General features: G+C 69.3%; 88 protein-coding genes and 22 pseudogenes (1 of these 110 only partly in view). 63 read left to right on the top strand and 47 right to left on the bottom strand.

Annotated elements, in window-relative coordinates:
• From ACQUSR_RS00550 to ACQUSR_RS00540, 3 genes and pseudogenes are all read right to left on the bottom strand, one after another.
• Nucleotides 1–172 carry the 5' portion of an SDR family oxidoreductase gene (locus tag ACQUSR_RS00550; protein WP_431040522.1) on the bottom strand. 662 nt of this gene lie to the left of the window's left edge, so the window shows 172 of its 834 coding nt (coding positions 1–172); its start codon is at nt 170–172; its stop codon lies off the left edge, out of view.
• Nucleotides 173–287: 115 nt separating this feature from the next.
• Nucleotides 288–857 (bottom strand): CGNR zinc finger domain-containing protein, encoded by a 570-nt coding sequence (locus tag ACQUSR_RS00545; protein WP_431040521.1) that lies wholly within the window; start codon nt 855–857, stop codon nt 288–290.
• A 122-nt stretch (nt 858–979) separates the two neighbouring features.
• Nucleotides 980–1,624, bottom strand: a pseudogene (locus ACQUSR_RS00540) (AfsR/SARP family transcriptional regulator); the annotation flags it as partial.
• 104 nt (nt 1,625–1,728) lie between these two features.
• On the opposite strand from ACQUSR_RS00540, the gene ACQUSR_RS00535 reads away from it, so the two are divergent.
• Complete coding sequence (locus tag ACQUSR_RS00535) at nt 1,729–2,244, top strand: hypothetical protein (protein ID WP_431040520.1); 516 nt, start codon at nt 1,729–1,731, stop codon at nt 2,242–2,244.
• 201 nt (nt 2,245–2,445) lie between these two features.
• The gene (locus ACQUSR_RS00530; protein WP_431040519.1) at nt 2,446–3,534 is read left to right on the top strand and encodes an amidohydrolase family protein; all 1,089 of its coding nucleotides are present in this window, start codon (nt 2,446–2,448) and stop codon (nt 3,532–3,534) included.
• A gap of 8 nt (nt 3,535–3,542) precedes the next feature.
• On the opposite strand, the gene ACQUSR_RS00525 is transcribed toward ACQUSR_RS00530, so the two are convergent.
• Complete coding sequence (locus tag ACQUSR_RS00525) at nt 3,543–4,550, bottom strand: helix-turn-helix domain-containing protein (RefSeq protein ID WP_431040518.1); 1,008 nt, start codon at nt 4,548–4,550, stop codon at nt 3,543–3,545.
• Nucleotides 4,551–4,704: 154 nt separating this feature from the next.
• Here ACQUSR_RS00525 and ACQUSR_RS00520 point away from each other — a divergent pair, with 154 nt between their 5' ends.
• From ACQUSR_RS00520 to ACQUSR_RS00510, 3 genes and pseudogenes are all read left to right on the top strand, one after another.
• Nucleotides 4,705–5,253, top strand: coding sequence for a hypothetical protein (locus tag ACQUSR_RS00520; protein ID WP_431040517.1), 549 nt, complete (start codon nt 4,705–4,707; stop codon nt 5,251–5,253).
• A gap of 240 nt (nt 5,254–5,493) precedes the next feature.
• Nucleotides 5,494–5,946: pseudogene (locus ACQUSR_RS00515) on the top strand (IS5/IS1182 family transposase); the annotation flags it as partial.
• A 422-nt stretch (nt 5,947–6,368) separates the two neighbouring features.
• Nucleotides 6,369–8,420 (top strand): hypothetical protein, encoded by a 2,052-nt coding sequence (locus ACQUSR_RS00510; protein ID WP_431040516.1) that lies wholly within the window; start codon nt 6,369–6,371, stop codon nt 8,418–8,420.
• A gap of 119 nt (nt 8,421–8,539) precedes the next feature.
• On the opposite strand, the gene ACQUSR_RS00505 is transcribed toward ACQUSR_RS00510, so the two are convergent.
• The 3 genes and pseudogenes from ACQUSR_RS00505 to ACQUSR_RS00495 all read right to left on the bottom strand — a co-directional run bounded on the left by ACQUSR_RS00505 (nt 8,540) and on the right by ACQUSR_RS00495 (nt 11,897).
• Complete coding sequence (locus tag ACQUSR_RS00505) at nt 8,540–9,418, bottom strand: IS5 family transposase (protein WP_304465194.1); 879 nt, start codon at nt 9,416–9,418, stop codon at nt 8,540–8,542.
• A 1,113-nt stretch (nt 9,419–10,531) separates the two neighbouring features.
• Nucleotides 10,532–11,179, bottom strand: a pseudogene (locus ACQUSR_RS00500) (IS630 family transposase); the annotation flags it as partial.
• A gap of 13 nt (nt 11,180–11,192) precedes the next feature.
• Nucleotides 11,193–11,897, bottom strand: coding sequence for a hypothetical protein (locus tag ACQUSR_RS00495; RefSeq protein WP_431040515.1), 705 nt, complete (start codon nt 11,895–11,897; stop codon nt 11,193–11,195).
• Nucleotides 11,898–12,042: 145 nt separating this feature from the next.
• On the opposite strand from ACQUSR_RS00495, the pseudogene ACQUSR_RS00490 reads away from it, so the two are divergent.
• Nucleotides 12,043–12,158, top strand: a pseudogene (locus tag ACQUSR_RS00490) (DUF3151 domain-containing protein); the annotation flags it as partial.
• A 380-nt stretch (nt 12,159–12,538) separates the two neighbouring features.
• Here ACQUSR_RS00490 and ACQUSR_RS00485 read toward each other — a convergent pair.
• The 3 genes and pseudogenes from ACQUSR_RS00485 to ACQUSR_RS00475 form a co-directional block, all read right to left on the bottom strand.
• Complete coding sequence (locus tag ACQUSR_RS00485; protein ID WP_431040514.1) at nt 12,539–12,664, bottom strand: hypothetical protein; 126 nt, start codon at nt 12,662–12,664, stop codon at nt 12,539–12,541.
• A gap of 64 nt (nt 12,665–12,728) precedes the next feature.
• Nucleotides 12,729–12,934: pseudogene (locus tag ACQUSR_RS00480) on the bottom strand (transposase); the annotation flags it as partial.
• 9 nt (nt 12,935–12,943) lie between these two features.
• A complete protein-coding gene (locus tag ACQUSR_RS00475; RefSeq protein ID WP_431040513.1) occupies nt 12,944–14,605 on the bottom strand; it encodes an MFS transporter in 1,662 nt (553 codons plus the stop codon).
• Nucleotides 14,606–14,672: 67 nt separating this feature from the next.
• Here ACQUSR_RS00475 and ACQUSR_RS00470 point away from each other — a divergent pair, with 67 nt between their 5' ends.
• From ACQUSR_RS00470 to ACQUSR_RS00455, 4 genes and pseudogenes are all read left to right on the top strand, one after another.
• Complete coding sequence (locus ACQUSR_RS00470) at nt 14,673–15,101, top strand: MerR family transcriptional regulator (RefSeq protein ID WP_431040512.1); 429 nt, start codon at nt 14,673–14,675, stop codon at nt 15,099–15,101.
• 166 nt (nt 15,102–15,267) lie between these two features.
• Nucleotides 15,268–15,828 (top strand): annotated as a pseudogene (locus ACQUSR_RS00465) (AAA family ATPase); the annotation flags it as partial.
• Nucleotides 15,829–15,833: 5 nt separating this feature from the next.
• Nucleotides 15,834–16,658, top strand: a complete 825-nt coding sequence (locus ACQUSR_RS00460) for an ABC transporter (RefSeq protein WP_431040511.1) — start codon at nt 15,834–15,836, stop codon at nt 16,656–16,658.
• 116 nt (nt 16,659–16,774) lie between these two features.
• Nucleotides 16,775–17,455, top strand: a complete 681-nt coding sequence (locus tag ACQUSR_RS00455) for a DUF4097 family beta strand repeat-containing protein (protein ID WP_431047295.1) — start codon at nt 16,775–16,777, stop codon at nt 17,453–17,455.
• On the opposite strand, the gene ACQUSR_RS00450 is transcribed toward ACQUSR_RS00455, so the two are convergent.
• On the bottom strand, nt 17,436–17,603 hold the full coding sequence (locus ACQUSR_RS00450; protein ID WP_431040510.1) for a hypothetical protein: 168 nt from the start codon (nt 17,601–17,603) through the stop codon (nt 17,436–17,438). The genes ACQUSR_RS00455 and ACQUSR_RS00450 overlap by 20 nt on opposite strands.
• A 276-nt stretch (nt 17,604–17,879) precedes the next feature.
• On the opposite strand from ACQUSR_RS00450, the gene ACQUSR_RS00445 reads away from it, so the two are divergent.
• Together ACQUSR_RS00445 and ACQUSR_RS00440 are read left to right on the top strand one after the other, a co-directional pair.
• Nucleotides 17,880–18,452, top strand: a complete 573-nt coding sequence (locus ACQUSR_RS00445) for a dihydrofolate reductase family protein (RefSeq protein WP_431040509.1) — start codon at nt 17,880–17,882, stop codon at nt 18,450–18,452.
• A gap of 210 nt (nt 18,453–18,662) precedes the next feature.
• Nucleotides 18,663–19,184: pseudogene (locus ACQUSR_RS00440) on the top strand (transposase family protein); the annotation flags it as partial.
• Between the two features lie 87 nt (nt 19,185–19,271).
• Here ACQUSR_RS00440 and ACQUSR_RS00435 read toward each other — a convergent pair.
• The 3 genes and pseudogenes from ACQUSR_RS00435 to ACQUSR_RS00425 form a co-directional block, all read right to left on the bottom strand.
• On the bottom strand, nt 19,272–20,963 hold the full coding sequence (locus ACQUSR_RS00435) for an MFS transporter (protein ID WP_431040508.1): 1,692 nt from the start codon (nt 20,961–20,963) through the stop codon (nt 19,272–19,274).
• A 169-nt stretch (nt 20,964–21,132) separates the two neighbouring features.
• Nucleotides 21,133–21,616 (bottom strand): annotated as a pseudogene (locus ACQUSR_RS00430) (transposase); the annotation flags it as partial.
• 157 nt (nt 21,617–21,773) lie between these two features.
• Nucleotides 21,774–22,358 carry a YdeI/OmpD-associated family protein gene (locus ACQUSR_RS00425; RefSeq protein WP_431040507.1) on the bottom strand — a complete coding sequence of 195 codons (585 nt, stop codon included), beginning with the start codon at nt 22,356–22,358 and terminating at the stop codon, nt 21,774–21,776.
• Nucleotides 22,359–22,458: 100 nt separating this feature from the next.
• Here ACQUSR_RS00425 and ACQUSR_RS00420 point away from each other — a divergent pair, with 100 nt between their 5' ends.
• From ACQUSR_RS00420 to ACQUSR_RS00405, 4 genes and pseudogenes are all read left to right on the top strand, one after another.
• Entirely contained in the window at nt 22,459–22,656 is a 198-nt protein-coding gene (locus ACQUSR_RS00420; RefSeq protein WP_431040506.1) for a hypothetical protein, read from the top strand.
• Nucleotides 22,657–22,779: 123 nt separating this feature from the next.
• Entirely contained in the window at nt 22,780–23,622 is an 843-nt protein-coding gene (locus ACQUSR_RS00415; RefSeq protein ID WP_431047293.1) for an AraC family ligand binding domain-containing protein, read from the top strand.
• A gap of 257 nt (nt 23,623–23,879) precedes the next feature.
• On the top strand, nt 23,880–25,292 hold the full coding sequence (locus tag ACQUSR_RS00410) for an L-lactate permease (RefSeq protein ID WP_431040505.1): 1,413 nt from the start codon (nt 23,880–23,882) through the stop codon (nt 25,290–25,292).
• 348 nt (nt 25,293–25,640) lie between these two features.
• Nucleotides 25,641–26,011: pseudogene (locus ACQUSR_RS00405) on the top strand (AAA family ATPase).
• A 344-nt stretch (nt 26,012–26,355) separates the two neighbouring features.
• On the opposite strand, the gene ACQUSR_RS00400 reads toward ACQUSR_RS00405, so the two are convergent.
• Nucleotides 26,356–26,823 carry a VOC family protein gene (locus ACQUSR_RS00400; protein ID WP_431040504.1) on the bottom strand — a complete coding sequence of 156 codons (468 nt, stop codon included), beginning with the start codon at nt 26,821–26,823 and terminating at the stop codon, nt 26,356–26,358.
• A gap of 382 nt (nt 26,824–27,205) precedes the next feature.
• Here ACQUSR_RS00400 and ACQUSR_RS00395 point away from each other — a divergent pair, with 382 nt between their 5' ends.
• Together ACQUSR_RS00395 and ACQUSR_RS00390 are read left to right on the top strand one after the other, a co-directional pair.
• Nucleotides 27,206–27,769 (top strand): dihydrofolate reductase family protein, encoded by a 564-nt coding sequence (locus ACQUSR_RS00395; protein WP_431040503.1) that lies wholly within the window; start codon nt 27,206–27,208, stop codon nt 27,767–27,769.
• 199 nt (nt 27,770–27,968) lie between these two features.
• Nucleotides 27,969–28,188, top strand: a pseudogene (locus tag ACQUSR_RS00390) (IS5/IS1182 family transposase); the annotation flags it as partial.
• 367 nt (nt 28,189–28,555) lie between these two features.
• On the opposite strand, the gene ACQUSR_RS00385 reads toward ACQUSR_RS00390, so the two are convergent.
• The 4 genes from ACQUSR_RS00385 to ACQUSR_RS00370 form a co-directional block, all read right to left on the bottom strand.
• Nucleotides 28,556–29,083 carry a hypothetical protein gene (locus ACQUSR_RS00385; protein ID WP_431040502.1) on the bottom strand — a complete coding sequence of 176 codons (528 nt, stop codon included), beginning with the start codon at nt 29,081–29,083 and terminating at the stop codon, nt 28,556–28,558.
• Nucleotides 29,084–29,719: 636 nt separating this feature from the next.
• Nucleotides 29,720–30,760, bottom strand: a complete 1,041-nt coding sequence (locus ACQUSR_RS00380; RefSeq protein ID WP_431040501.1) for a VWA domain-containing protein — start codon at nt 30,758–30,760, stop codon at nt 29,720–29,722.
• A gap of 332 nt (nt 30,761–31,092) precedes the next feature.
• Entirely contained in the window at nt 31,093–31,470 is a 378-nt protein-coding gene (locus ACQUSR_RS00375; protein ID WP_431040500.1) for a hypothetical protein, read from the bottom strand.
• Nucleotides 31,437–32,294, bottom strand: a complete 858-nt coding sequence (locus ACQUSR_RS00370; RefSeq protein WP_431048001.1) for a hypothetical protein — start codon at nt 32,292–32,294, stop codon at nt 31,437–31,439. Before ACQUSR_RS00370 ends, ACQUSR_RS00375 begins: the two co-directional genes overlap by 34 nt.
• Between ACQUSR_RS00370 and ACQUSR_RS00365 the strand changes: the two genes are divergently transcribed.
• Complete coding sequence (locus ACQUSR_RS00365) at nt 32,202–32,657, top strand: ATP-binding cassette domain-containing protein (RefSeq protein WP_431047291.1); 456 nt, start codon at nt 32,202–32,204, stop codon at nt 32,655–32,657. The two genes, ACQUSR_RS00370 and ACQUSR_RS00365, sit on opposite strands and share 93 nt — an antisense overlap.
• Nucleotides 32,555–33,025, top strand: coding sequence for an ATP-binding cassette domain-containing protein (locus ACQUSR_RS00360; protein WP_431040499.1), 471 nt, complete (start codon nt 32,555–32,557; stop codon nt 33,023–33,025). The genes ACQUSR_RS00365 and ACQUSR_RS00360 overlap by 103 nt, the downstream gene beginning before the upstream one ends.
• Here the strand turns inward: ACQUSR_RS00360 and ACQUSR_RS00355 are convergent.
• Nucleotides 32,917–33,330, bottom strand: a pseudogene (locus ACQUSR_RS00355) (site-specific integrase); the annotation flags it as partial. The gene ACQUSR_RS00360 and the pseudogene ACQUSR_RS00355 sit on opposite strands and share 109 nt — an antisense overlap.
• Before the next feature lie 904 nt (nt 33,331–34,234).
• Here ACQUSR_RS00355 and ACQUSR_RS00350 point away from each other — a divergent pair.
• The 4 genes from ACQUSR_RS00350 (at nt 34,235) to ACQUSR_RS00335 (ending at nt 36,962) form a co-directional block, all read left to right on the top strand.
• A complete protein-coding gene (locus tag ACQUSR_RS00350; RefSeq protein ID WP_431040498.1) occupies nt 34,235–35,104 on the top strand; it encodes a papain-like cysteine protease family protein in 870 nt (289 codons plus the stop codon).
• A 14-nt stretch (nt 35,105–35,118) separates the two neighbouring features.
• Complete coding sequence (locus ACQUSR_RS00345; RefSeq protein ID WP_431040497.1) at nt 35,119–36,051, top strand: hypothetical protein; 933 nt, start codon at nt 35,119–35,121, stop codon at nt 36,049–36,051.
• Between the two features lie 254 nt (nt 36,052–36,305).
• Nucleotides 36,306–36,665 carry a transposase gene (locus ACQUSR_RS00340; RefSeq protein ID WP_431040496.1) on the top strand — a complete coding sequence of 120 codons (360 nt, stop codon included), beginning with the start codon at nt 36,306–36,308 and terminating at the stop codon, nt 36,663–36,665.
• An 81-nt stretch (nt 36,666–36,746) separates the two neighbouring features.
• Nucleotides 36,747–36,962, top strand: coding sequence for a transposase (locus ACQUSR_RS00335; RefSeq protein WP_431040495.1), 216 nt, complete (start codon nt 36,747–36,749; stop codon nt 36,960–36,962).
• Nucleotides 36,963–37,162: 200 nt separating this feature from the next.
• Here the strand turns inward: ACQUSR_RS00335 and ACQUSR_RS00330 are convergent, their stop codons facing one another.
• From ACQUSR_RS00330 to ACQUSR_RS00320, 3 genes are all read right to left on the bottom strand, one after another.
• Entirely contained in the window at nt 37,163–38,347 is a 1,185-nt protein-coding gene (locus ACQUSR_RS00330; RefSeq protein ID WP_431040494.1) for an RNA polymerase sigma factor, read from the bottom strand.
• Nucleotide 38,348: 1 nt separating this feature from the next.
• A complete protein-coding gene (locus ACQUSR_RS00325) occupies nt 38,349–38,762 on the bottom strand; it encodes a YciI family protein (RefSeq protein ID WP_431040493.1) in 414 nt (137 codons plus the stop codon).
• A 244-nt stretch (nt 38,763–39,006) separates the two neighbouring features.
• Nucleotides 39,007–39,780 carry an SDR family oxidoreductase gene (locus ACQUSR_RS00320; protein WP_431040492.1) on the bottom strand — a complete coding sequence of 258 codons (774 nt, stop codon included), beginning with the start codon at nt 39,778–39,780 and terminating at the stop codon, nt 39,007–39,009.
• 86 nt (nt 39,781–39,866) lie between these two features.
• Between ACQUSR_RS00320 and ACQUSR_RS00315 the strand changes: the two genes are divergently transcribed.
• A complete protein-coding gene (locus ACQUSR_RS00315) occupies nt 39,867–40,484 on the top strand; it encodes a TetR/AcrR family transcriptional regulator (protein ID WP_431040491.1) in 618 nt (205 codons plus the stop codon).
• Nucleotides 40,485–40,595: 111 nt separating this feature from the next.
• Nucleotides 40,596–40,835 (top strand): annotated as a pseudogene (locus tag ACQUSR_RS00310) (IS5/IS1182 family transposase); the annotation flags it as partial.
• A gap of 230 nt (nt 40,836–41,065) precedes the next feature.
• On the opposite strand, the gene ACQUSR_RS00305 reads toward ACQUSR_RS00310, so the two are convergent.
• From ACQUSR_RS00305 to ACQUSR_RS00295, 3 genes are all read right to left on the bottom strand, one after another.
• On the bottom strand, nt 41,066–41,584 hold the full coding sequence (locus ACQUSR_RS00305; protein ID WP_431040490.1) for a hypothetical protein: 519 nt from the start codon (nt 41,582–41,584) through the stop codon (nt 41,066–41,068).
• Nucleotides 41,585–41,894: 310 nt separating this feature from the next.
• A complete protein-coding gene (locus tag ACQUSR_RS00300) occupies nt 41,895–43,406 on the bottom strand; it encodes a multicopper oxidase family protein (RefSeq protein ID WP_431040489.1) in 1,512 nt (503 codons plus the stop codon).
• A gap of 154 nt (nt 43,407–43,560) precedes the next feature.
• Nucleotides 43,561–44,019 carry an SgcJ/EcaC family oxidoreductase gene (locus tag ACQUSR_RS00295; protein ID WP_431040488.1) on the bottom strand — a complete coding sequence of 153 codons (459 nt, stop codon included), beginning with the start codon at nt 44,017–44,019 and terminating at the stop codon, nt 43,561–43,563.
• 92 nt (nt 44,020–44,111) lie between these two features.
• On the opposite strand from ACQUSR_RS00295, the gene ACQUSR_RS00290 reads away from it, so the two are divergent.
• The gene (locus ACQUSR_RS00290) at nt 44,112–44,567 is read left to right on the top strand and encodes a MarR family winged helix-turn-helix transcriptional regulator (protein WP_431040487.1); all 456 of its coding nucleotides are present in this window, start codon (nt 44,112–44,114) and stop codon (nt 44,565–44,567) included.
• Between the two features lie 252 nt (nt 44,568–44,819).
• Nucleotides 44,820–45,047, top strand: a complete 228-nt coding sequence (locus ACQUSR_RS00285) for a hypothetical protein (protein ID WP_431040486.1) — start codon at nt 44,820–44,822, stop codon at nt 45,045–45,047.
• A gap of 183 nt (nt 45,048–45,230) precedes the next feature.
• Here the strand turns inward: ACQUSR_RS00285 and ACQUSR_RS00280 are convergent, their stop codons facing one another.
• From ACQUSR_RS00280 to ACQUSR_RS00270, 3 genes are all read right to left on the bottom strand, one after another.
• Nucleotides 45,231–55,085, bottom strand: a complete 9,855-nt coding sequence (locus tag ACQUSR_RS00280; protein ID WP_431040485.1) for a neuraminidase-like domain-containing protein — start codon at nt 55,083–55,085, stop codon at nt 45,231–45,233.
• Between the two features lie 88 nt (nt 55,086–55,173).
• Nucleotides 55,174–62,763, bottom strand: coding sequence for a SpvB/TcaC N-terminal domain-containing protein (locus ACQUSR_RS00275; protein ID WP_431040484.1), 7,590 nt, complete (start codon nt 62,761–62,763; stop codon nt 55,174–55,176).
• A 332-nt stretch (nt 62,764–63,095) separates the two neighbouring features.
• Entirely contained in the window at nt 63,096–63,656 is a 561-nt protein-coding gene (locus ACQUSR_RS00270) for a DM13 domain-containing protein (RefSeq protein ID WP_431040483.1), read from the bottom strand.
• A gap of 183 nt (nt 63,657–63,839) precedes the next feature.
• On the opposite strand from ACQUSR_RS00270, the gene ACQUSR_RS00265 reads away from it, so the two are divergent.
• From ACQUSR_RS00265 to ACQUSR_RS00245, 5 genes and pseudogenes are all read left to right on the top strand, one after another.
• The gene (locus ACQUSR_RS00265) at nt 63,840–64,400 is read left to right on the top strand and encodes a hypothetical protein (RefSeq protein WP_431040482.1); all 561 of its coding nucleotides are present in this window, start codon (nt 63,840–63,842) and stop codon (nt 64,398–64,400) included.
• 724 nt (nt 64,401–65,124) lie between these two features.
• Complete coding sequence (locus ACQUSR_RS00260) at nt 65,125–65,919, top strand: aminotransferase class IV (protein WP_431040481.1); 795 nt, start codon at nt 65,125–65,127, stop codon at nt 65,917–65,919.
• Between the two features lie 151 nt (nt 65,920–66,070).
• Nucleotides 66,071–66,342 (top strand): annotated as a pseudogene (locus ACQUSR_RS00255) (transposase); the annotation flags it as partial.
• A gap of 127 nt (nt 66,343–66,469) precedes the next feature.
• Nucleotides 66,470–67,060 (top strand): hypothetical protein, encoded by a 591-nt coding sequence (locus tag ACQUSR_RS00250; RefSeq protein WP_431040480.1) that lies wholly within the window; start codon nt 66,470–66,472, stop codon nt 67,058–67,060.
• An 810-nt stretch (nt 67,061–67,870) separates the two neighbouring features.
• Nucleotides 67,871–68,536, top strand: coding sequence for a hypothetical protein (locus ACQUSR_RS00245; protein ID WP_431040479.1), 666 nt, complete (start codon nt 67,871–67,873; stop codon nt 68,534–68,536).
• 719 nt (nt 68,537–69,255) lie between these two features.
• Here the strand turns inward: ACQUSR_RS00245 and ACQUSR_RS00240 are convergent.
• Nucleotides 69,256–69,906 (bottom strand): hypothetical protein, encoded by a 651-nt coding sequence (locus tag ACQUSR_RS00240; protein ID WP_431040478.1) that lies wholly within the window; start codon nt 69,904–69,906, stop codon nt 69,256–69,258.
• 283 nt (nt 69,907–70,189) lie between these two features.
• Here ACQUSR_RS00240 and ACQUSR_RS00235 point away from each other — a divergent pair, with 283 nt between their 5' ends.
• The 8 genes and pseudogenes from ACQUSR_RS00235 (at nt 70,190) to ACQUSR_RS00200 (ending at nt 77,495) form a co-directional block, all read left to right on the top strand.
• Entirely contained in the window at nt 70,190–71,287 is a 1,098-nt protein-coding gene (locus tag ACQUSR_RS00235; protein ID WP_431040477.1) for a barstar family protein, read from the top strand.
• A gap of 157 nt (nt 71,288–71,444) precedes the next feature.
• Nucleotides 71,445–72,134, top strand: a complete 690-nt coding sequence (locus tag ACQUSR_RS00230; protein WP_431040476.1) for a hypothetical protein — start codon at nt 71,445–71,447, stop codon at nt 72,132–72,134.
• A 318-nt stretch (nt 72,135–72,452) separates the two neighbouring features.
• The gene (locus ACQUSR_RS00225; RefSeq protein WP_431040475.1) at nt 72,453–73,262 is read left to right on the top strand and encodes a Ku protein; all 810 of its coding nucleotides are present in this window, start codon (nt 72,453–72,455) and stop codon (nt 73,260–73,262) included.
• Between the two features lie 533 nt (nt 73,263–73,795).
• Nucleotides 73,796–74,284, top strand: a complete 489-nt coding sequence (locus tag ACQUSR_RS00220) for a hypothetical protein (RefSeq protein ID WP_431040474.1) — start codon at nt 73,796–73,798, stop codon at nt 74,282–74,284.
• 87 nt (nt 74,285–74,371) lie between these two features.
• Nucleotides 74,372–74,707: a hypothetical protein gene (locus ACQUSR_RS00215; protein WP_431040473.1), complete on the top strand. Its 336-nt coding sequence runs from the start codon at nt 74,372–74,374 to the stop codon at nt 74,705–74,707.
• A 305-nt stretch (nt 74,708–75,012) separates the two neighbouring features.
• Entirely contained in the window at nt 75,013–76,266 is a 1,254-nt protein-coding gene (locus ACQUSR_RS00210) for a M20 metallopeptidase family protein (protein WP_431047289.1), read from the top strand.
• A 4-nt stretch (nt 76,267–76,270) separates the two neighbouring features.
• A pseudogene (locus ACQUSR_RS00205) lies at nt 76,271–76,381 on the top strand (IS5/IS1182 family transposase); the annotation flags it as partial.
• A 568-nt stretch (nt 76,382–76,949) separates the two neighbouring features.
• Complete coding sequence (locus ACQUSR_RS00200; RefSeq protein WP_431040472.1) at nt 76,950–77,495, top strand: AAA family ATPase; 546 nt, start codon at nt 76,950–76,952, stop codon at nt 77,493–77,495.
• Nucleotides 77,496–77,503: 8 nt separating this feature from the next.
• Here ACQUSR_RS00200 and ACQUSR_RS00195 read toward each other — a convergent pair.
• Nucleotides 77,504–77,758 (bottom strand): annotated as a pseudogene (locus ACQUSR_RS00195) (IS5/IS1182 family transposase); the annotation flags it as partial.
• A gap of 9 nt (nt 77,759–77,767) precedes the next feature.
• Between ACQUSR_RS00195 and ACQUSR_RS00190 the strand changes: the two are divergent.
• On the top strand, nt 77,768–78,106 hold the full coding sequence (locus tag ACQUSR_RS00190; RefSeq protein ID WP_431040471.1) for a transposase: 339 nt from the start codon (nt 77,768–77,770) through the stop codon (nt 78,104–78,106).
• 71 nt (nt 78,107–78,177) lie between these two features.
• Nucleotides 78,178–78,375: pseudogene (locus tag ACQUSR_RS00185) on the top strand (hypothetical protein); the annotation flags it as partial.
• Between the two features lie 209 nt (nt 78,376–78,584).
• Here the strand turns inward: ACQUSR_RS00185 and ACQUSR_RS00180 are convergent.
• Nucleotides 78,585–78,968, bottom strand: coding sequence for an ArsR/SmtB family transcription factor (locus tag ACQUSR_RS00180; RefSeq protein WP_431040470.1), 384 nt, complete (start codon nt 78,966–78,968; stop codon nt 78,585–78,587).
• Nucleotides 78,969–79,063: 95 nt separating this feature from the next.
• Between ACQUSR_RS00180 and ACQUSR_RS00175 the strand changes: the two genes are divergently transcribed.
• From ACQUSR_RS00175 to ACQUSR_RS00165, 3 genes are all read left to right on the top strand, one after another.
• On the top strand, nt 79,064–81,061 hold the full coding sequence (locus ACQUSR_RS00175) for a heavy metal translocating P-type ATPase (RefSeq protein ID WP_431040469.1): 1,998 nt from the start codon (nt 79,064–79,066) through the stop codon (nt 81,059–81,061).
• Entirely contained in the window at nt 81,058–81,465 is a 408-nt protein-coding gene (locus ACQUSR_RS00170) for a (2Fe-2S) ferredoxin domain-containing protein (protein ID WP_431040468.1), read from the top strand. Before ACQUSR_RS00175 ends, ACQUSR_RS00170 begins: the two co-directional genes overlap by 4 nt.
• A gap of 183 nt (nt 81,466–81,648) precedes the next feature.
• Complete coding sequence (locus ACQUSR_RS00165; RefSeq protein ID WP_431040467.1) at nt 81,649–82,017, top strand: VOC family protein; 369 nt, start codon at nt 81,649–81,651, stop codon at nt 82,015–82,017.
• 47 nt (nt 82,018–82,064) lie between these two features.
• Here ACQUSR_RS00165 and ACQUSR_RS00160 read toward each other — a convergent pair whose 3' ends face one another.
• Nucleotides 82,065–82,481 (bottom strand): transposase family protein, encoded by a 417-nt coding sequence (locus ACQUSR_RS00160; RefSeq protein WP_431040466.1) that lies wholly within the window; start codon nt 82,479–82,481, stop codon nt 82,065–82,067.
• On the opposite strand from ACQUSR_RS00160, the gene ACQUSR_RS00155 reads away from it, so the two are divergent.
• Both ACQUSR_RS00155 and ACQUSR_RS00150 read left to right on the top strand, forming a co-directional pair.
• The gene (locus tag ACQUSR_RS00155) at nt 82,480–82,902 is read left to right on the top strand and encodes a hypothetical protein (protein ID WP_431040465.1); all 423 of its coding nucleotides are present in this window, start codon (nt 82,480–82,482) and stop codon (nt 82,900–82,902) included. The genes ACQUSR_RS00160 and ACQUSR_RS00155 overlap by 2 nt on opposite strands.
• Nucleotides 82,903–83,023: 121 nt before the next feature.
• Nucleotides 83,024–83,907, top strand: a pseudogene (locus ACQUSR_RS00150) (IS982 family transposase).
• 19 nt (nt 83,908–83,926) lie between these two features.
• Here ACQUSR_RS00150 and ACQUSR_RS00145 read toward each other — a convergent pair.
• Nucleotides 83,927–84,817: an NAD(P)H-binding protein gene (locus ACQUSR_RS00145; RefSeq protein WP_431040464.1), complete on the bottom strand. Its 891-nt coding sequence runs from the start codon at nt 84,815–84,817 to the stop codon at nt 83,927–83,929.
• A gap of 124 nt (nt 84,818–84,941) precedes the next feature.
• Between ACQUSR_RS00145 and ACQUSR_RS00140 the strand changes: the two genes are divergently transcribed.
• On the top strand, nt 84,942–85,787 hold the full coding sequence (locus ACQUSR_RS00140) for a LysR family transcriptional regulator (RefSeq protein WP_431040463.1): 846 nt from the start codon (nt 84,942–84,944) through the stop codon (nt 85,785–85,787).
• Here ACQUSR_RS00140 and ACQUSR_RS00135 read toward each other — a convergent pair.
• The 5 genes and pseudogenes from ACQUSR_RS00135 to ACQUSR_RS00115 form a co-directional block, all read right to left on the bottom strand.
• Nucleotides 85,784–86,785 (bottom strand): annotated as a pseudogene (locus tag ACQUSR_RS00135) (IS481 family transposase). The gene ACQUSR_RS00140 and the pseudogene ACQUSR_RS00135 sit on opposite strands and share 4 nt — an antisense overlap.
• An 8-nt stretch (nt 86,786–86,793) precedes the next feature.
• On the bottom strand, nt 86,794–87,810 hold the full coding sequence (locus ACQUSR_RS00130) for an NADPH:quinone oxidoreductase family protein (RefSeq protein ID WP_431040462.1): 1,017 nt from the start codon (nt 87,808–87,810) through the stop codon (nt 86,794–86,796).
• 46 nt (nt 87,811–87,856) lie between these two features.
• Nucleotides 87,857–88,222, bottom strand: coding sequence for a MerR family transcriptional regulator (locus tag ACQUSR_RS00125; protein WP_431040461.1), 366 nt, complete (start codon nt 88,220–88,222; stop codon nt 87,857–87,859).
• 740 nt (nt 88,223–88,962) lie between these two features.
• Nucleotides 88,963–89,471: pseudogene (locus tag ACQUSR_RS00120) on the bottom strand (barstar family protein); the annotation flags it as partial.
• Nucleotides 89,467–89,789, bottom strand: a pseudogene (locus ACQUSR_RS00115) (NF041680 family putative transposase); the annotation flags it as partial. The pseudogenes ACQUSR_RS00120 and ACQUSR_RS00115, both read right to left, overlap by 5 nt.
• A gap of 359 nt (nt 89,790–90,148) precedes the next feature.
• On the opposite strand from ACQUSR_RS00115, the gene ACQUSR_RS00110 reads away from it, so the two are divergent.
• Both ACQUSR_RS00110 and ACQUSR_RS00105 read left to right on the top strand, forming a co-directional pair.
• On the top strand, nt 90,149–90,685 hold the full coding sequence (locus ACQUSR_RS00110; protein ID WP_431040460.1) for a hypothetical protein: 537 nt from the start codon (nt 90,149–90,151) through the stop codon (nt 90,683–90,685).
• Nucleotides 90,682–91,608, top strand: coding sequence for a hypothetical protein (locus ACQUSR_RS00105; RefSeq protein ID WP_431040459.1), 927 nt, complete (start codon nt 90,682–90,684; stop codon nt 91,606–91,608). The genes ACQUSR_RS00110 and ACQUSR_RS00105 overlap by 4 nt, the downstream gene beginning before the upstream one ends.
• A gap of 482 nt (nt 91,609–92,090) precedes the next feature.
• Here ACQUSR_RS00105 and ACQUSR_RS00100 read toward each other — a convergent pair.
• Nucleotides 92,091–92,270: pseudogene (locus ACQUSR_RS00100) on the bottom strand (hypothetical protein); the annotation flags it as partial.
• A 198-nt stretch (nt 92,271–92,468) separates the two neighbouring features.
• Between ACQUSR_RS00100 and ACQUSR_RS00095 the strand changes: the two are divergent.
• A complete protein-coding gene (locus tag ACQUSR_RS00095; protein ID WP_431040458.1) occupies nt 92,469–93,059 on the top strand; it encodes a hypothetical protein in 591 nt (196 codons plus the stop codon).
• A gap of 241 nt (nt 93,060–93,300) precedes the next feature.
• Here ACQUSR_RS00095 and ACQUSR_RS00090 read toward each other — a convergent pair whose 3' ends face one another.
• A complete protein-coding gene (locus ACQUSR_RS00090) occupies nt 93,301–96,399 on the bottom strand; it encodes a tetratricopeptide repeat protein (protein ID WP_431040457.1) in 3,099 nt (1,032 codons plus the stop codon).
• Nucleotides 96,400–96,572: 173 nt separating this feature from the next.
• Between ACQUSR_RS00090 and ACQUSR_RS00085 the strand changes: the two genes are divergently transcribed.
• Together ACQUSR_RS00085 and ACQUSR_RS00080 are read left to right on the top strand one after the other, a co-directional pair.
• On the top strand, nt 96,573–96,743 hold the full coding sequence (locus ACQUSR_RS00085; RefSeq protein WP_431040456.1) for a hypothetical protein: 171 nt from the start codon (nt 96,573–96,575) through the stop codon (nt 96,741–96,743).
• A 140-nt stretch (nt 96,744–96,883) separates the two neighbouring features.
• The gene (locus ACQUSR_RS00080; RefSeq protein WP_431040455.1) at nt 96,884–97,144 is read left to right on the top strand and encodes a hypothetical protein; all 261 of its coding nucleotides are present in this window, start codon (nt 96,884–96,886) and stop codon (nt 97,142–97,144) included.
• A 101-nt stretch (nt 97,145–97,245) separates the two neighbouring features.
• On the opposite strand, the gene ACQUSR_RS00075 is transcribed toward ACQUSR_RS00080, so the two are convergent.
• On the bottom strand, nt 97,246–97,752 hold the full coding sequence (locus ACQUSR_RS00075) for a MarR family winged helix-turn-helix transcriptional regulator (protein WP_431040454.1): 507 nt from the start codon (nt 97,750–97,752) through the stop codon (nt 97,246–97,248).
• Nucleotides 97,753–97,878: 126 nt separating this feature from the next.
• Here ACQUSR_RS00075 and ACQUSR_RS00070 point away from each other — a divergent pair, with 126 nt between their 5' ends.
• Complete coding sequence (locus ACQUSR_RS00070) at nt 97,879–98,469, top strand: malonic semialdehyde reductase (protein ID WP_431040453.1); 591 nt, start codon at nt 97,879–97,881, stop codon at nt 98,467–98,469.
• 51 nt (nt 98,470–98,520) lie between these two features.
• On the top strand, nt 98,521–99,744 hold the full coding sequence (locus tag ACQUSR_RS00065; RefSeq protein WP_431040452.1) for an MFS transporter: 1,224 nt from the start codon (nt 98,521–98,523) through the stop codon (nt 99,742–99,744).
• Nucleotides 99,745–100,015: 271 nt separating this feature from the next.
• On the opposite strand, the gene ACQUSR_RS00060 is transcribed toward ACQUSR_RS00065, so the two are convergent.
• The gene (locus tag ACQUSR_RS00060; RefSeq protein WP_431040451.1) at nt 100,016–100,417 is read right to left on the bottom strand and encodes a hypothetical protein; all 402 of its coding nucleotides are present in this window, start codon (nt 100,415–100,417) and stop codon (nt 100,016–100,018) included.
• 1,279 nt (nt 100,418–101,696) lie between these two features.
• Nucleotides 101,697–102,230, bottom strand: a complete 534-nt coding sequence (locus ACQUSR_RS00055; RefSeq protein ID WP_431040450.1) for a hypothetical protein — start codon at nt 102,228–102,230, stop codon at nt 101,697–101,699.
• A gap of 422 nt (nt 102,231–102,652) precedes the next feature.
• Here ACQUSR_RS00055 and ACQUSR_RS00050 point away from each other — a divergent pair.
• A pseudogene (locus ACQUSR_RS00050) lies at nt 102,653–102,950 on the top strand (proteasome ATPase); the annotation flags it as partial.
• Nucleotides 102,951–103,299: 349 nt separating this feature from the next.
• Here ACQUSR_RS00050 and ACQUSR_RS00045 read toward each other — a convergent pair.
• The gene (locus ACQUSR_RS00045) at nt 103,300–103,686 is read right to left on the bottom strand and encodes a MarR family winged helix-turn-helix transcriptional regulator (protein WP_431040449.1); all 387 of its coding nucleotides are present in this window, start codon (nt 103,684–103,686) and stop codon (nt 103,300–103,302) included.
• An 86-nt stretch (nt 103,687–103,772) separates the two neighbouring features.
• Here ACQUSR_RS00045 and ACQUSR_RS00040 point away from each other — a divergent pair, with 86 nt between their 5' ends.
• The 6 genes from ACQUSR_RS00040 (at nt 103,773) to ACQUSR_RS00015 (ending at nt 111,096) form a co-directional block, all read left to right on the top strand.
• On the top strand, nt 103,773–105,248 hold the full coding sequence (locus ACQUSR_RS00040; protein WP_431040448.1) for an MFS transporter: 1,476 nt from the start codon (nt 103,773–103,775) through the stop codon (nt 105,246–105,248).
• 454 nt (nt 105,249–105,702) lie between these two features.
• Nucleotides 105,703–106,740, top strand: coding sequence for an AAA family ATPase (locus ACQUSR_RS00035; protein WP_431040447.1), 1,038 nt, complete (start codon nt 105,703–105,705; stop codon nt 106,738–106,740).
• 67 nt (nt 106,741–106,807) lie between these two features.
• Nucleotides 106,808–107,863, top strand: a complete 1,056-nt coding sequence (locus tag ACQUSR_RS00030; protein ID WP_431040446.1) for a tyrosine-type recombinase/integrase — start codon at nt 106,808–106,810, stop codon at nt 107,861–107,863.
• Nucleotides 107,864–107,884: 21 nt separating this feature from the next.
• Nucleotides 107,885–108,277, top strand: coding sequence for a helix-turn-helix domain-containing protein (locus tag ACQUSR_RS00025; protein WP_431040445.1), 393 nt, complete (start codon nt 107,885–107,887; stop codon nt 108,275–108,277).
• A gap of 448 nt (nt 108,278–108,725) precedes the next feature.
• Entirely contained in the window at nt 108,726–109,847 is a 1,122-nt protein-coding gene (locus ACQUSR_RS00020; protein ID WP_431040444.1) for an integrase, read from the top strand.
• Nucleotides 109,848–110,514: 667 nt separating this feature from the next.
• Entirely contained in the window at nt 110,515–111,096 is a 582-nt protein-coding gene (locus ACQUSR_RS00015) for a hypothetical protein (protein WP_431040443.1), read from the top strand.
• A 12-nt stretch (nt 111,097–111,108) separates the two neighbouring features.
• Here the strand turns inward: ACQUSR_RS00015 and ACQUSR_RS00010 are convergent, their stop codons facing one another.
• A complete protein-coding gene (locus tag ACQUSR_RS00010) occupies nt 111,109–113,781 on the bottom strand; it encodes a Helicase associated domain protein (protein ID WP_431040442.1) in 2,673 nt (890 codons plus the stop codon).
• 37 nt (nt 113,782–113,818) lie between these two features.
• The gene (locus ACQUSR_RS00005; RefSeq protein WP_431040441.1) at nt 113,819–114,421 is read right to left on the bottom strand and encodes a hypothetical protein; all 603 of its coding nucleotides are present in this window, start codon (nt 114,419–114,421) and stop codon (nt 113,819–113,821) included.
• Nucleotides 114,422–114,918: the final 497 nt, after the last annotated feature.

Raw genomic sequence — 114,918 nt, 5'->3', positions numbered from 1 at the left:
GCTTCAATGACGCCGCCCGGGCCAGGTCGCCCTCGACAGCTTCGACCCCATCGGGGAACGAGGCTCGGGCAGCGTCACGGGTCAGGCCTCGCACGGATGCGGTTCCGGTCTCGTGCAGCTGCCGCAGCAGAGCGCTCCCGATGTTCCCGGTGGCACCGGTCACAAGAATCATCGTTGTTTCTCCTGTCGTCAGCCGTTGATCACGTCTGCTGCACGCTAGAACATCAACTTGACTTCAGGTCAAGCTGAAGGCGGGTACGTCGGCGGCGTATCGGACAGCAGTGGGCTCAGCCCTGGGGGCCGGGTGGTTTCTGGTGGCTGCCGCAGGTGGCCAGGCTGCACCAGCGGCGGCGGCCGCTGCTGTTCAGGAAGAGCCAGCCGCAGTCCGGGCTGGGACAGGCGCGGATGGTGAAGCGTTGCGGGTCCGCCAGGACTTCGGCGGCGCTGCGGGCGGTGGCCAGGAGGGGGAGGCGCAGGCCGGCGGAGGGAGGCAGGCGCCAGTGGCCCAGGCCGTCGTCGGCGTGGGTGAAGACCGCCGATCTCGCGGCGTCCTGCGCGACGGCGGCGACGGCGTTGAACGCGCGGGCGTCGTGTGGATCGGTCAGGCAGGCGTACAGGTCGGTGCGGAAGTGCCGGGCCTCCTCCAGCGCGGCGGCTGCTTGGGCGGGGTGTCGGTGGGCCTGCTGGAGCAGCTGGGCGACCAGCGGCTCGTCCGCCAGGTCCAGGTGGCCGGCCCAGACCGCGAGGGTGGAGTATGCGCGTAGCCAGTCGGAGCCGGGCAGGCCCGGGCGTGCCAGCCCGCGTAGGTGTTGCAGAACTCCAGGGCGGGGTGGCCGCTGGTGGTCCACGGCAGCCATTCCTCCCCGACCCGTACCGCGTACAGCGGTGCCGGCGGCCGGTCCAGCCGGGGGTCGGCGCGCAGGATGTGGTCGTGGAGCTCCGTCAGCTCGCCACCCGGTTCGATGCCCAACTCGCCCACCAGCGCTTGGCGCGTGCGCCGGTACAGCTCAAGGGCGTCGGCCTTGCGGCCGGCGCGGTAGAGCGCGGTCATCTGGGCGACGACGAGCCGCTCGCGGACGGGAAGCCGACCCGCCAGCGGTGTCAGGTCCGTCAGCACACGTTCATGCAGGCCCATGGTGAGCTGGGCCTCGGCCCGCCGTTCCAGGGCGGACAGGCGCAGCTCGGCGAGCCGGCCGCGCAGCCGGTCGTCGATCAGGTCGGTGAGCAGCGGGCCGCGCCACAGCGCCAGCGCCTGGTCGTAGGCGCGTACCCGCTCCCCGGGGTCCGCGGTGGCTGCCGCCCGCCCGATGAGCTCGAGGTACTCCCGTACGTCGATGGTGTGCGGGCCGGGGTCGATCGTGTAACCGTCGTGGCGGGTCTCGATCAGCAGCCCGTACGGCTTGAGGCGGGCCCGCAGCCTGCCGACGTAGGTGTGCGCGGTGCCGCGGGCCGAGGCGGGCGCGGCGCCGTCCCACAGCAGGTCGATCAGGCGTGCGGTGGTCACGACGCTGCCGGCGTCCAGCAACAGGATGGCCAGCAGGCACCGCTCCTGGCGGCGGCTGCCCACCGTGACGCGCTCTTGCTCGTGACGGGCCTCGAACGGGCCGAGTAGCCGGAACTCCATGATCGCGCCACCCTGGCCGCGCGTGGTGAGAATGCGGTCAGCGGCCGGGGCGAAGGTGAAGTCCGCAACCCAAGACATCCCACCCCACCTCGTCTGGAGAAGCCATGCACCGAACACTGCTCGCCCTGCCGCTCCTGGTCGCCGTCCTCGTCGGCGCGTCACCGGCCTTGGCCACCTCCCCGCCCGCTGGAACGCGTTGGGAGCCCGCGCCGTCCGCACCGTGGACGGCCGCGGCCGGAACCCGGTGTGCCTTTCCCGTCCACGGCGAACCCGTCGTCGACGAGGTCCGACGGCGCGTGCTGGAGACCCATCCCGACGGCACGGCCAAGCGCGTCGCGTACAAGGGCGACCTGGTCGTCAGGGTGACCAACACACAGACTGGCGCCTCCTACGACGCGGACGCCGGCGGCAGCGCCGTCGTCGACTACCGCGCCGACGGTTCCCAGTTCTGGACCGTACGCGGCCCCGTGCTGATCGGCTTCGGCGAGGACGGCGGCACCCTGCCGCGCGGCCTCTACACCGTCGACGGCACGTACACGATGGACGTCAGCGCCACCGGGTACAAGACGCTGACCATGCTGCGCGGCTCCACCGACGCCCTCTGCGCGCACCTCGACTGAGCCCCACGGCCGCGCGGCCCGACGGCCCGGCGGGGCCGCGCCTGATGGTCTGATCGTGTGATCAACCCTGGGCGATCGGCGCGGCCGCCCCGGCGCACCGAGGGACGGATCGCAGAATCCAGGGTGTTCGTCCCCGATGTCCGCCCCTGTGCCCGCACGGCCGCCGTGCCCTGCGAGCGAGCCGCGTAGGAGTGTCTCGACGTGCCCCCTCTGTCCCGTCGCTTCGGTGTCCCCGCGTCGGTCGTGGTCGCGGCCGCGGTCGTCGCTTCCCCTGGCGGCGCCGGCGCCGCGGTGGCCGAGGAAGCCTGCTTCGACCGCACGAGGCAGCCCTACACCTCCGTGGTGGACAGCCACCTGCACTTCCGCCCCTTCGGCGGCGAGGCCATCTCCTTCGATGAGGTCAACGCATACCTGCGAAGGAGCGGTGTCCGTTACGCGAACGTCTTCGGCATCGGCCAGAAGCTGCCCGCCGACTCCGACTGCACGTACTACCTGGACTGCCCCGGCACGCCTGTGCTGCCGAGCGTCAAGAACGACATCGTCAACGGCGAGAGCTATGTGGGCACCCGCCCCCAGAATCCGCGTCTGACGCTGGCGATGACGTCCTTCGACCTCGCCCGCCCGGAGACTGTGCCGCAGCAGATCGCCCTGTACGACAAGGAGTTCCCGGGGCTCTTCCGCTGGGCCGGAGAGGTCAACCTCATCAAGGGCGCCATCCTCCCCAACGGGCATGAACCCGCGACGCTCGCGGACATCAAGGGCTGGGCGCCGTTCATGCGCGAGCTGGAACGGCGCGGTATCCCGATCACCATCCACTCGGATCTGGGCACCGACGCCGAGCCCACGAAGTACCTCCCCCTCATCCGCGAGGTGCTGAACCGGTACCCCAGGAACAAGATCGTGTGGGCGCACATGGGGCTCTCCAAGGAACTGTCCGCCATGGACCCCGCCGAGCACATCGCCATCGTCAAACAGCTCCTGGACCGGCATCCGAACCTGACGCTCGACCTCAGCTGGCGTGTCCTGGAGGACCGGTACTTCAGCAGACCGGGCGTCCGGCAGCAGTACGCCGCCCTTTTCGACGCGTACCCCACCCGCGCCATCCCCGGCACCGACTTCGTCGCGTCACGGGACAAGGGCTATGCCGTCTACAAGGAGGAACTCGAAGTCACCAGCCGCATCAACAAGGCACTGGGAGACGAGGCGTTCCGCGGCATCGCGCTCGGCCAGAACTACTTCCGTCTCCTCGGCCTCAAAACCGAAGCCCCCCAGGTGTGCAAGCGCCGCTAGGCATGGTCCTAGGCATGGTCCGACGGGTCGTGTGACTGGGCGAGCCGGGTTCCCTGTGCCGTACGCCGATACAGCACGTGGCGTCCGTCCCGGACGGAGGTGACGAGCCCCGAGCGTCGCAGAACGCCGAGGTGGTACGAGACGGTTGCGGGGCTGAGGAAGTGACGTGCGGCCAGTTCTGACGTGCTGGCAGGGCGGTCCAGGGCGGTGAGCAGGCCGGCCCGGGTCGAGCCGACGAGGCGTGCGAGTTCCCCGGACGCGGTGTGCGCGGCGGACGGCGGCAGTGGCATGGGATAGACGACGAGTGGCGGCCATGGGGTGTGGGACGCGAGCAGGTCGGTGGCCACCCCGGGAATCCGCGCGACCAGCGAGGGGACCATCACCACCTGCGGTACTTGCCAGCATCCTGCGAATCGGCTGTCAATACGGAGTGCGCCGCTGTCCCAGGCGATAGCGGGATGCATGGAATTGAACAGTTCACTGGCACCGTGCCGGGCGATGATGTTCGCGCACCGGTCCACTTCCGACTCAAGGAGTGACCTCGCCATCTCCCAGTGCGGTGCGAAGGCCAGCAGCCAATAGCGTTGCAGCTCGGTGGCCGCTTGCCTCGCGACGTGATGCCCACCGCGAGCCATCGCCCGCCGGAGGGTCTCCGACAGCTGTCTCCCCGGCAGGCCGACCTGGGGCAGGCCACGGCGGGTGAACTCCAGCTCGCCGATGACCCGTTCTGGCGCTGTTCCCGCTACCAGCTCCAGTTCCTCCTTGAGCGTCGGGGCAGGGCTGGTCGGATGGGGGCTGAGGAAGTCGGGCAGGTAGCCGGGCCCTTCAAGCGCCAGTGAGGACAACAGGGGCAGCCCTGCTCTGCGCAGTGATCGGCGAGCCCGGGCCAGCCAGGGACCGATGTCATCTCTAGGAGTGAGCCCCCAGGGCATGAGCGTGCCCACGACTTGCTGCAGAGGTGAGACCACGAACCGCGACCGTGCCAAGCCTTCCGCATCCACGGTGAGTTGCAGCATTTCCAGCCCTCGCTCCCACGGATTCGAGCGTCCTCGAATCGTCGCACGGAGTCTTGGCTTCCGGGCCGGGGCCGATCCACGCTGGTGGTCAACCGAGAGGCCGGGGAGCAGACGCCCGACTCGTCTGAACACGTTCGTGTCAATGGAGGATCCGATGGAATCGAAGGCAGCAAAGGCGCGCAGGGCCGGGCTGCGTGGAATATCGGCAGCGGCCTTGGCCGTGGCGCTAGTCGCCCCCGCCGGCTCGGCGGCGGCTACAGCACCGAAGGAGCCGGCTGGGGGAACTGAGCTCCAGGAAAAGCTCGACATTCTGAAGCGGGCGAATCCGGGAGCTAGGCAGCTCGACTCCCACACGATCAAGCTGCGCAATGGTGTCATCGCGCGGGTCACACTCGCCTCTGGCGCTTCGGCTGAGGACTGGCCCCCGTCCTGCGGACACGGGTACCTCTGCCTGTTCAGCGGCGTACTGGGCACCGGCAGCAGACTTGACCTCTTCCGGTGCGGATTCGTGAATATCGGCTGGGATTATGGATGGAGTGACAAACTGAGGTCGCTCGTCGACAGGCAGACAAGTGGTACGCGCTCCAGCTTCTTCAACTGGAACGGCGCCGCGTGGGAATGGCTAGGGGATGTGACTGCCCCGTATCAATATCAGAACGTTCCCACCCCGTTGTGGTACACCGACGGAATTAAAGTGTGCTGACAACGGCCAACACCATGAGGTGCCTCTGCCTGGCGGGCTCATGCATGGTGTGTGCGTGAGTGGCTCGCCACCATGCTTGGCGGGGGCGTCCGCACGGGATGTGGTGACGGAGAGCCGGTCGATACGCTCCGGGTGGACCTTCGTGCGGACGAGGCTGCCGTCGGGCAACTTCTCCACGGTCCAACCTGCGTTGCCGTCGTCGGCGGGGGTTACCGCCTGCGCGTCGCATGGCCATGCCCAGGAGCGCGAACGGGGGCGGCTGACAGGGAGGAACTGGAGGATCCGAGCTGCTCGCAGGCGCGCCAGGCCATCGGCCGGTCCCGAGGCGGACTGACCACCAAGGTCCATCTCGCCGACGACGGCCGGGGCCTGCCGCTATCGATCGTCCAGCAGGTCGATCCGTCACCTGCTGCGGCGCCGGGGCATCGCCGCAACGAGCCCCGAGCGCCGCGACCAGGTGGCCAACTCGCCGACGGCGCGGATCACATGGAGACAGGCGGCCTGCCTTCGACGCGGTTGCCTACCGCGACCGCAACGTGGTCGAGCAGTGCTTCGCCTGCCTGAAGCAATTCCGGGCGATCACCACCCGGTTCGACAAGCTTGCCGTCCGCTACCGCGCCGGGCTCGTCCTGGCCGCACTGATCCTCTGGCCCCGTGAACCTGCCAGGTGACCATTTGTCAGACAGGGCCTAGGTCCTGTCCGATGGGTCGTGGCCGTCAGCTCCTGAGATAGGCGAGAACGGCCAGCACTCTGCCGTTGTCGTCATCGCCGGCGCGAACCTCCACGAGAGCCGGGCGCTTAGGTCGGAGTTGGCCTCACGGCCCGCACGCCCCTCCGTGCGACCGCTGGGGCGCGCTGGCGCCCCCCATGTGGGGGATGTGCTCCGAGATCGAGCGGCGAGACGCTGCCCACGCGTCCGCGCGGGTGCGGCGGTGCTGGCGGAGGCAGAACGGGCATCGGAGGTCGGCTCGTGCGGGCCCATGCCAAGCGGCCTACGGCAGGTGCGTGCGCTCGGCCGACCCCAGTCGCCGTTTCGGCGACGTGCAGCGGGGTGGACGGGGCCGCCGGTCGCGGTGTGACCGGGTGCCTCCCGGTAAGGAAGGACGGTTCTCTCATGGCAAGAATCGCTCGCCTCGTGCTCTGTGCCGTTGCGTTTTCGCTTGTCCTCGCACCCATCGGCGTGGGGCACGCAGGGCCGGCAACCGACCGTCACATCGGCATTGATACGGCGCCGAACACCACGGAGCAGGACACGCTCACGTTCAATGCGGCGACGTGGGTGGATCTGCAGCGCGTGACGGGAGCGGATCCCGGCGTCGACGTGGACACGCGGGGCAATGGCCGCGTCTTCGTCGACTTCCCCTGGGGCAGGATCCGCCCCCTAACGAGCATCACGCTCCCCAATATCGTGGCACGTTCGCTCGATCGCGGTGACACGTTCCGGACGCTCTTCGATGAGAGCTGCCCGACCAGCAACTCACAGCCGCACTGCGGCGATCCGGGCATGGGCAACAGCACCCTTGCGCTCTCTCCTGACAATGACAACGTCTACCTGTCGGGAATCGTGCCCGGATTCGGCTCCATGTCGGCGTCCGCGTCCTCCAATGCTGGCGACACCTGGCCCGCGTTCAACGCGGTGACCGTGCCGGGGGGCATGGACCGGCCCTGGTTGCTCTCCCCGGGCGGCCAGACGGCGTACCTCGAGTGGGCCAACTTGGCGCTGGCGGCTTCGGCGGGTCCGGACGTGCAGTACGCGACCACACAGGACGGCGGGGCCTCGTGGAACGTTGATCCGATTCCGAAGTACCGCGCGGGCGGTGCGACACGATTGGTGATGGACCGGTCGGCGCAGAGCCCTGCGCGCGGCACCATCTACCAGGTGTTCGAGGAATTTGACCCCCTAGCGAAGGACACTCCGAGGGTCGGCATCGCCGTTTCCACAGACGGCACCAAGACCTTCCAGACCCACCACGTCGGGGACGACCTGGCATGCGGCGGCTGCGGTCCGGGGGGTGTCTACCGCGGATTCTCCCTTCCGTGGGCGACCGTCGATACCGCCGGAAATCTCTATGCCGTTTGGGGAACAGAGAGCGGCTCCGACATCGTCATGAGTACGTCGAACATCTCCGACCCGGCCAATGATCCGACGCAAGGCGGCAAGCCCGGCAGCACGTGGAGTACCCCCGTCCGCGTTTCGACGGGGGCCGCGGAAACGGCTGTCGTCAGCAACGTCGTCGCCGGCTCACCGGGCAACGTCGCCATCGTCTATTACGGGACCAACGGCTCCGGGATCCCCGATACTCAGCCGGACAATGCCGAATGGCACCCGTTCGTCGCGCACTCGGCCAACGCCCTCAGCTCGAACCCGGATTTCACGCAATCGGTCATCGACCATCGCGTGGTTCACACGGGCGGATTCTGCACCGACGGAATGGGGACCTGTCCCGCGGGCGGTACCCGAGGTCTGCGCAACTGGATGAGGGTGGGCATGGATCCCGACGGCCGTCTGTACACCACGTGGAGCGATGACAACAACGACGGCAACCGCACCGGCATTCGCTTCGCGAAACAGCTCACCGGTCCGAGCCTCATCGCCGGGAAACCCCCGTTCAACGACCCAGTGCCGTCGAGTCCGATGGCCGATCCCGCCGGCGACGCCACATGGCCCAACCGCATCGGCGGCGGCACCAACCTGCCCGGGGCCGACCTCACTGGCGTCGAATTGGACAGGGCCGGTGCGAACATCCGCTTTAAGCTGTCGGTCGGCGATGCGAAGCGATTCGAGGAGGCGGTCAACGAGGTCCCCTCTGCCGACCGACTGCTCTTCGTCGTGCGGTTCGAAACGGCGGATCAGGAGTACTTCGCGGCGTACGAATACTCGAGGGGCGGAGCGGTCCGCGCCTTTACCGGGCGGATTGACGCCGACGACGGTGTCGAGTCCAACAACTTCCCGAACGCGATTAATTTCGCCGCCGACGATGAGGCAAGGGCGACGGTCACCGGTGACACGATCACGATCAGGCAGAAGCTATCGGCCTTCGGTAGCCCCTCGAGGTTCCTCAGTGTCGTCGGAGCAGCCCTGATCGGCCCATCCGAGAGCAACGAGACCCGGTTCAAATTGCTGAACACCATCGATGCGGCACGCGCCTTCGACCACGGGCTGTGATCCTCACCGAGGACGACGGTTCGGCGCATGGCGGCTCATCCGACCGCACATCCATCCAGAGTCTCGTCACGGGCGTATTTATCGTCGCCGAAGGTGACTAGGGACTGTCCGGCAGGTCCCTACCGGAGCCAGAGCCGGATCGCGGCGAGGGTGACCGTGCCCTGGAAGACGTACGCTCTCTTGTCGTATCTGGTGGCGACGGCCCGGAAGCCCTTGAGGGCGTTGACGGTTCGTTCGACTTCGTTCCTGCGGGCATAGCGGGCCCGGTCGAAGCCGGTGGGCCGACCGCCGCGGCTTCCACGGCGTTGGCGGTTGGCCCGCTGGTCCCGGCGCTCTGGGATTGTGTGCCGGATCTGCCGTCGCCGCAGGTAACGCCGGTTGCGGCGGGAACTGTACGCCTTGTCCCCGCAGACGTGGTCCGGGCGCGTCCTCGGATGCCCTCCGGCCAGGCGCGGGACACGGATACGGTCCAGGACCGGAATCATCTGCGGGGCATCACCCCACTGGCCCGGGGTGACCAGGACGGCCAGCGGACGGCAGCCGCCATCGCTCGCCAGGTGAATCTTGGTGGTGGGCCCACCGCGTGAGCGGCCGATCGCCTCGTCCGTCCGGTGATGGGCAGGCCGCCTTTGTCGGCCGGGTATTCGCGCCGGGCGGTGGTGGGCTCCGGCGGCATGCTGATGGGCGCGGCAGGATGTGGAATCGACGCTGACCATGGACCAGTCGATGCGGCCCTCCGCGTCGGCATCGGCCTGAACCGCCTGCAGGACTCGTTCCCACGTGCCGTCAGCTGACCACCTCCGATGCCGGTCATGGCAGGTCTTCCACTTCCCGAACCGCGTTGGCAGGTCCCGCCACGGGATACCGGTCCGCTGCCGGAACAAGATCCCGTTGATCACCTTGCGGTGGCACGTCCACCGCCCGCCCCGTCCTGTGTTCTTCGGCAAGTACGGCTCAAGCCGGGCCCATTCACGATCCGACAGATCACCTCGCCCCACGCTGGCCGGAACGACACCAGCGCAGTTCGGTCACGCGACCCGTCGGACACGCCCTAGTAGCCCCAGCGGTTGCGGCTGCCCTCGTTCCGGCAGTGGATGATCCGACCGTTCGTTGCGTGTGTCGAGCTGCCCACGTCCACGTTCCTGCAGAACTGGCCTGCGTTGTAGCAGTTTCCCGCGTTCGAGACGATCTCACACTCGCCGTTCCAGGCTGTGGGCGCAGGCGTCGCGCGGCGCGTGGGGGACTGTGTGGTAGGTGCCGAGGTGGGATCTGGTGCCGGGCGTGTGGTGGCGGGGGGCCTCGTGGTCGGCGGGTTCGCTGAGGTCGGGGGTGGTGTGGGCGTGGGACTTTGCGTGGGCGTCGGGCTTGGAGCCGGGGCCGTGGTGGGTGTGATGCTCGCGGTGACTGTGCGGTGGGGTTTGTCCGCCGCAGTGTCCTCCTCGCTCCCGCAGGCGGCGATACCGAAGGCGAGTAGGACGGTGGCGACGGAGGCTATAAGCCGCGGGGCGGGTAAGAAACGCACCCTGGGTTTCCCTTCAGACGAACGAGCCGCCGCTTCCATGCCGGGGCGGCGACAGTGGCAACAGGTGGTACCGAGCCGGAGGGGGGACGACACGCGGGGTCCGCCTGCCCCGGTGTGGTGGGGCTGTGGGAACGACGGATCGCCTGTGACCGTGAAGGTGAGTGGCCAGGCGATCGCCGTCCGGCGGAACCGGCATGCGGGGCGGCCAACGAGACGCTAGCGATGATCAGGGCGACAAAGAAGCTCGGAGCGGTAAGGAATTGAAAGCGAAACCGTGTCTGTCAGCGCGTCAGGCCGCTGGGTCAGCCTTCCCACAACGGTGCGACTTGCGGCGACCTCGGACAGATCCGCCGCGCCCCGCCGGGCCCGGACCGGAGAGCGATGTCGACGGTCCGCCCACAGCACACCGCCAGGCCCTGGCCCCACTTCTCGATCGCCGTAATCAGGTACGGCACGGCCGCACCGAACAGCCGGCCGCCATCACCGCGTCGAAAGGCAGTCACGCACGGTGCGCCATCCTGACGAACGCCAACCAGATCGCCGAGGGCGCCGACATCTCCAGCGTGAACGCGATACCGACTTCGGCTGATCAAGGTGACGCCGAGTCGTCGAGGGTGAGTCCGGTGCCGGCGGTGAAGCCGTCAAGGACCTCGGGCCGGTACCGGAGGCGTTTGAGCCGGTTGCGGATGTCGATCGACTTCCGCATAGCTCGGGAGACATGGGTGTTCAGCCGGTGCCAGATCAACACGATCGATGCCCTCAGAGTTGGTGGGCGCCGTCGATCAGCCCGATGCAGTCACGCTCGCCGAGGCGTCCCGAGCGACGTTCGCTGACCGTCACGACCGGAGTGACCCCGCGCCGGTCTCAGGCCACCGGGGTGGCGCCCGAGGCGCTGTAGGAGACGTGGAACTTCCTGCCGATCACTGTGGCCTCCCGCGCGGCGGTCCACACCTGGTCCTCCACCCAGACGTGCGCGGCCGGCCCCTGCTCCAGGTACCCGGCGAGCTTGGCCAGGCGGCGCGGGGAGAGACGGCGCCGACCTCCGCTCGGACCGCGGGAGGCCAGGGCGTGCATCCCGCCATCGCGCCACAGCTGGTGCCACTGGTAGGCCGGCTTCCGGCTCCCCCGCAGCCGCCAGGGCGACCTCCAGCGGCTTGATCTTCCGCTCGAACAACTCCGCCGCCTGCATCCTTACAGCCTCACGGCGACAGCCGCGAGGATGCGTCGGGCCCGACCCGTGCTACCCGGCGTCAGTCGCCGTCGATGATCTGGTGTAGGTAGATGATCTTGGTGTCATCCCCGTCCGGGGCGTCCGGGTTCTCGGCGTCGGACTGGAAGTAGAACTCCGGGGCCTTGGGGCCCTTGAGGTCGCCGTTGTCTTCCATCAGCACAAGCTGGTCGAGGAACTTATTGGCGTCCGGTGTCTTGGTGCCCAGCTTGCTCGCGAGCTCGCCGCCCACGACCACCTTGAGGTGGTTCGAGTCGACGAGTACGTTCATCGCGGCCCCGGTCGCGCTGGTCGGCACGAAGTTGGGGCCCATGTCGCCGCACTCGTACATGCCGAGGACGAGGCCCATCACCGGGTAGGGGCTCTCGCCGCCCATGTTGACGGACTCGATCTTCCCGTAGGGGCCCTGACCGTCGTTGTCGCAGACCGAGCCGGGCGGGGTCTGCCGGTCCGCGTGGTCCCGGTCGCCCTTCTCGTTACTGCCGCCCGAACCGCCATTGCCGCCACCGGAGTTGGAGCCACCGGTCTTGGACGGGGTGGCCTTGCCCGTCTTGTCCGGGGCGGGCTTCGAGGGCGCGTCCGTGGACTGCGACGCGCTCGCGGACGGGCTCGTCGTGCCGTCGGCCTTTCCGTCGCCCTCGCTCGACTCGCAGGCCGTGGTGGTCAGGGCCGCCGCGACGGCCACTCCCAGCGCGTACAGCTTCATGCTCTTGCGCATCGCACGCATGGACAGATCCCCCGTTGTTGTGCGCACGTTGTGATGTGCATGGTCAATGAAACGGCGCCTGGGAAGTGTGCCTTCGGAGCCGAGTGTTCCGCGCTACCCGCGCCGGATCGTTACGGATCACGGACAATTACCCAGACTTGGCACCGTGGTCATTCACGAGAACCTGCTCGGGGGACCGCCCCGGACCCATCTGCCCGACGACGCGGAGCCCGCGAGCTGCCCGCCGGCGGCGCCGTCCCGGCCGACGTCGCGGCCAAGCACTAAGACAGCCCGTTCTGGAGGCGGGACCGGCGACCAGGGCGTGGACGTCCTCGCCCTGTACGAGCTCGGCAATCACCTGTCGGTCCAGGCGAAGTACGGTTCTGCCGTTCCCGGCAGCCGACAAGGTGCACTTGGTGTGACGATCTCGCCTTACTACCCCGGGCGCGAGTGTGAGGCGGTTGCCCGGGTGAGGCTCGGGCCGGAGTCCGAGGATGATGCTTGGCGGGCGGCTGAGCGGGTGAACCAAGGCTCAGGAGCGGGCCGTCGGGGCGTGATGCACAGGTGGCGGTGCTGGTGATGAATACCGGGGCCCCGTTGCTGCTTCGACCATGGGAACGCCGGTACCACCGCGGTGGCGGCCCGGTTGCGACGTCGACCTGTCATTCGTACGCGACGACGATGGCGACGAACAGCCACAGCAGGGGGAGGAGGATCATCACCGCGCACCCGATGCCCAATAGCCCGAGCTCCGAGGCGTGGGTGGGCTCCGGTTCCGTCTCAGACAAAGCACCCCCCGATCAGGACCACAGCGACGAACGCCAGCGGCGTAGGCGACATAGCCAGGCCATCTCGTCGGGCGTCACCTGTCCAGGACTCCGGCAGGTACAACTCCCGGTCCACCAGCGCCCGCCCCTGGAGGTGGCATAGGCGGCGAACACGCCGATCTGATGGTTTTCGGTGCGGCCGGCCGTGCCGGAGTACTGCCGCTGGACGCCGGCCGAGGCCGTGCCCTTCTTGATGAAGGCGGTGTCGTCCACCACCCCAACGCCATCCGGGCGGCCTGCTCATCGACCCTCGGCGGTTGCGATTTTCGTGGTGCCTGCGGCGGCTTGGGTGGCTTCGGTCTTCGTGGTACCAGCGCTGGCTGTGGTGGCTTCGGTGTCTGCGGCGCCGCTCGGCTCTGTAGTGGCGTGGCCAGGGCGGGCTCGCGGCAGCAGCGATACGGCCAGTACGGCCAGGGCGGCGACGAGCAAGGCGCTGATGCCGCTGATGATGTTCAGACCGTGGGTGAAGGCAGCGCGGGCGGGGTCGAGCAAGACGTCATGCAGCCGGTCGGGGAGGCCGTCCACCGTGGCCATGGCGTCGGGAAGGCTTGCACGAGCGGACTCGGCCTCCGGCGCCGGGATCTCGCTGGGGACGGTGCCGGTCATCCGGTCGCGGTAGACGGCGGTGCCCACGGTACCGAGGACCGCGACGCCCAGCGCGACGCCGAACTCGGTACTCGTCTCGGACATCGCGGCGGCCGAGCCCGCCTTCTCGGGCGGGGCCGCCCCGACGATCAGGTCGGTGCCCAGCACGAACATGGGGCTGATGCCCATGTAGACGATGACGAAGCCGGTCACGAGGACGGGCAGCCCGGAGACACTGTCGACCTGGGTGAGTACCAGGTAACCGACCGCCGAGATGGCCAGCGAGGCCCCGATGACGTACGCGGCGGGCACCTTGCGGGCGAGCGCCGGAGTCAGGGCGGACGCCAGGATGAGCGCACCGGCGGCGGGCAGCAGCCATAGCCCCGCCTTGAGCGGCGAGAGCCCCTCGACCAGTTGCGTGTACTGGGTGATGAACAGGTAGACCCCGCCCATGGCGGTGATGCTGAGCAGCTGGATTCCCAGGGCGGCGCTGAACGAACGGTTCCTGAACAGCGTGACGTCGAGCAGGGGACTGGCCAGCCTGGACTGCCGGTGCACGAACAGCACACCGAGGAGCAGACCGCCGGTCAGGGCGGCGACGGGCAGCGCCGCGAGGCCGTCCTTGGCCAGCTCCTTGATGCCGTAGATGATCGGCAGGATGGCGGCCAGGGACAGCACGACGCTGGTCGGGTCCAGTCGGCCGGCTCGGGTGTCGCGGTACTCGGGAAGCAGCACCGGAGCGGTCACCAGCAGCAGGATCATCACCGGCACCCCCAGCAGGAAGACCGAGCCCCACCAGAACGCCTGGAGCAGCAGCCCGCCCAGCACAGGCCCCAGCGCGACACCGGCCGAGAAGCAGGTCACCCAGACGCCGATGGCTGTGCCGCGCTGCCTTGGGTCACGGAACATGTTGGTGATCAGCGCGAGAGTGGACGGCATCAGGGTCGCCCCGGCTATCCCGAGCAGCGCGCGAGCCGCGATCAGCATCTGGGGGCTGGTGGAGTACGCGGCGAGCGCCGAAGCGGCGCCGAACGCGGCCGCCCCGATCATCAGGAGTTTCCTGCGGCCGATCCGGTCGCCCAGCGTGCCCATGGTGACCAGGAAGCCGGCGATCATGAAGCCGTAGATGTCGGCGATCCAGAGCAGTTCGCTGCCGCTTGGTTGGAGGGCGGCGCTCAGGTGCGGTACGGCCAGGTACAGCACGGTGGCGTCCATGGCGAGCAGCAGGGTGGGGAGCGCGAGCACGGCCAGCCCGAGCCATTCTCGGGGCCCGGCCAGCTGTCGGGGGAGGGTCGTGTGGGGCGTTTCCGTTGACATGCCGCGTAAGCTAAACCCTCACGTCGACGTCAGAGTCAACTCGCTTTTCGGGGAGCTTGGTCATCACATGCGTATCGGGGCGTTGTCCCAGCTGACCGGAGTCAGCGAACGGGCTCTGCGGTACTACGAGGAGCAGGGGCTCCTGCGTCCGCTGCGACGGCCGAGCGGGTACCGCGAGTACACCGATGATCACGTCCACACGGTGCGGAGCATCCGCACGCTCCTCGCCGCCGGTCTGGGCACCGCGACCATCGCCGACGTACTTCCCTGCATGGTCGACGAGGGCGGGCAACTCGCGGCCGCCTGCCCCGACCTGCTGGTCGACCTGGCCAGGGAGCGGGACCGGATCACCGCCGCCATGGATGAACTAGGGGCCGCACGCGAGATGTTGGACGCCATCATCGCCGCGCCCGTCCCTCCTGAGGCGGCCCAATCGCTGGACTGCGACGAGGCGGTCGGCACTGAGGTTGGTGCACCGCAGGCCCCGTCGTCCTGAGTCACCAGCCCCTCAGCCACCAGTCCGTGAGCCGTCGGCGGAGGCGGCAAGCGGCTGGTGATGAGCGTCGGTCGTGCGTGCGGCCGCTCTTGCCTTACCTAATGAGCTCGTTCACCTGGGCGATCGGCGAGGTGCGGCCCCTGCTTGCCGAGCGAGGGTGAACCGTATGGGGCAGCGCCTCGGCATCGCCGCTGCCCTTCTCGGCGATTCCAAGACGCTGCTCTTCGACGAGCCGGTCAACGGCCTCGACCCGGACGGTGTGCGCTGGGTACGGGAGCTGATGCGTTGCCTGGCCGCGGAGGGACGGACGGTCTTCGTTTCCAGTCATCTCATGAGCGAGATGCAGGAGACCGCCGACCACCTGGTGGTCATCGGCCGCGGCAAGGTCATTGCCGACGCCCCGATCGAGGAGGTCATTGCGGGCAGCTCGCTCAACGCCGTCCGGGTCCGGACACCGCAACCCGACGTATTCAGACGGGAGTTGATGCATGCCGGCATGAGTGTGGAGCGGGACGCCGGCTCCGCCCCCGGGGAGCTCATCGTGGTCGGCGGCACCTTGGAGGAGATCGGCCAGACGGCCTTCCGCCACCACGTCCCCGTCCACGAGCTGACGTTGCGCAAGGCCAGCCTGGAGCAGGCGTACATGGAACTCACCGCGGCCAGCGTGGAGTACGGGTCCCTCCCGCTGTCCCCGATCACCGACGCACCAGATCACCAGAAGGCGTAATGAACATGACGACAACGACGACAGCCGCGACGGCGACGACAGCATGGGCGGCTCCCCGGCTCGTCGGCCCCGTCAAGGGCGGCGGATTCCGAGGCGCCCTGGCCTTCGAGTGGACGAAGTTCTGGAGCGTGCGGGCGACGTGGTGGAACCTCCTCGTCGGTCTGCTGCTCACCACGGGCTTCGCCGCGATGGTCGGCGCATCGGCCGACGCCAGCGCGGCGAAGGGCGTCGACGGGACGATGCCCGCCCCGCACCACGCCTCCCAGGCGTTCCTGATCTCCCAGTTGACCGTGGTGGTGCTCGCCACCCTCGCACTCACCAGTGAGTACTCCAGCGGTTCCATCCGCACCACGCTCCAGAGCGTGCCGCACCGCTGCCGCATGCTGATGTCCAAGACGCTGGTCGTGATGGGCGTCGTCGCCGTCGCGGGCTTCGCCTTCAGCCTGCTCGCCACGTTCGTCGCCGCCTTCTTCATGCGTGGCCACGGCACGTGCACGGGTGGTGAGCTACTGGCGACGGCGCTCGGCACGGGCACGTATCTCGCCCTCCTCGCGGTGATGTCCATCGGCCTCGGCACCGTGCTGCGCAGCGCAGCGGGGACCATCACAACCCTCATCATGGTGCTGCTCGCGCTGCCCCAGCTGATGGGCGTCATCGCCGCCAAGTGGCTGGAGACCACCTCCGACTTCATGCCCAGCGTCGCCGGCACCGTATTGATGACGCAGGACAACGATCCCTATGGCGCCGCGACCGCCCTGCCGGTCCTCCTGCTCTGGTCGCTCGCCGCATTCGTGGCCGGATACGTCATGCTGCGCCACCGAGACGCGTAGGAACTCGGGACCGGGCTCTTCGTCCAGCGCCCGCATGGCCTTTCGCGGCATGCAGGCCTCCTGATCACAGTGCTGTTGTGCCGCCGCTGCCACCGCTTGAGGCGACGGCCCCGGCACTGCCAACGGGCCGTAGGCACGGTGCGTTCACCGCCCCGGTCTCCGCTGTCCTCGCCATTCCTGCGGGCCGCATCCAGTTCGTCGCCGCCGACCGGGCCGACACCACGGTCGAGGTCCTGCCCGCCAACACCGCCAAGAGCGGCGACGTCAACGCGGCCGAGCAGATCCAGGTCACCTATGGCGACGGCGTCCTGCGGATCGAAGCGCCGGAGCCGAAGAACCGGATCCTCGGCGACTTCGGATCCGTCGAGGTGACCGTCCAGCTGCCGGCCGGCTCCCGAATCGAGGCCAGGGCGGCCAGCGCCGAACTCCGCGGTGTGGGGCGGCTCGGCGACGTCGCCTTCGAGGGCGGCTACCGCTCGGTCAAGCTCGACGAGGCCGCAAGTGCCCGCCTGACCGCCCTCGACGGCGACGTCCAGGTCGGCCGCCTCGGCGGCGACGCCGAGATCAGCACCCAGAGGGGCGACATCCAGATCACCGAGGCGCTCCGTGGCACGGTCACCCTGCGCACCCAGCAGGGCGACATCACGGTCGGCGCCGCCCGCGGCGTCTCAGCCTCCCTGGACGCCGGCACCTCCTACGGCCGCATCAGCAACACGCTCAAGAACACCGACGGCACCCCCGGCCTCACCGTCCACGCCACCACCTCCTATGGCGACATCACCGCCCGCAGCGTCTGAAGCACCGCTCCGCGGCCTCGCCGACCGGGATGCCCGCGTAGCCGAGGCCGACGAGGACGACATCGCGCGAGCCGAGGCAGTCGACCTCCGCCACGATGCAGTCCGTGTGCGTCTGCTGCCCGGCCAGCACGCCCCGCTTCTCCGTCAAGCCGACAGCGTCAGCGGGTGCGCACCGTGCCCGGCCGGCCGCCAGCAGTTCCCCGGCGGCGTCGTCCCACGCCCACGCCCCGAGCCATGCCCCCTGCGACACGTACGAAGTCGGTTATGGCGGGACCGCAAGGCAGGCCACTGACATCGCGTGGTCGGGAACGTTTTTCACTGGCGGCCGATGAGTTTCTGCACGATCTTCTGTCAGACATGGTGTTCGACCGGAGCACACGGCGGCCGAACAATGAGAAACCCATACGAGTTACTGAGGAATCACATGCGTACCCTGATCAGCTCTGCCTTCATCTCCCTGGACGGCGTCGTGGAGGCCCCGGGGGGCGAGCCCGGCTACCGGAACTCCGGATGGACCTTCAAGGATGTGGAATTCCTTCCCGAGGCGTTCGAGATCAAGAGCCGGGAGCAGAAGGAAGCGTCCGCGATCCTGCTGGGCCGGACCAGCTACGAGGCGTTCAGCCCTGTGTGGCCGGACATGGAGGACTTCGCCGACTACAAGCTCATGCCGAAGTACGTCGTCTCCACCACCCTCACCGAGGACGAACTCGTCACGAACTGGGGCGCGACCACGATCCTCCGCTCACTCGACGAGGTCGCCGCGCTGAAGGAGACCGAGGGAGGCCCGATCATCATGCATGGCAGCGCCACCCTCAACCGGAACCTCTCGGACGCCGGCCTCATCGACCGCTACCACCTGCTCGTCTTCCCGCTCCTGCTCGGCGCGGGCAAGCGACTGTTCAGCGGCTCGGACAAGGACACCCAGAAGCTGAAGCTGGTCGAGCAGGAGGCGTACGCCAACGGCCTGCAGAAGCAGGTCTTCGACGTCGTCCGCTGACGAAGCGCCCGCCACTTGCCTGACTATCCGTCCGGCAAGTGGCGGACCAGCGGCGTGCCCGCTGCCGGGGTCTCACGGGATGCCCCGCGCCCGTCTCCGACGTCCCCAGTCGAAAGGCGCCCCCGTGAGACCGACCTGAAGGGTCCTTGTGGACCGCTCGGATCCAGGCGGCCGGCCCTGGTCTCTTGAAGATGACCAGAGTCGGAGTCTGTGAGCTGCGCATTGCTCAGCTTGGTGAGCGCATCGTGGTCCGGGACCCGATGGCGGCGTCTGACCGCCGGCCGTCAGGCTTTCCTCACCCTGGCCCATCTGTGGTGCGGTGACACCTACGCCAGCTCGCCGCCGGGTTCGGAACCGGCATCGCGACCGTATACCGCTACATACGCGAGGCCGTCGACGTACTGGCCGCCCTCGCGCCCACCCTGGCCGAGGCGATGCGCATCGCAGGGACCAAGGCGTTCGTGAGCCTGGACGGCACGCTGCCGCCGTTCGACCGGATCGCCGCCGACACCCCGTACTACTCGGGCAAACACAAGCGCCACGGCATGAACGTCCAGGTCCTCACCGACCCGTTCGGCCGCCTGCTGTGGGCTTCGCCCGCTGCCCGGCTCCACCCACGACCTGACCGCCGCCCGTACCCACGGGATTGTCGAGGCTCTCGCCACCGCCGGCCTCAAGTGCTGGGCAGACAAGGCGTACCAGGGCGCTTGCCGCCCGATCCGGATTCCCTTCCCACGAACGAACCGGATCACCGACCTTGTGAAGGCTGTCCTCGTCCTTCACCACGCGACAGCGTGAGGTCGGGAAAGGCTCAGTGTGTCAGTGGCCGCCCACGTCATTGCCCTCATAAGCGGGTTGGTTTTCGGCCTCAGAATGGGTCGCCCCAGTCGCGGAGCGGCTGCCTTCTCGATCGTAGTCCGGCTCCTGTGCCAGCCCCGTGGGCTTTCCGACAGGACGCAAGGCAATCACCAGCACAGCTGCTCCGAAGAGTGCGATGAGCATGATCCAGACCGCGCCGACGTGCATAGCGTGAATGAACGCATCATCGGCAGCGTGCGCAAGAGTGGGCCGGTGGGTCGCGGTGGCGACATGCCGAGCCTGTTCGGCGGAAACCCGCGCCTGGTCCTGCACTGGCCCAGGTGCATCGCTCAGCGAGGGTTCGATCGCACGCCGATACACGATCGACATGATCGTGCCGCCAACTGCGATCCCGATCACGCTGCCGGTCTGTCGCACGGTGTTGGTGACGGCCGACCCGGCGCCGGCCCGTTCCAACGGCAGGGAGCTGATCAATGCTGCCGTCACTGGGCCGATCACCATGCCGATTGAGAGGCCCTGGACCAGCAACAGGATCTCGATCCAGATGAGTGGGGTTTGCAGTCCGAGGAAGCCGTACGCGCCCATGGTCAGCGCCGCCACGATGAGCGCTGGCGCGGTGACAGAACGTAGTGACCAGCAGCGAACCAGACGCGCGCCGAGAGGCGCCCCCAGGATCGCACCGAGCGCGGTCGGGAGACTGGCCAAGCCCGCCTCCATCGGCGAAAAGCCGCGTGCGCCCTGAAGGTAGAACGCGCTATAGAAGGTGACGGCGGCCACGGCAAAGAGGAGCAATCCGAGCGCCGCGTTGCCGCCACCGAATGTACGTTGCGCGAGCAGTCGGGGATCGAAGCTGGGCGTTTTGATTCGCAGTTCGACGAGTACGAAAGCGGCCAGCAGGACCAGTCCGACGGCGATCGGCGCCCAGACATCTGTACGACTCCAGGCGGCCACCTGCCCCGCATGGATCAGCCCATAGGCCAACGCCGCGAGCCCGCTGATCGACAGCAACATTCCAGCCGGGTCCAGCGGCCGCGGGATGGGGCTGCGGAAATTCGGGACCAGCATGGCGATCTCGACCAACGCCAGCGCCACGACCGGGATATTGACCAGAAAGACCGAGCCCCACCAGAAATGGTCGAGAAGCAAGCCTGCCAACACTGGGCCTGCGGCCATTCCGACACCGGCGGATGTCGAGGAAATGGCGATCGCGGTTGTCCGCGCGGGGCCGGTGAAGGTCCACATAAGGATGGCCAAGTTGGCGGGCATGATCAGCGCGCTGCCTACTCCCATCGCGGCTCGAGCGGCAACCAGCTGGCCTGCGTCGCCTGCGTACGCCGCCCACACCGAGGACCCGGCGAAGATCACCAATCCAGTTGCCAGCACAGTCCGGTGACCGAAGCGATCACCCAGTGCGCCTGCGGTGAACATCAAGGTGGCGAAGGCCAGAGTGTACGAGCCTGTGGCCCATTGAAGCTCGGCCGGGCTGGCATCCAGTCCACGGACCGGGTCTGCGAGGGTCTCCAAGGTGGTACTCAGGACGGTGTTGTCCAGCCAGATCAGCAGCGAGCACAACATGAGAACGGCAAGGATCAACTGCTGCCTGAACTTCGGCAACGTTGGGGACGTGGTCATGAATACCCTCGGGTGCGAACGGTAAAAACCTGACGCGGTTGGACCGTAGGCAATCGTCACGCCCCTGTCAATTCCTGAATGCCCGTGAACAAACTGCTGGTTCCAGCGAGTCGACAGGGGCATATCGTCAAGCCCCTGTCAATTCCCGAGTACCCGTGAACAGACTGCTGGCTTCAGCAAGTCACCGGGGGCATATCCTCACGCCCTTGTCAATTTCTGGGCTTGTTGTTTACCTCGATTGTTCATGAGCCTCGTCAGTTCGCTGACGAGGGCTCTGTGGCCTGTCGATTGCGTGGGTGATGACGTAGGTCCAGGGCCATCGGACAGGCAAACGGAGCCAGCGGCGGCGGCCGGTGTTCACGAGTTGCGCGGCGGCGGAGAACGGCCGGAAGCGGAGCTTCTTGGGTTCCCAGTGGCGTGCCTCGCCGGTCAGGCCGAGCCTCGGCATCCAGGCGAAGAGGTCACGGGTGAGGGGGCGATCTGCAGCCAGATCTGGTTCTGCGCGCTGCCGTGCTGGGGCAGGTTGCGCAGGCCGGTGTCCGTGATGGTCATTCCGACGGCATACGACAGCCACCGTCCGTGCCTGGAGCGCCAGTCGAGGAAGGTGTGGGTGCCTCCGCCGGAGTCGGTGCGAATCAGCGTCTGCCGCCCCGCCGCAGGTGCTTTGGCACCTGAGCCAGGGCGAGTTGAGCCGTGGCGATGCGGTCGGCAGCGGGGCGTGCGGGGGTCGGCGCCTCGCGGGGTGACCTGGCGTCAGACAGACGGGAAGCCATCCGCCGGGGGAGGGGGCCATTCGCCGCCTGATGAGGACGCGCCCCGGTGGTCGCTTCGGGTCACGGCATCAGCGGTCCAGGAGTTCCACCGGGGCGATCACCCTTCGCCCGCCTGCCGTCCCTCCGCCAGGTCCCGTACCGCCCGTTCCAGTCGCGTCTGTCGAGTCTGCGGCGTCGCGGCCTGGAGGAGCGGGAGCATCACGAGGTAGCGGGCGGTCCGGTCGAGCGCGTCGAACGCGGCACGCGCCGCCGGGTGTGCGGCAAGCGCCGTCGCAAGGTCGTCCGGGACAGCGGCTGTCGCTTGCGATGCGTACGCGCGGTCCCAGCGGCCGTCCTCCTGGGCCCGTTGGACCTCGGCGAGGCCGGGCCCTCGCATCCGGCCCGCCGCCGCCAGCACCGCGACCTTCTCGACATTCACCCGCGACCACAGGCTCCTCGGCCGCCGCGGCCCGTACTTCTGCAGGTAATACCGCTCGTCCAAGCCCCGACGCTGCCCGGAGATCCAGCCCCAGCACAGCCCCACGTCGACCAGCTCGTCATCCGTGACCGACGCGATCCCCGACGCCTTCTTCGCAACCTTGACCCACACACCCTCGCGGCGAGTGTGATGCTCAGCCAACCAACCCTCAAAAGCCACCGCATCCGCGAACGCGACGACCTCCACCCCGTTGAACTCCTCCATGCCAGCCAGGCTAACCCAGCCACGCCCGCTGAACCTTCCCGGTCACAGCGCTAGCCGCTTCCCTGCCGCGGCGGGAAGCCGGTCCCGCACATGTGCCGCCGTGGCGGCACACCGTGGTTCAGCTGTCATCCTGATCCGGCTCGACGAGTACGCGCTGCGGCCGACCCACGTGCGGGTGCCGACGTCGTGGGAGCGGGTCAGCTGGGCAGCTCGGGGCACCTGCACGCCGGTGCGCGGAACCTCCTCCTCGTACAGCCAGAGCCGCTCCGCCGGGTGGGCGGGTGTGGCGGGGCAGTGATCTTCAGGAGGCTGGGCCCAATACTGTTCAGCTGTTCACTCGGCTGCTGTCTGTAGTCGAACACGTCAATGAGGCGTGGGTGGCCGTGTGGTCGATGTTGTGAGGCTGGCCATATGTCGGGCGATGCGGGTCTGCGAGCATGCACCGGTGGGAGTGGGAGGCGAGCACGCGCGATTGTGGACCGCGGCCGGCAGCGGGCACGTGGAGCTTTTGGCTGCTCGTTTCGAGCGTTTCGTCTTTGACCGGCACAGCCACGAGCAGCTTTCCGTGGGCGTCATCGAGCAGGGTGCTGAGGGGCTGCACACGGCCGGCGGCACGGTGGTGATACCGGCCGGGCAGTTGGTGATCCTCAACCCCGGTCAGGTGCACACCGGTTTCGCGGCCGAGGAGTCCGGCTGGCGGTACCGGATGTTCTACTTCGACACCGCGATGGTCGAGGAGCTGGCCCGCGAGCATGTGGGTGCCCGGGATGTCTGGTTCCCGGACACGGCGGTCCGAGACGCCGACCTGTTTGCCCGGCTGCGTCGGGCCCACCGCGAGCAGGAGCGCACCGGCGACCCCCTCACCGCCGAGTCCCTGCTGCTCGGCGGTCTGGGTGAGGTGCTGCGTCGGCACGCCCGTACCGGCCGGGTGTCTGCCGCCGGGGCTCCGCAGGGCGTGCGCCGCGGCCCGGATCTGGCCCGGCAGCTGCTGCACGACCGATGGACGGAGCCTGTCACCGTCGCGGAGCTCAGCGCCGCCGCGGGCATGCCGCGGGCCTCGCTCATCGCCGCTTTCCGCCAGGCGTACGGGCTGCCGCCGCACGCCTATCTGCTGCGGCTGCGTGCCAACCGCGCCCGCCGCCTGCTCCTGGCCGGGCAGCGGCCGGCCGAGGTGGCGGCAGCCACGGGCTTTGCCGATCAGGCGCACCTGACCCGTATCTGCAAGCGCTACTTCGGGGTGACGCCTGGGGCCATCCGCCCCTGAGCGTCGGCCTGACGGGACTCCTGGGGCCTCGGCCTGCGGCGGCTCCCTGAGCGTCGGCCTGGCGACCCACTGAACCTGCGACGGCTGACGTGGAGCGTGATCGTCGATGTCGATGTCGATATCGATGTGCGACTTTCGTTCAAGACCGCCGCCGGTCGTGCCGCCAGGCTGTGCCGCAGCCGTTCAGCGAGAGACGAAAGGCGGCAGTAGCGATGGTGTGGGCGATAGCGGTGTCCCCGCTTGTCATGGTGCTGGGAATGATCACGGGGCTGCGTCAGCCGGCGCACCGGGCGGCGGTTGCCGGGGCCGCTGTGGCGGCGGTGCTGATCTGGTGGCTGCCGGACTTCGCGCTGCCGGGCGATGTTCTGGCCGCGGCCGCGGGGGGAGGCGGCCTGCTGGTGCTCAACGCCGCCGCGGTGATGCTGCCCGGCGTGTACCTCAGCCAGGTGCTCACCCGCCGAGAGGTGCACCGGTCGCTGCAGGAGTGGGTACGCGGGCTGCCGCTGCCAGGGCCCGCGAAGATCGCCCTGGTGGTGGCGGGCATCGCCCCCACGGTGGAGGCGCTCACCGGCTTCGGGGTGTCGTTGCTGGTCACCGTGCCTGTGCTGCTTGCTCTGGCGCCACCCCCGACCGCGCTGCGGCAGGCCATGCTGGGTATGAACATCATGCCGTGGGGCACCCTCGGCCTCGCCACTCTCATCGGCGCTGGGCTCACCGGCACCCAGGCGTCCGCCCTGGGCACCGCCACCGCCGTCTCCAGCAGCCTGGTGTTCCCGCTGGTGACCGTGTGGGCGGCGCTGCTGGCCCGCCCGCGGCGCCGGTTCCGGACCGCCGCCATGGCCGCGGGCGCGGGCGGGGCGCTCTCCCTCGGGCTGCTGGCGCTCAACCGGGCGGGCGTGGTTCAGCCGGCGGGCGTGGTGGCCGGGCTGCTCACCACGACCGTTGGGCTGGTGCTGTGCGCCGTCCGCCGGTCCCGCTCCGGCACCGAGCGCCCTGGCCGGCTGCTGCCGCCGCGCACTGTCGTGCACGCGTACGGCCTCGTGCTCGGCGGTATCGCCCTCACCCGCGCGGCCACGACCGCTGGCGTTCCGCGCTTGGAGCTGCACGCGGGCAACGCGAGCTTCGCGCTGTTGTCCTCGCCGGGTCTGCCTCTGCTGGCCGCCGCCCTGCTGCTGGACCGGGGCCGTCCGCACGCCCAGGACGCCCGTGCCGCGTTGGCCCGCGTCGGCCGGCCGCTGCTCGCTTTGACCGGGTTCGTCGCCCTCGGTCTGCTGATGGCGGACAGTGGCATGATCGGGGAGCTGGGTGCGGCGGTCGCCGGGGCGCCCCCGCTGGTCACCGCACTGGCCGCGCCCGCGCTCGGCATGCTCAGCGGCTTCATCACCGGCTCGAACGTCGGCGGTAACGCGCTGATGATGCCGCTTCAGGAACGTATTGCCCCCGGCGGCATGGGACTTGACACGTGGTTCGCGGCCCTGCAGAACAGCGCGGCGGGCCACGCGGTCTTCACCTCGCTGCCGATGATCATGCTGATCCTGGCCGTGGCGGGCGACCGCGCGAAGACCGCGGGCGTCTCGGAGCACAGCCTGCTGCGCTTCGGCTTGAAGGTGGCGGCCGCGGTGTACGCCGTCTTGGGGGCGACGGCCGTTGCCCTGGTCTCGTTCGCCTGATCCTCAACCGGACTCTTGGGGCTACCGCTCGGCGGCCGGGCGCACGGTCCGAGGTCGGGGACGGCCCGCCAACGTGCCGGACGAGCACGTCCGCCTGGTCGATGCCTTTGTTGCTGCGGGGGTGGGTGGTTGGTGTGTGGGTTGGGGTGTGAGGCTGCGGGGTTGATGGTTGGTTGAGGCGTGCGTCCCCGCCACTGGACGTCACCGCGCTGCCGGGCCGGGTCTCGGCCCGGCACTCTCGGCAGACAAAGCAGTCGTCCTCCACTTGGTCTACCTGACACGATCCGGGCGTAGGCTCGGCAGCTGGCCAAGGAGCACAGCGCGCTGCGGCTGACGCCGGATGAGTGGATGATTCCACTGTTCGGCGAGCCGGGGGCGGATGGACAGTGCGACGTGCTGGAAGGACGGCTGCTCTGGCTCGGTCTGGAGGCGCTGAGACTGGGAACCGACGTTTGGTCCTGGATTTCGGATGCTGGCCTCGTGACGAGAGGTCCGCGATCCGCTGGTTGGTGGAGTCTGCGGGCGCGTCCTGCCGCCTTGTCTACGTGCCGGTGGACCATGAGACCCAACGTGCTCGGATCGCCCATCGCCAGTCGGCCACCCCGGATCAGACCTTCCCGATGAGTGAAGCGGACCTCTTGCGCTGGAGGACGCTGTTCGAGGAGCCCGACGCCGCGGAACTCGATGGACATGAGGTTGGAGATCCGCCTCCTGGGTGATCGGGATGGCGGCGCATCCGGCCGGGCAGCCGCCCGGCCCGAGCACTCGCCAACCACGCCAACCACGCCAAAGTCCGTCCCGTTGCTGAGCGGCTCGACAATTCGTCGGTAGTCCCGGCTGCGACTGCTGTTCCCTCGGCCACCGGCCACCGGCCGGCCGGACGGCTGCGGCCGGCTCAGCCGCTGCGAACAGCTGTCCTTGGCCCGGTGTCAGGAGCTACCTGCGCTTGGTGATGGCGAAGGCCGCACCGTGGGGGTCGGTGAGAGTGGCCATCCGGCCGTGGGGTGTGTCCATGGGGGGGGCACATGGACCTGGCCGCCGTACTCCTTCGCCGCGTCCGAGGTCATGTCGACGTCACCCACCGCGATGTACGGAATCCAGCGGTTCGGCTGCTCTGAGTCCTGGGGGACGATGGCGCCGAAGGGCGCTGGCTGCTGTCGCTCGCCGTCGGCGGAGGAGAGCAGGTACGTGCCGGTCCCTGCTCCGTCGTCGGGTCGGCGAGCCAGTACGCTCGCCCGGCCTTCGCGACGTCGAACGCCTCGAACCGCACGGTCCCGCCGTTCTCCTCGACCACCTCGGCCGCGGTATCCGCGTCGGAGGTCTGGAAGTACACCGTCCAGGCCGGATTTCCGTCCCCCTCGTTGAGTTGCCCCAGCCCGGCGACCTTCTTGCCCTGCAGTTGGAAGAAGCCGTACCAGTCCTCCTCGGGGCCAGCCGACTGGTATGTCCAGCCGAAGAGGGCGCGGTAGAACTCGGCGGCCTCTGCGGGATCGGGGCTGTAGAGGTCGAGCCAGCTGGGGGATGCGGTCACGAAGTCGGTGCTGATCGCGCGTCGTGTACTCCCTTTCGTTCCGGTTTGTATATTTTGTCATAGATTGTGCCAGCACGTTGCGATCTGAGTATGTGTCAGGTAGCCGTCTTCGGAGGCGCACCGCGCCGCCTACGGGTCGGTGGTTCGCCGAGTCCCAGTCACAGACGGGGTGTCTAGGACTTACTGAGCTCTTTCAGCGTTGCCGCTCTAGGGTGAGGACGGACGCGGCGAGATCGTGTCCCATCGAGTTGTGTAGTCACTGAGGTTTCCTCAACGAAATGATCTCGTGAGGTGACTCGGCCCACGGGATCCCGCGAGCCGCGATGAGTCCTGCGGCGTCCGGCGGTCGTACTGTCGAACCCGTTACCGAGGAGGGCTTCTGATGCGCAGCGTGACCTATTCGATGAGCGTCTCACTTGACGGCTACATCGTCGGGCCGGACGGCGGCTTCGACTGGACGGCGCCCGACGAGGAGGTCTTTCGCTTCTGGATCGACGAGATTCGAGAGGTCGGCGTCCACCTGTTGGGACGACGGCTGTACGAGACGATGCTGTACTGGGAGACCGCCGACCAGGATCCCTCGCTCGACGACTCCATGCTCGAGTGGGCCGCGCTCTGGAAGCCGCTCCCAAAGGTGGTGTTCTCCACCACACTGTCGGCGGTGCAGGGCAATGCCCGCCTGGCCTCCGGCGGCCTGGCGGAGGAGATCGAGCGGTTGCGAGCCGAGCCGGGGGAGGGCGACATCGCGATCGGCGGCGCGACTCTCGCCGCCGAGGCGGCCGCGGCGGGTCTGATCGACGAGTACCGGGCCATGGTCTACCCGGTGCTGGTTGGCGGTGGCATTCCGTTCTTTCCCCAACGCGAGCGCCGGGTGGACCTCGAACTCGTCGAGACCCGCACCTTCAGCTCGAGAGTCGTCTACCTCCGCTACCGCGTGGCGCGTTAGCCGGCTCGTCCGCCGAGCTCTGGGAAGAACGGGCCGGCCAGTGACGTTCTCTCAGCGAAATGACCTGCGCGAAGCGGTGTGAACTACCGCCTGGCGAAGGCGAGCCGGACGGACCACACCTGACCGCAGACGTACTTAAAGCCCCTGGTAGGACAGGTCTCGCCACAAGATCATGTCCGCAACCACCAGAGGCTTCACGTTGGTCACGTATGTCGCCACGCTCGACGTCCCGCGCCACATCGTGGACCACCTCTCACGCTTGCTGGCCGCACACCCGCGGCGGATCGGCACCCCGCGCGGCAGCCGGGCACTCGGCCCGTTCCACCAAGCCGTCCTGGTCCCTGCGCTGGTTCCGCGAACGCGGCCGCGTGCACTGCCTGGCGCGCGACGCCGGCATCTCCCAGGCCACGGGCTACCGCTCGGTGCAGGTCAGGCTTCTCCAGCAGCGATGCCTCCTCCGAGCGGAGTCCGGCGTGATACAGCGTTCGGAACATCGCGTAGTCCCGGGCAGCGGGTCCGTACTTCCCCGCGGTCGCGATCCGCTGCTTCATGAAGTCGAAGAACTCGGCCACCGGCTCCGGCGTCGGCGGCGGCAGCAGGGTCGGCGAGTCGTCACCGACATGGCGGGACGCGTTGAACTCGTCGATCGGGCAGACCAGTCGGACGCCGAACGCGGCCTCGATCTCGGCCGCCCTTGCGGGCCTACAGGAACCGGTGGAACCCCTTGAAGATCTGCACATACTCACGCCATCTCCACCATGAGGAGCAGACCTGACGGCTTCTGAACTATACGGATCCGTCCACCGACGGACCTGGGGCATACGGCTCGATCTCATGCCACGGGGGCGGGCCACCAAGCTGCCAGTTGAGCGGCAGCTGCGATCCGTCCAGCGAGGCACGAGCCGCATTGACAAAACGCATCTGGCCCTCAACCAGGGCAGTGTGGATCCCTTGCAAGTCCTCGCGCGTCTTGGGCGAGCTGTCGACCAGTTCCGCGAAGCGTCCCACGGCCCCCGTCAGCTCTGAAGCAGCCGCCGCCACTTCACGCGGCGCAACCAGACTGATCATCGTCAGCGCCGAGTGCCACGGCACCCAATCAGCGGTATGGGGCCCGTCCTCGAGGAACGCCTCACGAAGTTCCATCTCCAGCGTGGCGAATGCCTGCAAGAAGGCCGCATACGCCGCCGTCCGGTTGTCCCTGATCCACTGCTGATTCTGGCCCCGCCGTCCGACGACACCACCGGCGACAACACCTACGACCGTGGCGGCAACACCACCCGCGCTCGAGATCACCAGCTCCCACGGAACAGCCAAGACAAACTCCCCCACGCCGAACGGCCCACTCAACCGATCAAGGCTCAGCCCAGAAGCCCAGACGTTAGCCGATCACGCCGGACCCGCTCAGCCCGACCTCGTTGAGATGACCAACCAACGACTCGCCGAATCGCACTGGCACCCACGCACTGACGTCATTTCTCGTGAACATCCCCGCCGCTTCCGGCTGGCAACTGCCGTTCAAACCAGCAGACAATCGCTGCTGCTGAGCATGAACAAACCCAAACTGCTACACCACTCGGCGGGCCGCCATCCTGGAGTGGGCCGCCGATCGGTGGCCATCTCTTGCGTGACTGTCCCCCGACCTTGGTGCGGCCCAGCACTGGGGGACAGGAGCCTGGGGCTGGCCATGGGCGCACTGGGGTGATTCGACAACGTAACCGTGCCAGGCGCGCCGGGCCCGGAAGGATCCGCCGGACAGGCCCTGGGCTCGATCCTGTCCCGTGCCGTTCCTCGCCCTCCCGTGCCGGAATGGAGCGGGCGGGACAGGCCCCGGTTCCAGTGACGGGGCACAGCGCGGCCGGGGCCGCCCCCGCACGGCGACGTCGCGCTGCTGCCCACTCCGGACCGAGGCCGACCAGCCCCGCCAGTCGGGCCGGCGGGGCTTCCAAGGCGTCAGATCATCAGCAGTAGCCGCGTGTGCGGTACGAGCTTCCGGTTCACGCTGGTGCTCTGCACGAAGATCGTGAAGTCGTCGTTGTGGTCGGGCTTGACGCGGACTTCCGTGTCCGGCAGGCCGAGTAGGGCTCGGGCCTCCGGCCCTGTGTACACCCGGTCCGTCTTCTTCTCCAGCACCGCAATCTGTTTCCGCGCCTGGATCTTCTCCGACTTACTCAGCTGATAGAACGCACAACCTGTATGGAAAGTGTGCCCGCATTCGATGACCCAGTCCCGGATCGCCGCTTCGCGATTCACCGGAATCAGCTGGTACTTCGACGGATTCACCGGGGTGAGACCGGCTGCCTTGATGGTGTCCTTGTTGACCGCCGCGGCGCCCGTGGAGAATACCGCCCGCGATCCCCGGATGCCCTGGGCGCGGCCCACCATGAATTTCTCGGTGGCCTGCTGGATGACCTGCCCGGCCTCCTCCAGACCCTGTGTGCTCGTGGCGTCCCAGATGGCGATGTTGTCCTTCGGGAAACCGCACTGCATGGCCTCGCGCTTCCCCATCTGATCCGGCACAAGGACGGCCAGCGTCCAGTTGTCCTCCTGAGTCTCCATCATCTTGGCCACGGCCTGCACCAGCTCACGCGGATCCCTGGTAGGGGCATCCAGGCAGCGATGACTTGCGTTCTCCTGTCCGTCGGTCAGTATGAACGTCAGGAAGCTGTGGTCGCCATACAGTTGCGCCGTCTGCGCCAGCTCCCGCTGCGACTTCAGTGTGGCCGCCAGCAGAGCCGTCATTCCACGGACCCGGTACAGCTGCTTCAGGGACGGCATCCGCAGCACGTCCTTGTCGTAGATGACGCACTCCACCTTGTCTGCGAAGACGTACACCGTGACGCGGGTTTCCTGGTCCAGTTCCTTCGATCGGCGGGCCAGATATGCAATCTGCTGGTCGGCGACTTCGACGACCTTGCGGCTCAGGTGTGTCATGGACGAACTGGCATCCAGCACAAGAGCAACGTGATTGATGTAGTTCTGGTTTCCGGACATGACCGCTCCCCCTTTTCCGACTCGATGCTCCGATCCTCTCACCCACCACTGACAATCGATCTTGGGTTCCAGGCTGGATGCAGAGCCCACTCCCCAGGTACGCAGCCGAACAGCTGTGCACCACCGCACTTCTGGGATCGATCCGGGAGGGCGGTGGTGCGGGTTGCCTGGTCGGTCCGCCCCTCGAGTGGTGGTCCACGCCCACTGCACGCCCAGCTCCGTCAGCGCGGTCCGCTGGTCCTGGGTGATGAGTTTGTCGCGCCTGCTCTTGGTACTGGAGAGCCGTACCCCAAGCCGAGGTTCGACCGGCTCTTCCTGACCCTCCATCGAGATCATTTCGATGTGCCCTCGGCGCTGGCCTCGGCGCCTTCGCGGGCGATGTACTGCAGAAGGCCGTCAGGCGGCGCTCCTCCGCGTCCCCGCAGCAGGTCGGCTACCAAAGCGACCCGCTTCGAGGACATCGCAAGCGCGTCCTGGTGGTAGATGGCCGCCCGACTCCCGCGTACGCTCACCGTCGCGGCCCGCCTCGGCTGGGCCGCCGACCGGCCCGCCATGCTCTGGCTCGCGCTCTGCCAGCTGGTCGTCGCCATCTCCTCCGCCGTCGTGCTCGCGGCCCTGCCCGGCGCGATGAACCACCTCCTCGCCGACGCCCCGGTCGCCGACCGGGTGAGCGCCGCTACCAGCTCGCTGATCGTGGTCGCCGTCGCCACCGGGGTCCGGGCCGGGGGCCGACGCCCTCGCCGTATACGCCGCCGCCCGCCTCGCACCCGAGGTCGCCACAGAGACGGACCTCCAGATCCTGGCCGCTGCCCCGGAGGTGGAGCTGGAGAGGTACGACCAGCCCGGCTTCGCCGACCGGCTCCGGGTCGCCGGCAAGGGCGTCGAGGCGACCGAGAACCTCATCGGCGACGCCCAGGCTCTCCTCTCCGTACTCGCCCAGCTCATCGCCGCTACCGGGGTCCTGACGGTGCTGCACCCGCTGCTGCTGCTGCCGCTGCTCGCGCTCGCCGTGGTGCCCAAGGGCGCGGCCGCGGTCGCCACGGCGCGTATCCAGCACCGCGCCGACTACCAGAACATCTCGGACAACCACCTGCGCCACCTGCTGCGGTACTACTCCACCGACCGCCGCACCGCCGCCGAAGTCCGCGCCACCACCATGGCCCTTCCTGACCAGCTGGTACCGCGAGATCACCGACCGGATCAAGGCCACCCACCGTCGCGCGGCCCCGCGGGTCCTGCGAGTCACCCTGCTCGGCGCCACGGTCAGCGGCCTGATGCTCGCCGCGATCTGGGCCGCGCTCGGCTGGCTGGCAGCCATTGGCCGTATGGACCTGGCCCTCGCCGCCACCGCCGTCGTCGCGGTCCGCACCTCCACCGGCGCGCTGACCTCCCTGGTCATGGCCGCCGCCCGCCTGTTCCGCACCAGCCTGTACGTGGAGGACTGGCAGGCGTTCCTGCGCCAGGCGAAGGTCCTGCGCGCCGAACGCGGAACCGAGATGATCCCGGTCGGGGCGCCCGCCGTGATCGAGGCCAAGGACGTCACCTACACTTACCCGGCGCCGACCGCCCGGCGGTCGACGGGATCAGCCTCACCCTCCGCCAAGGCGAACTCATCGCGCTGGTCGGCGAGAACGGCTCAGGCAAGACCACCCTGTCCACCCTGCGCACCGGACTGCGCGTCGCCAGCACCGGCACGGTGGCCTGGGACGGCACCGACCCCACCTCGCCGAGGCCGATCCGCACAGCGTGTGGTCCCGCGTCGGGCTGGTGCCGCAGGACCACACCCGCTGGCCCATGGACCTGCGCGCCGACATCCACCTCGGCCAGCCCCGCACCGCCGCCGACGCCCTGCTTCCGGACGCCGGGCGGGCAGCCGGCGCGGACAGTGTCATCGTGAAGGTCCCGTACGGGCTCGACACCCTGGTCGCCGGCTCCAACTGGGGCGGCACCGACCTGTCCGGCGGTCAGTGGCAGAGGATCGCGGTCGCCCGCGCCTTCTACCGCGACGCCGTCATGTTGATACTGGACGAGCTGACCTCCGCCATGGACCCGCGCGCCGAACACCTGGTCATCAGCCGTTTCAAGGAGCTCGCCGCGGGCAAGGCCGCCGTCTTCGTGACCAACAACGTGGAGAACGCCCGCATCGCGGACCGCAGCTGGGCGACGGTGATGAGGCCGGCGTCCAGGTGGGTGTCGGTCCACTTCTGCCCGCACGCCTCACCCCGTCGCAGCCCGCGGAAGGCGATCAGGTGGATCAGCGCGTAAAGCCGGTCCTCTGCGACGTGGTCGAGGAAGAGGCCGGTGTGCTCCGGCGTCCAGACCATCACGGGGGAGGGCTTCTCGCCGGTGCGCTTCCAGTGCAGGATGCGCTCTTCGGTCCACACGAGCGCCTTGGGGCGCTTGCCGGCCTCCAGCCCGACGTGGGCGGCCGGGTTGAAGGTGATCAGCTGCTGAGCGATCGCGGCGTTCAGCGCGGCCCGCAGCGTGGAGCGGACGCGCTGCCGCGTAGCCGGACCCACAATGCGGCGGTAGGGCTCCATCTGAGCGATGGCCGCCTTCATCGCGAGTCGCCCATCCGGCCTCCCACTCGCCCATCAATCGCCCAGGCCGTCGGCGGCTCTCGCTCCTGCAGCCGGCGTCCGCCTCGGCCTTCTTCGCGTCCTTCTTCACGCTCGCCCCAATTCATGCAAAACATGAGGCAATTCCCCAATTGGAATGTGATTATGAGTCACGCAGCATGCACTCTAGGCAATTTTAGCTATTTGACGGAGCGTCTAATGACGCTCGTGAACCGTCAAACTTATGCAAAGGCCCGGCCCTGCTGGGCCGCCGAGATGGCCTGGACCAATGATTTCATGGTGGCCAACTTGTCGGCGGCTTAAGAAACTTGACGTTCCATCATCCTGCCTCTCCCTTGATGGTTGAATTGTTGACATCTTTGCAGGCAAATCAACGGCGCCCAAATCCCGCTATCTCTCTGGCAGGATTCCCGGCACCCAATCCACTCAAGGAAAGCGGTGCCGATATGCCCGGTCGCGGGAGAAGTGGTCAAGCAGCGGCACAACACCCGTATGCCGCCGGACGCAGTGGTCTTCACAGGCGTGCGGACCGCAGGGCCGGTCCTCGTCTCGTCGGGTGACGCTTCGACCGCCCGAGTCCAGGCGGGACGGGGTAGCCCGGGCGGTTGCCTCGGGGCCGATCCTCCGGACGGCGTGCCGCGCACCGGCCTGCGGGCACGCGCCGCGGGCGAGTGCCAAGCAGGCCCCCTGGTCGCTCCATCGACCCCGCCCTTTCGGGCCGCCCCCCGCGCCGCCGCTCCGGCGAGCAACCATCCTCGCTCGGCCCATTACTGACTGACCATCAGCCGTCGAGCGACACCGAACCGGGGCCGCAGCCGCGTCCCCTGGAGACCTGCCCCCGTAGCCCGGACGACCGGGTTGCCGGGCAGGCGAGTCACCCCCCACTTCAAGGAGCATGATGCACAAACGTCGCACGCCCCGCCGCAAGAAGGTGCTGATAGCCGCGATCACCGCAGCACTCTCCGGCGGCTTGCTGTACGGCTTCGGCGCCCTCGCCCAGGCCGATGCGGTCAGCGGCACGGTCATCGGCGGGCAGGGCAACTACAAGACCATCAACCACCGGGCCAAGCCGTCCCTCTCGGCCCAGGTCAACGGCTCCTCGAAGGCCGGCGACAAGATCCAGATGTCCTGCCGGACCACCGGGGACACCGTGGAGAACAACCCGCGTTGGATCTACACCGGCTCGTACTACATCGCCGACGCGTTCATCCACGAGAACACCACCGGCCTGCCGGTCTGCGGCTCGAACCCGAACCCGAAACCCACCCAGCCCAACCCCGGCACGAACTCCAAGACGCTAAAGATCGACATGCAGAAGCAGGTCAGGAGCCAGTGGTGCTGGGACGCCTCCGGCGTGACCATCGCCAAGTACTGGGGCCGCGATGTCAGCCAGGAGCGATTCTGCCAACTCGCCGCCCAGAGCGGCTGGGTGGACTGCAACAACCAGCCCGCGACACTGGAGGACATGGCAGGTGGCCTGGCCAGGCTGGGGCTGAGCAGCAGTGGCCGCAGCCTGAACCGCAACGCGACGTTCAGCGAGTCGAACGCCGAGATCGCCGCAGGCCGGCCGTTCGCCGTCCGGTTCGGCTGGCGCAGCGGGGGCGGCCACATGAACGTCATCTACGGCTACGACAGCACCAGCAACATGATCGCGGTCGGTGACCCCTGGCAGACCACCCAGACCTACACCTGGTGGAACTACTCCACCTACGTGAACAACAACTCGTTCCAGTGGACCCACTCCCGCATCGGCATCCAGGGCTGAGGAGAAGACCGACCATGCAGACCATGCGACGCACCAAGCGCGCGGCCGCCCGGGCAGCCGTCCTCGCCGTGACCGCGCTCGCCGCCACCCTGTGCGGAAACGTTTCCGCGCAGGGCGCGGAGGGCGACGGCATCGCGGGCTACCAATCCGCCCAGCAGACCCTCCGCAGCGACCAGCTCCGAGACACCGTCTCCCGCTTCCTGGTCGCGACCCGGCAGCCCGCCAGCGCCGCCAACGCGGACGGCGGCACCCTCGCCACCCCCGGGAAGGACCCCGCCACAGCCGGCGCGCCACCCCGGTTCGAGCTCAAGGCCCCGGTGCCGATGTTCGAGATCAGCCCCGAGTTCGTGGCCGGCAAGACCAAGACGACCCCGCAGACCGTGCTGCGGCTCGCCTATCTGGCCTCCCGGGTGACCGCCTCCGACGGCCACCAGGCCGCCGTACTGCTCGCGCCCCGGGGGAACGCCGCTACCACGGGAAGCGGCACGAAGAACGTCGGCGCCGAGGGCTGGGAGCTGGCCGGCATCCGAGACGGGGACGTCGAGGTCGGCCTGGCCGAACGCGGCACCCCCAAGGCCCGCACCTTCACCGAGCCGCAGATCCACGCCTGGTACCGCATCACCGCCGAAGGCATGATCGAACCGCTCAACAAGGCGGCGACCACCGGCCTCGGCGGAAAGCGCGCCATCACCCTCGCCGCCTACCAGAAGCTGGTCTCCGCCCGTTACGGCGACAAACTGCCCGGCTCGGAATACGACCGCAAGGGCCTGGCCGGCGGGTACCCCGGCCTGGTCGAGGACCAGCCCGCTCAGGCGGCCGCCCCGTCCGCGAGTCCAGCGGCCGGGACATCCTGGCAGCCTGTAGCCGCCACCGGGGCCGCGGCCCTGGCAGCGGCCGCCGGCGCGGCGGTGTACGTGCGTCGCCGGTGCACGGTCGCCACGCGCTGACCTGTACAGATCCGACCTGCGACCTCCCCTTCGATGCATGACCGGCAGGGACGGCCCGCCTGGGCCGATCTGCGTGCGCGATGCGTGAACGGACGGAGCGGCATCCACTGGCAGGAGGGCTGGCCAGGCGGAAGGCCGGGTGGCGCTGACCTGCGGGGACAGCGCCACCCGGCACAGCCGAGCATCCCCCGGCAGGGATTCGATCCCACTCGTAAGAAGTCATCTCATTTGGATGGCTCGATAGGCTGTCGGTCGTGGTGGGGATCGTTGAGCGGCTGGTGCCGGACGAGTTGTGGGAGTTGTTCCAGCGCGTGGTGCCGGAGGCGCCGTCGCGGCCGCAGGGTGGTGGGCGACGCCGGCACGGCGACCGGGAAGTGCTGGCAGCGATCGTGTTCGTGGCCACGTCGGGATGTACGTGGCAGCAGTTGCCCTCTGCTTCGTTCGGGCCATCCGGAGCCACGGCCCATCGGCGCTTCTCCGAGTGGACCAGGGCGAGGGTGTGGGCCAAGCTCCATCGCCTGGTCCTCGACGAGCTCGGCTCCCGTGGCGAGCTGGACTGGTCCCGCTGTGCGATCGACTCGGTGAACATGCGGGCTCTGAAAAGGGGGACCTGACGGGTCCCGCCGAGGGCCCGGACGACGCAGGCCAGGCAAGCTGCACGGCGACAAGGGCTACGACTACTCCCACCTGCGGCGATGGATAAGCAAGCGCGGCATCACCCACCGCATCGCCCGCAAGGGCATCGAGACTCCCAGCGACTGGGCCGGCACCGCTGGACCATCGAACGCACCATGTCCTGGCTCGCCGGCTGCCGTCGCCTCCACCGAGGCTACGACCGCAAAGCCGAGCACTTCTCCGCCTTCACCGGCATCGCCTGCACCCTCATCTGTTACCGCAGACTCGCCAAATGAGATGTCGTCTAAGTGTGACGAGGTGGGGTGCATCTCGGGTGGATGAGATGCCTCCGTCTAGAGATCACGCTGAGTGACCGAACGGCGGGACAGTGAGCTTACGTGTTCGTCTTCCGATACCGGAGGTCGTAAAGCTGTGAGGTGACCGCTCTGGCCACGGGGCCGCGCCCAGGGCCGCGGGAGAATCCGAGCGCGACCCGTCAGTGAGACCGGTGGGCGTTGAGCCGGGCGGCTTGGCGCGTCAGGTGGTCGCGCTCGGCGAGGTTGGGGGCCTTTCGGGCCGCCTCGGCGTACAGGCGTGCCGCCGTGGCCAGGTCGCCGTCGCGCTCGTGGAGGTACGCCGCCACCGCCGTGTGGCGGGGCAGTGAGTCGTCCAGCGCCGCGAGCGCCGCCAGGCCGGCACGTGGTCCGTCGGCCTTGCCGACGGCCACCGCGCGGTTGAGCCGGACGACCGGGCTGTCGGTCAGGCGCGCGAGCTCGTCGTACCACTCGACGATCTGTACCCAATCGGTCTCCTCGGCGGTGGGCGCGTCGGCGTGGAGTGCCGCGATGGCGGCCTGGGCCTGGAACTCACCCAGCTGGTCGCGGGCGAGGGCCGCTTGCAGGATCTCGACGCCCTCGGCGATCAGCTTCGTGTCCCACCGGCCGCGGTCCTGCTCGGCGAGCGGCACCAGGCGGCCGTCGGGCGCGGTTCGGGCGGCGCGCCGGGCGTGGTGGAGCAGCATGAGGGCGAGCAGCCCCGCGACCTCGGGGTGGTCGACCTGGGCCGCGAGTTGCCGGGTGAGCCGGATGGCCTCGGCGGCGAGGTCGACGTCGCCGGAGTAGCCCTCGTTGAAGACCAAGTAGAGGACGCGCAACACGGTGGAGACGTCGCCGGGCCGGTCGAACCTTCCCCGAGCTCTCGGCTTCGCTCGAACAGGGGAGACCCCAACGCCGGAGACGGTGCGCTTGGCCCGGCTGATGCGCTGGGCCATGGTCGCCTCGGGCACAAGGTAGGCCTGCGCGATCTGGCGGGTGGTGAGCCCTCCGACGGCGCGCAGCGTGAGCGCGACCGCGGACGACGGCGTCAGCGAGGGGTGGGCGCACAGGAAGTAGAGCTGGAGCGTGTCGTCCACCGCGGGCGTGGGCCCGGGCGCCGGCTCCTCCTCGACGCGGTCCTCACGCCGGCGGCGGGCGGCGTCCGCGCGGGTCGCGTCGAGGAACTTGCGCCAGGCCACGGTGACCAGCCAGCCCTTCGGATCCCGCGGCGGTTCGGTCGGCCAGACGCGGACCGCCTCGACCAGCGCGTCCTGCACGGCGTCCTCGGCCGCCGCGAAGTCGGCTCCGCGGCGGACGAGGATGGCGAGCACGCTCGGCGTGAGGCTCCGGAGCAGGACCTCGTTCACCTCAGTGGCACTCCGTGATGGTGGGCGTCGCGGTCAGGAAGGGGCGCACCTCCAGCCACTCATGGATCGGCTTCCCGCCGGCCCCGGGGGCGGCCGACAGTTCCCCGGCCAGCTCGACGGCGCGCTCGTAGCTGTCGACGTCGATCACCATCCAGCCGGCGATGAGGTCCTTGGTCTCGGCAAACGGGCCGTCGGTGACCGGCGGGCGGCCCTCACCGTCGTACCGGACCCACGCCCCCTCGGGGGCGAGCGCCTGACCGTCGACGAACTCGCCGGTCCCCTCGAGCCGGGCCGCGAAGTCCTGCATGTACTGGACGTGCGCCGAGATCTCCTCCGGCGTCCACTGGTCCATGGGCACGTCGTTGACCGCAGCCGGGGCGCCGCGGTAGTGCTTGAGCAGCAGGTACTTGGCCATCGTGTCTCTCCTCGGTGCTGTGCGACCCATTGTGGTCGCTTTCATAACGAGGACGGAGCCGGCCACGGGTTCTCGACATCGCGGTCTGAATTTTCTTGGCTCTCGTGGATGAGCCTGGGTGAGCCGTCTCGCGGTGTCCGGGGCCACAGCGTGGCGCGAGGGCCGGGGCGTTCTCGCCCGGATGATCTCCGTGGGGCCCTTCGGATGGCGGCCGCCGGGGCTCGCCGCCGCCCGGCGCGGCGGGTCACAGTCCGGAACCGCCCGTGGCGTCGATCACCCGGCCGGTGACCCAGCGCGCGTCGTCCGAGGCGAGGAAGGCCACGATGCCGGCCACGTCCTCGGGCTGCCCGACCCGGCCCAGTGCGGCCAGGGAGGCCGCGTGCGCTTGCGCTGCGGCGTTGTCGCGCAGCCAGCCTGCGTTGACGTCCGTGTCGATGATCCCGGGAGCGACCGAGTTCGCGGTGATGCTCCGGGCGCCCAGTTCCTTGGCGAGGTTGAGGGTGAAGTTGTCGAGGGCGCTCTTGGTGGCGCCGTAGGCGATGGCCTCCGGCATGGCGAGGTGGGCCGCGCCGCTGGATATGTTGATGATTCGCCCGCCGTCGCGCAGCCGCTTGAGGCCCTCCTGCACGATGAAGAACGGTGCCCGTACGTTGACCGCGAAGACCTTGTCGAAGTCGTCCTCGGTCAGGTTGGACAGGTCCGAGCTCCGGGCGATCCCGGCGTTGTTGACGATGATGTCGACCGCGGCGCCGGGCGTGTGCTCGGTGGCGCGGGCGTCGAAGGCGGCCCACAGGGCGGCGGCGTCGCCGTGCCGGCCCAGCTCCGCCCGCAGCGCGAAGGCCCGGCCGCCGTCCTTCCGGATGCGTGCGACGACCTCGTCCGCCGCCGACTCGTCGCGGGCGAAGGCAACGGCGACGGTGGCGCCGTCCCGGCCGAGACGCTCCGCGATGGCCCGGCCGATGCCCCTGCTGCCGCCGGTGACCAGCGCGACCTTGCCCTGAAGTGGGTGTGTAGCCATGAGAGTTGACCGCCTTCTGTTTGTTGAGTGATTCCTCAAGAAAGAAGGTAGCGCACGTTCTTGAGCGCACGCTCTAAAATGGTGGGGTGAGCGAGACACCTGTGAAGCGAGGCCGGCCGCGGACCTTCGACCGCACCGCGGCACTGGCGGCGGCCACCCGCCTGTTCTGGGAGCGCGGTTACGAGGCCACCTCCATCGGCGAGTTGACCGCGGCGATGGGGATCCGGCCCGGAAGCCTGTACGCGGCCTTCGGGGACAAGAAATCCCTCTTCAAGGAGGTGGTGGAGAGCTACGGGCACTCACCCGTCGGCGCCTTCGCGGGCGTGGCGCTCCAGGAGGAGCCCACGGCCTACGGGGCGATCGCCCGCATCCTGCGCGAGGCGGCCGTCATCTATCCCGACCCCTCCCATCCGGCCGGCTGCCTGACCATCAGTGCGGCCACCAACGTCACGCCCCAGGACGCCGAGGTGCAGGCCTTCCTCCGCGACCTGCGCAACAGGAACGTGGACGGGTTCGAGGCCCGCCTGCGGGCGGCGCAACAGGCGGGCGAGCTGCCTGCCGAGGCCGATTGCCGGGCCCTGGCCGGATACTTCGCGGCCGTCATCCAGGGCATGTCGCAGCGTGCCCGGGACGGTGCCACGGCTGCCGAACTGAGCGAGGTCGCCGAACTGGCACTGGCCGCGTGGCCCGCGGCGGAACGCTGACCGACGCACCCGAGGCGCGCTGACCCATCGGACACCCCCCAGGCTGGTGTCGTTTCCGGCCAGCGTGGGGCGAGGTGATCTGTCGGATCGGGGTGGGCCCGGCTTGAGCACCAGCATCGGAGATGGTCAGCTGGCGGCACATGGGAGAGAGTCCTGCGGGCTGTTCAGGCCGATGCCGATGCCGATGCTGATGCGGAGGGCGGGATCGACTGGTCCATGGTCGGCGTCGATTCCCCATCATGCCGCGCCCATCAGCATGCCGCCGGGGCCCGGCACTGCCCGGGGTGGATACCAGGCCGACGCAGGTGGCCTGCCTGTCACCGGCTGGAGGAGGCGATCGGATGCTCACGCTTGCGGTGAGCACCTGCCCGGACAGTCCCTGGAGGGCACCGTGGAGATGCCTGAGGCAACCAAGGCTCTGCGGGTCTTCCGCCTCGCCTTGGCCCCTGTGAGAGTGCCCACCGCCTGCGGTATGCCGGGGCCGCCGGCTGGGCCGACAACTACGGCAGCCCCGAGATCCATCACGCGCGCCGGGCCTGGCACCGAGGAAGCGCACGCATGCGCCGAGCCGCGTGGTGACATCAGTCGAATCGGGCGGCGAAGCGCCGCCGCAGGTCGGTGTAGTCCCAGGCGGGGAAGAGCCCGGGAAAGTGGTCCAGCATCGCCCCGAGGCCGGTGCGGAAGTTCTTGAAGTAGGGATCGGTGAATGGGAGCTCATCAGTAAACAGGTACTGCCACCCGTATGTTCCCTTGGTCAGCACCAACTGTTCCAGGTATCCGGTGTAGGTGAGGTCCAGCCGCACCAACTGCTGACCCCACCCCTCGACCTCGTTCATGTCCATGTCGTAGTACCAGATTTCCAGGGGGTCGGTGTGCCGCTGGATCCGGATCGCCGCGAGCTGCCCTGCCGCCGTGAGCGGGGTGTTGTCGATGACACGCAACTCGGAGCAGAGCTCGGCCCCTGGCCAGCCGGAGGGGATCAGATCGAAGATCTGGCCCAGCTCGCCGGTCGACGACCGGTCCACCGCCAGGTGTGGGCAGTCCTGCAACTCCTGCTGGGTCTTGAGCAGCCGTTGCTCGATCGGAGTGGGAGTACGCATGGGCCGACCCTAGCCAGGCGGCGTCATCCTCGCCCACCGATCTGCAGGTGGATGATCTCCACAACTGGGACATAGTGCGCGGCTCGGCTACGAATCAGCAGTCGCCATGAGATGCGGGCCTTCGTGAGCCCGCGGTGATCCACCGGACAAGCCTTAGCGCGCTCTGGTCACCGCCCGCCGTGATCATCTGCGCGCGCAACGGTGACAGCCCGGTCATCGGGAGTCGTCGACACGCGGGAAGGGCTTGAGGCTCCCGGGGCGGTATCCGGCGCGGCGTGGAGCGGCTCCGCTCCCGGTGGCCGCGGGCCGGCTACTCATGATGGTGGTTGTGGCCGAGGTCATGGCGGGGGCTCTTCCCCGCCTTCTGGCCTGGTTCGGCCACGATGAACTGCCCCATCATTCCGGCGTCTTCGTGGTAGAGCAGGTGGCAGTGGTACATGTACGGGGTGTCCGGGTCGGCGGGGCCGTCGAACCGCAGGGCGATGCGTACGGTGGTCTGCGGGCGGACCAGGACGGTGTCCTTGGGTCCGCGTTGCGGCGCGGGTGGTGTCTTGCCGTTGACGTCCAGCACCCTGAACCTGGTGTCGTGCACATGGAAGCTGTGCGCGGCGCCGTCGGCGTTGGTGACTTCCCAGATCTCTTCCGTGCCCCGCGTCACGACCTCGTCGATGCGTTCCATGTCCATCCTCTTGCCGTTGATCTCGACGCCCAGCAGCTCGAACTGCCGGGTGCGCGCCGGGTGTGCGCCGGTCGGCAGGTCCAGTCGGGTGAGTTCGCGTGGCAGCTCGGTGGAGTCGCGGAGTGTGCCGGCGGCGCGGAGCTGGAGGACGTCGAAGGAGTCGTCGCCGCCGTTCATGCGCTGATCCCAGAAATCGAGGCCGATGTCGAGCGGGTAGCTGCGCAGGACGGTCCGTTCACCGGGTTTCACACGGACGACGATCTCGGCCCGCTCTCCGGGGGACAGGGGAATGCGGTTGAGCGCGTGCGGCCGCTCGAGAAGGCCGCCGTCGGTGGCGATCAGAGAGAAATCACGGTCGTCGTCGAAGCCGAAGTTCAGGATCCGGGCGGTGGAGGCGTTGAGCAGGCGCAGGCGCACCAGTTCGCGATCGACCGTCTTGTAGGGGCCGAGGGTGCCGTTGACCAGGATCTCGTTGCCGAGGAAGCCGGTGCTGGAGGAGAACATGCCGCGGCCGAAGTCGAAGGATCCGCCGTCTTTGAACCGGGTGTCCTGCACGATCAGCGGGATGTCGTCCTGGCCGTAGTCCTTCGGCAGGGCGAGCCGGCCGGCCTGGGGGTCATCAAGGATGAACATTCCGGCGAGACCCCGCTGAACATGCCGTTCGGTCTTGCCGTGGGGGTGCGGGTGGTACCACAGGGTGCCGGCGGGCTGGTCGATGGTCCAACTGGGCGACCACCGGGCGGCGGGTTCGATCATCTGGTGCGGTCCGCCGTCCATCCTGGCGGGCAGATGCATGCCGTGCCAGTGCACGGACGAGGCTTCGGGGAGTTTGTTGTCGACGTTGACCATGACCTTCTCGCCGCGCTTGGCGCGCAGTGTGGGGCCCAGGTAACTGCCGTTGAATCCCCAGGTCTTCGTCGTGCGCCCGCTCCGGAACGTCGTGGCACCCTGCTGCATTCGCAGGTCGAAGACCCTGCGGCCCCGCTCGTCCAGGCGGGAGGGCGCCAGCGGGGGGACAGCCAGTTCGTTGGTGAAGTCGACCTTGCCCACTGTGCTGACGTCGGCGCTGGTGTACAGCCAGATGGCGCCGCTGCCGAGCAGCAGCCCGAGGGCCAGTAGGACCGACCCCACGATCAGTAACACGCGTTTGAGTCGGTTCCGGCGCCGGCGCGGCCGCGGCCTGACGGCCGGTGAGGGCGCGGATGTCCCGGAGGTCACTTCAACAGTCATGCCTGGAGGCTCGCAATCGGTCGGTCATCGGCGTGACGGGGGTGGCGGATGTGTGGTCGCCGGCGGGTCAGCGCGGCAACTGGGGCCGGGCGCCGGGCTGGACGGTGAAGTTGAAGGCCTCCATCAGGGACTTGTGCTTGGTGTTCTGGAAGGCCGCGACGCGCCATTCGCCGTTGGCCTGACGGATCACGGTGTACGTCTGGACCTTGGTGAGCTTGCCCAATGTGCCCTTGTAGGTGTCGCCGCGGGTGATGACCACGGCGACGTCGGGGCCGTAGAAGCGGATGCCGTCGACCTCGCTCGCCAGGCGTGTGCCCTTGAGGAAGCTGTCGAACAGGGCCTGATGGGCGGCGCCGATCTCGTCGCCGCCGCGGTACACGGTGCCGATGTAGGTGACGTAGGTGGCGTCGTCGGTGAATCGGGCACCGTATGCGGCTCCGTCACCGCGGTTCCACGCGTCGGTGAGTCCGTCGAGCAGGGCACGGACAGCGGTGACGGCGGCGGTGTCGGTGTCGGTGTGATTCATGGTGTCGGCCTCCCGTGATAGCTTCTCAAGCGAAGTAACTGCGCGGAAGATGTCTCTTCTTCAAGGAAGAGATTAGGGAGGAGAGGTCAGCGATGTCAACGCCAGAGATGCGGCCGGACGCGGGCGAGGTCTACCGCCACTACCTGAGCGCGGTCATGCTCCACGGCCACGCCAGCGCCAAGGCGTGCGGACTGGGCGCCACCGACCTGTATGCGCTCAACACGCTCGAACTGGCAGGGGCGATGACACCCGGCGAGCTGGGCGCACTCACCGGACTGACGACCGGGCCCACCACCCGGCTGATCGACCGGCTCGAACAGGCCGGCTACGTCCGGCGGTGCCCCTCGCCCGACGACCGCCGCAAAGTGATCGTCGAGCCCATCGCCAAACCCTCTGGCCTCGACGCAGCGATGGCCCCGGCCCGGCGGCGGATCAGCGAGATCATGCGCGGCTACTCACCCGAGCAACTCCAGACGCTCTTCGACTACTTCACCCGGGCCACCACTGCCTACCGGGAAGCCACCGAGGAAGCCCGTCAGGCGACCTGAATCCCGCCCGGGCGGCTAGGCCGGCGCCCGGACCCCGCCCCACAGGGCCGGTTTCGCCCGCCCGCTATGTTCCCGGCTCGCCGGTCCGCGCGCGGCGGCGAGGCTGCGCAGCGACACGTACACCTCCCAGGCCGCTCGCCTGACCTCGTCGCCGTCCGCGCCGGTCATCCTGCCGCGTCCAAGCCCCACGGCCGGTGGGCGGGCCGCCGACCGTGTCTGGGCGCCCACGCCGAGGGCTGGGAGGCGGTGAGCATGCGCCGCCTGGCCGACCGGATCGGCTACTCCGCCAAGTACGCCTACCGCTCGCGCCTACCTGGAGAAGCCCCGCACCGTCACCGGCTGGACCGGCCTGCGTCGTCGACGCCTCCCACGGCAACAGCGGCAAGGACCACAACCGCCGGCTGGCCGTTCATCGCCGACCTGGCCGAGCAGATCACCGACGGCGCCCCGTCCCTGGCCGGCATCATGATCGAGTCCTAACTGTCCGACGGCAGACAAGACCTCGCGGCCGACACACCCCGCCCCGACCTCAGCGTCACCGACCCCTGCCTCAGCTGGTCCCGCACCGCCCTGCTGCTCGAGACCCTCGCGCTGGCCTCCCGCCGCCGGTAGCCGCTGTGAGCTCCGGTACGGGTGTCGCCCCTCACCCGGCGGCCACGCAGGTCACGGGACCAGTTCGTAGCCGCACAGGACGTACATCCGGGTGACCGGGCCGACATCGGCGGGGATGGTGAAGCCTCCCAGCTCGCGGTCTCGGGCGCGACGCAGCGGCGCCAACGGCAGGCTCAGCTCGCCGTGGAACAGACCCGGGTATTCGGCACTGGTCACACAGGTGATGTCGTGCCCGCCGCACCCGCCGTTCTCGTCGGGGCCGTCAGGCACCTCGTGCTCAGCCCTGAACCGCACCGTGATGTGGCCGCCGTCATCGCAGCCCGCGGTCTCGACGAACAACCCGAGCCTGTTGACCCGCAGGTCCTGATCACCGGGCAGGTACGGGAAGTGCGCCCGCGTCAAGCGCAACGGCAACCGCCTCGGGCCCGTGGCGGTAGTCAGGCGATGCCAGTCGTCGGGGAAGTCGTGCCGTACGTCGAACAACTGCAAGCCCGCGCCCGGCAGGTGTCGCCGCGCGGCGGTGCCGGCCGCCCTCCGCAGCACGTCGCCGCCTTCCCTGGCCGTGTAGTTGAGGTGCAGGACGACGTCCCCGAGCGTGTCGAAGTCGAACCGGTTGTTCTCCTGAGGCAGCTCGATCCGCCAGCGGCTCGCGGCCCCGGCGAACTCGAAGGGCAGGTAGCGCTCGTCGGCGAAGCGCAGCTCGAAGAGGCCTGCGTCGTTCTGGCCGCTGGATGTGGCGATCGCCTCGGTCGCACCGTAGGCGCGCACCACCCGCCGGTCGTCGCTGCCGGCCTGGTAGCCGTCGAACTCGGGGCCCGAGCAGCATCCGGCCGGTGGTTCGGCGAGCGCGGGGTCGACGCGGGTGCTGCTGCCGAGCAGGGTCAACCGGGCGTGTACGCCGGTGTAGGGGCCCACCACGCAGGGGATCGTCACCGTCATGCTCTTGATGCGGCGCAGGTAGTGTCCAGGGTGATCGAGGTCGAAGAGCCACTCGGGGATGTCGACCTCGGCCCAGCCGGCGTGCTGCAGATGCAGGAAGGCGAGCGGGAACTCCTTGCGCATCGAGATGTGCCTGGTCAGCTCGTACTCGCGGCAGTTGGCGTCGAGGTATGCCCCGTCCATCTGCCGCAGCGCCAACTGCAGTCGTTCGCCCGCCAGTAGGCCCTCGTGCAGGCCGTCCCATCCGGTCTCGGGCAGGAAGGCGCGCGCGGTGTGGCCGCGTTCGTAGTTGAAGGCGCGTTGCGCCCGGCGGGCCGTGTGCATCGCCACCTCGTACAGGCCGCGATAGAGCGCGGCGGTCTCTCGCTGCAGATGCAGGTACAGCTGCGTGCCGGTGAACTTGTCCCGCAGGAAGTCGGAGACCTCGGCGCTGTTGTCGATCTGCCGCTGATGGTTGTTCAGCTCGCGCAGCGCGACGTCACGTCGCCGGTGGGCGGCCAGGATCTGCCGTTCGATCTGCTCGATCTCGATGTCGATGATCTCGACCTGATGGTGCCATTCCCGTTCCCTGCGGGCCCAGCCGCCCTCGGTGAGGCTCAGACCCGCGCCGGTGTTGGCATTGTCGGCGATCGCCATCATGATCCGCGCCGCGGTGGAGAAGCCGGACGCGAGCTTGTTGCCGACCGGAAGCTGGTTGAACTCCAGTGGGGTGCCCGCGATGCCCGCGATGCCGATCCACATGTCCGGGCTGATCCCGATTCCCTGGGCGACGCCCTCCAGCACGTTGCCGGCGATCCGGGACGCGATCGAGACGCCGGTCAGCGCGGCGTAGCCGGTCTCGCCCGCGTTGAGCCCACCGGCGATCAGCTCCTGGTAGTACCGCAGCCGGGCGAGCGCGCCCTCCTTGGTCTTGTCCAGCGCCTGCACCTGCCAGTCAGCCTCTCGCCACTGGTTCTTCCTGATGTCCAGGGCCAGTTCCAGCAGTTGCCGCTCGTGATTGTTGCGCAGCGCGGCCAGGGCTTCGGCGTCACCCTTCTCGTAGGCCGCGAGCAGCGCCGCGCCCAGTTGGCGTACCTCCGCGCAGAGTTCGTTGGCCTTGGCCACCAGGAAGGTGAACCGGTACGGGCTGCCGCCGCACTTGCAGTCCTCAGCGCAGTCACCGGCGCACGGCTCGACGGTCTCCCGCCACCCTTCGCGCAGTCCGGTCTCACCGAAGGCACCGCGCTGGGGAAGCCGGTAGCGGTTGAGACAGTGGTGAATCAGGGCGATACGGTCCGCGGTGTCGTCGTACAGGGCGATCAGCCGCGGGTTCAGCGGCGCGGGACGGGTAACGAGGCCGCTCACCGTCATGGACTCGCCAACGTGGTCCTGGGCCCGCACCACGGTGGGGCGATCGCCCAGGATCCGCTGGACGGCGGCGAGGAGGACGCCCGCTTGCTGTGCGCCCTCCACGGTGTTGCGGCAGGCGTGGGCATCGGCCCACTGCACCATGGTCTCCAGGTAGGCCAGCAGCACCGCCCGGTTCCTGGCCCGGTCCTCGCAGACGGGCGAACTCGGGCAGCACGGCAGGTCCTGCCGCCGTCGACGTCGCTGGTTGTCTGCGGCGCAGGAGGCCCAGGTGTTGTCGCGGGCCTGGGGCTGGTACGCCAACTCGTACCACTTCAGAGCGGACTCGTACTGGCAGTGGGTGCGCAGCGCGCCGGCCACGGTCATCGCCACGCTGAACGGCGAGGGCGGCAGCAGCGGAGCCCCCGGGGCGACGTACACGAAGTAGGGGTAGGCGGCGAGCCCGCCGGGGAAGCTCGGCGCCGGGTCCGGCGCCTCGACCAACGGAAGCGCTACGGCGTCGTCCTTGGCCAGGTCGTAGCGGAACCCCGGCGGCGTCGGGTCGGCGTGGCCGATCACCGGCGTGACCGCGCCCACCACCTCGAAGCGCAGGGAATCCGCCGTGCGTCCGGAGAACCTCAGGGTGGCCGTCTCTCCTGTGACCGCGATGCCCTGACTGGACCGGCGCGGCGGGTCGAACTCACCGTGCCGCACCCTGCTCCAGCACAGATGCACCATGGGTTGTGCGTCCCAGTCCAGCAGGGCGGGGAGCTTGTCCGGCCTGTGCCAGTCGGAGGTGTCGTGGTGCGCTTGGTCCGGCTGAGCGCCCACGTCCGCGTGCTGGTCCCGTGCCGAATGGAATGCGGAATCGGCAAGCCAGAAGTAGTACTCGTCGACGTGGTGCCGTTCCTCGCCGCACTGCGCGCAGCAGATGGCGTCCTCGTGCCAGGCCTCGAATTCCGTCCCGGCCGGCGGGAGCCCGGCGGCGGCGACCCGGACGAACCGGGTGCCCAGGCGGACCGCGGCGGTCAGCCACAGTGGAAGTCCGGTGGGGTCGTCCTCGGCTCCCTCCCGGCGATCGCGCGGGTCGCGCTCAAGCCGGGGGCGGTCATCCTCCGGGGGACGGAGGGCGGGGGTGAGGCCGAGCACCGGGGCGAGCCAGGAGTTGCGGGCGGCCCGCTCGGGAGTGCCCAGCAACCCCAGCCCCTCCGGGGCCGGTTGCAGCAGCTGGATTCCGGACGGTTCACGGGCCTGAAGGGGAGTCAGCGAGGGGTGCTCCGGTGGCCGTTGCCCCGGCCACCATTCCAGTCCACCGGGTACCGGCACGGTCAGCGTCGACCGGCGCAGCTCGGACTCCAGGAACGCGAACGCCTCCGACTCCCGCGCGGTGCTCAGCTCGTCCCACTCGATCCAGTTCTCCCCGTAGATCTCGCGGCGCCGGCATGCCTCCCACACCCGGTAGGTGGCGAGCCGCCTCTCCCACAGCCGGACGAACTCCGGCCCCGGTGTCAACGTGGGTTCGAGCCCGAGCCGGGCCCGCTGGACGAATGCCTGCACGGTCCGGATGGCGTCCTCGATCCGGCTCGTTCGCTGGCAGATGCCCGCTTCGACATCTTGGACCAGGAGATCCGAGAGATCCTTCGGCGCGGTCGCAAAGGAGCCCGGGGCCCAGGGCAGCGGCACCCGTTCCATCCCGCACAGGTACGCGAGCAGCGCCGTCCTCGCCCGCTCCCGCAGGCCGTCATTGAGCCCGCGCAGGTCCTCGTAGCGCAGTGGCTCGCCGTTCTCGAAACAGCCGTCCCGCACGAACCGGGTGAGGTTCGCGTTGCCTGAGTCGGGTTGCGCCCCGGGGTCGTCGGCGGCCCACTTCCACGGCACGGCATCGCCGATCCACCGGCACGCGAAGTGGCTGCGCAGCCGGGTCAGCCATTTCTCGCCCTGCCAGACCCGCAGTGCCCACCGCTCATCGATGAGGTCGTCGGCGTCGAGCGGATACGGTGGCGTCGCGAAGTAGGTGTGCAGCAGCGGCGAGTGCGCCAGATCGACACCCAGGTGCCTCAGCAGCTGCGCCGGGTCATCGGGCTGCTGTTCGAGCACGTCGGCGAAGAGCAGCCAGACCGGGCGCTCCCGGGCGGACTCGGTCTCGGCCCGCAGCAGGCAGTAGTCGAAGAGCCGTTCCCACCAGTCGAAGAGTGCCGCCTGGCGGTGCGGGCTGGGCGCGGTGCGCTGATCTCCCAGGGGTTGCGGCGGGTACGGGTCGGACACCGGCAGGAGGTCGAAGTCGAACCAGGCGTGGTGCACCCCGAACGCCGAAGGCCCGGTCCTGGGGTAGGACGTGCCGGCGAAGGATTCGGGATGCGTGATCAGGTGGCCCAGTTCGGACTGCCGGTATCCGGGCACGGCCGTCGCCGAGAGCGCGAACCGGCGGGCAAGCAGTGCCGCCTTCACCGCCCGCTGGTAGGTGCGGCGGATGTCGCGCAGGGTGGCGCCGTAGCGCCGTTCCAGGTACTGCGCGGCGGCCTCGCCCGAGGCGTACAGGCCCGCGGACCCCACGAGGCCATCGCCCAGCGTGCCGTCCTTGGCGTCCCGGAACAGGCGGTCGAAGCCGATCTCCGTCAGCACACCGTCGCTGTCCGGGCCGCGATACTTCACCTGGAATCCGGTGTGCTCCGGACAGGCCTCTTCGGCCCGCTCGAAGGTCGGATCGGACTGGGCGTACTCGATCGTGATCCGGTAGGCGCCCCGGCGCAGCCGCACGCCCACGGACGCGGCCGCCGGTGCGTCATCGGAGTCCCAGTTGTGGTCCAGCATGATCCAGGTCTTCTGGCCGCGTCCCAGAGTGAGCCGCCAGCGGTGTTCTCGGGCTCGGGCGAAGTCGGGTGCGGTGTCGCCCTCGGTGGGTGCGCCGACGTGGAAGTGGTACTCCCCGGCGTTGTCCACCAGCAGCACCCCGGTCCAGCGCGCGGTGAAGGGGCTCGCGCCACCGAGCGGCTCGGCGCTGCCTTCCTTGATGGCGAAGCCGTTGCGTACGGCGACCAGGCGGGACTGGGCCGGGCTCGGCGTGAGATCCATCGCCGGCAACACGGTGGGCACGGGAGCGTTGTACTGATCGCGCACGGGGGCGAACGCGGTGGCCGGGCCGCGGGTCTCCCTCCAGACCAGCTTCCCCGCGCCGTCGTGCAGTTCGCCGAGCAGGCCGGTTCCGACGAGGCCCAGCAGCGCGGCGAACGCGCCACCGCTGGGCGGTGGCGCCCAGGTCACCTCGGGGGTCTTGCCGTCGTCGGTCTCCCACGGCGTCGTCGCCGCGTTCTCGTCCGCCCACAGGCTGCGCAGCACCGTGGACGCCGCGCCCGCGTCGGCCGGGCAGCCGGTCACCGCGGCCACATGTGTCGCCAGATGGTCGACGATCACCGTGCAGCGCGCCCGGAATCGGGCGAACTCCTTCTGGAAGTAGGCGAATCTGGCCTGCTCGTCGGGTTCGGAGACCAGGGTGTCGATGGCGAGCTCGGCGTTCTCGAAGATGGCCGCGAACGGCGCGAGCGCCGCGCGGGGCGCGAAGTACAGGTTGCGTACGGCGACCCGCTCGGCCTCCCGCAGCGGCCGCATGTGGCTCAGCTCTTCGATCACCTCGGTGTCGGAGACCGGCAGCGAGGTCCACAGCTCCTGCGCGGCACTGTCGTAGCCGAAGGGCCCTTCCTCCGGTCGCAGCCACATCAGGGGAGAGGTATCCGCTGCCGCCAGCGGCGTACGGTATTGGCGCCCCAGCACGTCGACTGGGCAGCCGCACCGCTCCAGCACGGTCGGGAAGAAGTGTTCCCCGAGCACCTGCCAGGCGTCGGGTCCGCTCTCCGCCGGGACGTAGCCGAACTCGTCCCGCAAGGTCGCGGTCATCCGGGGCCACGTCCAGGCCTCGGCGTCCTCCTCGGAGACGCGCACGGCCAGCAGGGACCGCCGCAGCGCCCACAGCGTCTGCGCCTCGTCGCACCCGGTCGATCCCGCCGGCTCGGGCAGTGACAGGGGATCCTCGGCCGACTCGTTGCGGTCCTGGAGAGCGAACGGATCGTCACCGTCGCGGTGCTCTTCGACCGTGAACAGCCACATGATCTCGCCAACGGTGAAGTCCGAGGCGTAGATCTTGCCGAGAACCTCGACGAACCGCAGCGTGTGCGTGGGCCGTGCGTGCCAGGTGTCGTCCGCCGCATCGGGGTCGAACCCGGCCAGTCGGGACAGCACCGTCAAGTTGCCGGCGAGTGCCTTGGCGAAGCGCGGTTCCCGGTCCCCGCAGGAATAGCGGGCCCGTGCCAGGTCGCCGATCCGATCCAGCACGAGCTCGAGGGCCCCGGCGGCCGGGGGCTGGGTGGCCCACAGCCCCAGTAGCGGCATCCTTGTCGCGGGCGACGCCTCGTCGGCCCGATAGGTGTCCACGAGGGAGAGACGGAGCTCCTCGTGCAGGATGAGCAGCGCCGCGAGCTGGCGGCAGAAGTCCGGGTTGATCGCGTCACCGTTGAACAGCCGCAGCACCTCGCACACATCGCGCAGCATCGCGAAGGTGATTCCGGGCGCCGCGCCCTCGTTCAGCCGCCGCCACAGCCGGATGAAGACGATCAGCTTGCGCAGCGCGGGGCGCGGGTCCTGCTCGTCCTTGGGATCTGTGAACCTGATCCTCAGATCGTCGAGGCAGCACGGCTCGCAGTCGGGGATGTCGGGGTCTCCGCCCTCCGGCACGGTGCGCTGGAACGCGACGAAGCCGCTGCGCCACAGTGCGAGGAATGCGCAGTAGCTCAGGCCGGCGCGGTCCAGGAACTGGGGCACCCTTAGCACGGTGTCGGTCCAGGACGCATCGCCGACGGATCCCTTGACGAATCCGTACACCTCGTGCAAGGTCAGCCGCCCCCTCGCCTTCCGGAGAGCGATCTCCTGGGCGTAGAGCAGGTCGTACTCCTCGGTGGAAATGCCCAGGTACTCGCAGGCGATCTCCAGCCGGACCGGGTAGCGCCACCGGTGGCTCTGGAACCCGGCGGGCTCGTGGGCCGGGTCCAGCGCCAGCTCGGTGATCTCCTTGCGGAACCGGCGCATCGCGGCGTACCGGCTGGTGCCCAGGAAGCGGAGGTAGGACCTGTTCACGTCCAAGGGCTGGTGGTACGGCAGCGCGGGTGCGGTGAAGTCCTCGCGCAACAGGGCGTACGCGTCGAGGTGAGCCTGGGGCAGTCTCTCGGTGGCCGGTGAGGAGTGTTCCGGCACCGCGGCGAACAAGGTCGCCGGATCGTGCGGCTGCCCCAGAGCGTGCCCGGCAAGCCGATCCGCCGCGGTGTCATGGATCGCGCCGTGCGCGCCGCCGCCGGCCAGCTTCTCCAGGCTCTCGTTCACCAGGTCGATCACCGGCAGGGGCGTGGCGAGGTTGGCGGCCGTCACCTGCAGATCGCCGAGCGGGCCGCGGCGGTCGTCGAGCAGTTCGCCGATCGAGGCCACGTTGGCCGGCGTGGTGGGGTGCTCGCAGGTCGACGCGGCCGAGACCTGCAGCAGGTCATGCAAGTACTGAGGCGGGCCGAATGGTGACAGGTGATCCGGCGGCACACAGTCGGTCAGCGTGCCGTCCGGGTTGACCGGCGCGAAGCTTTCGTCCGGCGGGCCGGCCGGATCGGCGGGTCCCCCCGCCGCCTGTTGGATCTGTGCGGCGAACGGGTGCGCGACGGTGCCGGCGAGTGCCGCGGCGAAATCGGCCGCCGGCAGCGCGGCCGGCTGGGACTTGCTGGTGAAGCCGGCCGAGTACAGCGCTTCCATCAGCGAGAACCGCAGTTCGTTCCCGGCCGCGAACGCGGTCAGTTCGTGCAGCGCGTCGAGTGCCGCGACCGCCTGCGCCAGCCAGCGCTGTGCCGCGATGTCCGTGCCGAAGGTGTCGGCCAGTGCGGCCTCGAAGGCGGCGTCGTTTCGGGGCGCTCCGAAGACGAAGGTGCCACCGCCGTGGGTGCCGTAAGCCGCGATCATGCGGGCGAACACATCGGAGGCGGACACGCCGAGCGTCGGAAGGGTTCCGGCGGCGGCGTGGTCCGCTGTCGGGGGCTTGACGGGGACGGTGAAGAACTTGCGCAGGTGCCGGACGAAGGCATGTGCTCGCTCCGATACCGTGCCCGGCTCGGTGAACGGCGGCAGCAGCGCGGGATTGCCCCGCAGGAGGGTGCGCCACCGCTCATCGGTGACCGCCACCAGCCCGGCGACCGTGGTCACCGAGAGCGGCGGCTGCCCCACCGCGACCACCAGCGGCTCATGGTTGCCGGTGACCGCCCGCAGCACCAGCTCCAGGTAAGGTCCAGGTGATGCGACCGCGGTCGGGGCCCAGAACCCCGCGTCGATGGCCTCCGTGGCCCCGGAATGCGTGCTCCACGACCGCACCACGGTGGAGACCGGCGATGCCAGCGCGACGGTGGGCTCCGACGTGCTGACCGAGCCCAGCGCGCGCAGCCGGCGAGCCGCGGCCGCCGGACCGATCACCGGTTCGGCGGGCATGGTGAGCAGCGGCTCGGACGCCAGGACCACGCCGTTCTCGATCGCGATACGCAGCTGCGCCAGGGACTGTGCCTCGGTGCCGAACCGGGCCGCGTCGTAGCGGTGTTCGGGATCGACCGTCATCGGCAATGTCGCGCCGAGCGCGTACAGGTAAGCCGCCGGTACGGCGAACGTCGGGTCGAGTACGGCCCCGCCATCTCCGGGGGCCAAGGTGATCGCGGCGTGCCCGGTCTCCGCGCCGGTCAGGATCGGAACGGTGAGCCTTGCCTTGGCGGCGGCTGCGGCCAGGCGTTCGCCCTGCACGGCCGCCGAGGCGGCGAAGACGAAGGTGGCCAGCCTTGACGCCTTTGCGTCGACGGTGGCGTGATAGCCGGCCAGTTCGGCCTCGAACCGCAGTCGGTCGTTCTCCACCTTCTGCTGGTCGAGGCCGGTGACCACGGGCGGCTTGGTGTACATCTCGCCGAGCGGGCGCGGCAGGTCGGGCGGCGGATACACCAGCCGGTCCCAGGTGAGTTCGGCGGCGACGTGCCGGCTCTGCGCCGGGCTGAGCGGCGCGCGCTGCGCGAGGGAGCCGCCCGTGCCGGGATCCTTCGCCAGTACCTTGTCGATCTTCGCGACCAGGCCGGCGAAGTTCGGCGGGGTACCGTCCTTGGGCAGCTCGACCTGGTCCCCGCCGGGCGACGTCGCCGGCACCGCCGCGAAGGCGCTCGCGGGCATCGCGAAGTACGCCGGCTGGAGCACCGGCAGCGTGGCCACGCTGGTGACCTTGATGTTGAAGTCCAGCTCCCCGTCGCCGATGGGGACGCCGTCGCGGGTCAGCTCCAGCCGGAGGTCGTACGACGAGCCGGTCGGGTATTCCGGATGGCCCGACGGCGGTGTCACCACGATCACCGCGGTGGCGACCGCCTCCGCGTGCCGCGTCGTCACCGGCGGAAGACCGCCGCCGACGATGTCCAGGTAGTGCTGGATGATCGCCGTGTTGGCCACGTTCACGTCGTGCTTGGTGACATCAGCGTGCGTGACGGCGAGCCCCTTCGCCGACCCGATCTGCACGCCCTGCCTGGGCTCGGCGAAGGTCAGATCGAAGGCCGTCACGGTCAGCTTGTTCAGGGCCGCCCGGAAATCCGTCGCGGACATGGGCTTCGTCGGGTGCAACCGAACGATGATCAACTCCGGCATATCAATCTGCGCCCTTCTGCCCCGATTCCAGCTGCTTCCAGTACGACTATTTCCAGTACGACTTGACGAATCCGATGCCGGCACCGACGACCGCGCCAACCCCGGCGCCGACCGCGGTGCCCACCCCGGGCACGATGCTGCCGACCACGGCGCCGACCCCTGCCCCCGCCGCTGCGCCGGTCAACGTGGCCGCGGCCACCCCGGCGGTCTCGCTGCCGGTCTTCTCGGTGACGATCTCGCCCACCTTGCCGCTGACGTACGCGGTGCCCTGGATGCCGACCGCGGCGATCGCCCCCGGCGCGCCCGCGAAACCGACGGCCGTCGACACGACGCCGATCCCGGCGTCGACCTGCTCGGCCGTGGTCTTGGCGGTGGCCACCTGGAGGGCGGTGGCGCCCACGGCCAGCGGGGCCGCCACCTTCCCGACCACCTTGAGCACCGGCGCGGCCGCCTGGAGGGCCCGCGCCCCCGTACCCAGCGCCTTGGCCGCGACGCCGGTCTCGGAGGCCACCTGCGCAGTCGTCGCAACGCTCTTGGCGACGGACGCGGTCTCCGTCGCCGCCGCAGTCACCGTCTGCTGTGCGCTCGCGGCAGCCTGCTCGACCTTCGCGATGGTGCCTGCGGCGGTGCTCGCGGTGTTCGCCGCGGCCTGCTCGACGTTTGCCGCCGTGGTCGCGACGTCGTCGATGAAGTCCGCAGCCACCAGAGGACGGGCGTTCAGCGTCTGCAGCTGAGAGCCATAGACGGCGTACTTCTGGGCGATCTGGCCGCCGCCGTACTTGAAGTCGCCGATCGTCTCGGCGACCCCACCGAGCAGGCTCTGCCCCTTCGTCAGCGTCTGACCGGCCTTGGCGACCACCACATCGAGGTTGTGCGCCCCTTTCGGACCGCCCGGTGGGACACCGATGTCAGTGATCGTGCCGCCGATCACACGCACATCGGCGTAGATCCGCTCCGCGCCCTGGACACCCAGGCTCTGCAACTGCCGCAGCACCGAGCCGACACGAGCGTGAGCCGCGGTGCCGGCCGGGCTCGCCGCCCGGCTGCTGAAGTTCAGCGGCGTCCGGTTGATGGCGCCGGGGCTGGTGCTGGCGCCGGCCTCGAAACCCGCCTGAACCCGGAGGAACTCCAGAATGTCACCGATGGTGTGCGCGGGAGGTGTCGGATCCCTGCCGTCCCGGTCGACCAGCGCGACCGGGTTGCCACGGGCGTACTCGTACGGGCTGGCCTGAGGCGTGTCGATCGGGTCGCAACTGGTCCAGCGGCACAGCCACGGGGCGTAGTAGCGGGCGCCGTGGAAATACAGACCGGTCTCGGTGTCGCGTTCCTTGCCGGTGAAGCGGTACCGCTTGGGCGTCTCGGTCTTCGCGCGTACCGCCTGGTAGGCCGTGCCGCCGTAGGGGTAGTACTCCTCGTACGTGAGAACCCGGGCCCGCTCGTCCAGTTCCAGCGTGGCGGACCCGAGATGGTCCGCCAGTTGATACCGGACCTGTCGCTCCGGACCGGCATCCGTGCCGCGGGTCCGCCGCTCCAGCAATGCGACGCGCCGCGCGTCGTCCATCGCGTGCACCGTCTGGCGTTCCAGGGTCACCGCGCCGTCCGCGCCGTACTCCCGGTAGACCTCGAACGGGCCGATGTAGCGGCGTTCGCGGCTTCTCCTCGCGGTGTCGCCCTCGCCGCAGGACGAGTCGGTGACCTTGCGGACGCGTTGCCCGGTGGCGTCGTAGGAGTAGTACGTCGTCTGCGGGGTTCCGGCACCGCGGACCTGCCGGGCGGTGGCCTCCAACTGGTCCTCGGGATCCCAGCGCAGCGTCGGCAGGCCGGGCATCGCGGTGGTGTTTCCCCTGGCGTCGTACGCGAAGTCGCCGTCGCCCACACCGCTCAGCCGGTTGCCGGTTACGTCTGGTTCCAGCGCACTGGGCTCGGCGTACCGGAACCGCTGGGTCCAGCCGGGAGCGGTGGATCCGCGGTGTTCCAGAGCCAGCATGTTGCCCACCGCGTCGTAGACATACCGCTGCAGGTAACGCCCCATCGCGGCACCGTCGCCGGGGTGGGCGAGTCCCACCCTGGGCGCGTCGCCGGTGTCACCGGGATCGGCCTGGCCGAGGTGTTCCCGGCCCGTCGCCTCGATGAGCCGGTACACCGCGTCGTAGGTGTAGTCCGCGCCGGGTTCGACAACCCGGTTGCGGAAGAACGTCTTCTGCTGCGCGGTGTCCCGGATCGAGACGATGTTGCCGACCGGGTCGTGGCAGTAGGTCAGGCGCTGCACCGTCCCGCGCTCGTGGCGGGAACGCGGCCGCTCGCGGCGGGACCGCAGCGCGGTGAGGCGGAAGGTCAGCGAGTCGTAGCTATAGCGGGTCCGCGCGCCGTTGCCGTAGTCGATCCGGGTGCGCTGCCCGCGGGCGTTGTACTCCACCGCTGCGACCAGCACGGTGTCACTGCCGTTGGCCGTGGCCACAAGACGCTCCAGCAGGTTCGCCTCGTTGTAGTACGGCCGGACCACGGTACCGTCCGGGCTGGTGATGCTGATGGGACGGTCCAGCGCATCGAAACGGGTGCGGCCGGTGTAGACCTCCTCTTCGAGGGCGACCTCCTCCCGCCAGTCGGGCGCGCGCCGGTACTCCACCGGGAACCGGCGCGTCGCCTCCAGGAGGTTGCCGCGGAAGTCGTAGGCCTCATGGGTGCTGACACCGGACCCGTCGTACCGCCGGAACACCCTCGTCCGCAGGTTGCGGGCCGGATCCTCGCCGTATTCGGTCCTCTGGTGCAGAACCTCATCCGTCAGGCTCGGGCCACTGACGTAGGCGCGAACCGGGCGGTGGCCGGCGTCGTACTCGGTGCGGAACCGGAAACCCCTGCTGTTCCAGGTACAGCGCGGATTGCCGAGCACGTCCGGCAGCAGCGTCCCGGTGCCGGAGTCGATGCCGCTCCGGATCACCTGCATGCCGACCATCGAGTAGTGATGGCGGATCGTGACGCGGTCCAGGGGATCGCGCACCTCGCGGACGTTGCCCTCGACATCCGTGGTCGTGCGGGTCACCAGAGACTCCTCGACGAGCGTTCCGTCCTTGGCGTACCGGTTGTGCGTCACAGTGCGGAACGGGCGGGCGAGAGAGTCGAGATAGATGTGCGTGGGGGTGTCCGCGTGCATCGCGGCCTTCTCGGCGGCGCGCCGCTGCTCGGGGCCCAGAGCGCCGTCGGCCCTCGCGGCGTGCCATGTGGTCCACCCTGGCTGCGGGGCCAGCAGTCGCCGGACCTGGTCGCCGATGTCCGGATCCTGCCGGGGATCGATCAGCACGGTGTCGTTGCCATCCCACACCCGCTGCCGCCACGGGTCGAACACCGTCTTCGCATACGTGGCGTCGGGATGCAGGGTGCCGATCACCCGCTCCAACGGGTCGTAGAGGAGCACCGTGCTCACCCCGGCCGTCACCGCGGACTCGAAGGAGTGGGTTGCGGTGAAGAACGGTTCGAAGGTACGAACCGGGTTGCCCTTGTTGTTGAAGATCGTCCATCCGGTGCCGGCCCAGCGGGTGTCGACGGCCGGGCCCCCCTCGGTCAGCGGCCCGGGTTCGGCTTGGACCTTGGACTGGACCTCGCGTCCGAAACCGTCGCCGTAAGCAAAGGTATGCGTGATCCTGCTCTGCTCACCGGGGGCGAGGTCGGACTGGTGGGTGTGCCGGGCGAGGGTCGCGACCACGGCGGGTTCCCCGCGCAGCCGGAACGCCGACTCGTGGTAGCAGAACCTGGTCCCCGCCGACCCGAGCAACTCGTGTCCGGACCCCAGCGGGTCGGCGAGGTATCGGGCCACCAGCGCGGCTGGCGGGTCGGGGTCGAAGCCGTCCAGCGAGTCTCCGAGGGATTCCTCGCGCTTGCCCATTGTCGCGGTCCCGGCGACTCTGGCGTGCACGTCGTAGGCCACCTGGACCCGGTTGCGGTTGGGGTCGGTGACGACAGCAGGCCGCAGCACGCGGTAGTCGTTGCCGTGGGACAGCGTCCGGTCATCGGAGTCGCGTTCACCCACGGTGTAGCGGTTGCCGAGCTGGTCGGTGCTCTCGACGAGGAGCAGGTCGTAGTCGTCGTAGGACACCGTCGAGGTCTCACCGAGCGGATCGGTGAACCGGCGGGGCAGGAAGAAGTGGTGTTCGGCGTATTCCAGTTCGCCTGTACCCGGCGGGGCGTACGCGGTCCGTGCCGAGGGAATCCACCATCCGCCCTCGTGCCACAGGTATCCGGCCGTCCGCAGCATCGCTTCGTCGACCCGGTCCCCGTACAGCGCGGTGACCAGGCCATCGGGAAAGGCGAGCCGGTACTCCTGGTAGGGCAGGGCACGGGACTGGAGTGTGCCGATGGGCAGCGGCTCTGAGAGATCGTCGCTCCGGTACAGGGTGCGTACGTGCTCGGTGAGCCGGAGTGCCGGTTTCGGTGGCCGCGCGTCCCACTCCTGGTAGGGGATCGTCTGATCGACGCCGGTCAGCGCGCGGGTCAGCTCCGCGTGGGTGAACCGGTCCTCGGCGGGGTGGAGCCCCAGTACCTCGAAGGCGCGTGTCCGGCAGGGCAGGGGAGCCCGGTGGCTGTCGGGTTCCTCGACGGCGTTGGTGTAGTCGTGGTCGGTGAGCACCATGTGCGTGCGCTGCTGCGGCCCCGCGTCCCGCTCATCGAGATCGGGTGAGGGGCGGGTACGGCCGTAGCCGACGGTCACCGACCGCAGCACATTGCCGTATGCGTCGACGGCGAGGGTCAGCTCATGGCCGATCCGCGGGTCCAAGGTGCGCTCATAGTGCCCGGTCAGGGTTTCCCTGGGGTGCACGTCGAACACCGCATGCGGCACGCCGGCCGAGTCGGCGCGGTCGGCGGCCGGTTGGAGCATCCGGATCAGATGGTTGTGCTCGGTAACGCGGTAGGGGCGCCTTTCGGTATCACTGCCATCGAGCGCGTACACCTCGGTGCGGAGCACCGATCCCTTCAGGGAGCGACATGCCTGCCGGACCTCGTCGGCGGTCAGGCCGTCCGGCAGCACCGTGTCGGGCAGCAACAGGTCATCGCTGTGGTATTCGTGTTCGAACTGCCGCGAGATCCGCTGTCCGGGGAGAAACGCACCCGTGTGGAACCAGGTCCGGGTGAGGGTGGGCGGCCGGTATGTGGCCTCATCCACATTGTCGGCCTCGGTCAACGCCTCCAACGCCTCGGTATCGGTCTGCTCGACCATGCCGAAACCCCGGAACTCACGCTCCGGCCCGTCGAAATAGCCATGGTGGTAGGCGTACCGGCTGACGAATCGGTGACGACCGATCGCGTCCACCGTCTCCACGCGCTCGACCACGTGCACGACGAACGGCAACCGGGTCAGCCAGGGGCGCCCGGCGGCGGCGTCCTCGGCGTAGAAGCGGGTCGAGGGGGCGTAGCGGATATGCGTTTCGGCGCCCAGGTTGTTGCGCACCCCGGTCAGCAGATGGGGTTTGCCGCCGCGCATCAGATCCAGGTAGCGCAGCTGCCGGCCCGATTCGGCGGGCAGCGGCGAGGACCACACCAGGCAGCCGGTGCCGGACCCGAGCAGGTCGATCACGGCGACCCTGGACACGTTCTCGATCCGGGGAAAGGCCACGGGCAGGGCGTGCGGAGCGCTCCACGCGTTACCCGACCGGTTCAGGTGGAGCCGGACCCCGTCGCGGTGCAGGTAGATCAGATCCGCCGGACCGGAACCATCGACATCGGCCAGCCGGATCCTGGCCGGGTCGAACTGGTCCGGATTGTCGAACCGGGGAGCTCCGTCCATGGTGACCTTGGCGCCGAACCGGCCGTGGCCCAGGTTCGGCCAGTAGCAGATCTCGCCGTTGCGGATCCGGACCAGGTCGGCGAGCCCGTCGCCGGACAGGTCCGCCAGGTGGATCGACGAGGTGCGGTCGGCGAAGACCAGTCGTGGCCCGGATTCCTCGTCCTGTGATGGCCAGGTCCGGCGGCCGGTGTCGAATCCCTCCTCGCCCAGCGATCGATACCAGGTCCAGCCCGGCTCGCCGGTGACGAGTACATCGGCGCGGCCGTCGCCGCTGAGGTCCACGAAACGCAGGTTCGGGTCGTCCCAGGCCAGGTTCGGCCGGGACCGGAACGGCCGGAACACCTCCCAGTCCTGGTCGGACCGCTCGGTGAACCCCGGTGTGGTGCCACCGAAATCCACCACGGCCGGGCGGCCGTCGCCGTCCAGGTCCAGCAGTTCGGTCCGGCCGCCGGCCGGGCGGCTGCGCACCACGCGCATCGGGCCGAGGTGGCCACCGCCGAGGTTGGGCTTGTAGAACCAGGACCCGGCCTGCTCGGTGAGTAACCCGGCCAGCCCGTCGCCCTCCAGGTCCGTCCACCGGTAGGCCGATTCGTCCGCACCGGTCGGCGCGTTCTCCAGGTCAGCGGCGTCGAGCGTGCGTACCTCGGTGTCGATCTCGGCCTTGGAATAGGAGAATTCCAGTGGCGGCAACGACCTGGTGAGGTAACCACCGGGAGCCCGTCGCCGCCAGCCGCTGTGTGACACCGACTCCAGAAACGCGCCCGCCACCCCGCCCCGCTCGGCGTCGCCGCGATAAGCCAGCTCGGTGGAGCGCACCAGGCAGTCACGACCGACATCGGGTTCGTCCGGGAAATGATGGAACATCAGCACCCGGCGGCAGAGCCGGTAGCCACGAATCTCGAATCCGGCCCGGTAGGAAGAGAACGGGTCCAGCCGACAGGTCCACGGCCGGACCTCAGCCGCACTCTCATCGTGTTCGCCATAGTCGAACACGATCTCGAACATGTAGTCCGAATCGTCGGAGACCAGCCGGGAAACCGTGTTTCCGTAGTGGATTCGCTTGAGATACCGGTTCGCGGCGCGACCAGCCGCGGTGCGGTTGCGTTCGCAGGAGGCATTGAGGTCGACGCCGCTGCCGTCCTCGGCCTTGTACTCGTAGCGGACCGCGTTGCCGACATCGTCATGGCTTTCACAGATCAGCCAACTGAAAACCCGGCGCGCGTCGGCCGGGTCGGCGATGCGGCTGGTGGCATCACGTCCATAGACGGTGGTGACATTGTCCCGGCTGATCGAGCGCCAATGGACTTCGCCGGACCGTACGTCAGTCCACCGCTCGATGCGCGCATAGAGGCCTTCCACGCGCGGCCGATACCGGCACACCGCATAGTCCGAGCCGTCCACCCTGCACGACCGGCGATCCCGAATCCAGTCTCCGTCGCTGTCCACCAGGACGGGAACAAGGTCCTCCGCGCCGGACAGGATGAAGGTGTCTCCGACGTCCTTGTCGTCGTCGGCATAGCCCGGGATGCCCTTGTCAGTCTTGCGAGTGATCGCCGGCAGCCCGATCCCCCAGCCGATTCCGAACGGGCCGTTGCCGGCGCCGGAGTCGTAACCGAGCGTCAGAGACGGGCCGAACCCAGATCGTCCGGGACTGATCGCGAGGGGAACCGAGAGCCCGCCGGTGCCGGTGACCAGGTTCGCGGTGAACTTCTCCCCGATCCCCCGGATGGCGCCGCCACCCTTCGGCAACGAGATCACCGGCGCGTTGGGAGCGGCCGGGGCGGTGTCGCCCGAGGGCCGCGGAGGCGCGGTCGCACCCGTGACGGGCGCGGAATCGGTCGATCCAACCCCACTGGGCACGTCCGCCTCCCTGCGTGACTCGGTGTACCGGGCACCGGGCACCGGGCCCGCGGGACTCGGGCACACGACCGACGGACAGGTCGGATCGCCAGCACCAGCGCAATGCCGTCAGCGATGCGCTGTGCCACCTCCGCGGACGCGCCCGAGGTGGCACCAGACTAGGGTTTCGTGATCGCCGCTAGATACACCTTTAGTCATCAATGCCTGAAAGGGCAGATCTTCCATCCGTTCGGCCGGATTTGGCTGGACCGGCTTGACGCCCCGCGCCGGCGATCGGGATCACGCAGCCCCAGTGGTGGGTCGGTTGGTTGACGGAAGCGGGGCCCAACTGGTCAGGTGCGGGTGAGTTTGGCTGCTCCGAAGGAGACGTTGAAGCGGTCGCACCAGATGCTGACGCTGGTGTACTCGTCCAGGGCGAGGCGGCGGGGGAGGGGGTTCTGGTCTCCCTTGTTGCCCTTGAGCTGGCCCAGGCTGATGTGGTTGCCGTCGTCGAAGACGTGCCAACCGGCCTTGCCCTCCTTGACCGCGGCGTCGGTCAGCCAGACCCGCAGGTCGGGGCCGTTGCTGGTGTCGAGCCCCTCCAGGCGCAGCACGCGCTCCCCGTCGGGCAGACGCAGAATCCGCACCGAGCCGGAGGTCTCGTGCTCGTGGCTGATCAGCTTGCCGGAGGACAGTGTCTGCAGTGCTGCCGGAGAGGACGGCTTCGCCGGCCCCTTCGACGGGGAGTCGGGGGACGGCGGTGCCACGGCCGACGGAAGGTCTTCGCGCACCGTCTTGTCCACCCACAGGGTCCACGGCTCGAACCACGCCAGTCCCGCACCCACGAGGGCCAGCCCCGCGACCAGCGACCCGATGAACACCGGCCTGCGCCGCCTTCGCTCACCGCGCTCCATATGCCACCGCCCCGATTCTCTTCCGTGAACGACTCTTTGATTGCCTATTCAACGGCATGCGCGACTCCTCCGTTCCCGTGAGTCTGATGACGAAATGCTTACGGTCGCGCGATGAACGGCACACGCTCCGGGACGGCAGGGCGAGGGCGGCACGTCAGGGGCATGTCGACTCGCAGGGGAGCCGTGACCAGCTTCCACGACCTAAGGCACACCTACGCCCTGCGGCTTTTGGACTTCCTGATGCGGCTGGCGGTGGCGCGTGAGGCTGTTAACCGGGGCGGGGCGTCGGTGGCCGATCACATCGCGTTCAATCCGCTGCTGATCGTCAGCCGCAGTTTGAGCCATCCCAACCCGGCCACCACCTACGAGTACCTGCGCCATCTGGAAGAGCTGATGCACTCGTCGATGCCGCGTTCGCCGAGTAGCACCTCCTCACGCGTGGTGTGCATCCCGTTGGACGACCCGGCGGGCCACGCGACGGTGACCGAACTCAGCCCCCACCCGTGGGACGCCAAGCTCCTGGACGACCTCACCTCCTTCGACGGCGATCTGGTCGTCGCCTCCTTCCGCGCCGGTCAGCTCATCCGGGTGGACCCGGCCACCGGCCGCTCCTGCGTCCTGGTCACCGGCCTGCACATGCCGTGCAGCGTCCGGGTACACCGCGGTTTCGGCGACCACGACCCGCGGCGCGAACTGTTCATGACCGAGGCCTCCGGCCGCATCGTCAAGGTGACCGTCGGCTGACCCCGCCACCGCGGGAGCGCGGCGACCGTCCGCCGTCGCCGGGCCCGGGCCCGGCGGTGTGGAACGGGTCAGCCGTGCTTGCGGAAGATCCCCCTCCTGCATTACGGAGACCAGCAGTCGGCCTTCCAAGCCGAAGATCCGGACCTGGGCCAGACCGCGGGCGTCGGCGGCGATGACGCGCTGGCCGTCTGCCTGTGACCGCAATCAGCCGCCGAGCGGGTCGCCGGCCATGCCCCGGTATCGCATGCGTTGGACGGCTACTCGGCTATTGGTCATCAGCCGTTGGCCAGGGCCCAGCCCGGTCGATCGAGCTGGCTCAGGTACGGGTGGCGATGCGTTCGGCGAGTTCGGTGGCGGCTGGTTGTCGGGGATGCGCGGGAGGCGGGGTGGAGGTGTTGGTGGGGCCGTTGTTGTTGCGGACAGACAGGGTGGATGGGTGTCGGCGTAGTTGAGAATGCCGTTCCAGGGTGGCTGGCGCTTGAGGTGTGGCTGGTCACGGGTTTCCCCGGAGTGTCCGTGCGAGGACGGATCGGTGCGTGGGTTTTGCTTGGGCGTGGCGCCTGCGGCCCTCGTCGGTGAGGACGACGAAGATGCCGCGGCGGTCGAGATCGCACATGACGCGCTGCACCAAGCCCGTCACGGCAACCGCCGTGATGTGACTGGTGCCGACCTCATCGGTCGCTGGCGGCGACCACGATGGCCGGGCCGGGTTAGGGTGACCGGCATGGATGATCTTGAGCTGCCGTATCTCCAGGTGGACGGGCGTACCATCGCGTCCGATCCGCTGCCCACGGTGCTGATGGGCGGCTACGGACATATGACTGCCATGCAGGTCAGGAACAGCAGCGTGCAGGGACTGGGACTCCACCTGACCCGGCTCAAGGACGCCACCCGGGAGTTGTTCGGACAGGAGCTCGACGGCGGGCTCATGGTCGGCCGCATACGGCAGGCCCTGGATGAGGCGGGTGTACGGGATGCGTCGGTGCGCGTCTATGTGTATGCGCCGCCGGACGGTGACAGCCCGGTGACGATGGTCGTGGTACGGCCCCCAGCGCCCGGGCCGAAGAGCCCGCAGCGTCTGCGGAGCGTCCCGTACATCCGTCCCTTTGCCCATCTCAAGCATGTGGGAGTGTTCGGACAGGCACACCACCTGCGGCGGGTGCAGGCCGACGGCTTCGACGAGGCGCTGCTGGTGGGGGCCGACGGCATGGTCGCCGAGGGAGCAATCACCAATGTGGGCTTCGTGGAGGGCGACGCGGTGGTCTGGCCCGAGGGGCCCTCGCTGGACGGCATCACGATGCTGCTGCTGCGACGGGAGCTGGAGCAGGCGGGGGTGACCTGGCGGCAACAACCGGTGCGCCTCGACGACGTGGCCCGCTTCGACGCCGCCTTCGTCTCCAACTCCATCGGGATCGCGCCGATCGCGCGCATCGACGACATCAGCTTCCCGCACGACGGAGACCTCGTCCGTGTGCTGCCGAAGCTGTACGGGCAGGTGCCGTGGGACTTGCTCGCCTGATGCGGCGACTCCCCATTCATTCACACGGTCAACACACCCTGAAGTGAGGTGAGTTGGAAGAAGGTGACAACCGTGCTCCGTCGGCTGATCGTTTCAGAGTGAGTCCGGCGGGGCGGTTGGAAGCTGAGGGTACTGGGGCAGAGTCTGCCGCATGGCTGACGATCTCGTACCCGATGACCTGTGGGGGCGGATAGCGCCGCTGCTCCAGGCCCGGCCGCCGCGGCGGCACCGGTTCCCCGGCCGCAGCCGGTGGACGACCGGGTGGCGCTGGCCGGCATCGTGTACGTCCTGCGCACGGGCGCGGCCTGGCGGGATGTCCCAGCCGAGCGGATGAGCTTCAGCGGGGTGACCAGCTGGCGGCGGCTACGGGACTGGACCGAGACCGGGGTGTGGCCCCGCCTGCACCAAGCCCTCCTCATCGAGTGGTTCTGGCTCAACTTCTGTGATGCGGGCACGCTGAGTCATCGGTTGGGATGACACTTCGGACCGGCTGGAGGTCGCGTGGGGGTGGGGCGTCGATGTCGTCACAGGGCCTGGATACCGTTCTGCCATGACAGACAAGGACCCGATCGCCGATCACGTCGCCGCCTGCCCCGTCACACCCCTCTTGGTGGAACAGATCGTCGGCCTGGCGGAACTGCCGTGGGACGACCGAACGGTCCCCGAGGCGGCATTGCAGCGTCTGGGCTGGTGCGAAGGCGACGACTTGCCGTTGGAAGACACTCTCGTCACCGCCGAAGGCCATCTCGCCTACCTCGGGGACCACCTCGCCCTGTCGTTTGCCCACTTCTACTGGGTTGGCGGCGAGGACTGGGCTGAGGACTTCTGGGGCACGTTGCCCGGCTGGTCCAGCCACGAGAACGCCGGACGCGAGGTGTTCGACGCGCAGATCGACGCCGCTATCACCGGATTCACTCAGCGGCTCGGTCCCCCAGAACGCGACCTCAGGTCCGAAGGCGGCACCCTGGCCATGGGACCCGGCGACTGGCGGCACGCCGCCTGGCGCCGCGGGAGCAACCTTCTCGTCATCGGCCCACGCCACGAAGGGCTCTCCTACTTCCAGTTCGAGGAGGCCGTGGTCTACATCGGATCGGTCGAGACGACCGATCCACTGCCTGCCCTCCACGACTTCATCGCCTGACCACCTGGCGACACCTCTCCTCGGCCCGAACCTGTGATGCGGCCACTTTGAGTGATGTCCTGAGTCTTCGCTCGGTCGCACTCCTGGGCCGCCCCTAGGTTCCCTGGTCTGTCGTCTCGCGCAGGTTCGCCTGGATGTGAGCCAGGGCTTCCACGGCCGGCAGATGCGTCAGGCCCTCCGTGAGGGGTAGATGCGAGGGGCAGAACCACGCGCAGTGCTCCGGGTGACCAGCCCAGTCATCCGGATACGTCCTTGTGGGCCGGAAGCTCACGAGGGTGAAGTCTTCGTATTCAAAGCCTGAATGCTGGTACGGAACACGGCATATGACGCAGAACGGCGGCATCATCGGACGCTCTCATTCTCTGACGGGTCGACATCTGATTGTCGCTCACAGTAACCGACCACAAAAGTTGAGCCAGAGCCGTCTCTCGTGAACAGAGCCAGACCGAGCACAGCGCCGCCCGCGGTTCTACTGCGGGGGGCACGGGTGTCAGCCCCCGGTTCTACGGCTTCGGGCAGGTGCCGTAGCGAGGTGGTCGTCGAGCGCGACCTGCAGCCGCTGTCGACCTCGGGGCGCCGGCTGCTGACCGCCGCCTCGGGCCTTGCCGCGCGCCCCCCGCGCCCACGGTGCCGCTCCGTGCGGCAAGCGCGCTCAGCCGCGGTGGCAATCCCGGAGGCCGTGAAGGGTGCGGTTGACGAGCAGCGAGTCGGCCACCAGTTGCGGGTGCGGGCAGGTGAGTATCGGTACCTACGTCTGGTGAGTGGCTGCGCGGATCCGGGCGGAGCCGCGTCCTCCGTATTGTCCGGTGCATGAGTGGAAGTGAGAAGCCCGCGATATCGGGATTGAAGGCGGCAGGCATCGGCTGTGCGGCCTTGGTGCTGCTGCCGGTGCTGTTCATCCTGGGGCTGATCATCACCTACTCGGTCCAGCGCGCGACCCCCGAGGACTACCCCGAGGTGAAGCCTGAAGCCATGGCTCGTCGCCTCGGGGGCTACTCCCAGGACGCGTACGCCACCCTCGGCATCGACCGCGTCCTGGACCCTGCCGGAGAGGGCATGCGCGAGGACGACGAGAACAGCCTGAGCAACGATTACTGCTACCCCACGGGCCTGGAGAGCATGGCCGATGAGCCCGAAGAGGGCGCCTACAAAATGCGACACTCCTGGGCGCTTCAGGACGTGGCCAAGGACCAGGGGCTGGCAGCACTACGACGGCTGCACGCCCACCTGAAGGACTCCGAGTGGCGCGTCACGGAGTACGGCCGCGACGACGAGTTCCAGGAATGGAGGGTGAGCGCCGAGCGGGACGGTGGCTACCACGTCTACGTCTCCTGGTCGCCGAGAGACCAGCGGCTGGACGGCGGCGCCAGCGCGCCATGCGCGTACGACCCCGACTGGCCCGAGGCGGGGTCGTCCTCCGACCTGCCCGGCAAGGGGACGTCGTCCCCGCCTCTCACCCCGAACACGGCGGCGTAGACACAGCTCGGCCGCCCCCGGGAGCACGCTCGCGGAGCCGGAGGAGTAGTGGAGACCTGGGAGCGTCGAGCAAGCAGCGGCACCAGGGTCACGCGGATCCTCCACCGATGGTTGAAGAGGACTACCGGACCGCCAGCCCCGTGACTCAGGGACGGATAGCCATTCGGCACAGCCGGAGACGCGCGGTACAGGCCGCTGGCCTAGCCTCGACAGCGCGGCTTCCGCTGACAGGACTGGAAGCCGCCCCTCTGCCGGGCCTCAACCTCGAGAGAGGCCCGGCACACAGGGGTGAAGAAGACCGGCACACGGTGAGCCTCGTTCAAGCCCACGCGCCGCAGCTCCACGCGGAGGAACTCCGCGGAGCCAGCCGCCTCGCCTCGGCGGGAGCTCTTCACATGGGGACCGTGGCGCGGCTGGAGCCGACTGCCCGTGCGCTGCCGTTCGCTGGCCGTGCGTTCGCGCCGTCGCATGGGGGTGGGCCCCACCGACGGGGGAGCAGCGGGGCCCCGGTGCAGTCTGACATGGGGATCACCACGGGCGCTGCTCGAATCGGGGGCATGACTGTCTATCCATCGATGAGCCCAGCGGTTACGTCAGCGATCCCACAGCGGACACTCGGCTGTACGTGGTCTTGCCAGGCGGAGAGGGCCCCGGCAGGCGAGCCGCCCAACCATGCCGTGGATGGCGAACTACCCGGCAGCACTCGCCTGGTGCCCGGCTCAGCCCCAGGTCTCGCCGCTGATCAGGGCGGGGCCGAAGTGACGGGCGGCGACGGAGGTGATCGCCGGCACGGCTCCTTCTTCCGCCGCGTGTTTGAAGGTGTGGACGATGCAGGTGCGTACCGGGTGGACCGGCCCGCTGGGGTCCCGGGTGTCGTTGGTGGCGAGGGGCCGGATTTGCGGGTGGGCCAGGGCGAAGCAGACCAGCGTGGTGCGGGGGTCCTCGAACTGGAAGTGGTCGACGATGGCCCGGTTGCTGAAGTCGAGGCAGTCGAAGACGACGGCGACGTCCTCGTCCCCGTACGGCGCCTGCTGCAGGGCAGGCAGCGCGTCGAGGATCGCGTCGCCGCGAGCGAGCAGCCGGGCCTGCTCATGCGAATCGCCCCACGGTGGCGGGTCGTTGTGCTGGAACTCTTCAGGGACCTCATCCGAGCGCAGCAGCATGCCCACAGCCGGGCGGTCCCATCGGGCCTGCCCGCTGACGCTGCCCCAGTTCAGGCACGCGTTGACGCAGAGTTCGCCCGCGATCAGCGCCCAGGGCGTACGGACGACACGCTCGCGCGCCAGGTCGACCACAAGGCGGCCGAATGCCTCCCGAGGCAGCAGACTGGGCTTCTCGGGCGCTATGAACGCGTCGGTCCAGATTCCCATGCGACCGGTTGTAACAGAGCGAATCCGCGCGGAGCCAACGAAAATCTGCGCCCCGGGGAACGGGCATAGCCCCTGGAACAGTCGGGTGCGGCGGCCACGAATCGTCCCAGCGCCAAGCCGCTCCGCGTTGCCGCATGCGCGAACGACCCCTGCCAGGCTCTGGCATCGAGAGCACCCGGGCACGCGTGAGCCAAACTGCCCGGTGCCCGATGTCCGTGCCGATGCTGCGCCGTCGCACGTGGTGATTGTCCAGGTCCTTCCGTCGCGGCCGCCTGGTCCGGGCATGATTCCCACTGTGCATGACGACAGGGACCATCGCGGGCAGGGGCGGTACACGCTGACCGAGACGGAGCACTGCCACGTCTGGGGCGTGTGCGCCGAAGTAGAAGGGCTGTTCCGGGAGCCCGGACGCGGGACGTACGAACTGTTCGGCTGGGCTCCGGAAGGGGCCGAGGTGCGCGACTGGGTCGGCAGCCGGGTGTGGCTGGTGCCGGAGGACGAGGCGCTCGGGCCCTGGCTTCTGGAAGACGCGGAGAGTCTCGGGCAGCACCCTGGGACGGACGGTCTCGTGCTCACCGGCCTGGACGACTACGAAGGTCCACCCGAGGGCCATCGGGGTTTCGTCCGACTGCACGACGAGCACCGGTGGCTGGGCTCCTGCCGGGAATTCGCCCGCATCCTGCCGCCCGAGCAGGTCGCGCCCCCGCTCATCGCGCGGGGGCTCGCCCCCAGTGATCAGCTGCGACGGGCACTGATGAGGGGCACCCGGCGGGCGCTGGACTTGGAGGAGGCCGCCCTGGAGATACGGGACGACCGGGGCGAGCCGCTCGCCGAACGGCTGCTGTGGACGACCGTCAGCGCCTGGCGCCCCTCCGCCCTCGGGGCGGATCTGATTGACCTGGAGCTGGACGGCAGACTCTTCACGCCCGTCCCGGAATACGCGCGGCCCATCTGGGAGCGGTGGCTTGTCGGGCCGCCGGACACCCCGGGTGCCTGGGCCGGCCTCGACACCCGGCAGCGCGGGGCCTGGCTCGATCTCGTCCGGGAGCGGGCATGCCGGTGCGCGCGCCAGGACAGGCCGGCCGGCCACGCCTACGAGATCGACGGCCGCCACATCACCGACGTCCCGGGCCTCTACCTGGCGCTCGGCGAAGCGGTGAACGGGCCGGGCGGCTACTTCGGCGGCTGCCTGGCCGCTCTCGACGACTGCCTGCGCGGCACCTTCGGCTACACCGCCCCCGCAATCCTGCTCTGGCGGGACGCCGCCACCGCGCGCGAGCACCTGTCCCACGCCCTGACGCCGGACGGCCAGCCGTACGACCTGCTCGCTGAGGCCCTCGACGCCCTGGCCAAGGGCGGGATGCACCTCACCCTGGCGTGACCTGCGATCCGCTCGCCTGTGATGCGACTGCTGGTCGGGATAGCTGAACCATGTCGCAGGGCCGTAGTGTCTGCCTGTCTCAGGCGAAGCAGATCAGGGGGCAGCGGCGGTGTGGACGAGGTGCCGCAGAGCGGCAGGTGCGGCGGTGGCTGCTGGGGTGTTCGCCGTCGCCACTGGATGTTCGGCGCAGGAATCGGTCGACGACCCGGAGGCGGCGCCCGAACGGGCGACGGATGCGGCACCGGCGTCCGTATCGCCATCACCATCGCGGTCTGGACCCCGCCCGCTGACGGCCGGGCAGTTGAAGTCCCTCTTGCTGCGGGAGGGGGATGTGCCGCGGGCTGACAGCGCGCCTGTACAGGGTCCCGTTCCCAAGTACGATCCGCGGGTTCTGGTCGCGGGCCCGGATTGCCAGGAGGTGTTCGACGCGCTCGTCGCGCACAACGCGTCCACATCCGTGATCCAGGACTTCTGGTGGAAGAACAAGCGCTGGAGCGGCAGGACCTGGCTGGCCTCGTATGCCGGCACCGAGGCGTCAGAGCAGTTCCAAAGGCTCACGGAGGGACTCAAGACCTGCAAGACGTTGGTGGGGCAGACCCCGGAGGGGAAGCTCAATTCCCGGATCACTGTGGCGAAGGCTCCCGCTTTCGGCGACGAAGCCGTCGCCTTCGACCTGAGCATGGGCGGCCCGGATCACACCGTGCTGATCGACCGCCACATCTTGGTGCGTGTGGGCACCCTCACTGTGGACTTCAGCGACCGCGGCGCGCAGCGCACTCCCGGGTTCCCCCTCGACGTGGTGGTCGACAAGCAGCTCGACCGGCTCACGCAAGGACCACGCACCTGACGCCGGTGGACGTAGTCAGTGTCAGTCAGCTCGCCTGACGTCGGACGAAGGCGCGCACTGCCGGTACATCACCGAGTGGACCGCCACGAAGATCCGCTGGGGCCTGTCGGTCGACGCCGACGAGGCCGACGCCCTGCAGACGATCGCGGACACCTGCCCCAACGAGGAGATCACCGTCGAAAACTCGCCCGGTGACCCCTCGCCCAGACGGTGAACCGCCAACGCCCAGGGGACAACCCGGCAGCGCCCCAGCATCCTGCCGCCGGGCTCCCTCCCCTCACGCCGGGTTCATGCGTCGTCGGCCTCCAGATCGCCAACGTGCTCGGCGGCGCGCTCGGCGCGCCGCCGGGCTCCCCGGAGGGCACACCCGGCATCCCGCAGGCGATCCCGGGTGCGGTGGAGGCGCCCCTCGGCGGCGTGCTGCTGCTGCCGTGCCTGCTTGAGCTGGTCGGCCAATTCGGCGGCTCGGTCCCCGGCCTGCTGCAGCTGCTCTACGGCTTGCTCAGGGACGCGCTGCAGGAATCCGGGAGCACCGGCATCGCCACCATGGCGATGAGGCAGCGTGAGTATCTGGTCGCTGTCCATGCCGAGGGCGGGATCATCGCGATGAACATGTTGCACTGGGCCGACGAGGTCCGCGACCCCCACCAGCTCCTCGACAACCTGCCCGGCACCGCCAAGGGGGATGCCAGGGAGCGGAAGATGGCCCAGCAGCTCATCGAGGCCATGGCCATGGACTGGGACCCCACCGACTACACCGACCGCACCCAAGAACGCGTCCGCGCCCTGGTGGAGGCCAAGCAGTCCGGCCAACCGCTGGAGAAGGCCGAGGCGCCACCGGAGTCGACCAGCGTCGTGGACCTGATGTCCGTGCTCCAAGCCAGCGTGGAGAAGGCGCACAAGGGCCGCGGCAAGAAAGAGCCCAAAGCCGCTGGAGGAGGTAGTCGGCCTACGGCGCGCAAGGCGTCGCGGCCTGCGAAGGAGGACCTGGCGGCACTGACCAAGGCGGAGCTGTACCAGCGCGCCGCTGACGCGGACATCCCCGGCCGCTCCACCATGACCCGCGACGAACTCCTCCAAGCCCTCAAACAAACCCGCCGGACACGGGCCAAGCGGAAGGCATCCTGAGCGGACCAAGCTCGGCGGAGGTAGCCGGGCGCTTCGAGTCGCGCGGCAAAACGTCCGCGACCCCATTAGAGCCCTCGCAAGGAAGCGTTGGCGTGGACGTCCACGGGCATCGGATGATGGCTCTCAACCTGCTGCTGGAGACGCACCCACGGAGGGCGCCACAGTGAACGACACACCCATGATCTACGCGTACTGCTTCGACCACGGTGACCTACACGTGTTCCGCGGCACGACGAACCCTGGTGTACAGCTGCCTGGGTGCGCTTGGCTGGCTCAACTCACGACGAGGCGATGGAGGACAAACAGGCACGCTTTGGAGAAGCCCGCTTCCTTGACGATCTTCCGCTTGAGCAGCAGGTGGGGCTACGCCAGGTGCGATGAGCGAACTGGCCGGGCATCGTCCGGGGCCGAGCGAGGACACGATCGTCTCAACGGGGATCCTCCAGATCGCAGTGGAGGCACGAGGCGTGCCTGGAACGCCGCCACGAGCCGGTGGGCCGTCTTGCGACGTTCGGAGAGAGGGGCCGTGGGCGGTGACCGGGGATGACACAGATGCCGACGGCTTCCAGGTGGCGACCGGGGCGACCCCATCCGCGGCCACGGAACCAGCCGAGCATCGGGAAACCGAAGTCCGCGACGCCTTCGCGAGCCTGCTGCACATCCGACGAGTGATGAACACAGGCGTATCCGAACCGGCCGCGGTGCCCGCGGAGTGGGAGTGGGCTCAGATGGTCCGTGCCATCAGCTTGACGCTCGAAGCCGCCGACCTGCCGCCGGCGATACGCGACCCGCAAGGCCGACCAACCCAGACCGGCTACTGTGTCACGCCGACGGAGCACCCACAGGTCGTACGCGTGGAATGGCTCGGCCCATGGGGCAGTGGGGCGATCTACGAGGAAGAGCGGGAGCTCCAGCGCTGCGCCAAGGTGCTGCGTGGACTTGGCTGGGTGGTGCTGGAATACCGCGGACCACGCGGCCGCCGACACCTTGAGGTGGAAGCGCCGTCGGCCATCCGACGCTGAGGTGCGTGCTCATGCCGTGCCTACTCACTGCCGTCTGAGTATTCGCACCGAAGCGAGTGGAGCGGGCCGCGATCTAGCGTGGGGCGCATGAGCCTGGAACAGCTGCCTGAAACCGACGACGGGATCGCCACGGGGGAGCCGACTGGTATCGCTGCCCTGGTCCTGGGTGCCCTCGCGTGCGTGCTGCTTGCCTCTCCCTTCTGGGCCGAGGACCACAACAAGCTCCTCTACATGTTGCTCGCCTTCCCCGTGGGGATCGCTGCCCTCGTCTCGGGCATGAGTGTCACACGCCGCGTGCGGCGTGGTGAGGCGACGCGGACGGGCATGGCCCGTGCCGGGATCGTTCTGGGGACGGGAGCGAGCCTCAGCGTGGCGGCGCTGGTCTGCTGGGGGCTGTGGGTGCTCTCCCACCTCGACGTCTAGAGCCTGTCCGACGGGTCGTCTGCCCGGTCTGTGTTCGCAGCACCCCATGTTGGGGCTACCCCCACCCCTCAAATGGTGGCTCGCCGGATGGGCAACGCCATCCGCGTGGAGGGATCGTGTACCAACAGGTCTTCCGCTCCCCGGCGGCGACGGCACGACACGCAGTGCCGAGAGAGCCGACCTTCCTGGTGGACGCTCCGGAAGACCACTTGACGGATCACGGAGGGGGAACAGTGAAGCGTCCCACGGAGCACGCTCTGGCGCGCCGTACGCTGCTGGCCGGAACGGTGGCAGCCGGTGCGGCAATGGTGTGGGGATCTGCGGGGAGGGCCGTCGCCGGCGGGTGGAGGGGGCCGGTGGTACAAGGCGCGGTGGACTCCGAGGTGGCGCGGCTGGAGCGCGGGCTGATTGACCTGCGGCGGGACATCCACCGGCATCCCGAGTTGCCGGGGCGGGAGCGGCGTACCGCCGGTGTGGTGGCCAGAGAGCTGCGAGCGGCCGGGCTGGCCGTCACCACCGGGCTGGGCGGCCACGGCGTCGTCGGTGTCCTGCGCGGCTCGCGTCCGGGCCGGACGGTCGCGTACCGGGCGGACATGGACGCGGTGCCGCCCAAGGACATAGTTGGGGGCGGCCCGGCGCCGGCCCACGTCTGCGGGCACGACATCCACACCACGGTGGCCCTCGGCGTCGCACAGGTCCTGGCGCGGCTGCGGCAGCGACTGAGCGGAACGGTGGTGTTCGTCTTCCAGCCTGCCGAGGAGACCCTGACCGGGGCCCGCGCAGTGATCGACGCGGGCGTCATGGAGCGCACCGGCGTCGAGGAGATCCACGCGCTGCACTGCGGACCTTTCCCCGTCGGTCAGTTCGCCGTGACCCCGGGTTACGGGATGCCGGGCCAGGACAAGGCGGAGGTGACCCTCCCAGGGCCGGACGCGGCCGATGCCGCGCGGCGACTGGCCGCCGAGATCGGCGCGCTCGCCACGGTGGCGACTCCGCAGACACCCGCGGACATCGAGTGGATGGTTGCCGACGCCCTGACGCCCGACGGGCCGTTGGCCCGGTTCGTGGCCGTCCGGGCCAGAGCACAGGAGGCCAAGGTGAGCGTGTCCTACCGCTGCTGGCCGCAGGAGCGGTACACGGAGGTACGCGAGGACATCCGCCGACTGGCCACGTCGTACGCGGGGGCCGGAGTGAGCTTCCCCACCGGGCCGTTCCCGGCAATGGTCTGCCCGGAACACGACGCTCGCATGCTCGCCCGCCACCTGCGCCGCACACTGGGCCACGACGCGGTCACCGTGCTCCATGCCGCATTCCCTCCCTTCAGCGGCGAGGACTTCGCCCTCTACCTGGACCGCGTCCCCGGCACGTACACGTTCCTCGGCGTCCGTGCCCCCGGCGCACCCATCACGGCCGGCTACCCGCACTTCCCCGAATTCGCCCCGGACGAGCGTGCCATCGGCCTCGGCGTACGGGCGATGGCGGGCTGGATCGCGCAGCGGACCCACAGGGCCCAGGACCTGACCGGCGTGTCCGGCGATAGGGCCGTGTCTGATAATTGATCTTGTGGTGAGTCGTGGTGAGTTGACGGATGCGGTGTGGGAGTGGATGGCGCGGCTGCTGCCGGGTGCGGATGGCCGGCGGCCCTGGCGGGATCACCGCCAGGTGGTCAACGGTGAGTAACTCCACCGCTGCCTCACCGACACCGCGCTACCACTGGAAGTCCGCGTCGCCGGATCCCGTGTCCTCCTCTACGGCATCCCCGGCGAGCGTCTGCGTCACCTGACCGCCGACTGGATACATGGCACCTCAGATAGGATGTTCCTCCAGCTCGGAAATGCACGGCTGTGGATTGCGCCCCGCCTGGCCGAACTCCTTCACCAACTCGCCAAGGCACCCCGTTAGCGCTCCAAATCTCTCCCGCCGCCTGGCCAACCAGATTCTGTGGCTGTTCCCCGGCGTGCTGCCCGGCCATCCCCTCAGCCGGAAGGCGTTCAACGGCCAACTCACATGCCACGGCATCCAGGCCAGACCGGCTCGGACAGCAGCCCTCACCGCACTCGCTGCCGAACTGCCCCCCGCCAGTCCTGGCCGAGCTGCTTGATGTCCACATCCACACCGCACTCAAGTGGACCCACCGCGCTCAGCGTGACTGGAGCGCCTACCTCACCGCCCGCATCACCGACCGTGATGGGGGCGGATGAAACCTCCACCTCAGCCATCGGAAATGACCCAAGGACTTGCTATGAAGCGGCACATCCTCACCGGCGCACCCGGAGCAGGAAAGACATCGATCCTCCGGCAGATGCAAGAGCAAGGGTTCGACGTCGTCGATGAGGCAGCGACTGCGATCATCACGCGCGAGCAAGCCGAGGGGGATGCCGAGCCTTGGGCCCAGGCAACCTTCGTCGAGAAAGTGGTCGCCCTGCAGCGCCGGCGACAAATGCAACCCGCAGCCAGCGACGTGACTCTCCAGATCTACGACAGGTCTCCGATCTGCACCCACGCCCTCAGCACCTACCTCGGACGCCCCATCCCAGGGATGCTCTCCGCCGAGATCGACAGGATCACCCGGGAGCAGGTTTACGAGCAGCAGGTCTTCTTCATCCGCAACATCGGGTTCTGTCAGCCTACCGCTGCCCGTCAGATCACCTTCCAGGAGTCGCTGGCGTTCGAGCGGATCCATGAACAGAGCTATCGGCAGTTCGGCTACGAGATCATCGATGTCCCAGCCGGTGAAGTGGCCAACCGGGCAGCGGCGATCGCAGACACCATCTCGCAGCTCACGTGATGTGTGCCCTAGCTCGCGTCTGACAAATGATCACGCTGGGGTTCGCGGAGCCAGAGGACGAGTGAGGCGAGGTGGATTCCGGCGAGGTAGTGGGCGGCCAGTTTGTCGAGGCGGGTGGCGATGGCCGGGAACTGTTTGAGCCTGCTGAAGTAGCGTTCGATCACGTTGCGGGCCTTGTACTGCTCGGTGTCGAAGGCTGGTGGCCGGCCGCCTGCTGAGCCTTGCCGCTTACGGTCGGCGATCTGATCGGCCCGTTCCGGGCCGCCCGGATCATGCGCTTTCGCGCGAACGCCAGAACCGGCCGACTCACCCGCAAGACGATCTACGCGATCACCGACTTGCCCTCGACGCAGGCGTCGCCGCAGCAGCTCGGCGAACTGGCACGCTCGCACTGGGGTATCGAAAATCGGCTGCACTTCGTGCGCGACACGACCTTCGCCGAGGACGCCAGCCGCATCCGTACCGGCCGCGGACCGGAGAACATGGCCACCTTGCGCAACCTCGCCGTCAGCACCCTCCGACGGGCCGGGCACCAGAACATCGCCGCCGCCCTCCGGCATGTCTCCTACCAGCCCTTCACCCGCCCGCTGGACCTCCTCGGCATCAGCTGACCAGCACAGCGTCAGATCACACGACTTTGCAACAGCCCTGGCCGCGCTCGGTGTGGCCTCCTGGGACAAGTCGGGTACTGGCGGCGGTGCAGAATCTGGCCGCGCTGGCGCGGCGGAAGGTGAAGGTCAAGCCGCTGCTGCCGCGCGAGATCGACGGCAATATGGTGCCGTCGGCGTGAAAGCGCGCGGCATGCCAACCCGACGCTGCCGCCTGGGCGGTGGACCGGGACGCGTACGCGGTGTGCGTGCTGAAGCAGCTCTACCGCGCTCCAGCTGCGGGAAGTGTTCGCCCCCTCGCAATCGTCTCTCACACCGTTGCCCGCAGGCTCTCCGATGACCATCGCTGCCCAGCTCGGTGTCTCGGTGGGCACCCTCTAGACCCACATCCCCGACCTCAAGGAGCTCCGGGCCTCCCGCGTTCCACACCAACTCGAAAGCGGTCAGCGGTAGTCATCGGCCAGCAGGTAGTACCAGCCTGCTACTGAACCAGGGACTGGACCGTCTCGGTGGATGCGTCGCGCAGGCCGAGGCGCAGGTGCTCGACGTGGAAGAGGGCCTGGTCCAGGAGTTCGGCGACGTGGTTGTCGTAGAGGGCGTAGACGATGGAACGGCCCCGGCGCTCGCCGGTGACGAGCCCGAGGTTGCGCAACAGACGGAGCTGGTGGGAGCAGGCGGACGCCTCCATGCCCACGGCTTCGGCGAGATCGCCGACCGCGCAGGGGCCCTCCTGGAGGCGGGCGAGGATGTACAGGCGTGAGGGGGTGGCCAGGGCCTGGAGGGTGGCGGCGACGTCGGTGGCTCCCGCCGCGTCCAGGCGTTCGCGGGGAGTGGCGTGGTTCTTATCGTCGGCTCCATGACCCATGCCACCTATCTTACCGGTCACACATGAAGACCTCTTCAGGTGTTCCTGTACGGTGGATGTGTCGCGTCCCCGTGCCCGTGAAGGGTTCTTTTGTCATGCCTTCTGACCTGCTCCAGCGGCCCGAACGGGCAGCTCCGGCAGCCTCGCGTACGGCGCCGAAGCGCCGTACGCGGGTGTTCGCCCTGGCCGAGGCGCGTTGGGCCGCCGCGGCGCTGGTGCTGTTCCTGATCGCGCTGCCGCTCCAGCTGACCGGCGCACCTACCTGGGCGTGGGGCCCGCTGTACGCCGCCGCCTACGTCACCGGCGGGTGGGAACCGGCCTGGGCCGGGCTGACGGCGCTGCGGGAGAAGACGCTGGATGTGGACCTGCTGATGATCGCGGCCGCGATCGGCGCGGCGTCGATCGGGCAGGTGATGGACGGTGCACTGCTGATCGTCATCTTCGCGACCTCCGGCGCGCTGGAGGCGCTGGCCACCGCGCGGACACAGGACGCGGTGCGCGGCCTGCTCGACCTCGCACCCACCACGGCCACCCGACTGGCCGACGACGGGAGCGAAGAGAGCGTCGCCACCGCCGATCTGGTGGTCGGGGACACCATCCTGGTCCGGCCCGGTGAACGGGTCGGCGCGGACGGCCGGGTCCTGGAGGGGGCCAGCGAGGTCGACCAGGCCACCATCACTGGCGAGCCGCTACCGGTATTGAAGGAGGCCGGGGACGAGGTCTTCGCCGGCACCCTGAACGGCACCGGTGCCCTGCGGATCAAGGTCGAGCGGGATGCCTCCGACTCGGTGATCGCCCGGATCGTGGCCATGGTCGAGGAAGCCTCCGAGACCAAGGCGCCCACCCAGCTGTTCATCGAGAAGGTCGAGCAGCGCTACAGCCTCGGCATGGTCTTCGCCACCCTGGCCGTCTTCGTAATCCCCCTTGCGTTCGGCGGAGACCTCACCGGCTCGCTGCTGCGGGCGATGACCTTCATGATCGTGGCCTCGCCGTGCGCGGTGGTCCTGGCGACGATGCCGCCGCTGCTCTCGGCCATCGCCAACGCCGGACGCCACGGCGTCCTGGTGAAGTCCGCCGTCGTCATGGAGCGTCTCGGGCAGGTCGACGCGGTCGCACTCGACAAGACCGGCACCCTCACCGAGGGCACTCCCCGCGTCACCGACATCCGCCCCCTGCCCCTGGACGGCTCCGGCCTGGACGAGGACACCCTGTTGGCACTCGCGGCCGCCGCCGAGCACCCTAGCGAACACCCGCTGGCCCGCGCCGTCGTCGACGCCGCCCGCACCCGCGGCCTGGCCATCGCCGACATGCGGGACTTCACCTCCACTCCCGGCGTCGGTGTCACCGCCACCATCGACGGCCACACAGTTGCGGTCGGCGCACCCGCCCGCCTCCTCGACGGCAACGACGACACGGACTCGGCCCGCGCCGCCGAGGTCGCGGCCGGCCTGGAGGACGGCGGCCGCACGGCCGTCCTGGTCCTGCGCGACGGCGCCCCGGTCGGCGTGCTGGGCATCGCCGACCGGCTGCGTCCCGACGCCGCCGCGACCGTCACCGCCCTGACCATACTGACCGGCAGCACTCCGATGCTGGTGACGGGCGACAACCCGGGCGCCGCCGCCCGCCTGGCTGCCGAGGCCGGCATCACCGGCGACGAGGTCCACGCCGGCCTCCTGCCCCAGGACAAGGTCGAAGCCGTACGGCGCCTGGAGGCCCGAGGGCGAAAGGTGCTGGTCATCGGCGACGGCGTCAACGACGCCCCCGCTTTGGCCGCCGCCCACACCGGCATCGCCATGGGCCGCGCCGGCTCCGACCTCGCCCTGGAGACCGCCGACGCCGTCATCGTCCGCGACGAACTCGCCACCGTCCCCGCCGTCGTGAGCCTGTCTCGGGCCGCCCGCCGCCTGGTGGTGCAGAACCTGGTCATCGCCGCAGTGTTCATCTCCGGCCTGGTCATCTGGGACCTCGCGGGCCACCTGCCGCTGCCGCTCGGTGTTCTCGGCCACGAGGGCTCGACCGTCATCGTCGGCCTCAACGGGCTACGTCTGCTGCGCGACGCCGCCTGGAACCGCGCCGCAAAGGACGTGCGGTGAGCCGCCGCACCAGGAAGGCCGCCCCCACGCCGGGGGCGGTCCGGCCCACCGTCACCGTCTGCCGCGGCTGCTGCTGCGGCACCCCGGCCAAGGTGCCGCGCCTGGACCACGAAGCCCAGCTCACCGACCTGCGCACCCAGCTGGCCGGAGTCGCGATGGTCCGGCGAACCGACTGCCTCGATGCATGTGAGCGTGCCAACGTGATCGTCATCCAGCCCTCCGCCGAAGGCCGCAAGGCCGGCGGACGCCCGGTCTGGCTCGGCCAGGTCAACGATCCCGGCGCCGCCACCGACATCACTGCCTGGGTCAAGGACGGCGGCCCCGGCCTCGCCGATCCGCCCAGCGTCCTCGACCTCTACACCTTCAGCCCATCGCGCCGCGTCCGCCACGAACTCGAAAACTGAAGCTCCGCCATCTTGAAGTGGCTGGTCAGAGGGGTGGCGTGACCTCGTTTCGGGGTGCTCGTGCTCGTGCTGGTCGTGGGCGGCAGTCTGTGTTGTAGATCGTCTGGCGGGGTGGTTTTGCCGATGAGTTCACCGTCCTCGAACGGTCTACCCAACGACACGACCGTTCTCGACAGGAGTGCCATGTCCACCATCCAGCCAGTGATCGTGACTGCCGACCAGGGCGTTCTGCTCGGCTTCTATACGAAATTGTTCGGCGCTGAGGAGATCTTCCGGGTACCGGCGGAAGGCCCGGCCTTCTACCTCGGCTTGCGCATCGGCGACACCGACCTCGGGCTGGTGGCCAAGGCGAACCCGGGGACTGGGGCGGCGTCGCGGATCCTGCTCAGCATCGGTGTCGACAACGTCGATGAGATGCTCGGCCGGGTGGCGGCGCTGGGCGGCTCGGTCCGCGGCGGCCCCAACGACATGCCGTGGGGACAGCGCGTCGCCCACATCCAGGACCCCGACGGCAACCCGGTGAACCTCACTCAGCCGATCCCGGCCCGGTGACGCTGTTCCGGGGGCATGTGCTGATCGTGGGCTACCCGCGGTAGAGATCAATTGTCGGTAGTGGCCTCGATGTTCGTCAGGACGAGCAGCGCGCGAAACAGGTGGGTGGCGCGGGCGGGGTCAGTACGGAGCTTGGTGAGGATCCGCCAGTTCTTCAGGTGGGCAAAGCCGCGTTCGACGGGGACGCGTCCGGCGGCCAGGACCCGGTTGGCCTCCTTCTCGGCGGATGCGAGCCTGCGGGCGCGGGTGGCCTTGAAGCCGGTGACGACCACGGGATCGTCCCCGTCGTCGTCCAGGCCGAGGAAGCACAGGTCGGCCAGGGCCCGAGGCCGGCAGCACGCAGGTGGGCCAGGATGCGGTCGCGACAGCATCGGCGGGCTCGCCTCCGGAACGCTCGGCGGACGCCCCGTGGTGGTCTCCGGCGGTGCGGACGCGCGGGTGATGGTGCGAAACGCCGACGACATGACGCCCGTCGTCGAGTTCGGGTCGGCTCCCCTCCCGGTCGGCGGGGTCGGCCTGGTCGCCGTCGGCGGCCGGACCCTCGTGGTGGCGGCGGGCGGGACATCGGTGCTGCTGGGCGACCCCGGAACCGGCGCGTGGAGTGAGCCCATCGGGCTGCCGGGAGATCCCGCCGATCCGGAGGCCGACGGCATCCGATGCATGGACGCCAGCGTGCTGAACGGCCAACCCGTCGCTGTGACCGGCGCGCGGAACGGGCTGGTGTGCCTGTGGGACCTGCACGGGCGCGGCCTGCTCGGGGACCCGGTCAGCGGGCACACGGACGAGGTCGTCGCGGTTCGCATCGCTGAACTGCACCACCGCACCGTCATGTTCACGGTCGGCCGGGACGGCCGGATATGTGTCTGGGGTCTCGACCACGGGTGAGCCCGCGGTCGCGTGCCACCTGGGCGGGGAATCGCCGGAGCGCCGCGCGGACGGTCCGCACCGCCCGTTCGGGTGTCTGACCTGGCCGCGACCAAGGCGAAGGGCGCCCGTTGGCTCGTGTGTGACGACTCATTTGGACGCCCTTCTGGCGGCACTGTATGTCGTCATCGACGACCATGTGGCCCCTTCTCGCCGGATCGGGCGGCCCCCGAAGCTGACGGACGCCGAACTGCTGTGCCTTGCCGTGGCCCAGGTCCTGCTCGGCTTTCCCTCGGCCCGCCACTGGATCCGTTTCGCCCACGCCCGGCTGCCGCACCTCTTCCGCTACCTGCCCCAGCAATCCGGCTACACCAAACGCCTCAACGCCGCGGGACCGCTGATCTCCCAGGTCATCGAGTCACTGGCCAGGCAGGTGCCCACCTGGCATGACAACCTGCGGCTGATCGACTCCACCCCGCTGCCGTGCGCCGCTTCCCGGGAAACCGTCAAACGCTCCGACCTGGCCGGGCATGCCTGCTATGGCTACTGCCGCTCCCACTCCCGATACTTCTGGGGCCTGCGGCTCTATCTGGTGACCACGGCCGAGGGCATGCCCGTGACCTGGTGCCTGGCCCATCCAAGACTGGGTGAGCGGGAAGTGATGACCGCGCTTCTGGAACGCGGCCATCATCTGCTCCGCTCCGGGCAGGTGATCCTGGCCGACAAGGGCTTCGCCAGCCGGGAGTTCGAGACATTCGTCACCGAACGTCTCGGTGCCCACCCGGTGCGCCCCGACCGCAAGGATGAACCAGTCCGCCATGGAAGACTTGCACAGATGAGGCAGTGGATCGAGGCCGTCTTCGACACCCTCAAGGGCCAGCTCAGCCTCGAACAGCACGGCGGTAGAACCCGGCCGGCGTCTTCGCCCGCACCGGCCAGAGACTCCTGGCCCTCGCGGCAGCGATCTGGCACAACTGGACCACGGGAGCCCCAGTCAAGCGGTCGCTGATCGCGTATGACCACTGAGGACATCAGACTCATTCAGCTAGGCGAGGGCGGCTGGCTTGAGCACGTCCTTGCACCACTGGCGGAAGCCGGTGGGCGCGGATTCGGGGGTGTTCGGCTCGACGGCACCGTAGAAGCCCTGGTCGTTCAGGGCCTCTGCCATGTTGGCGAGTCCCTGCACCCAGGCCTCGCTCGCCCCGCAGCGCAGCATCGTCGCCTTGTAGTCCGCGCTGCTGGTCCGTTGGACGCGCACCGGACGGTCCAGCACCTCGGAGACGACTCGTGCCATGCCGTGGGAGGTCAGGTCGTCGGGTCCGACCAGCGGGACGTCGTCCTGCCCGGTCCAGGAGCCGTCGAGCAGCAGCCGGGCCGCCGTAGCGGCGATGTCGCGGGTGGCGCAGGTGCGCAGAACGCGGTCCTCCGCCATGGCCAGGTAGAACACGCCCCTGTCGCGGATCGACTCGGCCTGACCCAGAAGGTTCTCCATGAGGAACGGCGGGCACAGCGCCCGGTAGTGCACACCCGTGGCCGCGATCGCCTCGTCCATGGCGAGCGACGCCGATATCTGCCCGGCGTTCTGCGCGACTCCGCGGCCCAGGGTCGAGACGCCGACGACCCGCTCGACGCCCTGGCGCCCGATCACCTCGCGCAGCGGCTCGGTGAAGTCGCGGAAGTGGCCCTCGACGCTGTCGGCCGAGGGTGTCGGGGGCACCAGCCAGAACAGGCGGTCGGCGCCCGCGCATGCCTCCTTCAGAACGGCGGGGTCGGCGTGCGATCCCTGTACGACCTCGACGTGTTCGCGTACCCGCGGGGAGAGGCGGGCGGGGTCGCGGACGATCACCCGGATCCCCGCCGTGCTGTCCGGGGCATCGAGGAGACGGTCGAGGACCTGCCGGCCGATCTGGCCGGTCGGGGTGGTGACGACGATCATGAACAACTCCAAGAGGGATGCTTCACTGGATGTCGTCGAGCCTGCTGCGTGGCGCGCCTGAACTGAAGGTTCGATCCGCTCCCGCTTGTTACCCTCAGGGCAATACCGAACAGAGGGGGAGAGCGTGGAATCCCGCCCGCTGCGCTACTTCGTCGCCGTCGCCGAGGAGCTCAACTTCGCCCGCGCCGCCGAGCGGCTGGGCATCTCCCCGCCGCCCCTGTCCCGCGCGATCCGCCAGTTGGAGACGGAGATGGGCGTCACCCTGTTCGAGCGGACCACGCACAGCGTGGCTCTGACCCCGGCCGGAACGGTGCTCCTCGTGGAAGCGAGAATCGCCTTGGACGCCCTGCAGGCCGCCGAGCGGCGGGCCCAGCGCGCGGCCGCCCCGGAGTCGAAGCTGGTCCTGGCGGTCAAGGCCGACGGGGACGCGGGACTGCTGGAGCCGATCCTGACTCGCTACGCGTCCGAGCCGGCGGCGGTACCCGTCGCCGTCCGGCTGTGCGGCTGGCTCGAACAGCCGCGACTCCTGCGCCGGGGCGAAGCCGATGCGGCCCTGGTCCACGAGCCCTTCGACTGCACCGGCCTGGACACCGAGACACTGGCCGCCGAACCGCGCGTCGCGGCCCTCGCCGCCACCCACCCGCTCGCCGCCCGGGACCGCCTGGCCCTCGCCGACCTCGGCCTGCGCCCCGGCGATCTGCACCGGTTCCTTGACGAGATCCGCAGCGAGGGCCGCGACCTCGCCCAACTGCTCACACTCGTCGGACTGGGCGACCTCAGCACCCTGCTGCCCGCCTCCGTCGCCGCTCGCTATCCGCGCCCCGGCGTCGTCTACCGGCCGGTCCCGGACGCACCGCCCGCGGTCCTCGCCATCGCCTGGCCGCAGCAGTCCCGCTCGACGGCTACGGCGGCGCTCGTCCGCGCAGCCGCATCCGTGGCCGACGCCGTGCGGGACCGGCAAGCGGGCTAGCTGTATGAGGTCAGGACGTTGGTTACGCCTGCGCGTAGTCGCCAGGCCGGTGGTTGGCCTCCTGCTGCACCGTGGGGTCGGTGGTAGTTGTAGTGGATGTTCCAGACGCCGAGGGCGTCGCGGCGTTGGTCTTCGGAGAACCAGCTGCGGGTGTAGAGGAACTCTCCGGCGATGATCCGGTTGTAGCGCTCCACCTTGCCGTTGTGGCGAGGCGTGTACGGCGTGATGCGCTGGTGACGTGTCTCGAGCAGGGGCCGGTCGAACGCGCCAGCGCGATGGCAAAGCTCCATTGTCCGTGACGATGCGTTCGATGCGGGTGATGTCGTGGGCTGCGAACCAGGCTCTGGCCCGGTGCAGGAACGCGATGGCGGTAGCGGCTTTCTCGTCGGGCAGCGCTTCGGTGTAGGCGAGTCGGCTGAATCCGTCGATGGCGGAGTGAAGGTAGACGTAGCCGCCGCGTGCGCCCTTGTTCTTGCGGCGTTCGACGGTCTTGGCCTGTTGGCTTCCGCGTCCGTGGATTCGCCAGCCACCACTGTCTGGGCTCCGGCCGACCTTCTTCACATCGATGTGGACCATGTGGCCGGGACGACGGGCGGTGATCTTCCGGGGTTCCCGGTTCGTGTTGCCACTGGGGTCGATGAACCGGCGCCGGTTCAGTCCGAGGGCGAGCAGATGCCGCGATACGGTGCGGCGACTGAGCGAGATCCCCTCGGCCTGGAGTTCAATTGCGATCCGGGACGCCGACCACTTCTCGGCACGGCGGAGTGCCTGGATCTTGGCCACGATGTCCGCGCCGGTCGTGGTCGGCTGGCGTTGGGGTGTTGAGGAACGGTCCAGCAGACCGAGTTCACCGTGCCGACGGTACCGGTTGACCCATTTCGACGCGCACGTACGGGAGATGCCCATCTCGGAGCCACGTGGGCGATCGGGCGGTTCTGGCAACGTTGTACGAGGCGCAGCCGCCCCTCGGGGGACAGCGGGGCATTGCGGTGAGTCACAGGCGTTCCTAGCGCCAGGGATCGAGGGCGTGCTTGCCGCGGGTCTGGCCGGCTTCGAGTTGCTGTAGCACTGCCGGCCCCTCGGCCAGGGGGTGAACCTGGGGGGTGCCGGGCGGATACACGCCTTGGGCGATGAGTGCCTCGATCTCGACGAGCAACGACTGGTAGAGGGACGGTGCTGCGGTCGCCAGCGCACCGATGTGCAGGCCCTTGACTTGGACCTGGTGGGTGAAGACCAGGTCGTGCGTGGTCAAAGTGGCGTCCCCGGAAGCGGCACCGAACACGACGATGCGTCCGGTGAAGGGTTTGGTGACCGACAGACTGATCTCGAACGTGGCCTGTCCCACCGATTCCAGGACCAGGTCAACACCGCCGGTCAGGCGGGTGATCTCCTCGGCCAGATCAGGGCGTGCGCTGTCCAGGACCTCGTCGGCGCCGAGTGCTTTGACGGTGTCGTGTTTGGCCGGTGATGCCGTGGCGATCACGTGCGCACCGTAGTGGCGGGCGAGGCGGACGGCGGCCTGCCCCACGCCTCCGGCCGCGGCATGGACGAGCACCGCGTCACCAGCCTTGATCTCGCCCAAAGGCTTCAGCGCCGCCAATGAGGTTGCCCAGTTCAGCACCAGGCCGAGAGCCTCGGCGTCGCTCCAACCGGAAGGCACGGGGAGTACACCCGCGGCCGGCATCGTCATGTACTGCGCGAAGGCCCCCGGGCCAGCTCCGACGACATGGGTGCCGAGCTGAAGCGGGCTCTCGACGCCCGGGCCGACACCCACGATCTCGCCAGCGGCTTCGAAGCCCGCCACATAGGGGAACTGCGGGCCTCCTCCGTAAGTCCCATGGGTCTGCATGACGTCAGCGAAGTTGACCCCGGCAGTGCCCACACGGATCAGGTACTCGCCGGGCCCCGGGGTGGGGCGGCGCTGATCGGTCGTGAGGGTCAGATCCTTCGGTCCCTGATGTGACCGCTGGACCAGTGCTCGTACCGTCTGCTCAGCGCTGTGCTGCTGCTCGTTGATCTCCATGCGCTGAACGTAGGAGTCTCACACTTACGTCAAGGTCAAGTGGCGGTCATGGATCAGTGCGGCGGGCCTCCCGCAGGTAGGCGTCGAGTGCCGCCTGCTGATCGCTGAGAACGGCGATACGTGCAGCGAGTCGATCGCGATAGCTCTGCACCTCGTGCAGGAACTCCGGGCACACCACATCCGCAGCGACATCAGATCCGTCAGTGAGGCTGGGTAGAACTTCCCTGATCAACCGCACGGGCAGCCCGGACTCCAGCAGTGAGCGGATGACGAGCACCCGATCGACAGTGGACTGGCAGTAGTCGCGGAACCCATTGCTGCAACGACCGGGGACGATCAAGCCCTCATCCTCGTAGTGCCGCAACGATCGCGCACTCACGCCGCTGACTCTGGAAGCTTCGCTGATCTTCATACCTGGAGGCAACGTCCAGGCGCACCGCGATCTTCCAGCACTCATCAGCAGCGCAGGCCGACGATGCCCCAGCCGCGGCGCTCTGCTTCCGTGACCACCTCTCCCCAGTCGGTGAGGAGGTCGGCAAACGATTCGAAGGTCGTGATCCATCCGCCGGGCTCCGCGGCGTGCTGGGTGAACGGCTCGCGCAGTGATTCCAGTTGGGATGCCGCCCGCCGCCACCATCCGGCGATCAGCGGCACATGATCGGGCGGACACCACAGCAACAGATCCGCGTCCCAGGTGCACGGCCGCTCCGGGAGTCCCGAACCGACCCCGGTGGTGTCCTCCAGACGGTGCCAGAACAGCGCGTCATTGAACCGGTCCAGTACCTCACGCACCTTCGGCTCGACAAAGTCGCGCATGTGGTCCCAGCGGTGACCGGCCCAAAAGTGCGGCTTGTACGAGCCGAACGTGTTCCGCAAGGCATACCTGCCGTACCAGTCCTCACCCGGCTGCGCGGGCCACGACCAGCCATGCTCGAAGAGGTCGTCGCTGTATGCCTCTCCGAAGGCGGCATCTATCAGCAGCTTTTCCCGATCGCCAACCGCGACCGCCTCCACCCGCGGCCAGTCCACGATCAGCACCTCTATCCCCACACCCATCACGCCAGCGTAGGGCTCCCCTCGCCGAGTTGGCGGGCAGGGCAGCGGGCCGCTTCTCACCTGCGGGGTCTTCGCGGAATCCCGGATCACGCCAGGGGTGACGTGCATGCCGCCCTCCGCCAGGACGTCGAGGACTTCGACGAACAGGTCGTACGGCTGGCCGTCCGGTGTCAGGGCGTGGGAAAGGTGCTCGCGCGCGGTCGCGGTGTCTCGCCAGAGTAGAGTTGCGGGGGTTGTGTAGCCGAAGGTGCCGCGTAGGCAGTCGTCAAGGGCCGCCGTGCAGCCGCCGAGGTCGCCGCCCGGCCCGTTCACTGCCTCGCCGAGCGCCAGGTAGAGGCCGGGGGCGTCGGTGATGTGCTGGCCGTCGAGTTCGTACGCCTGCCCGGCCGGCTGGTCCTGGTACGCGCGCCGGCAGGCCCGTTCCCGGACGAGCTTCAGCCAGGTCCCGCGCTGCCGGGTGTCGAGGCCGGCCCAGGCGCCGGGGTGTCCGGCGGCCCGGCGAGCCATCGCTCCCAGACCGGCCGGGCGGATTCCGGAAGGGGTGTGAAGAGCCTGCCGTCCAGCTTCAGGTCGATCAGATCCGTCCCAAGAGCGGACGGGTTAAAGCCCTGAGGCGGTTGCGCTCGATGATCGTCTCTCGGGGCGTTTGGTGGTTTTGTCCACGTCGTGGCGGGTGGCTGGCCGCCGGTTCTTCGAGCCGAGCGGCCGTCCCGGACTTGGACGTGACTGTTTGGTGCACGGGCCGGGCAGATCAGACCCGGGCGGAGGCGCCGAAACCCTCGGCGGACCCGGGCGGGGGTGAGTCGGCCGAGCTCGGCGGGTCTCTCCCACGGGCGGCGGAGGTCGGCGGCGACTTCACGCACGAGCCGGAGCTGGGTGTGGGCGGCGATGACGAGCCAGGGCCAACGGTCCCCGGCCTCGGGCACGCTTCCCGTGGCAGTGACCGAAGGAGGTGGCGGCCCACCTGCACAAGCGGGACTGCCAGAGGTGCGGGAAGCCGATCGGCGTCCAGCCACCGGCACTCAGTATCTTGGCAGGGTGAGGCGTCGGCCCGCCGTGACGGCAGCGCCCAGGCCCGTTTCCGCTGGAAATGACACAAGCACGGCGCCGAACTCACTCGCAGCACCCTGCTCCACGCCCGGATGAGCCTGCCCCGCGCGCTGAACACCCCCTGCGCGCGCGAGACGTGGTTGCGACCGGTACCTTCAGTGCTCTTTGGAACTTCTGATCACGTTGCTGGTCGGCGGCGTGGACAGTTCGGGCACCGCGGGGTGGGGGAAGAGTGGGCAGTAATGAGCGTGAGCTGAACCAAGAGCATCAACGATTGCGTAAAGCGCTGAGCGAGCGGCACGTACGGGTGAGCCGTCTCGAGCAGAACGACGTGGCGTTCGATGCGGAGTACGAGAAGCTGGTGGCAGAGGCTGAGCGGCTCATCCACTTCGAGAGGCAGTTGCCAGCCCGGCTGGCTGAACCGCAACGCGAGCGCAGTGAACGGTTCGTGCGGTGGTCCTGGCGTGCCGAGGTGGCCGTGGCGGCCGCCTTGATCACCGCGGTGTTCGTCCTGGAGAACTCAGCGTGGTGGTTCGTCCTCCTCGTACCGCATCTGCTGGCCACCCTGGCGGGCTGGACGGTGAAGGTCACCATCGCCCAGCACGCCTACCAGCGCAGGGCTGCGGCTGGCCTGCACGTGTTGTGCCTGCTGGTCGCACTGGTGAGCCTAGGAGTGCTCTCCGCGTGGTTCATCATCGCCATCCTGTTCGGCTGGATCGTGATCGGCCTGGCAACCGACGGAACCCAGCCGAAGGGACAGACGACGTGACCGGCGAATACGACCGCCAGATCCGGGACCTGGACGACAGGATCGATTCCCTGGAGAGCGACCTGCAGAGGCTGAGCGGGAGGTTCGGCTACACCGACGATCTCGACTACGAGCTCCGCGACATCCGCAGCGACATCAGCAGCGCGGAAAGCAAGATCGAGGAGCTCGACCGTGACCTGCACGACCACATCGGGGAGACCGACCGGGGAGTGAAGCGGCTCATCGGCCAGGTACAGCTCCTGGAAGGCCACCTGCTGGCCTCCGGCGGGGCCCAGCTTGCCGACCTGGACACCTTCACTGACGAGCAGCGGAAACTGGCCCGGGCGATCGACCGCGGCCGAGAGGCGAGCAGCGTCCTGCTCAGCGCGCACGAACGGTCGATGCACCAGCAGCGGGTGCAGAGATTCGAAGCGACCGTCACGCAGCACCGCCAACACCAGACCAAGGTGATAGCCGCGGTAGGAAAGCTGACCGGCACCTCCGGGGAACGCGCAGGAGCTGTGACGGAGCTCGGAGAGGCCCTCACGCAGGAGCAGCGCCTGCGCCAGGAGCTGGACCGGCAGGCCGACCACCGGGAGAAGGCGGACAACGCCCTGGCGGCCGACGCAAAGGCCCGTGCTGAGAAGCAAGGCTTGATCGCTGCGGGGGAGAAGGCGGAGCAGAAGCTGCTCCTGGCGCTGCGCAGCCGAGTGGCCGACGCCATCAGCGCCAGGGCCTTGATGCCCGCATGGTTCGTGACGGTGCTCGGGGCGACGCCGCCGGCTGCCGGAACCCAGAAGTGGCTGGAGACCGCCACGCAGGTGATGCTGTACCGGCTCACCTACGGCATCACCGACCCGGTGGTGGCCCTGGGGCATAAGCCCGCAGGCGGGCGCCGCGCGGAGTGGTACGAGCAGATGGCCAAGGATCTGCGTCACTGGTAGCGCAACTTTGGGATGGTTCGCCAGGCGCCAGGCGTAGACGGCGGTGCGACGCGCCCTTCGTGCGCCTCGCCCTGTCAGGGCATAGGGCATTCCGCCGGTCTACACCCAGGTGTAGTTGTCGTCGGTGACGGCTGGCAGCGCGGCTTCGGTGACGGTGGCGTGTGGGGAAGCCAGGGCGGCCAGGGCCTCGCCGATCGGGGGGAACACCGGCAGCCCGGCCACCTGGCGGTAGTCGACCCACTCGATGGTGCCAGACGTCGTGGGAACCGTCGGGCAGCTCGTCGAACTCCTGATCGGCGAGTTGAGCGCGGACGTCCTTGGTGAGGTGGAAGCGGCAGACCAGGTGCAGCTTGCGGGGCGGTGGCGTCGGCCCGGGACGGGTGATGCGCTGGTCGATGACCCAGAGGAGTTGACCCGCCCTCGGCTTGGTCGGGGTCGGTGCGGAGCTCCTCGGCGAACTCGCGGCGCAGGGTGCCGGGCAGTGGCTCGGCCTTGTCGACGTTGCCGCCGATGGTGGTGTAGTGCACGGAGTTGGCGCGGTCGCGGCGGATGAGGGCGACGTCGTCGCCGCAGAACACCAGCGCACTGGTGCGGATCTTGATGCGGGTGCTTCGGCGGCGTCCGGGGTTCTCGTCATGGCGGCCAGTATCCCGGTGACGCATGATCGGTTCGGCGGCGCCTGGTCAGACTGACGGCATCACCTGCACGATCCCGGAGAAGACCGACCAGATCCGCCACCGCAGAGGCCACCCAAGTTCTGCAAGATCGACTACGGCGAACGGCATGCCGTCGAGTGCGGCATCAATCGGCTGAAACGCCACTGCGCCGTCGCGACCAGGTATGACTGTGAGGATGATCGGGTGCCGCGTCGGGCGGCGGTCTGGCCCGAGGTACGACAACGCTCCCTCGCCTCCTGCGGCGAGCTCGCCCCTGCCCGCACCGCCGACCTGGAGTCGATCGACCCCGATTGGCAGCTCCCACACGGCCCGGACTGGCACCGCAAATACCACCTCCTGCGCGCCCACCTAGCAGCCGGCCACGACCCAGCCACCCTCCACACAGCCACGCTCCTCGGCACAGTGAAGATCGGCAGCTGGCTGACTCGCCAGCTCACCGGCTTCAACCGCCTCGATCGCCGCCAACAGGACCTCCTCACGGCCATCGGCCTGACCCCGGACACCAACCCCCTCACCCCCGCCCGCCGCACACGGCGCACCTTCGAACAGATGGTCCAGCTCCTCGAGCTCTTCCTCCACCGCGAACGCCGCCCCCCGACCGCCCGCGAGGAGATCACGGTCGACGGCGAGACGGTGCGGATCGGCCCCTGGTTCGCCAAGGCCCGCACCAAGAAACGCGCCGGCCAGCTCAGCGCCGAGCACGACCAGCTCCTTGCCGCGCTCTTTGACAACGACTGGCTGGACGAAGGAGCAGCCGCCGCTGCCCTGGCCTGAGCCCGCCACGCCCATCTGATGGGTGACCAGCCGCCGTGCGAGCGGGGCGTCGAGCGGCGGCGACCTGAACGGCTGCGTGAACGTGCTGACGGTGGCGGACGGTGGGACCCGGATGTCTCCTCGCCATCCCCCAACAGTCCCGAGGGGCGTGGAGGTCGCCCAGGTACGAAGGTGCACGCTGAGCGGCCGAAGGAAGTTCTGCGCCCGGCCGGAGTTCCTCGCGCTCTGAGGCCACCGCGGTTCAGTCACCGTCGTCCTCGAGTGCCGCGAGCCGGGCGCGTGCGTTGCGCGCGTTCGGCTCCCGGCCCTGTTCGATCACCCATTCCCACACGTGCCGCGCTTCCTCGGGGCGGCCGCTGCGTGCCAGTACGTCTCCGAGTAGTTGCCCCGCCTCAGGGGCCACCTCCGAGTGGCCCGTCGCCATGAGCTGGCGCAATACCAGCTCGGCCTCGTCGTTGTCGCCGTTCCCCTGGTGCATGCGCGCGAGCAGGAGTCCCGCGTCCGGTGAGTGCTCGGGATGTCCCGCGGTCAGTGCGGCCCGCAGGTGCCAGCGAGCCGCGTCCATGCGCTTGGTGCGCAGGCAGAGGCGTCCGAGGAGCACATGGGCGTAGATGGAATGCTCTGCGTGTCCGCACTCGATCACCTTGCGGTACAGGGCCGCGGCACCGTCCACGTCCCCGTCGCACTCATGGATCATGCCCAGCACCAGTGGCCCCCGGACCGCCGACTCCGGATCGCCAGATTCGATCGCCTTCTCGATCAGCCGCCTCGGTTCGGCACGAAGCCCCCGAGCCACCAGGCGGCCTCCCAGGGCGAGCGCGGCCTGCGGCATGAACTCCAGGTCCTCCGTCTCGACGGCGATCCGGTACCAAGTGTCGACGGCTTCGTCGTCCGCGCCTCCGTCGCTCCCCAGTAGGGCCAGGTTCAGAGCCGCCTTTGCCCGGACCATCGGGTCCCGAGACTCCACGGCCCGAAGGAAGGCTCTCGTCGCCGCGTCGTCGTCGCCGGCCCGAAGCTCCAGCAGACCGATGTTCACTGCGGCGCGTTCAGACTTTTGGGACACATCGATCTTCATTACCCTTGACCAGGCCCGATGCGCCCCCGGCCAGTCCCCCCTCTCGTCCAGGAGCACCCCGAGTTCGAACAGCGCCTCGGCCGTCCAGTGGGGCACACCGCACTCCGCGACGGCCTCGTAGGCCTCACACGCCTCGTCGGTCTGCTTCGCGGCCGCGAGGATTCCGGCTGCGCCGAACAAGGCACGGGCGCGTACGTCCGGGTCCTCGCTGTCCGCGGCGTCACGGAAGGCGGCCATCGCGCCCTCCCGGTCCCCTAGCCCCCACAGGCGCTCGGCCTGGTCCAGAACGGCCTCCGCGTCTTCCCCCGCATCGGTCCCGCTGCCGCGCACCTCCACCAACTTGGCCATACGGGCGTGCAGTTCGGGGACCCTCTCCTCCAGTAACGCCATCACGTCCGGGTTGTCCCACTCCGCGGCCCGCTCATACGCATCCAGGGCACCGTGCAGATCGCCGCGGTACTCGCGCAGCGTCGCCACCATGGCCCACGACCGCGGAGCGAGCTCAGTGTGACCGCTCGCGGCGGCCTCCCGGAAGAGCGACTCGGTCTCTTCCGTGAAGACACGTTGCCCCACCAGCATCAGGGCCAGCTGGTGAAGAGCCATCGGTGCGTGATACTCGTCCCCGGTCGCGGCTGCCAGGCGCCATGCCTCCTCGGCCCCCACGGTGTCGCCTTCCCGCCGCAGCAGATCGCCGAGCCGGACGGCGGCCTCCGCCCGCTCGGCGAGCTCCCCTGTCTCGATGACGCTCCGGAAGGCCTCCTCGGCGGCCGTACGGGAACCGAGCAGCTTCCTCGTCTGCCCGAGCCCCAGCAGGGCGTACGAGCGGTGCTCCTCATGCTCTACGGCCTTGGTGAAGGCGGCGGCCGCGTACACCAGGGCATCCTTGTTCGCGGCCTGGTAGCCGATCCCCAGGCACTCCTCGGGCGTGGCCATGTCCATCACCTCCGTCCACACGAAGCCCGGCACCGGCCCGAAGCCGGCCTCGCCGACCAGCTCCGGCGCCGCCTTCCAGCGGGACTCACCAGCCACGTCCGCCGAGGGCTGGAGCAGGGCCCAGCCCCTGGCGACCGGATCCCGGGCCCAAGCCAGTCCCTTCTCGAACTGGGCCTCGGTGGCGGCGGGAGCACCCAGCGACGTCAGATACGACGGGAGCAGCCGGAGTAGTTCGTCGCGCGTCAACCCCCGTACCAGACCTGCCCGGTGGCAGTCGATCGCGGCATGGACGACGGAGACGCCCACCGGGTTGGCCGACCGCGCGGTGTTCAGCCGCAGCAGCATCTCCCGTGGCTGCGAGACGTCCGCCGCCTCGGCGAAACTCCTGGGCACGACACCGCCCTCGAAGTGCCAGACAGCCTCAGCCCGTTCGGCTTCGCTGAGTTCGAGCGGCAGGTGAACGAGATTTGCGCTGCGCAGCGCAGCCCGGGCGACATCCCCTGCCTCCGAGTCGGTTCCCTGGAGGATCTCCCAGCACCGGCGCGCGGGGATGGTTCCAGCGCTCACCGCCCAGCCGGAGAGCCACTCCAACAGCTCCGGCGTCAGGTGCTCCAGGTCGGCGACCGTCAGGTCGTCCAGCCAGACCACGACCGGCCGCCCGAGGCGGCCCGGTGAATCCGTGATGGAGCGCAGCTCGGACACCGCGGCACCGTCGTGCGGAATCAGCACGGGGGTCTCGGCGGGGAACACGGCGCGCAACGCCTCGACGGCCGACCGGGTCTTGCCCGCACCGTCCTCTCCGTATGCAATGGCATACGGGTACGGCGGGCCTTCGAGGGACAGCATGCTGCGCATCTCCTCGTCAAAGTCGGCCCGGGCTAAGTATCCGGAACCCGCGCGGGGGAGCGGCTGGGACACACCCAGGTCACTGTCGGCGAGGTCGCCGAGGCTAGGCGGACGGTTGCCCGTTGCCAGGCGCAGCAGTCGGCCGAGTTCGTCGGGCGACCGCTGCGCCGCCCCACCGTCCAGAGCTCGGACCAGGTCCTCGTGGCGTCGGCGCCAGGCCTCCAGGGAGCCGAGATCCTCGGGGAGGGCGATGCCGTTGGCCTGCGCGTGCTCTCGGCAGGCACCGACTAGTTCGCGCACGAGCTCCCAACGCGGGGCCCGGCGGATCTTCCCGGCGAACAGAGGGCTGAGCGTGCTCGCGGCGGGGCGTCCGGGCATCCGCCGTTTCAGGTCGCCGAGTGAGGGGGCGCCCGAGATGAACTTCAGTTCACGCAGGCTGCCACAGAAGCGGAGGAGTGGTTCGGGGGTCGCCTGTGGGGTTGCCATGCTTCTCCTCACGCGCAGGCCGACGGTGAGTCATCAGCGTATCTGGGGAGGCCTGTTCGGAAATCTCGCCGACCATTCGAGGTCTTTCGGAGTCGTTCGCCCTTGCCCTCCACAGGGCCGCCGAACCGCAAACTGGCCGCACAGACCCCCGAGGTGCAAAGGAAGGACATGGCATGCCGCTGTTCGACGTCCGATCGCTGGTCGCGCTCACCCTCGCACTGCTCGCCGCCGCCGTCGTCGGCGGTCTGACACTCGCCGCCGGGGCAGGCTGGCCGACCGCCTTGCTGGCGGCCGGCGGAGCCGGCTGGGTCGTGCTGACCGGGCTGCCGCTGCTGATGCGATGAGCGACCTGCCAGGCCACCTGGTTGCTGACCGCACACCCGGACAAGATCGACGAGACGAATGCGCTCAAGCTCAAGCAACTCCTCGCTCACTGCCCCGAATTGGAGGCCGTCGGCCCGGCTGCACACGCTCCTTCACCCGGATGGTGGCCGGGCGCCGCGGCTGCGACTCTGACGACTGGCTCACCCGGGCCGAGAACACCTGGCTCAAGCCGCTGTGCGGCATGGCTCGCGGCCTGCGGCAGGACTTCGACGTGGTCACCGCCGGGCTCACCCTGGAGTGGAGCTCGGGCAAGGTCGAGGTGACATCGCGGCGATCCGCCATCCCACGCCTGTGCCCGGCTCGGTCACTCCGGCCGACCTCTACCCAGACGCCTGCGAACAGACAGGGCGTCACCGTGTAGAGGATGTGCAGCACCTTGAGGCTGCCAGCGACGGCCTGAGTCGGTGGATTGGGGGATCACGGGCCGGATCCGGCGCTGGGGCAGGCGTGGCGTGTGTGGGGTCAGGTGATCGACGTGTCCCCGAGGGCCTCGCTGATTTCGCGCAGCGCGTCTGCGGCTCGTGTGACCGTCTCGCGGTTGACGTCGGCCAGTAGCCGCTCGTAGTTGCGTAGGTGGTCGACCATCGCGGAGTCGATGACGGCGGCGCCGTGCTCGGTGAGGCGGATGTACACGATCCGGCGGTCGCTGCCCTCCCTGACGCGTTCGACCAGGCCTTTGGCCTCCATCTTGTCGATGCGGTTGGTGATGGCGCCGGAAGTCACCATGGCGGCCTTGAGGAAGGCGCCGGCGGTCAGTTGGTACGGCGGGCCGGAGCGCTTGAGCGTGGTGAGCACGTCGAACTCGCCGTAGTCCAAGCCGTGCCGGGTGGCCGTCGTCTTGCAGCTCTTCTCGACCACGCGCGCGAGTCGCTGGATCCGGGCCAGTGCGTGGACCGGCCACAGGTGGGGGATCAGGTCGGGGCGTTCCTTCTCCCACTGCCCGACGATCGCGTCCACGGCATCGCTCATCACGGCTCCTCCCTGTTCATCTCAGCGAACATAATCTCAATGTTAAGACACTTGACGCTGAGATGACAGTCGTGCTTTTATTTCAACGTTGAGATTGTTAACGCTGAAGGACTGGAGCGGCACACCATGAGCCTCGTACTCGACCCCATAGCCCAGGACCTCCTCTTCCGGGAGGCCCGCACCGCCAGCACCTTCGCCGACGAGCCGGTGACCGAGGGGCAGGTGCGCGCCGTCCACGACCTCGTCAAGTACGCCCCCACCGCCTACAACGCCAACCCTCTGCGAGTGATCCTCGTGCGGTCCCTCAAGGCCCGGCGGCGGCTGGCGGCACTGATGGACGAAGGGAACCGGGCCAAGACGGGGGCGGCGCCGCTCGTCGCGATCCTTGCCACTGACAACGAGTTCCACGAAGAACTCCCCTCGCTGCTCCCGCACTTCCCGCAGGCCGCAGAGATGGTCTTCGCTGAGCGCCCGGTGCGCGAGAGGACCGCGCTGCTCAACGGCGTGCTCCAGGCCGCGTACTTCCTCCTCGGCGTGCGCGCCGCGGGCTTGGCCGCAGGCCCGATGACCGGCTTCGACCACGCCGGCCTCCAGAAGGAGTTCCTGGACGACGACCACACCCCGCTGATGGTCGTCAACATCGGCAAGCCGGGCGAGAACGCGTGGTACCCGCGCTCCCCGCGCCTCGCCTACGAGGACGTCGTCACCACTGTCTGAACCCCCCTGCCTCCTGCTCCTGCCTCTGCTCCTTTGCCGATGGAGACCGCCATGTCCTTGCTGACCCGTACGAAGGCCGCTACGACGACCTCCTCCCCGGTGGCGTCCCCGCCTCCGGTCCTGTGGCTCGCACTGCTGGCCACGCCGGTCGCCCTGAGCGCCAACAGCCCGGTACTGATCCTCCCGGACATGGCGGCCGCGCTGAACGTCCGCACCGCCACGGTCACCTGGATCGTCACCGCCTTCGCCTGGGCGATGGCCGTCGGCACCCCACTGATGGCGAACGTACTGCGTCGCCGCGGCCTGCGCGCCGCCCTGCACACGAGCACCGCGGCCGTCGTGGTGGGCACGGTGCTGGTGGCCTTCTCACCATGGCTGCCCCTGGTGATGGGCGGCCGTGCGGCCCAGGCCGTGGGCGGCGCGGGTCTGGTGACCGTGGCGATGAGCCTGGCGGGCTCGGCCCGACGGATGGGCGTCATCACGGCCGGCTTCGGAGTCCTGGGCGCGGTCGGTCCGCTGCTCGGCTCGCTCATCGCCGAGACCGTCTCCTGGCGCCTCTCGCTCTCTGTGTCCGTGCTCGGACTGCTGGCCGTCCCCGCGGTACTGCGCGGGGCGGACACCACGGCCCCCACGATGCGAACGCCCTTCGACGCCCGCGGCGCCCTGCTCCTCGTCCTGACCGCGACGGCGCTGGTGTTCCTGCCGCGCTACCCGCTGACGGCGCTGCCCGCCGCGTTCCTGGGAGCCGTACTCTTCGGCCTCCACGTACGCGCGGTCCCCCACGGCTTCGCGCCCCTCGCGGTGCTCCGCAGCCCGGTGTTCGCGGTGTCCGCCCTGCTCGCGATGGCCCTGTCGACCTCGTACTTCACCCTGCTGTTCACGATCCCCCAGCTGCTTCGCGACCGCACCGACTGGTCGATCCCGGCCATCGGCGCGGGCCAGATGGCCGCCCTGCTCGTCGGCTCCTTGCTCTCATGGCTCCTCGCGGCCGCGTCGGCCCGGATGAACCGCCCCCGGGTCATCACGATCCTCCTCGTCCTCGGTGCCCTGGCCCCCCTCACCACCCTCCTCACCCCGTGGGCCCCCCTGCTCCTCCTCGCCGCCTCCCTGGCGGTCTTCGCCACGACGGCCGGTAACGGAGTCCTCGCGGTGCACGCCGCCCAGGCCACTCCCGCCCCCGACCGCCCCACCACCATCGGCCTCTTCAACCTCGCCTACCAACTGGGCGGCGCCTTCGGGCCGGCCCTCGCGGCCCTGCTGACCCTGGGGACATGAGCCCAGCCGGCGCGAAGTGCCGCGACGGCAGCAGACACCCCATCGCCCGTCCACACCGCCATACAACCCAAGAAAGGCCGCCCGGCCCGCCATACGCGGGACGGACGGCCTTTCGCCGGTCCCACCAGGACGGACCAGACGCTGAGACGGACCACACCTCGAAGCAACATACCCGCGACCCGGCGGCGTAGCCGAGGCCAACGGCCGACGAGGGGGCCCGCAACGTGAACCGGCGACGGGGACGATGAACCGGCAAGCTTGTCGTCCAACCTCAGGTGTTCGGCGCGGTCGCGACAAGGGTGACCTGGGCGGTCCAGGCCCAGGGTTCCCGGGGCGGATTCCACGTCACTTCGACGTCGGCTCCGTGGAAGTCCCGCGCGAGTCCCGCCACCATGGCGGCCACGGCGGTCCGCGCCTCGGCAGGGTCGGCGTTGACCGGGACGTCGGCGAGGCGCGCCCCGGCGCCCGGTGGGCGGCGGGCCGCCCTCGAGCGGGACCCCGGAGTGATCAGCCGACCTTGGCCGGTTCCTCGGCTCGGGCTCGTGTCTGACGGTCTGCTGCGCCAGCGGGAGAGGCTGCGGTCGATGACCGAGGCCGACGACTGGGCCCGTGCCGAGGGCACCCCGTCCGGCGAGGAGATCGCCCGCGTCCGGCGGCTGATCCGTCGCGTCACCGAGGAAGTCGACCAGCTCACCGACGCCGGACCAGCCTACCGACGCCGAACGCGCCGAGATCCAGCAGGCCGCAGCCATGGTCCGCAAGACCCGCGAGGGCTTTCTTCGCATGCCCCGCGTCCCCCAGCCCCTGCCCGACCTATGACCGGAGCGACCCGCATGACCCCGACCGGCCCCGCCGTCCAGGCCCTGTTGGAAGGCCGGCGAGCCGACACCGGCCGACGCCGCAGCCGCGTGCTCGCCGCCCTCGCCGAGGCCACGAAGTGTGGCTCCCCGGTCAGCATCGCAGCGATCGCCCGCCGCGCTGGCGTCGACCGCGCCGTCCTCTACCGCCACCGCGACCTGCTCGACCAGGTCCACGCCCAGGCTGTGGAGCCGCGTCCACGCCCAGGCTGTGGAGCCGCCCAGGACCCCCGGCGGCCGCCGCGGCCGGCCGTCAGCCGGGCGTCGCTCCGAGCCGACCTGATGGCCGCGGACGCTCGCACCGCCCTGGCCCGCACCGGCCGCCCCCCGCGTCGACCAGGGACTGTCGCGTTGGGCCTTCAGCCGCCTTGCCTGACCACCATGCGGCCCGCCACGCCACCACCCGTCACCGTGGTCATCGACCGCGGCGACGGTGCGATCCACTCGCACACCGCCCTGGCCGCCCATCATCCGCAGTCCGGCCGGATCGCCCTGCACCCCGGCCTGGGCAGGCCGCTGCCGCTGGAGGGGTTCATGGACGGGTCAGTCCGCGGTGCCGGTGGCGTCCTGGGTTTCGTGGGCGTGCTTGAGCCGCATCCGCGCATCGACGACCTCGGCCCTGCTTCAGACAGGTCCAAGAACGTGGACCGACAGCTCCCGCAAGCGGCCGTGCAGTCGCTGGGCCTCGGCCCTTGTGCTCCACGGTGTATCCAGGGGAGGCGGCCCGCCGACGGGACTGCCACCTGTCGGTGTCGTACCGGCCGTCCAACGGGTCCACGGCCTCCGGTACAGCGCGTCGTACTCAGCCCGCGTCCGGTGCAGCTCAGCTCCAGCTGGGCTGCGAGCAGGGGGATGGAAAGGGGGTACTCACACCAGAATCATGTGTGCGTTCGAGTATGCGGCAAGTGACGTGCTCCGCACTGAGCTGCGGCCTGCGTACGGCGTGGACCGAGACCGGGGACCGGGGGCCCGCTCGGCCCAGGCGCCTCAGTCGGGGCTGCCGCGCCGCCGTCAGTCCGGGGCCCCGGGCGGAGTCGGAGGCGCCGACCGGTCCGGAGCCTGGGATCCATTCTCTCTCGCCGCGCCAAGACGGGGTCAGAGCGGCGCGTGAGGCTGCCGCTTCAAGTCCTCCTCTGTACTCCGTATCCACCTGGAAGGCTTCGGGAGCGGATCGCCTCGCATGAAGGCGGCCAGGACCTGTATCGCTTCGTTGGAGCAGCTGTACAGGTGGAGCTTTTCCACATGAAGGCCCAGGGCTGCTCGGGCCGCGAAGGCGAGAGCACGCTCGGCGAGGTGCAGAGCCCCGATGACCCGCGCTCGGACCTCTTCGGCCTGAGGCATCAGCAGGAGTGCCATCTCCGCGGCGTCCGTGTGGCGCTGAGCGACGCTCCGCCACCGGGGTATCTCCTCGTCCAGGTTCGCGTGAACGTTCTCCGTGACGAGCCGTCGTAGTACGAGCAGTTCGGCCAGGGCGTTGTTCCCCGCCTCCCGGGCCCGGTCCTCGACTCGCTGGGCCTGTGCGGTCCTGGCTTGGTGGTGCTGCTGGAGCCACGCGCCCACGAGAGCGCCTCCGGCACCGACCACGGCGCCCCCGAAACCGATCAGCCCCACCAACGTCTCCGTCTGCACGACGATCATCGTGCCGGGCTGAGGTGCGTGATGGGGCTGATTCCGTCAAGTCCTCGGCGGACGGCTACCGCTCACAGGCTCGACTCCTCAAGGGACGGGTCCGGACCGTACTCGACGGTGTCTGGCACCGCCCTGCCGCCTGCCTGCCGAAGCCCACCCCGTTCGCACGCCCTGTTCGCCTTGGCCGCCTCCCGACCTCGGGCCGTGACTTCCACCGCCAACCATTGGCCGGCTGTGCCCGTCCCGCCGTACAGCCTTGTCCGGCTGGCTGCCCGCTCCTGGCCGCCGGCTCCAGCGGACACACCGCCGCTCGGGCGGAGGCGGTCGGCTGTTTCCCGACACCGGATCGGGGCAGGCTGGACCGGGCTGCGCAGTATCGAGCGGGGAGCGCCGGCCCGCGCCGATGCTGCGCTGGCGCGTCCGAGGAGCGGCTCGTCGAGCTCCAGACGAATCTGGCTGGACTCTCCGCTCAGAACGAGCAGCTCGCAAACATGCTCCGTGAGGCGGGGCCAGATCGTGGCTTTCAAGGAGGAGGTCGACCGGCGCGCGCAGCCGCCGGCCGGCTTCGAGGTCTTCCTGTAGGCGAGCGAGGACGGCACCGCCGACGTCTTCCCCGGGGCCGCAAACTGGGTGAACGACAGCTCCAGCGTCGAGCTGGAGGACCTCCGGCGGGGCCAGGAGGTCATGCTCGACGAGGCGCTCAACATGGCCGAGGCCATCCTGACCGCCGCTGCCTTACTGGCCCTGCTGATCATCGGCCTCGCTGTCCCCGTCCAAGCCGCAGATCAGTGTGTCCGAGTGAGTGGAACGGTCTCTTGCGCGTTCACCTCAGACGAGGCCGTCCCCGGATGCGCCATCGGTGCCACTGTCGACGCCAACGTGCTCGACTCCGGCGCCTGACTGGCCAATGGCGCGGAGCGTCGCGGCTGGCGGCGGCGAGCCGGGGGAGGGAGTCTGGCCGCTTATGGTCTGGTGTTGGTGGTGCTGTCGTTGTTGCGGACAGTGCGGGTGGGTGTCGGCGTAGTCGAGAGTGCCGTTCCAGGGTGGCCGGCGCTTGTGGTGTGGCTGGTCACTGGTCGCCTCGGAGTGTTCGTGCGAGGACGGATCGGTGTGTGGGTTTTGCTTGGGTGTGTCGTCTGCGGCCTTCGTCGGTGAGGATGACGAAGATGCCGCGGCGGTCGAGTTCGCACATGACGCGTTCTACCAAGCCGTCGCGTTCCAGTCTGGCGACGAGTCGGGATGCGGCGCTCTGGCTCAGGTGTACGACGCCTGAGAGGTCTTGGCCTCGGCATTTGCCGTGCTCGGTGGTGGCGAGGAGTTCGAGTGCCTCGAACTCGCTGACGCCGATGTCGTGGTCGGCTTTCAGTTCGCACTCTAGGGCGTTGTGTACGGCGGCGTGCCGAGCGAGAAGGCCGTGCCACTCCTCGACCAGCTCTTGCTCCGAGCTACCGGTCATGGGCCAAGGGTAGCATGCGCCCGCATTTGATGCGCAAGAATTAAATGCACTTGCATGCGATGCGTGTGCATGTAATTGTGGCGCTCATGAGTCCTTCCGTACCCGTCACCACCTCCGCCTCCGGGTGGACGCCAAAGTTGTGGGGCGTCCTGCTCACCGCCTCCCTCGTCATCGGGCTCGACGCGCTCGATGTGTCGATGGTGGGCGTCGCGCTCCCCTCCATCCAGGCCGAACTGGGCCTGTCCACCAGTGCGTTGCAGTGGGTCGTCAGCGGTTATGTCCTCAGCTACGGTGGGCTGCTGCTGCTGGGGGGACGCGCCGCCGATCTGCTCGGACGCCGCCGCGTCTTCTTGACGGCGGTAGCCGTGTTCGCCCTCGCCTCACTGGTCGGCGGCATGGTCGACTCCGGAGCCCTGCTGATCGCCACCCGCATCCTCAAGGGCATGGCGGCCGCGTTCACCGCACCTGCCGCGCTATCCATCATCACCACCACGTTCGCCGAGGGGCCGGCGCGCAACAAGGCACTGGGCATCTTCTCCGTCTTCGGGGCCAGCGGCTACTCGGCCGGGCTGGTGCTCTCCGGAGTGCTGACCGAGGTCGGCTGGCGGTGGACGTTCTTCCTGCCGGTACCGATCGCACTCATCGCGTGGATCGCGGCCAGCCGTCTGCTGCCCAAGGACGGCCCCCGGTCCGCCGGCGGCTACGACCTGCCCGGCGCGATCACCTCGGTCGCCGGAATGCTGCTCCTGGTCTACACCGTCGTCGAAGCGCCGGAAGCCGGCTGGGCCGCGCCCAACACGCTGATCCAGTTCGCCCTCGCCGCGGCACTACTGATCGCCTTCGTCATGATCGAACGCCGCAGCAAGCACCCCCTGGTCCGCCTCGGCATCCTCCGCTCGGGCGCACTGGCACGGGCCAACCTGGGCATATCGGTGTTCTTCGGCGGCTACATCGGCTTCCAGTTCGTCGTCATGCTCTACCTGCAGTCGGTACTGCAGTGGTCGGCGCTCCAGACCGCATTGGGCTTCCTTCCAGCCGCGGTGATCGTCGCGTTCGGCTCGCCGCGCATGGACCGCCTGGTTGCACGGGTCGGCACCTCGCGCACTATCGCCGGTGGCGTGATGGCTCACCTCGTCGCCTACGTGCTCTTCCTGGTCATCGACCGGGACGCCCCGTACGTGGCCGGTGTGCTGCCCAGCATGATCCTGCTCGGTGTCGGGTTCACTCTGGCGTTCGCGTCCTTCAACATCCAGGCCACCGCAGGGGTCCCGGACCACGAGCAGGGCCTGGCCGGCGGCTTGCTGAACACCTCCACACAGGTCGGCGGCGCTATCGGGCTCGCTGTCGTCACCGCTGTCCTGACCGCCGGCGGCGAGGGTAAGACCGGCCCGGACGCTCTGCTCGCCGGCTTCACCCCGGCACTGCTCGCCGTGACCGTCCTGTCTGCCCTCGGCCTGCTCATCGCTCTGACGGGCGTGCTGGGGCGGCCCGAGACCGCCAAGTCGGTGGACCAGCCGGCGCATCAGCGGGCGGACGAACCCGCTCTCGCCCTCGTCGACTGACCCTCCCGCCACGGCATGTCCCGGTTGCCAGACACTCACCGGGACGTGCCGCTGGGGCGCGCTTGACGGCTGCGGCTGGGGAGGGCCGCTGGGCGGGTGTTACGCCGAGCTTGGTGAGCCGGTGCTGCTGCTTCCTCGGACACCCCCGCCCAGGAGCGCCCCTGCCGTTGCACCCATCGTCCGAGGCCGTCGCCTTCGAACAGGACGCCGGGCGGGATGTCGGGGGCCGGCCGTCAGGCTCGTCGGTATGAGTGGGCGGTGGGGTGGCAGCGGGTGGGCGTCAGCGGAAATTGCGGTGTCGATGTCCTGGTAGCGGGTGTGGGGCGGGGTTGTGGTCGCTGTCATGGGGTGACCAAGCGGCTGTTGTGGGGCGGTTAGCAGGTCTGGTTGCTGGCTGTCATGGCTTTCGCTGTTCCTATGTGAGGGGCTGGCCGGTTCGGGTGGGCTGGGCTGTATGACGGTTCAGGGCGTTCCGGCGGGTGTTGCCGAGGGCGGGGCGGGGGCGGCTGTTGTTGCGCCGGCCAGCGGTGGGTCGTTGGCGCGGGGTGTGGTGGTGCGGCGGCTTCTTGCCGTGGATGAGGAGGGGACGCTGTCGCGGTTGCATGTGCGGATCGCGGCGGAGCTGGCAGGGGTGTCGGAGCGGACGGTGTGGCGGTGGCTGGCCGATGGACGCCGGGGCCTTGTCGAGGCACGGCCGCGACAGGACGGGTTTTCGCTGAGTGACGCGTTGTGGGAGGTCCTCGCTCAGGCGGGCGGGAACGTCGCAGAGTTGCGCCGCAGGATGCTCCGGGCCCAGGAAGAGGGGGCCTTGGAGGGGTGGGGTGCAGATTGTGTGCCCTCGCTGCCGACGTTGCACCGGGTGATCAAGCGGGATCTGGGGGCGGGCCGGGTGCTTGAAGTGGCGCGCCCGGCAGGGGGCCGGGCTGGGTTGGAGCCGAGCCGGTATGACCGGGCGCTGGCGGATTTGGGGCTCGTGGACGGGGCGGGTGGTCCGCTTGTTATCGACGGGCCGCCCGCCGACGTGCCGGTGCCGGAGGACGCCGCGGATGCTGGGGTGCGGGGCGGCGGTGTGCGGTTGTACGTGCCGGGGGTCCGGCTGGTGTCGACCCGGCAGGTGGCCGCTGTGGCGGAGGCTGTGGGGCATACGGTCGCGGCCCGCGGGATGTGCTGTGTGTACGGGGACACGGGCCTGGGGAAGACGGTCGCCGTCGAGCAGGCGTTGCATCTTCTGCCCGGCCGGGTGCCGGTGTGGCGGGCGGTGGCCGGCGTGGCACCCGGTCTGCCGCAGCTTCGGGCCTCGCTGTGTGAAGCGCGCGGGCTGCCGGCGGGGGCGCTGCCACACCGGGCCGGGCCGGCCAGCCAGGCTCTGACGCGGGCACTGGCCGAGCCGGGTGTGCTGTTTCTCGATGACGCTCAGCGGCTGACGCCGCCATTGTGTGGGTTGCGGGGTTGGCCGTTTGGTGGCGTTGCCTTTCCGCTGGTGACTCGTTGATTGCTTCGGTAGTGCGCGTGTTGTTCAGGTGCCGCCTGAATGAGTAGTCACGAGATGGTGGTGGGGTATGGGGGAGCGGGTTCTCCGGCTGATCGATGGCGGGCTCGCCAGCCCGGCCAGCAGCAGCGATGTTCCGGATATGTGGGCCTTCCAGGCCGAGTGCGTGGCGGCGTTTGCGTCGACGTGGGTGGTACGCGGGTTCTCTCCGACGACGGTCCGTTGCTACGCGGCGCTGCTGGAACGTGTGCTGGACCGCTTCGACCGGCCGGTGTGGGAGATCGAGGCGTCGGATGTGGACGCGATGCTCCGTGCTCTGGTGGTGGCGGGCCGGGCACCGGGCACTCGACGCCAGTATCTGCAGATGCTGCGTGCGTTCCACGGCTTCGTCCAGGACCGCTACACCACACAGATCCGGGCGCTGTATGGAGTGCCGGTCGGTGATCCGCTGGACCGGTTCAACCGGCTGCGGCATATCAGCGATGACTCGCCCGCCCTCCGACTGCCGCCCACGGCCGAGCGTCTGCAGGGGTTCTTCGGCTTCGCGCGCGCCCGCCTCGCAGCCACCCCGCACTACCCTGCTGCGGCGCGGGATTACGCGCTGCTGCGCACTCTGTACCACTCAGGGGTACGGGTGAGTGAGCTGGTCCGCCTCGACCGGTGTGACGTCCACCCCCTGCTGGGGCCGTCGGGGAAGCTGCATGTGCGGTTCGGCAAGGCCGCGAACACATCGGGCCCGCGCCCGAGATGGACTCCGCTGCTCGACGGGCTCGACCAGATCCTGGACTGGTACCAAAGTGACGTCCGTCCGCTCTTCCCTGACAGCGCACCGCTGTTCTGCGACGGACAGGGCGATGCGCTGAAGCCGGAGACCGTACGCGACCGACTCGCCCGCCTTCTCGATCTCGAAGGCAGGTCCTCGGCAGAGCGGTTCACACCGCACGCGCTGCGCCGCGCCTGCGCGACCCACCAGTACGAGCAGGGTATGGACCTCCTCGCCGTCCAGCAGCTCCTCGGCCACCGGCACATCGCCTCGACCATGGCCTACGTCAAACCCTCACACACCTTCATCGAGGACGCCTGGCGCCGCGCCACACTCACCGCTGTCACCGGCCTGGCCGGCTGAAGGACGAGAGGGGCAACAGCAATGACCGCTCCCGAATCGCACCCCACCCCGCACACGAGCACGAGCACGGGAACACAGGTGGAGTGGAAGCTGCGGATGACCGCAGCACAGCGCGGAGTCTGGACGGGAACCGAGCTGCGCCGCCTGCTGGCCGAGCGAGCGGGCCTCGAGCTGTCCGCAGCGTCGGTGTCCGCGCTGTTCACCAAGCAGCCGTCCCAGGTGAAGCTGTCCACGCTGGCCGCGTTGTGCACCGCCCTGGACTGCACCCCCGGCGACCTCCTGACCCTGCGCGAGACCGTGCCGCAGCCCGGCCCCTCGCCTTCGCCCCGCGCTGCACCCGCCTCGGCCCTACCGTCGCCCTTCGCCGTAGCCCCGGCACCCGCGCCGCTGAACCGGTCCCTGCCCCCGCTGTGAAACCACGGCTGAACTCTTGCCCCTACCTCGTCCGGCCATCAGACACTTCCCGATGACAGCCACCGCAACCGATGCCGTCCAGGGCCGCTGTACCGCCTGCCACAAGCTGCGATGGCTGCGCGCCGACACAGGCCGCTGCGCCTGGTGCTCACGTACGTGCTCCGACTGTGGAGCATCCCGGCGCTCGACGGAGCTGCTGTGCGCGGCATGCAGACGCCGGGCCGCCGGACAACCCGCACGCGGCCAGTGCCAGCACTGCGGACGACGACGGACCCTGGCCCCGGCGACCCAACGCTGCCGGGCCTGCATCGACCCGGCTACCGCCCCAGCACCGGCCCGCTGCGCCGGGTGCGGCAGCAGCGGCCAGTGGGCCAAAGGACTGTGCAAGCGCTGCTACGAGCATTCGCCCCACACGGTGCTGACCCGCGCGGCCGGCTGGGCGCGCCGCATGCCCCAACCACCCTCGTGGTGGGCTGATTTCGCCGCGCACCTCGCAACCCAGCGCCACCCGCTCTACGCAGCCGATGTCATCGCCGACACCGCACGCCTGCTCCTCACCACCACCGCGATCAGCCCCTCTGACCTGCTCACACGTGCCCGCCAGGACAGTCCCCAGCTCGTCGGGGCGCTCACGGACTTCTTCCGCGCCCACGGCCGACTCATCCCGCCCGACGACCTGGCGGACACCAAGGCAGCCGTACGCCGCGAGCGCCGTATCGAGGCCGCCCCCGCCCCGCTGCGCCCCGAGGTCTGGGGATTCGCTCACTCCTTACTGGCCCAGCGCGAACAGGCCCGGCAGCTGGGGCTGCGGCCGAACCAGCTGAAGACCATCGAGATCCGCCTGGACACCGTCCGCGACCTGGCAATCCACCTCCACGCCCGAGGGCACACGAGCTGGGCAAGCGTCAGCACAGCACACCTGGAAGCCTTCCTGGCGAAAAACCCCGCACGCCGCGCGTCCTGGCTCGCGGGACTGCGCCAGTTCTTCTCCTACGCACACCGCACCCAAGCGGTCCTTCACGACCCCACCGGCTCCGTGACCGCCGCGCAGCACCGGGGATTTCACGGACCCACTCTGACGTTGTCCGAGCAGCAGGCCCTGTACCGAAGGTGGAGCACCAACCTGGACACCCATCCGCATGAGGCGTTCATCGGACTTGCCGCCCTGCTCCACGCGGCAACCTCCACCGAACTACGCCTGCTCACCAGCAGCGAGATCGACACCGTCCGCCACGCCGTCCAGTTCCCCGGCAGAGCGGTGGCCATCCCATTGGACCCCGCGACCTGGACAGCTCTACAGCGCTGCCAAGAGCACCGCGGTCAGCTCCGCTCGAATAACCCTCATCTGCTCGTCACCCGGCTCACCCGCACCACCCGTGGCCCCGCCGGCGCCGCGCACATCCGCGACAGCCTGGCCCCCGTCGGCCTGCTGCCCCGCATCCTTCGCTCCACCCGCCTCCTCACCCTCGCGGACGAGCTCGACATCAAGGTGCTCACTGCCTCTCTGGGAATGTCGTACGCAGGAGTCGCTCACTACATCCCCGACACGAGCCCCACAAGCCGCACTTGATCGGAGCTATGGGAGTAAAAGGCAGAGCTGATCCCTGACGCCGAAGTACTCAGTGACGAAACCACGAGGAAGACACTGAGCCTGGATGCATCCGTGTTACTTACGAGTGGATCCACCATGGTCTGGGCGAAATCATGACCGTCTCGGCAGGGCTGGCCGCCGACCCTGGCCCGAGGGCAATCCGCCTGGTCCGGCCGCCCTGAGCTGAGTGATCACGGGCGTCTCCTACTGGGCACCGGCGACAAGCTGGCAGCGCGGGTCACGACGGACGTCGCCGGCATCCCGGTGTTGTCCTTCTGGTATCGAGCCCCAAAAGGGCGAGGCGGGAGCACTCCGCCGGATGGAGAACTGGCGCGGTCCTTCGGCTGCGCCTTGTCCGCGACGCCGTCCGGCACGCACATGAGCCGAACGACCCGTACGCGGAGAACACCACCGCCTTCGTCGTCGCCAACGAAGGGAAGAGCCGACGGCCGAGCCGGTATCCTGCCCGCAGGGCTGACGCCCTGGGCTTCGCCGACGCCCACACCGCACCCCGGACACCCACACTGCCCGGAACACTGGTGGAAGGTCTTCCGGGATCAACGGACCGCTTGACGAACACCTTGAGGATCCATCGAGCCGGGGTTGCCGTGTGGGGGTGAGGACCCGGTGCCGAGAGGACCCGTCCATGACCAAACGCACTACCGAGCAGCAGCGCGCCCGCGAACTCCAGCGCACCGCACGCGAGCATGGCACACACTTCAGCTACCACGAAGCCCTCAACTGGGTACGTGCCACCGCCGAGGCACAGGCTGAGAATCCAGATGAGATCGTCGTCTTCGCGCCGCACGCGGCCTGCATCATGATCTTCGACGCGGACGAGGACCCCGAGTACATCCGTGACTCGATCACGCCGATTCCCGCAGCGGAAGCCGAGCTCGCCAACGAGCTGCTCCAGCGGAGAAACGCTCTGATGCGCGCCCACTCCAAGGCGCAGCTCGTAGCCGTGATCCGCAGCAGGTGGGGTGTTCCGATCGCGGATCTCATGCGCTCCACCAAGCAGGAGCTCGCCAATGATCTTGTGGACGGCGAGGACAGCCGCGAGCGCTACGAGGCGTACGGGCGGGTGGCGCTGATCAACGGCAGGCCGACGCGCGACTCACGACCTCTTTGCGGAGGCGTCGGCTGCTCCGGCCACGACAGCGCGACGCCCTGGCCCGAAACCCGCGCGCGCTTCCGTGCCCAAGGGCCCTGCATCGACGCACAGTAGCCCGAGTGGCTTCTACGTCCTCGCCCATTCCAGTCCGAGCGCGGCGAGCGCGGTGAGTTGCTCCGCCGTGAGCTTGTCGCGCCTCGACTTGGTGTTCGAAATCCACACCCCCAGCTTCACTGCCACCGGCTCTGCCTCGCCGTCGATCGCGATCTCTTCGCTGTGACCGCGCGGCACCGGCCGCGCCGCGCCTTCCCTCTCCACCCACTGCCTGAGGGCTGCCAGGCCGCGTTGGAACGCCTGCTGCGCCTTGCTCGGACCCTTCGCCGCTCCAGCCGCCGCCGGGGCGAGAGACGGGGCCTCAGTCCCCTTGATGCCCAGCATGGTCAGCCGCTCCTGCTGCTCGGGCAGGAGTTGCGCCCAGGTGCCGGGTTCCTGCTGCCGCCACCGCCACGTGCCGATGTCGTCGCCCTCGAAGACGACGCCCGGCGCGATGTAGGGCAGGACGCCGTCGGCGTCGACCAGGTCGGCGAGCACCCGGTAGTGGCGCTGCCAGCTCAGCGGCCAGGGGCAGTTCCAGTCCGGGTCGATCGCCGCCAGCTGCTCCGCGCGCTCCTGCGCACGCTTCGGGTCCTTGCCGAGCCCGCCCTTCCGGCGCAGGTTCGCCATGTGCTGGCCGATGGGCACCATCGCTTCGCCCTCGCCCCAGACCGCGTCCTGCCGGGGCGCGAGGTGTCCGGTCGCCCGCCGGTACGACCGCAGCGCGGCGAGCTTGGCCTCCCACGCCTCCTCGCCCGGCTCCCAGACCATCCCGGCCTCCGGCGCGTCCAGCAGGGTCTTGCGCCGCTCCTCCAGCTCACCCGCCCGCAGCGCCTTCCGCTGCTGGTGCACCCATCGACCAAGCGGAAAATCCTTCGTCACCCCCACTTCGACCTCAACGTCGTAGGGCACGGCGTAGACGCCGGTGATCTCGTTCTCCGCCCGCCACCGCAGCAGAGCCTGGTAGCCCTCCAGCCACACCAGCGACTCCGGCCGGTACACCCGGGTGCGCAGGAACGCCGCGATGGTCGCTGCGTCGCGGGGAGAAGAGAAGTGGAGCAGCGCCGCTTCGGCGGCGGCCTGCGTGTCGCCCTGCTCCTGGTCCTCGCCGTCGCCCTCGCCGCCGGCCCCGACGATCTGCCCGTCCTCGTCACGCCGGACGTGGACCTTGCGCTGCCCGCTGGTGAGGGCACGGGAGGCGAGCTGCTCGACCAGGCGCTCGTCGTGGCTGCGCAGGCCCTGGAGGACCGCCACAAGGGGCCGGAAGCTGGCGGAGGCGACCATGTCGGTCGGGTCCTCGCCGGGCTCCAGGAACACCGGCACGATGATCCTGGCCACCTTCGTGGTGCCGTCCTTGTTGAGCCGGAGCGCCCGGCCGATGTTCTGCACGATCTCCACCTGCGAGCCGCGGGTGTCCGCGAAGCAGACGGCTTCCACGCCCCGCTCGCCGGTGATGTCCACGCCCTCCCCGAGCACGCGAACGCTGGCGAGGAACGCCCGGTGCACCCGGCGCCCGGCCGCGTCGATGCCGTTGGCGAACTGGCGCAGGACCTCGCGCCGCTCGGCTACGAGGTGGTCGCCGCACAGCCACGCCGACCACACCCGGTCCGGCGGGACGTGGCGGCCGGCCTCGAGTTCGTAGAACTCCGCGTCGATCGACGACTTCGGCAGCCGGTCCGCGGCCGTCAGGCCGTCGTCCGAGGCGTCGTTGACGTACAGCTCGGCAGCGGTCTCCGGCAGCTTCTCCGCGAACGCGGCGGCCTCCTCCACCTTCTGGTGGAACGTCATGACCGTACGGAGGTTGTACGCCGCCGCGTGCTCCAGGAGCGCGGTCTGCAGGAGCGCCAGGCGCCGGCCCCGCCGCGCCTCCTCCGACTCCCCGAGGACGGGCGAGGGATCGCGGATCTCCAGGACGTCGATCTCGAATCCGGCGAGGATCTCGCGCTCGATCGCCTCCGAGAGTCCGAGTTCTGCGAGCCACGCGCCGTACGTGCCCTCCGGGTCGTCGGCCATGGTCGCGATCTCCGCCTCCTGGGCGTCCGCGCCCTTCTGGGGCCGGGCTGCGGCGAGGATGCGCGGGGTCGCGGTGAGGTAGAGCCGGAAGTCGGCGGGGATGCGGGCGTTGTCGTGGATCGCCGCCCACGGCCGCCCAAGATCACCAGCAGTTCCGTGGGCCTCATCCACGATCGCGAGGTCGAAGCCTGCCATCTGCTGCCCGTACAGCCGCTCTCCGCCCGCCAGAGCGGCCTCCAGCGGCCCGCGAACCTTCCGCTGGCCCTCGGGGGCGTCGATGTCCTCGCGGTCCACCAGCGAGGCATACGTGGCGAACACGACCACGGGCCCGTGCCCGGCCCACAGGGCCAGCTGGATCGGGTTCGTGGTGGTGTGCACTCCCAGCGAGTTGAGGACCGCGTCGTTCTCCAGCGAGCACACGGCGACCATCGGGGCCCGGTGGCCCACCAGGCGCCACGCCTGGGCGGTCTGCGCGAGCAGGTCCAGGGTCGGGACGGTGACGAGGATCCTGCCGTCCGCGAACGACTCCAGCGCGCACGCGGCGGCCGTGATCGTCTTGCCCGATCCGGTCGCTGACACGATCGTGCCCCGGGCACCCTGAGGGGGCACAGATGACCTTGCAGGGAATCCAACCCACCTACGAAACGCGGAGCGCTGGTCTACCTGGTGTTCCTTGAGCTGAATTTCTGACATTTCCTTGCCTCCCCGAGCGGTCAAATCCTGCGGTCTTTCAGAGGGCCGCGTGCGGAATGCAGGCCGCGCCCAAGTCGTTCCAGATCGACGCATCTGCCTTGTGCCAGCCGCCGGGCTTTCCGCCCTTGAAGGGCGGCTTGTCGTCCGGGTCGTAGTGCCCGGCATCGAGCGTGCAGACAATGACGTCCCCGTCGCTGTTCCTCGTCCGCGCGGTGCACAGACCGCCGGCCTTGCCCAGCGCCTCCAGCACCCTGCGCCGCGCCGTGGTGTGCGGATGGGTGCGCGGCAGTACGGACTCTCGGACGAACCTCTCCAGCCGCACCAGGTCAGTCCGCTCACGCTGCCTCACGTCCGCGAGATGTACGGCCAGTTCAGCGGCCCCGGCCGACCGGCCGCCACGCCGGGACCAGTCCCGGTCTGCGATGCCCACCAGGACCTCGCTCACGGCCGTCACGCCGTCATCCCAGCCGTCCGCGAACACCTCGCCCCGCGAGGCCGGCGCCATGCCGTCCAGCTCGACTACCTCGCTCTGCGCCCCGGCGATCGCTCCGACCTCCAGCGCGGCCACCAGGTCGTCCGCCTCGCTCGCGGGCACGCCTTGGGCCTCCAGGAGCGTGAACACCTTCAACCGGGCGTTCACGCCCGCAGTCTGGTACTGAGTCACCCGGCGCAGAGAATCGCTGCTCAGCGCGGGATCGGGTCCGGGTAGATTTGTGGTGACCGGTCATCTGCGGTCGTTCCTATCGGAATTCTGGGGAGGTTCCCGGGTGGTTAGGGGTGTCCCGTGTTTCCGCCAAGGGTACATGCCGCATCAACCTGATGCACGCGGTACACTGGAACCCACACGAACGAGCGACCTCCACCCTCGCAGCCAGCCCGGCCCGCGCCAGCGGGGCCCAGGCGGTCCTGGAGGCGCAGCCGGAAGGACCGTTGAGGCGGGGGAGCGCAGCGGACCCGCCGTCCCGGGCTGGAGCGAAGCGGAAGCCCGGAAACACTGGGGCGTAGCCCCATAGCTCTGGGAGTGCAGCGGACAGAGCGTCACCCCTGGTGCGCAGCACCAGGGGTGCGGGCCGCGCAGCGGCCCGTCAGCGCTCCCGCGGAGCGGGAGCGCAACACCCGTGCGCAGCACGGGTGTTG

It is taken from the genome of Streptomyces sp. P1-3 (genome assembly GCF_050613155.1).
Taxonomy (GTDB): Bacteria; Actinomycetota; Actinomycetes; order Streptomycetales; family Streptomycetaceae; genus Streptomyces.
Note: the sequence above shows the minus strand (reverse complement) of the source record. Positions and strands in the feature narration are given on the sequence as shown.

Excerpts from the sequence above, each read along its gene's own strand:
- ACQUSR_RS00475 (WP_431040513.1), bottom strand. The coding sequence starts at position 14,605 with ATGTCAACGGAAACGCCCCACACGACCCTCCCCCGACAGCTGGCCGGG.
- ACQUSR_RS00075 (WP_431040454.1), bottom strand. The coding sequence starts at position 97,752 with ATGAGCGATGCCGTGGACGCGATCGTCGGGCAGTGGGAGAAGGAACGC.
- ACQUSR_RS00535 (WP_431040520.1), top strand. The coding sequence starts at position 1,729 with ATGCACCGAACACTGCTCGCCCTGCCGCTCCTGGTCGCCGTCCTCGTC.
- ACQUSR_RS00320 (WP_431040492.1), bottom strand. The coding sequence starts at position 39,780 with ATGGCTACACACCCACTTCAGGGCAAGGTCGCGCTGGTCACCGGCGGC.
- ACQUSR_RS00360 (WP_431040499.1), top strand. The coding sequence starts at position 32,555 with ATGGACCTGCGCGCCGACATCCACCTCGGCCAGCCCCGCACCGCCGCC.
- ACQUSR_RS00125 (WP_431040461.1), bottom strand. The coding sequence starts at position 88,222 with ATGAAGATCAGCGAAGCTTCCAGAGTCAGCGGCGTGAGTGCGCGATCG.
- ACQUSR_RS00210 (WP_431047289.1), top strand. The coding sequence starts at position 75,013 with ATGGTGTGGGGATCTGCGGGGAGGGCCGTCGCCGGCGGGTGGAGGGGG.
- ACQUSR_RS00305 (WP_431040490.1), bottom strand. The coding sequence starts at position 41,584 with ATGCGTACTCCCACTCCGATCGAGCAACGGCTGCTCAAGACCCAGCAG.
- ACQUSR_RS00145 (WP_431040464.1), bottom strand. The coding sequence starts at position 84,817 with ATGATCGTCGTCACCACCCCGACCGGCCAGATCGGCCGGCAGGTCCTC.
- ACQUSR_RS00030 (WP_431040446.1), top strand. The coding sequence starts at position 106,808 with ATGGGGGAGCGGGTTCTCCGGCTGATCGATGGCGGGCTCGCCAGCCCG.
- ACQUSR_RS00180 (WP_431040470.1), bottom strand. The coding sequence starts at position 78,968 with ATGGGTCATGGAGCCGACGATAAGAACCACGCCACTCCCCGCGAACGC.
- ACQUSR_RS00280 (WP_431040485.1), bottom strand. The coding sequence starts at position 55,085 with ATGTCCGCGACGGATTTCCGGGCGGCCCTGAACAAGCTGACCGTGACG.
- ACQUSR_RS00025 (WP_431040445.1), top strand. The coding sequence starts at position 107,885 with ATGACCGCTCCCGAATCGCACCCCACCCCGCACACGAGCACGAGCACG.
- ACQUSR_RS00350 (WP_431040498.1), top strand. The coding sequence starts at position 34,235 with ATGATGCACAAACGTCGCACGCCCCGCCGCAAGAAGGTGCTGATAGCC.
- ACQUSR_RS00130 (WP_431040462.1), bottom strand. The coding sequence starts at position 87,810 with ATGGAGATCAACGAGCAGCAGCACAGCGCTGAGCAGACGGTACGAGCA.
- ACQUSR_RS00155 (WP_431040465.1), top strand. The coding sequence starts at position 82,480 with ATGACGCCCGTCGTCGAGTTCGGGTCGGCTCCCCTCCCGGTCGGCGGG.
- ACQUSR_RS00045 (WP_431040449.1), bottom strand. The coding sequence starts at position 103,686 with ATGACCGGTAGCTCGGAGCAAGAGCTGGTCGAGGAGTGGCACGGCCTT.
- ACQUSR_RS00260 (WP_431040481.1), top strand. The coding sequence starts at position 65,125 with ATGGATGATCTTGAGCTGCCGTATCTCCAGGTGGACGGGCGTACCATC.
- ACQUSR_RS00240 (WP_431040478.1), bottom strand. The coding sequence starts at position 69,906 with ATGGGAATCTGGACCGACGCGTTCATAGCGCCCGAGAAGCCCAGTCTG.
- ACQUSR_RS00020 (WP_431040444.1), top strand. The coding sequence starts at position 108,726 with ATGCCCCAACCACCCTCGTGGTGGGCTGATTTCGCCGCGCACCTCGCA.
- ACQUSR_RS00460 (WP_431040511.1), top strand. The coding sequence starts at position 15,834 with ATGACGACAACGACGACAGCCGCGACGGCGACGACAGCATGGGCGGCT.
- ACQUSR_RS00295 (WP_431040488.1), bottom strand. The coding sequence starts at position 44,019 with ATGAATCACACCGACACCGACACCGCCGCCGTCACCGCTGTCCGTGCC.
- ACQUSR_RS00070 (WP_431040453.1), top strand. The coding sequence starts at position 97,879 with ATGAGCCTCGTACTCGACCCCATAGCCCAGGACCTCCTCTTCCGGGAG.
- ACQUSR_RS00525 (WP_431040518.1), bottom strand. The coding sequence starts at position 4,550 with ATGCTGCAACTCACCGTGGATGCGGAAGGCTTGGCACGGTCGCGGTTC.
- ACQUSR_RS00040 (WP_431040448.1), top strand. The coding sequence starts at position 103,773 with ATGAGTCCTTCCGTACCCGTCACCACCTCCGCCTCCGGGTGGACGCCA.
- ACQUSR_RS00015 (WP_431040443.1), top strand. The coding sequence starts at position 110,515 with ATGACCAAACGCACTACCGAGCAGCAGCGCGCCCGCGAACTCCAGCGC.
- ACQUSR_RS00325 (WP_431040493.1), bottom strand. The coding sequence starts at position 38,762 with ATGGCCAAGTACCTGCTGCTCAAGCACTACCGCGGCGCCCCGGCTGCG.
- ACQUSR_RS00215 (WP_431040473.1), top strand. The coding sequence starts at position 74,372 with ATGAGCCTGGAACAGCTGCCTGAAACCGACGACGGGATCGCCACGGGG.
- ACQUSR_RS00425 (WP_431040507.1), bottom strand. The coding sequence starts at position 22,358 with ATGGAGGAGTTCAACGGGGTGGAGGTCGTCGCGTTCGCGGATGCGGTG.
- ACQUSR_RS00345 (WP_431040497.1), top strand. The coding sequence starts at position 35,119 with ATGCAGACCATGCGACGCACCAAGCGCGCGGCCGCCCGGGCAGCCGTC.
- ACQUSR_RS00395 (WP_431040503.1), top strand. The coding sequence starts at position 27,206 with ATGCGCAGCGTGACCTATTCGATGAGCGTCTCACTTGACGGCTACATC.
- ACQUSR_RS00245 (WP_431040479.1), top strand. The coding sequence starts at position 67,871 with ATGAGTGGAAGTGAGAAGCCCGCGATATCGGGATTGAAGGCGGCAGGC.
- ACQUSR_RS00380 (WP_431040501.1), bottom strand. The coding sequence starts at position 30,760 with ATGTCCGGAAACCAGAACTACATCAATCACGTTGCTCTTGTGCTGGAT.
- ACQUSR_RS00270 (WP_431040483.1), bottom strand. The coding sequence starts at position 63,656 with ATGGAGCGCGGTGAGCGAAGGCGGCGCAGGCCGGTGTTCATCGGGTCG.
- ACQUSR_RS00445 (WP_431040509.1), top strand. The coding sequence starts at position 17,880 with ATGCGTACCCTGATCAGCTCTGCCTTCATCTCCCTGGACGGCGTCGTG.
- ACQUSR_RS00250 (WP_431040480.1), top strand. The coding sequence starts at position 66,470 with ATGACAGACAAGGACCCGATCGCCGATCACGTCGCCGCCTGCCCCGTC.
- ACQUSR_RS00415 (WP_431047293.1), top strand. The coding sequence starts at position 22,780 with ATGCGGGTCTGCGAGCATGCACCGGTGGGAGTGGGAGGCGAGCACGCG.
- ACQUSR_RS00190 (WP_431040471.1), top strand. The coding sequence starts at position 77,768 with ATGCGCTTTCGCGCGAACGCCAGAACCGGCCGACTCACCCGCAAGACG.
- ACQUSR_RS00470 (WP_431040512.1), top strand. The coding sequence starts at position 14,673 with ATGCGTATCGGGGCGTTGTCCCAGCTGACCGGAGTCAGCGAACGGGCT.
- ACQUSR_RS00335 (WP_431040495.1), top strand. The coding sequence starts at position 36,747 with ATGGATAAGCAAGCGCGGCATCACCCACCGCATCGCCCGCAAGGGCAT.
- ACQUSR_RS00510 (WP_431040516.1), top strand. The coding sequence starts at position 6,369 with ATGGCAAGAATCGCTCGCCTCGTGCTCTGTGCCGTTGCGTTTTCGCTT.
- ACQUSR_RS00410 (WP_431040505.1), top strand. The coding sequence starts at position 23,880 with ATGATCACGGGGCTGCGTCAGCCGGCGCACCGGGCGGCGGTTGCCGGG.
- ACQUSR_RS00165 (WP_431040467.1), top strand. The coding sequence starts at position 81,649 with ATGTCCACCATCCAGCCAGTGATCGTGACTGCCGACCAGGGCGTTCTG.
- ACQUSR_RS00080 (WP_431040455.1), top strand. The coding sequence starts at position 96,884 with ATGGTGGCCGGGCGCCGCGGCTGCGACTCTGACGACTGGCTCACCCGG.
- ACQUSR_RS00085 (WP_431040456.1), top strand. The coding sequence starts at position 96,573 with ATGCCGCTGTTCGACGTCCGATCGCTGGTCGCGCTCACCCTCGCACTG.
- ACQUSR_RS00200 (WP_431040472.1), top strand. The coding sequence starts at position 76,950 with ATGAAGCGGCACATCCTCACCGGCGCACCCGGAGCAGGAAAGACATCG.
- ACQUSR_RS00035 (WP_431040447.1), top strand. The coding sequence starts at position 105,703 with ATGACGGTTCAGGGCGTTCCGGCGGGTGTTGCCGAGGGCGGGGCGGGG.
- ACQUSR_RS00090 (WP_431040457.1), bottom strand. The coding sequence starts at position 96,399 with ATGGCAACCCCACAGGCGACCCCCGAACCACTCCTCCGCTTCTGTGGC.
- ACQUSR_RS00520 (WP_431040517.1), top strand. The coding sequence starts at position 4,705 with ATGGAATCGAAGGCAGCAAAGGCGCGCAGGGCCGGGCTGCGTGGAATA.
- ACQUSR_RS00065 (WP_431040452.1), top strand. The coding sequence starts at position 98,521 with ATGTCCTTGCTGACCCGTACGAAGGCCGCTACGACGACCTCCTCCCCG.
- ACQUSR_RS00290 (WP_431040487.1), top strand. The coding sequence starts at position 44,112 with ATGTCAACGCCAGAGATGCGGCCGGACGCGGGCGAGGTCTACCGCCAC.
- ACQUSR_RS00160 (WP_431040466.1), bottom strand. The coding sequence starts at position 82,481 with ATGTCGTCGGCGTTTCGCACCATCACCCGCGCGTCCGCACCGCCGGAG.
- ACQUSR_RS00285 (WP_431040486.1), top strand. The coding sequence starts at position 44,820 with ATGCGCCGCCTGGCCGACCGGATCGGCTACTCCGCCAAGTACGCCTAC.
- ACQUSR_RS00495 (WP_431040515.1), bottom strand. The coding sequence starts at position 11,897 with ATGCGTGCGATGCGCAAGAGCATGAAGCTGTACGCGCTGGGAGTGGCC.
- ACQUSR_RS00235 (WP_431040477.1), top strand. The coding sequence starts at position 70,190 with ATGATTCCCACTGTGCATGACGACAGGGACCATCGCGGGCAGGGGCGG.
- ACQUSR_RS00545 (WP_431040521.1), bottom strand. The coding sequence starts at position 857 with ATGGCTGCCGTGGACCACCAGCGGCCACCCCGCCCTGGAGTTCTGCAA.
- ACQUSR_RS00010 (WP_431040442.1), bottom strand. The coding sequence starts at position 113,781 with ATGTCAGAAATTCAGCTCAAGGAACACCAGGTAGACCAGCGCTCCGCG.
- ACQUSR_RS00175 (WP_431040469.1), top strand. The coding sequence starts at position 79,064 with ATGCCTTCTGACCTGCTCCAGCGGCCCGAACGGGCAGCTCCGGCAGCC.